General features: G+C 66.3%; 116 protein-coding genes, 4 tRNA genes and 2 pseudogenes (2 of these 122 only partly in view). 65 read left to right on the top strand and 57 right to left on the bottom strand.

The genetic code is table 11. From position 1 onward, the window contains the following. Both aceE and AC5P9F_RS08280 read right to left on the bottom strand, forming a co-directional pair. A protein-coding gene (aceE, locus tag AC5P9F_RS08285) for a pyruvate dehydrogenase (acetyl-transferring), homodimeric type (protein WP_180882606.1) crosses the window boundary here: on the bottom strand, positions 1-131 show its 5' end (the start). Its footprint begins 2,542 nt before the window's first position; only the first 131 of its 2,673 coding nucleotides appear in the window; its start codon is at positions 129-131; its stop codon lies beyond the left edge, outside the window. A 246-nt stretch (positions 132-377) separates the two neighbouring features. Continuing rightward, complete coding sequence (locus AC5P9F_RS08280) at positions 378-776, bottom strand: hypothetical protein (RefSeq protein WP_099498273.1); 399 nt, start codon at positions 774-776, stop codon at positions 378-380. Positions 777-814: 38 nt separating this feature from the next. On the opposite strand from AC5P9F_RS08280, the gene AC5P9F_RS08275 reads away from it, so the two are divergent. The 4 genes from AC5P9F_RS08275 (at position 815) to AC5P9F_RS08260 (ending at position 7,030) form a co-directional block, all read left to right on the top strand. Further along, positions 815-1,330 carry an RNA polymerase sigma factor gene (locus AC5P9F_RS08275; protein ID WP_005412945.1) on the top strand — a complete coding sequence of 172 codons (516 nt, stop codon included), beginning with the start codon at positions 815-817 and terminating at the stop codon, positions 1,328-1,330. Beyond that, positions 1,327-2,349 (top strand): FecR family protein, encoded by a 1,023-nt coding sequence (locus AC5P9F_RS08270; protein WP_099498274.1) that lies wholly within the window; start codon positions 1,327-1,329, stop codon positions 2,347-2,349. Before AC5P9F_RS08275 ends, AC5P9F_RS08270 begins: the two co-directional genes overlap by 4 nt. Positions 2,350-2,490: 141 nt before the next feature. Next, positions 2,491-5,424, top strand: coding sequence for a TonB-dependent receptor (locus AC5P9F_RS08265; RefSeq protein WP_099498275.1), 2,934 nt, complete (start codon positions 2,491-2,493; stop codon positions 5,422-5,424). Positions 5,425-5,434: 10 nt separating this feature from the next. Beyond that, positions 5,435-7,030 carry an alkaline phosphatase D family protein gene (locus AC5P9F_RS08260; RefSeq protein ID WP_005412948.1) on the top strand — a complete coding sequence of 532 codons (1,596 nt, stop codon included), beginning with the start codon at positions 5,435-5,437 and terminating at the stop codon, positions 7,028-7,030. A 23-nt stretch (positions 7,031-7,053) separates the two neighbouring features. Here AC5P9F_RS08260 and AC5P9F_RS08255 read toward each other — a convergent pair whose 3' ends face one another. From AC5P9F_RS08255 to AC5P9F_RS08240, 4 genes are all read right to left on the bottom strand, one after another. Continuing rightward, complete coding sequence (locus AC5P9F_RS08255; protein WP_099498276.1) at positions 7,054-9,162, bottom strand: phosphocholine-specific phospholipase C; 2,109 nt, start codon at positions 9,160-9,162, stop codon at positions 7,054-7,056. A gap of 8 nt (positions 9,163-9,170) precedes the next feature. Next, complete coding sequence (locus AC5P9F_RS08250) at positions 9,171-11,549, bottom strand: TonB-dependent receptor (RefSeq protein ID WP_005412950.1); 2,379 nt, start codon at positions 11,547-11,549, stop codon at positions 9,171-9,173. A gap of 120 nt (positions 11,550-11,669) precedes the next feature. Then, positions 11,670-12,596 (bottom strand): c-type cytochrome, encoded by a 927-nt coding sequence (locus AC5P9F_RS08245; protein WP_099498277.1) that lies wholly within the window; start codon positions 12,594-12,596, stop codon positions 11,670-11,672. Beyond that, a complete protein-coding gene (locus AC5P9F_RS08240) occupies positions 12,593-13,939 on the bottom strand; it encodes a c-type cytochrome (RefSeq protein ID WP_088610881.1) in 1,347 nt (448 codons plus the stop codon). The genes AC5P9F_RS08245 and AC5P9F_RS08240 overlap by 4 nt, the downstream gene beginning before the upstream one ends. A 183-nt stretch (positions 13,940-14,122) precedes the next feature. Here AC5P9F_RS08240 and AC5P9F_RS08235 point away from each other — a divergent pair, with 183 nt between their 5' ends. Then, the gene (locus tag AC5P9F_RS08235; RefSeq protein WP_005409039.1) at positions 14,123-15,241 is read left to right on the top strand and encodes an alpha/beta fold hydrolase; all 1,119 of its coding nucleotides are present in this window, start codon (positions 14,123-14,125) and stop codon (positions 15,239-15,241) included. Between the two features lie 81 nt (positions 15,242-15,322). Here the strand turns inward: AC5P9F_RS08235 and AC5P9F_RS08230 are convergent, their stop codons facing one another. Then, a complete protein-coding gene (locus AC5P9F_RS08230; RefSeq protein WP_049459637.1) occupies positions 15,323-16,462 on the bottom strand; it encodes an MFS transporter in 1,140 nt (379 codons plus the stop codon). Positions 16,463-16,646: 184 nt separating this feature from the next. Between AC5P9F_RS08230 and AC5P9F_RS08225 the strand changes: the two genes are divergently transcribed. Both AC5P9F_RS08225 and AC5P9F_RS08220 read left to right on the top strand, forming a co-directional pair. After that, positions 16,647-17,342 carry an alpha/beta hydrolase gene (locus AC5P9F_RS08225; protein ID WP_049459636.1) on the top strand — a complete coding sequence of 232 codons (696 nt, stop codon included), beginning with the start codon at positions 16,647-16,649 and terminating at the stop codon, positions 17,340-17,342. Positions 17,343-17,473: 131 nt separating this feature from the next. After that, entirely contained in the window at positions 17,474-19,678 is a 2,205-nt protein-coding gene (locus tag AC5P9F_RS08220) for a TonB-dependent siderophore receptor (RefSeq protein ID WP_099498278.1), read from the top strand. A 44-nt stretch (positions 19,679-19,722) separates the two neighbouring features. On the opposite strand, the gene AC5P9F_RS08215 is transcribed toward AC5P9F_RS08220, so the two are convergent. Continuing rightward, the gene (locus tag AC5P9F_RS08215; RefSeq protein WP_005409043.1) at positions 19,723-20,424 is read right to left on the bottom strand and encodes a pirin family protein; all 702 of its coding nucleotides are present in this window, start codon (positions 20,422-20,424) and stop codon (positions 19,723-19,725) included. Between the two features lie 140 nt (positions 20,425-20,564). Between AC5P9F_RS08215 and AC5P9F_RS08210 the strand changes: the two genes are divergently transcribed. Beyond that, positions 20,565-21,485 (top strand): LysR family transcriptional regulator, encoded by a 921-nt coding sequence (locus tag AC5P9F_RS08210; protein WP_005409044.1) that lies wholly within the window; start codon positions 20,565-20,567, stop codon positions 21,483-21,485. A gap of 615 nt (positions 21,486-22,100) precedes the next feature. Here the strand turns inward: AC5P9F_RS08210 and AC5P9F_RS08205 are convergent. The 10 genes from AC5P9F_RS08205 to AC5P9F_RS08160 all read right to left on the bottom strand — a co-directional run bounded on the left by AC5P9F_RS08205 (position 22,101) and on the right by AC5P9F_RS08160 (position 28,010). Next, positions 22,101-22,177: transfer RNA gene (locus AC5P9F_RS08205), tRNA-Arg, on the bottom strand. A 32-nt stretch (positions 22,178-22,209) separates the two neighbouring features. Continuing rightward, a tRNA-Arg gene (locus AC5P9F_RS08200) sits at positions 22,210-22,286 on the bottom strand. A gap of 58 nt (positions 22,287-22,344) precedes the next feature. After that, positions 22,345-22,421: transfer RNA gene (locus AC5P9F_RS08195), tRNA-Arg, on the bottom strand. After that, on the bottom strand, positions 22,412-23,338 hold the full coding sequence (locus AC5P9F_RS08190; protein WP_308680415.1) for an alpha/beta hydrolase family protein: 927 nt from the start codon (positions 23,336-23,338) through the stop codon (positions 22,412-22,414). Before AC5P9F_RS08190 ends, AC5P9F_RS08195 begins: the two co-directional genes overlap by 10 nt. Next, on the bottom strand, positions 23,335-24,144 hold the full coding sequence (gene thiD, locus AC5P9F_RS08185) for a bifunctional hydroxymethylpyrimidine kinase/phosphomethylpyrimidine kinase (RefSeq protein ID WP_005409046.1): 810 nt from the start codon (positions 24,142-24,144) through the stop codon (positions 23,335-23,337). Before thiD ends, AC5P9F_RS08190 begins: the two co-directional genes overlap by 4 nt. 64 nt (positions 24,145-24,208) lie before the next feature. Further along, on the bottom strand, positions 24,209-24,877 hold the full coding sequence (locus AC5P9F_RS08180; protein ID WP_049460207.1) for a YoaK family protein: 669 nt from the start codon (positions 24,875-24,877) through the stop codon (positions 24,209-24,211). A gap of 12 nt (positions 24,878-24,889) precedes the next feature. Then, complete coding sequence (locus tag AC5P9F_RS08175) at positions 24,890-25,396, bottom strand: hypothetical protein (protein ID WP_005409048.1); 507 nt, start codon at positions 25,394-25,396, stop codon at positions 24,890-24,892. After that, entirely contained in the window at positions 25,393-26,793 is a 1,401-nt protein-coding gene (locus tag AC5P9F_RS08170; RefSeq protein ID WP_005409049.1) for a PhoH family protein, read from the bottom strand. Before AC5P9F_RS08170 ends, AC5P9F_RS08175 begins: the two co-directional genes overlap by 4 nt. An 84-nt stretch (positions 26,794-26,877) precedes the next feature. Beyond that, positions 26,878-27,357 (bottom strand): peroxiredoxin, encoded by a 480-nt coding sequence (locus AC5P9F_RS08165; protein WP_099498281.1) that lies wholly within the window; start codon positions 27,355-27,357, stop codon positions 26,878-26,880. A gap of 92 nt (positions 27,358-27,449) precedes the next feature. Continuing rightward, positions 27,450-28,010 (bottom strand): glycine cleavage system transcriptional repressor, encoded by a 561-nt coding sequence (locus AC5P9F_RS08160; RefSeq protein ID WP_005409051.1) that lies wholly within the window; start codon positions 28,008-28,010, stop codon positions 27,450-27,452. Between the two features lie 164 nt (positions 28,011-28,174). Here AC5P9F_RS08160 and dapA point away from each other — a divergent pair, with 164 nt between their 5' ends. Together dapA and AC5P9F_RS08150 are read left to right on the top strand one after the other, a co-directional pair. After that, positions 28,175-29,068: a 4-hydroxy-tetrahydrodipicolinate synthase gene (dapA, locus tag AC5P9F_RS08155; RefSeq protein ID WP_005409052.1), complete on the top strand. Its 894-nt coding sequence runs from the start codon at positions 28,175-28,177 to the stop codon at positions 29,066-29,068. A 32-nt stretch (positions 29,069-29,100) separates the two neighbouring features. Further along, positions 29,101-29,616: a hypothetical protein gene (locus AC5P9F_RS08150; protein WP_005409053.1), complete on the top strand. Its 516-nt coding sequence runs from the start codon at positions 29,101-29,103 to the stop codon at positions 29,614-29,616. Between the two features lie 186 nt (positions 29,617-29,802). Here the strand turns inward: AC5P9F_RS08150 and fdxA are convergent, their stop codons facing one another. Further along, positions 29,803-30,126 (bottom strand): ferredoxin FdxA, encoded by a 324-nt coding sequence (gene fdxA, locus AC5P9F_RS08145; protein WP_005409054.1) that lies wholly within the window; start codon positions 30,124-30,126, stop codon positions 29,803-29,805. Positions 30,127-30,318: 192 nt separating this feature from the next. Here fdxA and AC5P9F_RS08140 point away from each other — a divergent pair, with 192 nt between their 5' ends. Further along, positions 30,319-31,743 carry a sugar porter family MFS transporter gene (locus AC5P9F_RS08140; RefSeq protein WP_099498282.1) on the top strand — a complete coding sequence of 475 codons (1,425 nt, stop codon included), beginning with the start codon at positions 30,319-30,321 and terminating at the stop codon, positions 31,741-31,743. Positions 31,744-32,066: 323 nt separating this feature from the next. On the opposite strand, the gene AC5P9F_RS08135 is transcribed toward AC5P9F_RS08140, so the two are convergent. Then, a tRNA-Glu gene (locus AC5P9F_RS08135) sits at positions 32,067-32,141 on the bottom strand. Positions 32,142-32,193: 52 nt separating this feature from the next. Between AC5P9F_RS08135 and pcnB the strand changes: the two genes are divergently transcribed. From pcnB to pgi, 7 genes and pseudogenes are all read left to right on the top strand, one after another. After that, on the top strand, positions 32,194-33,573 hold the full coding sequence (gene pcnB / locus AC5P9F_RS08130) for a polynucleotide adenylyltransferase PcnB (RefSeq protein ID WP_032965757.1): 1,380 nt from the start codon (positions 32,194-32,196) through the stop codon (positions 33,571-33,573). Between the two features lie 3 nt (positions 33,574-33,576). Beyond that, positions 33,577-34,062 carry a 2-amino-4-hydroxy-6-hydroxymethyldihydropteridine diphosphokinase gene (gene folK, locus AC5P9F_RS08125; RefSeq protein WP_099498283.1) on the top strand — a complete coding sequence of 162 codons (486 nt, stop codon included), beginning with the start codon at positions 33,577-33,579 and terminating at the stop codon, positions 34,060-34,062. 34 nt (positions 34,063-34,096) lie between these two features. Further along, complete coding sequence (gene panB / locus AC5P9F_RS08120; protein WP_059033996.1) at positions 34,097-34,912, top strand: 3-methyl-2-oxobutanoate hydroxymethyltransferase; 816 nt, start codon at positions 34,097-34,099, stop codon at positions 34,910-34,912. Further along, positions 34,909-35,748 carry a pantoate--beta-alanine ligase gene (panC, locus tag AC5P9F_RS08115; protein ID WP_059033998.1) on the top strand — a complete coding sequence of 280 codons (840 nt, stop codon included), beginning with the start codon at positions 34,909-34,911 and terminating at the stop codon, positions 35,746-35,748. The genes panB and panC overlap by 4 nt, the downstream gene beginning before the upstream one ends. A gap of 66 nt (positions 35,749-35,814) precedes the next feature. Then, positions 35,815-36,311, top strand: a pseudogene (locus AC5P9F_RS08110) (hypothetical protein). Positions 36,312-36,398: 87 nt separating this feature from the next. Continuing rightward, a complete protein-coding gene (gene panD / locus AC5P9F_RS08105; protein ID WP_005409061.1) occupies positions 36,399-36,779 on the top strand; it encodes an aspartate 1-decarboxylase in 381 nt (126 codons plus the stop codon). Further along, positions 36,776-38,290, top strand: a complete 1,515-nt coding sequence (pgi, locus tag AC5P9F_RS08100) for a glucose-6-phosphate isomerase (protein ID WP_099498284.1) — start codon at positions 36,776-36,778, stop codon at positions 38,288-38,290. Before panD ends, pgi begins: the two co-directional genes overlap by 4 nt. 138 nt (positions 38,291-38,428) lie before the next feature. Here pgi and AC5P9F_RS08095 read toward each other — a convergent pair whose 3' ends face one another. Further along, on the bottom strand, positions 38,429-38,992 hold the full coding sequence (locus AC5P9F_RS08095) for a response regulator transcription factor (RefSeq protein WP_005409063.1): 564 nt from the start codon (positions 38,990-38,992) through the stop codon (positions 38,429-38,431). After that, a complete protein-coding gene (locus AC5P9F_RS08090) occupies positions 38,989-40,215 on the bottom strand; it encodes an ATP-binding protein (protein ID WP_005412965.1) in 1,227 nt (408 codons plus the stop codon). The genes AC5P9F_RS08095 and AC5P9F_RS08090 overlap by 4 nt, the downstream gene beginning before the upstream one ends. A gap of 114 nt (positions 40,216-40,329) precedes the next feature. Here AC5P9F_RS08090 and ispG point away from each other — a divergent pair, with 114 nt between their 5' ends. From ispG to AC5P9F_RS08075, 3 genes are all read left to right on the top strand, one after another. After that, the gene (gene ispG, locus AC5P9F_RS08085) at positions 40,330-41,595 is read left to right on the top strand and encodes a flavodoxin-dependent (E)-4-hydroxy-3-methylbut-2-enyl-diphosphate synthase (RefSeq protein ID WP_049402624.1); all 1,266 of its coding nucleotides are present in this window, start codon (positions 40,330-40,332) and stop codon (positions 41,593-41,595) included. After that, positions 41,576-42,325 carry a phosphatase PAP2 family protein gene (locus AC5P9F_RS08080; protein ID WP_099498285.1) on the top strand — a complete coding sequence of 250 codons (750 nt, stop codon included), beginning with the start codon at positions 41,576-41,578 and terminating at the stop codon, positions 42,323-42,325. The genes ispG and AC5P9F_RS08080 overlap by 20 nt, the downstream gene beginning before the upstream one ends. A 200-nt stretch (positions 42,326-42,525) precedes the next feature. Next, on the top strand, positions 42,526-43,173 hold the full coding sequence (locus tag AC5P9F_RS08075) for a response regulator (protein ID WP_005409067.1): 648 nt from the start codon (positions 42,526-42,528) through the stop codon (positions 43,171-43,173). Between the two features lie 295 nt (positions 43,174-43,468). On the opposite strand, the gene eda is transcribed toward AC5P9F_RS08075, so the two are convergent. From eda to zwf, 5 genes are all read right to left on the bottom strand, one after another. Further along, positions 43,469-44,128 (bottom strand): bifunctional 4-hydroxy-2-oxoglutarate aldolase/2-dehydro-3-deoxy-phosphogluconate aldolase, encoded by a 660-nt coding sequence (eda, locus tag AC5P9F_RS08070; RefSeq protein ID WP_005409068.1) that lies wholly within the window; start codon positions 44,126-44,128, stop codon positions 43,469-43,471. A gap of 206 nt (positions 44,129-44,334) precedes the next feature. Continuing rightward, positions 44,335-46,251 carry a phosphogluconate dehydratase gene (edd, locus tag AC5P9F_RS08065; protein WP_099498286.1) on the bottom strand — a complete coding sequence of 639 codons (1,917 nt, stop codon included), beginning with the start codon at positions 46,249-46,251 and terminating at the stop codon, positions 44,335-44,337. Between the two features lie 58 nt (positions 46,252-46,309). Beyond that, the gene (gene pgl, locus AC5P9F_RS08060; protein WP_099498287.1) at positions 46,310-47,032 is read right to left on the bottom strand and encodes a 6-phosphogluconolactonase; all 723 of its coding nucleotides are present in this window, start codon (positions 47,030-47,032) and stop codon (positions 46,310-46,312) included. Further along, positions 47,029-48,036 (bottom strand): glucokinase, encoded by a 1,008-nt coding sequence (glk, locus tag AC5P9F_RS08055; RefSeq protein WP_005412971.1) that lies wholly within the window; start codon positions 48,034-48,036, stop codon positions 47,029-47,031. Before glk ends, pgl begins: the two co-directional genes overlap by 4 nt. After that, positions 48,033-49,469, bottom strand: a complete 1,437-nt coding sequence (gene zwf, locus AC5P9F_RS08050) for a glucose-6-phosphate dehydrogenase (protein WP_005409072.1) — start codon at positions 49,467-49,469, stop codon at positions 48,033-48,035. Before zwf ends, glk begins: the two co-directional genes overlap by 4 nt. Positions 49,470-49,821: 352 nt before the next feature. Between zwf and AC5P9F_RS08045 the strand changes: the two genes are divergently transcribed. Beyond that, positions 49,822-50,904, top strand: coding sequence for an ABC transporter ATP-binding protein (locus AC5P9F_RS08045; RefSeq protein WP_099498288.1), 1,083 nt, complete (start codon positions 49,822-49,824; stop codon positions 50,902-50,904). A 124-nt stretch (positions 50,905-51,028) separates the two neighbouring features. Here the strand turns inward: AC5P9F_RS08045 and ygfZ are convergent, their stop codons facing one another. Continuing rightward, the gene (ygfZ, locus tag AC5P9F_RS08040) at positions 51,029-51,904 is read right to left on the bottom strand and encodes a CAF17-like 4Fe-4S cluster assembly/insertion protein YgfZ (RefSeq protein WP_099484521.1); all 876 of its coding nucleotides are present in this window, start codon (positions 51,902-51,904) and stop codon (positions 51,029-51,031) included. Positions 51,905-51,943: 39 nt separating this feature from the next. On the opposite strand from ygfZ, the gene AC5P9F_RS08035 reads away from it, so the two are divergent. From AC5P9F_RS08035 to AC5P9F_RS07990, 10 genes are all read left to right on the top strand, one after another. Then, entirely contained in the window at positions 51,944-52,114 is a 171-nt protein-coding gene (locus AC5P9F_RS08035) for a DUF1674 domain-containing protein (protein WP_005409075.1), read from the top strand. A gap of 56 nt (positions 52,115-52,170) precedes the next feature. Then, a complete protein-coding gene (sdhC, locus tag AC5P9F_RS08030; protein ID WP_005409076.1) occupies positions 52,171-52,563 on the top strand; it encodes a succinate dehydrogenase, cytochrome b556 subunit in 393 nt (130 codons plus the stop codon). Continuing rightward, a complete protein-coding gene (gene sdhD, locus AC5P9F_RS08025; protein ID WP_005409077.1) occupies positions 52,560-52,946 on the top strand; it encodes a succinate dehydrogenase, hydrophobic membrane anchor protein in 387 nt (128 codons plus the stop codon). The genes sdhC and sdhD overlap by 4 nt, the downstream gene beginning before the upstream one ends. Before the next feature lie 31 nt (positions 52,947-52,977). Further along, entirely contained in the window at positions 52,978-54,768 is a 1,791-nt protein-coding gene (gene sdhA / locus AC5P9F_RS08020; RefSeq protein WP_005409078.1) for a succinate dehydrogenase flavoprotein subunit, read from the top strand. 66 nt (positions 54,769-54,834) lie between these two features. After that, positions 54,835-55,620: a succinate dehydrogenase iron-sulfur subunit gene (locus tag AC5P9F_RS08015; RefSeq protein ID WP_005409079.1), complete on the top strand. Its 786-nt coding sequence runs from the start codon at positions 54,835-54,837 to the stop codon at positions 55,618-55,620. 98 nt (positions 55,621-55,718) lie between these two features. Then, positions 55,719-55,967 carry an FAD assembly factor SdhE gene (locus tag AC5P9F_RS08010; RefSeq protein ID WP_005409080.1) on the top strand — a complete coding sequence of 83 codons (249 nt, stop codon included), beginning with the start codon at positions 55,719-55,721 and terminating at the stop codon, positions 55,965-55,967. After that, positions 55,918-56,367, top strand: coding sequence for a hypothetical protein (locus tag AC5P9F_RS08005; protein WP_044569841.1), 450 nt, complete (start codon positions 55,918-55,920; stop codon positions 56,365-56,367). The genes AC5P9F_RS08010 and AC5P9F_RS08005 overlap by 50 nt, the downstream gene beginning before the upstream one ends. Before the next feature lie 23 nt (positions 56,368-56,390). Then, a complete protein-coding gene (locus AC5P9F_RS08000) occupies positions 56,391-57,632 on the top strand; it encodes a lipoprotein-releasing ABC transporter permease subunit (protein WP_005409082.1) in 1,242 nt (413 codons plus the stop codon). Then, a complete protein-coding gene (gene lolD / locus AC5P9F_RS07995) occupies positions 57,625-58,338 on the top strand; it encodes a lipoprotein-releasing ABC transporter ATP-binding protein LolD (protein WP_005409083.1) in 714 nt (237 codons plus the stop codon). The genes AC5P9F_RS08000 and lolD overlap by 8 nt, the downstream gene beginning before the upstream one ends. 221 nt (positions 58,339-58,559) lie before the next feature. Then, complete coding sequence (locus tag AC5P9F_RS07990; protein WP_033833075.1) at positions 58,560-59,009, top strand: DUF6491 family protein; 450 nt, start codon at positions 58,560-58,562, stop codon at positions 59,007-59,009. Positions 59,010-59,083: 74 nt separating this feature from the next. On the opposite strand, the gene AC5P9F_RS07985 is transcribed toward AC5P9F_RS07990, so the two are convergent. From AC5P9F_RS07985 to ftsY, 3 genes are all read right to left on the bottom strand, one after another. Next, positions 59,084-59,353, bottom strand: coding sequence for an oxidative damage protection protein (locus AC5P9F_RS07985; protein WP_005409085.1), 270 nt, complete (start codon positions 59,351-59,353; stop codon positions 59,084-59,086). A 5-nt stretch (positions 59,354-59,358) separates the two neighbouring features. After that, the gene (gene mutY, locus AC5P9F_RS07980) at positions 59,359-60,483 is read right to left on the bottom strand and encodes an A/G-specific adenine glycosylase (RefSeq protein WP_043035023.1); all 1,125 of its coding nucleotides are present in this window, start codon (positions 60,481-60,483) and stop codon (positions 59,359-59,361) included. An 84-nt stretch (positions 60,484-60,567) separates the two neighbouring features. Continuing rightward, positions 60,568-61,884 (bottom strand): signal recognition particle-docking protein FtsY, encoded by a 1,317-nt coding sequence (gene ftsY / locus AC5P9F_RS07975; RefSeq protein ID WP_099561638.1) that lies wholly within the window; start codon positions 61,882-61,884, stop codon positions 60,568-60,570. A gap of 129 nt (positions 61,885-62,013) precedes the next feature. Between ftsY and AC5P9F_RS07970 the strand changes: the two genes are divergently transcribed. Then, on the top strand, positions 62,014-62,301 hold the full coding sequence (locus tag AC5P9F_RS07970) for a hypothetical protein (RefSeq protein WP_308680441.1): 288 nt from the start codon (positions 62,014-62,016) through the stop codon (positions 62,299-62,301). A gap of 158 nt (positions 62,302-62,459) precedes the next feature. Here AC5P9F_RS07970 and htpG read toward each other — a convergent pair whose 3' ends face one another. Further along, positions 62,460-64,352, bottom strand: coding sequence for a molecular chaperone HtpG (gene htpG / locus AC5P9F_RS07965; protein ID WP_043035024.1), 1,893 nt, complete (start codon positions 64,350-64,352; stop codon positions 62,460-62,462). Positions 64,353-65,004: 652 nt separating this feature from the next. On the opposite strand from htpG, the gene rsmD reads away from it, so the two are divergent. The 6 genes from rsmD (at position 65,005) to AC5P9F_RS07935 (ending at position 69,820) form a co-directional block, all read left to right on the top strand. Then, positions 65,005-65,583, top strand: coding sequence for a 16S rRNA (guanine(966)-N(2))-methyltransferase RsmD (rsmD, locus tag AC5P9F_RS07960; protein ID WP_049461091.1), 579 nt, complete (start codon positions 65,005-65,007; stop codon positions 65,581-65,583). Positions 65,584-65,609: 26 nt separating this feature from the next. Continuing rightward, the gene (gene coaD, locus AC5P9F_RS07955; RefSeq protein WP_005409091.1) at positions 65,610-66,119 is read left to right on the top strand and encodes a pantetheine-phosphate adenylyltransferase; all 510 of its coding nucleotides are present in this window, start codon (positions 65,610-65,612) and stop codon (positions 66,117-66,119) included. A 60-nt stretch (positions 66,120-66,179) separates the two neighbouring features. Further along, positions 66,180-66,671, top strand: coding sequence for a hypothetical protein (locus AC5P9F_RS07950; RefSeq protein ID WP_005409092.1), 492 nt, complete (start codon positions 66,180-66,182; stop codon positions 66,669-66,671). Between the two features lie 132 nt (positions 66,672-66,803). After that, positions 66,804-67,085: a YfhL family 4Fe-4S dicluster ferredoxin gene (locus tag AC5P9F_RS07945; RefSeq protein ID WP_004153175.1), complete on the top strand. Its 282-nt coding sequence runs from the start codon at positions 66,804-66,806 to the stop codon at positions 67,083-67,085. Continuing rightward, complete coding sequence (ggt, locus tag AC5P9F_RS07940) at positions 67,082-68,812, top strand: gamma-glutamyltransferase (protein WP_099497827.1); 1,731 nt, start codon at positions 67,082-67,084, stop codon at positions 68,810-68,812. The genes AC5P9F_RS07945 and ggt overlap by 4 nt, the downstream gene beginning before the upstream one ends. A gap of 120 nt (positions 68,813-68,932) precedes the next feature. Then, positions 68,933-69,820 carry an MBL fold metallo-hydrolase gene (locus AC5P9F_RS07935; RefSeq protein ID WP_005412984.1) on the top strand — a complete coding sequence of 296 codons (888 nt, stop codon included), beginning with the start codon at positions 68,933-68,935 and terminating at the stop codon, positions 69,818-69,820. A gap of 308 nt (positions 69,821-70,128) precedes the next feature. On the opposite strand, the gene AC5P9F_RS07930 is transcribed toward AC5P9F_RS07935, so the two are convergent. Next, entirely contained in the window at positions 70,129-70,422 is a 294-nt protein-coding gene (locus tag AC5P9F_RS07930; RefSeq protein WP_005412985.1) for a PsiF family protein, read from the bottom strand. Between the two features lie 60 nt (positions 70,423-70,482). On the opposite strand from AC5P9F_RS07930, the gene AC5P9F_RS07925 reads away from it, so the two are divergent. Then, complete coding sequence (locus AC5P9F_RS07925; RefSeq protein ID WP_223846393.1) at positions 70,483-70,908, top strand: ArsR/SmtB family transcription factor; 426 nt, start codon at positions 70,483-70,485, stop codon at positions 70,906-70,908. Next, on the top strand, positions 70,889-71,368 hold the full coding sequence (locus AC5P9F_RS07920; protein ID WP_024956419.1) for an SRPBCC family protein: 480 nt from the start codon (positions 70,889-70,891) through the stop codon (positions 71,366-71,368). The genes AC5P9F_RS07925 and AC5P9F_RS07920 overlap by 20 nt, the downstream gene beginning before the upstream one ends. Before the next feature lie 63 nt (positions 71,369-71,431). Here AC5P9F_RS07920 and upp read toward each other — a convergent pair whose 3' ends face one another. Further along, positions 71,432-72,064: a uracil phosphoribosyltransferase gene (upp, locus tag AC5P9F_RS07915; protein WP_005409099.1), complete on the bottom strand. Its 633-nt coding sequence runs from the start codon at positions 72,062-72,064 to the stop codon at positions 71,432-71,434. Positions 72,065-72,280: 216 nt separating this feature from the next. Between upp and AC5P9F_RS07910 the strand changes: the two genes are divergently transcribed. From AC5P9F_RS07910 to AC5P9F_RS07895, 4 genes are read left to right on the top strand one after another with little or no spacing between them, the layout of a single operon-like run. After that, on the top strand, positions 72,281-74,815 hold the full coding sequence (locus AC5P9F_RS07910) for a TonB-dependent receptor (protein ID WP_219625174.1): 2,535 nt from the start codon (positions 72,281-72,283) through the stop codon (positions 74,813-74,815). A 29-nt stretch (positions 74,816-74,844) separates the two neighbouring features. Next, on the top strand, positions 74,845-75,930 hold the full coding sequence (locus AC5P9F_RS07905; RefSeq protein ID WP_032966030.1) for a phytase: 1,086 nt from the start codon (positions 74,845-74,847) through the stop codon (positions 75,928-75,930). Positions 75,931-75,944: 14 nt separating this feature from the next. Continuing rightward, on the top strand, positions 75,945-77,294 hold the full coding sequence (locus tag AC5P9F_RS07900) for a purple acid phosphatase family protein (RefSeq protein WP_194434588.1): 1,350 nt from the start codon (positions 75,945-75,947) through the stop codon (positions 77,292-77,294). A gap of 13 nt (positions 77,295-77,307) precedes the next feature. Further along, positions 77,308-77,922, top strand: a complete 615-nt coding sequence (locus AC5P9F_RS07895; RefSeq protein ID WP_012479786.1) for an inorganic diphosphatase — start codon at positions 77,308-77,310, stop codon at positions 77,920-77,922. 19 nt (positions 77,923-77,941) lie between these two features. Here AC5P9F_RS07895 and AC5P9F_RS07890 read toward each other — a convergent pair whose 3' ends face one another. After that, positions 77,942-78,526 (bottom strand): hypothetical protein, encoded by a 585-nt coding sequence (locus AC5P9F_RS07890; protein WP_065183327.1) that lies wholly within the window; start codon positions 78,524-78,526, stop codon positions 77,942-77,944. Positions 78,527-78,635: 109 nt separating this feature from the next. On the opposite strand from AC5P9F_RS07890, the gene AC5P9F_RS07885 reads away from it, so the two are divergent. Together AC5P9F_RS07885 and AC5P9F_RS07880 are read left to right on the top strand one after the other, a co-directional pair. Next, complete coding sequence (locus AC5P9F_RS07885) at positions 78,636-80,051, top strand: cryptochrome/photolyase family protein (protein ID WP_099497828.1); 1,416 nt, start codon at positions 78,636-78,638, stop codon at positions 80,049-80,051. Positions 80,052-80,190: 139 nt separating this feature from the next. Further along, a complete protein-coding gene (locus AC5P9F_RS07880; protein WP_005409106.1) occupies positions 80,191-80,886 on the top strand; it encodes a YiaD family glycine zipper/OmpA-like lipoprotein in 696 nt (231 codons plus the stop codon). Positions 80,887-81,065: 179 nt separating this feature from the next. On the opposite strand, the gene AC5P9F_RS07875 is transcribed toward AC5P9F_RS07880, so the two are convergent. Beyond that, positions 81,066-82,097 (bottom strand): LysR family transcriptional regulator, encoded by a 1,032-nt coding sequence (locus AC5P9F_RS07875; RefSeq protein WP_005409107.1) that lies wholly within the window; start codon positions 82,095-82,097, stop codon positions 81,066-81,068. A gap of 147 nt (positions 82,098-82,244) precedes the next feature. Here AC5P9F_RS07875 and AC5P9F_RS07870 point away from each other — a divergent pair, with 147 nt between their 5' ends. From AC5P9F_RS07870 to AC5P9F_RS07845, 6 genes are all read left to right on the top strand, one after another. Then, complete coding sequence (locus AC5P9F_RS07870) at positions 82,245-82,472, top strand: hypothetical protein (RefSeq protein WP_005409108.1); 228 nt, start codon at positions 82,245-82,247, stop codon at positions 82,470-82,472. Next, positions 82,469-83,239 (top strand): SDR family NAD(P)-dependent oxidoreductase, encoded by a 771-nt coding sequence (locus tag AC5P9F_RS07865; RefSeq protein WP_005409109.1) that lies wholly within the window; start codon positions 82,469-82,471, stop codon positions 83,237-83,239. The genes AC5P9F_RS07870 and AC5P9F_RS07865 overlap by 4 nt, the downstream gene beginning before the upstream one ends. 91 nt (positions 83,240-83,330) lie before the next feature. Further along, the gene (locus AC5P9F_RS07860; RefSeq protein WP_005409110.1) at positions 83,331-84,554 is read left to right on the top strand and encodes an efflux RND transporter periplasmic adaptor subunit; all 1,224 of its coding nucleotides are present in this window, start codon (positions 83,331-83,333) and stop codon (positions 84,552-84,554) included. A 112-nt stretch (positions 84,555-84,666) separates the two neighbouring features. Continuing rightward, a complete protein-coding gene (locus AC5P9F_RS07855) occupies positions 84,667-87,840 on the top strand; it encodes an efflux RND transporter permease subunit (RefSeq protein WP_099497829.1) in 3,174 nt (1,057 codons plus the stop codon). A 64-nt stretch (positions 87,841-87,904) separates the two neighbouring features. Then, positions 87,905-88,642 carry an SDR family oxidoreductase gene (locus AC5P9F_RS07850; RefSeq protein ID WP_005409112.1) on the top strand — a complete coding sequence of 246 codons (738 nt, stop codon included), beginning with the start codon at positions 87,905-87,907 and terminating at the stop codon, positions 88,640-88,642. Beyond that, positions 88,636-90,057, top strand: a complete 1,422-nt coding sequence (locus AC5P9F_RS07845; protein WP_099497830.1) for an efflux transporter outer membrane subunit — start codon at positions 88,636-88,638, stop codon at positions 90,055-90,057. The genes AC5P9F_RS07850 and AC5P9F_RS07845 overlap by 7 nt, the downstream gene beginning before the upstream one ends. A gap of 41 nt (positions 90,058-90,098) precedes the next feature. On the opposite strand, the pseudogene AC5P9F_RS07840 reads toward AC5P9F_RS07845, so the two are convergent. After that, positions 90,099-90,474: pseudogene (locus AC5P9F_RS07840) on the bottom strand (VOC family protein). Positions 90,475-90,613: 139 nt separating this feature from the next. Here AC5P9F_RS07840 and AC5P9F_RS07835 point away from each other — a divergent pair. Beyond that, the gene (locus tag AC5P9F_RS07835) at positions 90,614-90,877 is read left to right on the top strand and encodes a hypothetical protein (protein WP_049395953.1); all 264 of its coding nucleotides are present in this window, start codon (positions 90,614-90,616) and stop codon (positions 90,875-90,877) included. Between the two features lie 50 nt (positions 90,878-90,927). Here the strand turns inward: AC5P9F_RS07835 and AC5P9F_RS07830 are convergent, their stop codons facing one another. From AC5P9F_RS07830 to AC5P9F_RS07800, 7 genes are all read right to left on the bottom strand, one after another. Continuing rightward, positions 90,928-91,884, bottom strand: a complete 957-nt coding sequence (locus AC5P9F_RS07830; protein WP_080334826.1) for a toll/interleukin-1 receptor domain-containing protein — start codon at positions 91,882-91,884, stop codon at positions 90,928-90,930. Between the two features lie 35 nt (positions 91,885-91,919). Continuing rightward, a complete protein-coding gene (locus AC5P9F_RS07825) occupies positions 91,920-92,771 on the bottom strand; it encodes an endonuclease/exonuclease/phosphatase family protein (protein ID WP_043035472.1) in 852 nt (283 codons plus the stop codon). Between the two features lie 138 nt (positions 92,772-92,909). Continuing rightward, a complete protein-coding gene (locus AC5P9F_RS07820; protein ID WP_223846394.1) occupies positions 92,910-93,137 on the bottom strand; it encodes a hypothetical protein in 228 nt (75 codons plus the stop codon). Positions 93,138-93,196: 59 nt separating this feature from the next. After that, on the bottom strand, positions 93,197-93,433 hold the full coding sequence (locus AC5P9F_RS07815; protein WP_024956430.1) for a hypothetical protein: 237 nt from the start codon (positions 93,431-93,433) through the stop codon (positions 93,197-93,199). Between the two features lie 86 nt (positions 93,434-93,519). Further along, a complete protein-coding gene (locus tag AC5P9F_RS07810) occupies positions 93,520-94,224 on the bottom strand; it encodes a PA1136 family autoinducer-binding transcriptional regulator (RefSeq protein WP_049397841.1) in 705 nt (234 codons plus the stop codon). A gap of 5 nt (positions 94,225-94,229) precedes the next feature. Continuing rightward, a complete protein-coding gene (hchA, locus tag AC5P9F_RS07805; protein ID WP_059034103.1) occupies positions 94,230-95,102 on the bottom strand; it encodes a glyoxalase III HchA in 873 nt (290 codons plus the stop codon). Positions 95,103-95,186: 84 nt separating this feature from the next. After that, on the bottom strand, positions 95,187-97,208 hold the full coding sequence (locus AC5P9F_RS07800) for an esterase/lipase family protein (protein WP_099497831.1): 2,022 nt from the start codon (positions 97,206-97,208) through the stop codon (positions 95,187-95,189). Positions 97,209-97,361: 153 nt separating this feature from the next. On the opposite strand from AC5P9F_RS07800, the gene AC5P9F_RS07795 reads away from it, so the two are divergent. Continuing rightward, complete coding sequence (locus tag AC5P9F_RS07795; RefSeq protein WP_043035469.1) at positions 97,362-97,823, top strand: methyltransferase family protein; 462 nt, start codon at positions 97,362-97,364, stop codon at positions 97,821-97,823. Between the two features lie 13 nt (positions 97,824-97,836). Here AC5P9F_RS07795 and AC5P9F_RS07790 read toward each other — a convergent pair whose 3' ends face one another. From AC5P9F_RS07790 to AC5P9F_RS07735, 12 genes are all read right to left on the bottom strand, one after another. Next, the gene (locus AC5P9F_RS07790; RefSeq protein ID WP_033833022.1) at positions 97,837-98,319 is read right to left on the bottom strand and encodes a hypothetical protein; all 483 of its coding nucleotides are present in this window, start codon (positions 98,317-98,319) and stop codon (positions 97,837-97,839) included. 81 nt (positions 98,320-98,400) lie between these two features. Continuing rightward, a complete protein-coding gene (locus tag AC5P9F_RS07785) occupies positions 98,401-99,891 on the bottom strand; it encodes a hypothetical protein (RefSeq protein ID WP_133050682.1) in 1,491 nt (496 codons plus the stop codon). 161 nt (positions 99,892-100,052) lie between these two features. Further along, positions 100,053-100,271 (bottom strand): helix-turn-helix transcriptional regulator, encoded by a 219-nt coding sequence (locus AC5P9F_RS07780; RefSeq protein WP_065183319.1) that lies wholly within the window; start codon positions 100,269-100,271, stop codon positions 100,053-100,055. Between the two features lie 11 nt (positions 100,272-100,282). Continuing rightward, entirely contained in the window at positions 100,283-100,591 is a 309-nt protein-coding gene (locus AC5P9F_RS07775) for a hypothetical protein (protein ID WP_495231933.1), read from the bottom strand. Then, positions 100,588-101,175 carry a hypothetical protein gene (locus AC5P9F_RS07770; RefSeq protein ID WP_212560772.1) on the bottom strand — a complete coding sequence of 196 codons (588 nt, stop codon included), beginning with the start codon at positions 101,173-101,175 and terminating at the stop codon, positions 100,588-100,590. Before AC5P9F_RS07770 ends, AC5P9F_RS07775 begins: the two co-directional genes overlap by 4 nt. Next, on the bottom strand, positions 101,172-101,378 hold the full coding sequence (locus tag AC5P9F_RS07765; protein WP_182680969.1) for a hypothetical protein: 207 nt from the start codon (positions 101,376-101,378) through the stop codon (positions 101,172-101,174). The genes AC5P9F_RS07770 and AC5P9F_RS07765 overlap by 4 nt, the downstream gene beginning before the upstream one ends. 336 nt (positions 101,379-101,714) lie before the next feature. Beyond that, positions 101,715-101,927: a hypothetical protein gene (locus tag AC5P9F_RS07760; protein ID WP_495231932.1), complete on the bottom strand. Its 213-nt coding sequence runs from the start codon at positions 101,925-101,927 to the stop codon at positions 101,715-101,717. 3 nt (positions 101,928-101,930) lie between these two features. Then, positions 101,931-102,314 carry a hypothetical protein gene (locus AC5P9F_RS07755; protein WP_495231931.1) on the bottom strand — a complete coding sequence of 128 codons (384 nt, stop codon included), beginning with the start codon at positions 102,312-102,314 and terminating at the stop codon, positions 101,931-101,933. A gap of 63 nt (positions 102,315-102,377) precedes the next feature. After that, positions 102,378-102,758 (bottom strand): hypothetical protein, encoded by a 381-nt coding sequence (locus AC5P9F_RS07750; RefSeq protein WP_495231930.1) that lies wholly within the window; start codon positions 102,756-102,758, stop codon positions 102,378-102,380. Next, on the bottom strand, positions 102,755-103,054 hold the full coding sequence (locus tag AC5P9F_RS07745; protein ID WP_495231929.1) for a hypothetical protein: 300 nt from the start codon (positions 103,052-103,054) through the stop codon (positions 102,755-102,757). Before AC5P9F_RS07745 ends, AC5P9F_RS07750 begins: the two co-directional genes overlap by 4 nt. Continuing rightward, the gene (locus tag AC5P9F_RS07740; protein WP_495231928.1) at positions 103,051-103,266 is read right to left on the bottom strand and encodes a hypothetical protein; all 216 of its coding nucleotides are present in this window, start codon (positions 103,264-103,266) and stop codon (positions 103,051-103,053) included. Before AC5P9F_RS07740 ends, AC5P9F_RS07745 begins: the two co-directional genes overlap by 4 nt. Further along, positions 103,263-103,457, bottom strand: a complete 195-nt coding sequence (locus AC5P9F_RS07735; protein ID WP_495231927.1) for a hypothetical protein — start codon at positions 103,455-103,457, stop codon at positions 103,263-103,265. The genes AC5P9F_RS07740 and AC5P9F_RS07735 overlap by 4 nt, the downstream gene beginning before the upstream one ends. Positions 103,458-103,932: 475 nt before the next feature. Between AC5P9F_RS07735 and AC5P9F_RS07730 the strand changes: the two genes are divergently transcribed. Continuing rightward, positions 103,933-104,673 (top strand): hypothetical protein, encoded by a 741-nt coding sequence (locus tag AC5P9F_RS07730; protein WP_099553138.1) that lies wholly within the window; start codon positions 103,933-103,935, stop codon positions 104,671-104,673. Positions 104,674-104,752: 79 nt separating this feature from the next. Here the strand turns inward: AC5P9F_RS07730 and AC5P9F_RS07725 are convergent, their stop codons facing one another. Next, positions 104,753-105,439, bottom strand: coding sequence for a LexA family transcriptional regulator (locus AC5P9F_RS07725; RefSeq protein WP_495231926.1), 687 nt, complete (start codon positions 105,437-105,439; stop codon positions 104,753-104,755). Positions 105,440-105,511: 72 nt separating this feature from the next. Between AC5P9F_RS07725 and AC5P9F_RS07720 the strand changes: the two genes are divergently transcribed. From AC5P9F_RS07720 to AC5P9F_RS07680, 9 genes are all read left to right on the top strand, one after another. Further along, entirely contained in the window at positions 105,512-105,943 is a 432-nt protein-coding gene (locus AC5P9F_RS07720) for a hypothetical protein (RefSeq protein ID WP_495231925.1), read from the top strand. A 109-nt stretch (positions 105,944-106,052) separates the two neighbouring features. Further along, a complete protein-coding gene (locus AC5P9F_RS07715) occupies positions 106,053-106,583 on the top strand; it encodes a phage regulatory CII family protein (protein WP_495231924.1) in 531 nt (176 codons plus the stop codon). Continuing rightward, complete coding sequence (locus tag AC5P9F_RS07710) at positions 106,580-106,891, top strand: winged helix-turn-helix domain-containing protein (RefSeq protein WP_495231923.1); 312 nt, start codon at positions 106,580-106,582, stop codon at positions 106,889-106,891. The genes AC5P9F_RS07715 and AC5P9F_RS07710 overlap by 4 nt, the downstream gene beginning before the upstream one ends. Position 106,892: 1 nt before the next feature. After that, the gene (locus tag AC5P9F_RS07705; protein WP_495231922.1) at positions 106,893-107,783 is read left to right on the top strand and encodes a helix-turn-helix domain-containing protein; all 891 of its coding nucleotides are present in this window, start codon (positions 106,893-106,895) and stop codon (positions 107,781-107,783) included. After that, positions 107,773-108,435: a hypothetical protein gene (locus tag AC5P9F_RS07700; RefSeq protein WP_495231921.1), complete on the top strand. Its 663-nt coding sequence runs from the start codon at positions 107,773-107,775 to the stop codon at positions 108,433-108,435. The genes AC5P9F_RS07705 and AC5P9F_RS07700 overlap by 11 nt, the downstream gene beginning before the upstream one ends. After that, on the top strand, positions 108,432-108,626 hold the full coding sequence (locus AC5P9F_RS07695; protein WP_138969650.1) for a hypothetical protein: 195 nt from the start codon (positions 108,432-108,434) through the stop codon (positions 108,624-108,626). Before AC5P9F_RS07700 ends, AC5P9F_RS07695 begins: the two co-directional genes overlap by 4 nt. Then, complete coding sequence (locus tag AC5P9F_RS07690; RefSeq protein WP_495231920.1) at positions 108,626-108,988, top strand: Ref family recombination enhancement nuclease; 363 nt, start codon at positions 108,626-108,628, stop codon at positions 108,986-108,988. Before AC5P9F_RS07695 ends, AC5P9F_RS07690 begins: the two co-directional genes overlap by 1 nt. After that, positions 108,985-109,503: a hypothetical protein gene (locus AC5P9F_RS07685; protein WP_495231919.1), complete on the top strand. Its 519-nt coding sequence runs from the start codon at positions 108,985-108,987 to the stop codon at positions 109,501-109,503. The genes AC5P9F_RS07690 and AC5P9F_RS07685 overlap by 4 nt, the downstream gene beginning before the upstream one ends. Next, on the top strand, positions 109,500-109,650 hold the 5' portion of the coding sequence (locus AC5P9F_RS07680) for a Lar family restriction alleviation protein (RefSeq protein ID WP_495231918.1). 206 nt of this gene lie beyond the right edge of the window; the window shows 151 of its 357 coding nt (coding positions 1-151); the start codon lies at positions 109,500-109,502; the stop codon falls past the right edge of the window. The genes AC5P9F_RS07685 and AC5P9F_RS07680 overlap by 4 nt, the downstream gene beginning before the upstream one ends.

Raw genomic sequence — 109,650 nt, 5'->3', positions numbered from 1 at the left:
AGATCGCTCAGCTGGTCGATCAGGTAGTGCGCGCGCGGCCGGCCGCCGGCCTGCATCACCGCCTCCAGCGATTCACGCCACTCCTGGGTTTCCAGTGGATCGGTATCGAAGGGAATGAGGGCTTGGTTCATGGCTGTCTCCAGAGGGCGCCGGTCGGACGTCTGCCTGGGCGACAACACCGGCAGGGCGCACGGCACTGGAGCGGGGTCGCAACGGCGGGCGCCGTGACGCGAAGGGCGACCGTGGCGGCCACCGAGAAGACAAGCGTAGGCCTGCCCCCCCACGCTTCGGTAGGCGGGCGGGGCTTGGGTCTCTGGCAAGCAAGGGTTGGTGCCGCGCGCCGTATCATGGGCCGATGCGCTGGGCGCGGCCGCTGATCAGGCCGGGGACAGCCCCGGCAGGAACACCGGGATGATCGCCACGCCGACGCCCAGCAGGCACCAGGCGGCGATGGGCAACCAGCGCGCCAGGCGTTGGGCGGGTTCCGGTGCACGACGACCGCCGATCCACAACAGCAGCGTGAGCACACCCAACGCATAGGCGAGGACGACGATCACCGGATGCACATGGATGACCCGGCTGGGCGGCCACATCTGCTGCTGGTAGGCGGTGGTGTGGGCGACCAGCAGCAGGAACAGCAGGCTGCTGAGGGTGTTGATGGCGGTGCGTGCGTTGATGGGAGCACTCCTTGTGCGGGCTGCCGGGACATTGCAGGGGCCGCATTCTAGCGGCTGCCTGCCGGTCGTTGAAACGCCACTGTCATCGATGGCGGTCACCCTGCGTGGCTTTCCAGCCTCGGGGTGGTTGGCCGGCCGTGAACAGCGTGAGGATCTGGGAGAAGAGCTACGCGCTGCGGCGCCGGCTGCTGCGTGGCTTCTTCCTGCGTCGCGGTTCGGCCAGCGAGGATGCCGAAGACCTGGCGCAGGAGGTCTACCTGCGCCTGCTGCGCAGCACCGGCGAGGATGCCGATGCGGTCGAGAACCCGGAAGCCTACCTGTTCACCGTGGCGGCCAACCTGGCGCGCGAGCATGCGCGCGCGCGGTCGTCGCTGCCGCCGCTGGAAGACGTCGACCTGCTGGCCGAAGTGCTGAAAAGCGAAGAAGACATCGAAGGTGAATTCGAGCGTGCGCAGCGCTGGAACGATATCCGCAGCACCATCGCACGACTGCCGGCGACCACGCGGCGGGTGATGGAACTGCACTACCGCGACGGGCTGGACTGCCCGCGAATCAGCCAGCAGCTGCAGGTGTCGGTGCACATGGTGCGCAAGCACATCGGCAAGGGGCTGGAGGCCTGCAGGAAGGCGCTGGGCGCCAGGGAGCTCACATGAACTGGACCTCATCGCCCGTGGCCGACGACACGATCGCCTGCGAGGCCATGGACTGGTTCCTGCGCAATCGCGAGGGGGCGCTGGATGAGGCCGGGCGCCTCGCGTTCCTGGACTGGATGAAGCGCTCGCCGGAGCACGTGCGCGCCTACATGCACGCCCTTGCGTTGCACCGGCAGGTGGGCGAGGCGCTGCAATCGCCGTTGCCTGACGACGCGGCGGTTCCACCGCGGCAGGTCGCCGCCAAGGTGGTGCCGCTGTTCGGTAGCGTGCACGCGCCGCCGCGCGCTGTGCCGCATCGCGGTCGTGCGCGCTGGTGGGTGGCGGCTGCCGCAGCCTGTATCACCCTGCTCGGCGTGGGCCTGGTTCCGCAGGTGATGCCCACCGAGCAGCTTTACAGTGCCGGACAGGGTGAACTTCGCGACCTGGTGCTGCCCGACCAGACCCAGGTGCGGCTCAACGCGGACAGCCGCCTGCGGGTACGCATGGGCTGGTTCAGCCGCAAGGTGGAGCTGCTGCAGGGTGAGGCCACATTCGACATCGCCCGCGACCGCCGTCCGTTCGAGGTGGCGGTGAACGGCCTGGAGATCCGCGACATCGGCACGGTGTTCGATGTGTCGCGACGGCTGCAGAGCACACGCATCGGCGTGGTCTCCGGCGAGGTGGAGGTATGGAGCCTGGGTGTGGACCCCCGGCGTCTTGCGCAACTGGGCGAAGGCCGGGTGGTGCAGGTCGACGCGCGCAGCCATGCGGTCGAGTCATTGGACCTGCCATTGTCGATGCTGCTGGACTGGCAGCAGCGCAAGGTGTCCTTCCTGGATGAGCGGCTGGACGAGGTGGCCGCTGCCTTCAACCGGCACAACCAGGTGCAGGTACGCGTGCTGGACGAAGGTGCGGCATCGGCACGGTTGTCCGGCAGCCTCGATGCGCATCGCATCGGTGCGCTGCAGGCCTTCCTCGAACGCGACCCGCGCTTCGTGGTGAGGCGCGAAGGCGACACCGTGCGGGTTGGCAGCCGCTGAGGCCCGTGCGGTCGTGGACTGTCAGAAAAAATTCATCGAATCCGCGTTCTCCACTTCGGTGGATGCCGGCTCTTACTTGGGAGAAGCCGCTGCCGATCCGCGCAGGGGCACCTGCTGCCTTCTCTCTTCCAAGGACCCGTGATGCGCAACACGCTCTACCTGTCGATCATCCTCGCCCTGTCCCCCTGCAGCGTGCCGCTGGCCTTCGCCGCCGGTGCCGATGGCCTGGAGGCGCGTGTATCCACGCCGATCGCGGCGCAGCCGTTGGCGCGTGCGCTGGAGCAGCTGTCGCGCGGTTCCGGGGTGCAGTTCCTGTACTCGGCCGGCGGTGATGCCCGCATGGCCGGTGCGGTGCCGCGCGGTGCCACCGTCAGGCAGGCGCTGGACGCGCTGCTGGCCGGTACCGGCCTGGGGTACACCGTGGTGGATGGCAATGTCATCGCCATCGGTCCGGCGCCAGCTCGCAACCAACCGAAGCCGGCCGCGCCGAAGCCGCGCGAGGCCGAGGCAATGGTGGCGCCGACCCTGGACACGGTGAAGGTGATTGCCGCACATGAGGTCATCGACCAGAAGAAGTCGTCGCCGGTGATCAAGGATTCGGTGGTGTATGACGAGATGGACAGCTACGGCGACGAGACCCTGGCCGAGAGCCTGATGGCGGCTCCAGGGCTGAGTGCGGTGGAGGATGCCGGCGAGCCACGTTACGTGACCGTGCGCGGCGTGCAGGCCAACCTCAACTACACCACCATCGATGGCATCGCGATTGCCAGCGTGGGGGGCAGTGGCTCCGGCGAGCGCATGAACAACCTGCAGCTGATTCCCAGCGACATCGGCACCCGTACCGACATCTACAAGAGCTTCAGTGCCGAGCAGGCACCGGATGCGATCGGCGGCGTGATCGACATCATCAGCCGCAGTGCCTTCGACCGGTCAGGCAAGTACGTGTTTGCCGATGTGGCAGGCATCTATTCCACCGCCGAGACCAACGTCGAGCGCAGCGCTGGCGGCAACCACGAGACCCTGGGTCACTTCGGCAAGAGCGCCAAGATGGTGTTCTCCAACCAGTTTGGTGTCGACCAGCAGTTCGGCATCGTTGCGGTGGCACGCTACGAGCAGCGTTCGCGCAACAGCGTCAAGCGCTGGGTGGAGTCGAACTACTACTACAACGACGCTGGCAAATACCTCACCGACGGTACCACGGGTCCGGACCAGGCCAAGGGCTGGAACGGGCTGCGTGCGCCTGGCAACTTCAGCACTGGCACCTATACCAACTTCATCACCAACTTCGGTGGCTCCGCCAAGCTTGAGTGGAAGCCCTCGGATGATCCGTTCTACGCATCGCTGCTGCTGTATTCGTACCGGTTCTACGAGAACTCGACGATGAACAAGACGGATCTGTACGGCAACGCCAAGTTTCCGGTCCGCAACCAGGCCGAAGACAGCGGCACCACCCAGATCAACAGCATCTACATCAAGAACCGCCACGACCGCTGGGACCGCAGCAACCGTGGCGCCATCGCCAGCTTCAACTGGGACATGGGTGACCGTTCGCGGCTGACCCTGCGCGGTGGCCATACCGAAGAGACCTTCCACAACAGCCAGGTCTACTGGGGCGTGCGCGCCTATCCAAGCAATCTGTTCGTCGACTACGAGAACGACAGCCACGGTTTCCCCAACTCGGTGGCCGTTTCCGATTCCAGCCTGCTGACCAGTTCCGCATTCAAGCTCAATCCGGCGCAGGCCTACGTCTCCCCGCGCGATGCCAAGGAGAGCATCGACAACCTGCGCGCCGACTTCAGCTACAACATCGACGCCGATGCGAGAGGTTTCGGCCTGGCCGCCGGCGCCGAGTACCGCCACCTGAAGATCTGGCAGGACATCGACTTCGACTATTTCAAGAGCAGTGCCACGCTCAACGACTACCTGTATCCGGGTTCGACGCTGCTGGGCAGCGTGCCGGGCTTCCCGCTGATCGACAACCGCAAGTGGAACGAGCAACTGCTGCCGAAACTGGGCAACAACAATGCGGCGTATCCGAATGCCAACTTCACCAGTGACTACAAGTACGTGGAGGACATCACCAATGCCTATGTGTCCGCGCACTACGCCTGGGACCGGCTGCTGCTGATCGGCGGCCTGCGCTACGACCACACCCGCTTCGATGCCTACAGTCCGTTCAGCGATGATGGCGGCACTACCTATACCTCCGCGTTCCGCAACACGAGCGGTGGCTACAACAATCTGCTGCCCTCGTTGAACGCAACCTTCAAGCTCACCGAGGACCAGCGCCTGCGCTTCTCCGCCAGCCGCACGCTGGGCCGGCCGACGCCGAGCAACATCGCCCAGGCCACCAGCACCAGCTGTGGCGATGACGAGGAGGGCAGGGGCTTCTGCAGCATCAAGCAGGGCAATGCCGACCTGCAGCCGCGCCGTTCCACCAACATCGACCTGGCGTGGGACCTGTATTTCAACGGCAACAACGGCCTGGTCTCGGTGGCGCTGTTCGACAAGGTGATCAAGGACGACATCTACACCCTGACCACCTTCGAGGACGTGGGTGATACCCGCTACCGGGTGACCCAGCCGATGAACACCGATGAGTCCAAGCTGCGCGGTGTCGAGTTCGCGGTGGCCAACCGCAACCTGCAGTGGGGCCGCCAGCGCTTCGACATGTACTTCAACGCCACGCGGCTGGAAGGCCAGACCAACTACCGCATCAGTGATGGCACCGAGCGCCGCCTGGACCGGCTGCTGTACCAGCCGGACTGGTCGCTCAACGGTTCGGTGATCTGGCGCATGCCGTGGAAGAGCGCGCAGCTGCGCCTGTCCGGCACCTACCGCAGCCGGATGCTGGTCGACTTCGGCGACACCCAGTGGCTGGATTCGTACTACGACCCGTACATGACCTTCAACATGGGCTTCAGCCACAAGGTCAGCAAGCACGTGACGCTGAAGTACGAGGCCAAGAACCTGTTCAACACCCAGCCGACCTACAGCACCGGCCCGAACGGGCGCTTCCGTACCGAGATCGACGACTACGGCCGCTTCTTCTACTTCCACATCATCTACAACTGAGGGCACACCCGTGGAGACGATCAATCGCAGGCGATTCCTGGCCCTGGCCGGCCTGTCCGCTGCCGGTGCCTGGATGGGCACGGCACACGCGCTGGCCGCGCAGGCCGATGCCACCGCGCTGAACCCGCGCAACCTGCTGGCCAAGCCGCGCTTTGCCAGCACACCCTTCACCCTGGGCGTGGCCTCGGGTGATCCCTCGGCCGATGGCATGGTGCTGTGGACGCGCCTGGCGACCGAACCGCTGGTGTTCGGCGGCGGCATGCCGACCCGGCCGATGCTGGTCGAGTGGCAACTGGCCGCAGACGAAGGCATGCGCAGGGTGGTACGCCAGGGGGCGGCGATGGCGCATCCCGAACTCGGCCACGCCGTGCACGTGGAGCTGGACGGGTTGGCGCCCGGACGGCCCTACTGGTACCGCTTCAGCGTCGGTGGCCACGCCAGTGCGGTCGGTTGCACCCGCACGCTGCCCGCAGCCACGGCCGCGGTGGATCGCGTGCGCTTTGCGGTGGCCGGTTGCCAGCACTACGAAGAAGGCCACTACACTGCGTGGCGGCGCATTGCCGAAGAACCGCTTGATTTCGTCTTCCACTATGGTGACTACATCTACGAAGGCGAAAGCCAGCCGGGCCTGCGGAAGATGAACGGCCAGCCGTTCACCAACCTGCGCAACCACGTCGGCCCGCAGATCTACACGCTGGATGATTACCGCCGCCGCTACGCCCAGTACAAGAGCGATGCCGACCTGCAGGCCGCGCATGCGGCGGCACCGTGGTTCGTCACCTTTGACGACCATGAAGTGGACAACAACTGGGCCGGCGCCGAAGACCAGGATGACACGCCCAGCGAAGTATTCCTGCTGCGCCGCGCACAGGCGTTCCAGGCCTACTACGAGAACATGCCGTTGCGCCGTTCGGCATTCCCGCGCGATGGCCACATGCAGATGTACCGACGTGCACGCTACGGCACGCTGATGGACCTGCACCTGCTCGACACCCGCCAGTACCGCAGCAAGCAGGTGAACATGGCGCTGCGTGACGAGGTGGAATCGCCGGAGCGCAGCATTGTGGGGGCGAAGCAGGAGCGCTGGCTGTTCGACGGCCTGGCCGATGCCGCACCGCGCTGGCACACCATCGCCCACCAGGTGGCGCTGGGCAACTACATGCGCGAGAAGGACGGGGTGGTGCAGTCGTCCGACGACCAGTGGTCGGGCTATCTGGACAGCCGCCGGCGCCTGCTCGACCACATCCAGAAGGTGGGCTTCGGCAACGTGGTGACCGCCTGCGGCGACGCGCATCGCCACTATGCCAGCGATCTGGTGCAGGACCACCGTGACTCGGGCGTGATCTCCAGCGAGTTCCTCGCCACGTCGATCACCTCCGGCGCCGATGGCCAGGGTGTGGACGCGTATGCCAGGAACCAGCTTGCGCACAGCCCCTATCTGAAGGCGACCACCGACAAGCGTGGCTACGTGCTGTGCGATGTCACCCGCGATGCGTGGATCGGCGACATGAAGACGCTGGATACCGTGATGCAGCCGAATGGCGCGGTGCAGAGCTGGAAGCGCTATGCGGTGGAGCACGGCCGGCCGGGGCTGCAGGAGGCCTGAATCTACCGCTCTACAGAGATCCTTCAATCCTGCTCGAACCGCAGTGGTTCGCTGCCCATCGCCGGGTCACTGGTGCCGGGGCGCCCATCCTCGGCGCGACCGGCCAGGCGCAGCATGCTCTCGCCCGCGCCGATCTGCAGGTCATACCAGCCCGCCGTGGGCGTTGCGTCCCACGCCAACGCGGTTTCTGCGTGTGCGGGTAGTACCAGCGCCTGATCGGGCATGTGCCCGGCATAGGCACCAGGCTGCACACGCACCTGCTGCGCGCCGTCACCCAGGTTGCGCAGCCGCAGCCGCAGTTGGCCATCCGTGCGATCAATTGAAGCCTGCAGCGCAGGATCCTTGGCCGCCCCCTGGAAGTGGCGGTGGAAGCCGTTCGGGCCCAGCAGCCACAGGTCATAGCGGCCCTGGGCATCAAGCGGCCAGCGCTCGCGCAGCGCCATGCCCGGGAGCAGCGTGTAGCGGCGCGGCACCGCATCCAGCCGCAGCCGGTCGTAGACATGCAGCACTGCCGCCGCGCCTTCGCAGGATAGCGCCAGATCCACGCCCGAGGCGTCCACCGCAGCCATCGATGCCTGCGGCCGATAGGGCAGGGCGCGCGCCGGGCGTATGCCGACGTCCTGCTTCGCTGGTTTCAGCCCCTCCGGCAGCGCCGGCACGGTTCGCCCTGGCAACGCAGCGGCGCGTGCGGCCACCGCGCTCACGTCGGGCAGGCCGCGTACGAACGGGCGGGTATCGCGCTGGGCGAAGTCGAAGGCACCCGTCAGGTCACCGCAGACCGCGCGGCGCCACGGCGAGATGTCCGGTGCGGCCACGCCAAAGCGGCGTTCGATCAGTCGAATGACCGAGGTGTGGTCGTAGACCTGCGAGTCGACCCAGCCACCCCGACTCCATGGCGAGATCACATACAGCGGCACGCGCGGGCCCAGTCCATACGGGCGGCCGCGCAGTTCGGCGGCATCGTACTTCTCGTCGCCCGGTGCGGGATGGCGGTGGTATTCGCCCTCGGTACTGACCGAGGACGCACCCGCCCAGCCGCCATCCACCGGCGAAGGCGGTGCCGGTGGCGGCATGTGGTCGAAGAAGCCGTCGTTCTCATCGAACATCAGCAGCAGGGCGGTGCGGCTCCAGACTTCCGGATCGGCAGTCAGCGCATCCAGCACGCGCGCGGTATAGGCCGCGCCCTGCGCCGGACTGGAGGGTCCGGGGTGCTCGCTGCCGGCCGCGTCGGCGATGATGAAGCTGACCTGCGGCAGGCGCCCGTCGAGTACGTCCTGGCGCAGCTGTGGCAGGCCACGGGTGCTGACCCCGCGTGCGCGCAGTTGCGGGTCATGCCCGGGTGCAGCACTGTACGCCCGACGGAACGCCTCGAAGCCGGCCAGCGGGTTGTCGGTGAAGTTGTCCGCCATGTCCTGGTAGATCTGCCAGGACACGCCGGCCTTCTGCAGGCGCTCGACATAGCTGGTCCAGCGGTAGGACGCCGGATGCCCGCCGTGTTCGGGGAAGTTGTCATGCGAGTTGGCGATCACCGGGCCGCCGGCGCGGGCCTGTGCATCGTTGTGGCCGGTCCACAGGAACACCCGGTTCGGATTGGTGCCGGCCTGCATCGCGCAGTGATAGGCGTCGCAGATCGTGAACGCATCGGCCAGCGCGAACTGGAACGGCATGTCGCTGCGCTGGAAGTAGCCCATGGAGTGGTTCTGCTTGGCCTTCGGCCAGTGCCCCATGCGGCCGTGGTCCCAGGCGCGCTGCGCATCGGGCCAGGTGTGCGGCGTGCCTTCCACCCGCATGTAGCCGAAGTGCGCGGCGGTATCCAGCGGGAACGGTGCGATCGCCCGCGTGCCACTCGCGTCGGGCTGCAGCCACAGGCTGCGCGCGCGGCCACCGGCCTGCAGCGCGGCGGCCGGGGCCACGAAGCGGTCACCGAAACCACGTACGCCCGGCAGCGTGCCGAAGTAGTGGTCGAACGAACGGTTCTCCTGCATGAACACCACGATGTGCTGCAGGTCTTCGAGGCTGCGCGTCTGCGCGGCGGGGGCGATCGCTGCGGCCCGTGCGATGCTGGGCAGCAGCGGGGCAAGGCCGGCGGCAACGCCGGCCTGCAACAACCGGCGTCGGCCGATATCGGTCACGGGCTCACTCACAGGTCCACGCGGAAGGAGATGCCGACGGTGCGCGGGGCGCCGATGAAGGCGTTGTCGCGGCCGTCCACCCCCGCAAGATACCGCTTATCGGTGAGGTTGCTCACCACCAGGTTGGCACCCATGCCCTTCAGGCGCGGCGACAGGCCCTGCAGGTCGAAGCCGATGTTGGCATTGAACACGGTGGCCGAGGGCAGCTTGTTGACGTTGGCGGCATCAAGGTAGCGCGTGCCCAGGTACCGTCCGGAGAGGCCGAAGTTCCAGTTGGCGCCCTGCCAGTCGGCCGACAGCACCAGGGTGTTCTCCGGCTGGCCGATCACCTTGGCGCCGTCGACGATGCCCAGCTGGGTATCGCGGGCGGCATTGCCACTGCCCAGGTATTTGGAGCGGTTGTAGGTGTAGGCCGCGTTGATCCGCCAGCCATTGTCCCACCCATAGCCGAACGCCGCTTCCAGGCCGTTGCTTTCCACGCCACCGAAGTTCTCATAGACGCCGTCGGTCTCGCCCAGGTAGTCGATGCCGCTGACGAAGCCCGCCGGCAGGTAGACGATGCGGTTGTCGAACTTGATGTTGTAAAGCGTGACCGAGGCGGTCAGCGGCCAGCGGCTGATGCGCATGCCCACTTCGATGTTGTCGGCGGTCTCCGGTTCGACATTGCGGAAGCGCTGCGGATCGGTCTCGCCAAGTACGCCTGATGGAATGGCGGCGAAATTCTGCGAGAAGCCGGCGAACAGCTCCATGCCTTCCACGCCCGGTGCCCAGGTGAAGCCGGTCGACAGCAGCGGATCGGACCTGGAATCGGATTTCACGTGCTCGCTGGCACCGATCACGCGGCGGCGCGACTGGTCGACGAAGAACTGCTTCACGCCCAGGCGGGCACTGAACGGCCCGAAGCGGGCCACGTCCTCGACGTAGTACATCTGCTCGTCAACCTTGTACTTGTCCTCGAACTGCACCCAGTACGGCTGATGGTCGAAGGCGATGTCCTGGCCGACGTTGAGCAGGCGGTGCCAGTCACGGCGTGCCGAACGGTCCAGCTTCTCTACCCACAGGCCGCCACGGATCGTGTTGTCGATCGCACCGAAGGTCTGCCGCCATTCGACGTCGGCGGTCACGCCCATGCGGTCGTTGTCGTAGTGGGTGTGGCGGTAGGACTGCGCGCCCAGCACGTTGCCCGCGTAGCAGTTCGGATCGTACTCGGCGGTGAAGCCCAGGCGCGGGGTGCAGCTGGCCAGGCGCTGCGCGGCGCTGCCATCGGGATTGACGAAGAAGATCTGGCCGCGGTTGCTGCCGCCGTACACGGTTTTGCCACCGAGATATTCCGATTCGGGGCGGCCCGCACCCTCATCGCTGACCTGTGCCAGGTAAGGTGGAAGCCAGTCGCCACGACCTTGCATGCGGTGCCCGTAGGCGGCCACCGAGGCCTTGAACCCGTTGCCGCCGTCGAAGGCCGCACGCAGGTAACCAAAGGTGTTCTCGCGCAGCGCACGCGAGCCGGAACGGTAGTTCTGGTCCAGATACGGAATGCCGGTGAGGGTGCCAACCAGGTTGTCGCGATCCGGATTGGTGGCAAAGCCCTTCGGTGAGACGCTGGTGTATTCCGGCTCGTCGGCATCGTTGTAGGACAGGTAGCCGGTCAGGGTCCAGCGATCCAGTTCGGTGATGAACTTGCCGGCGATGTGGTCGTTGCTGGCGTGGCCGGTGCCGTCGATCCAGTCGTGCACCTTCGACGAGGAGGCGCTGATCCACGCGCGGGTGTGGCCGCCGAGCAGGCCGGTGTCGTAGCGCACGTAGTACTTGCGCGCCTCGTTGTCACCGGCGCCGACCACGAAGCGCAGGCGGCTGTCCTGCATCGGGTCGCTGGTGAGGAAGTTGAGCGTGCCGCCGAGGGCTTCGTTCGAGCGCGAGGAGATGTCAGCGGTGCCCTGGCTGACTTCCACCGTTTCCAGGTCCAGGGTGTCGATGTAGCGGTTGGCCAGCGAGCCGCCGCCGTAGCCGGAGCCGCCGTTGGGCAGGCCGTCGATGGTGGTGCCGATCTGCTGGGTGTCGCGGTTGGTGACGAAGCCACGCATGCTGATCTGCGTACCCCACACCGACGAGCCGGTGGCATCGGCTTCGCTGACCACCACGCCAGGTACCTCGTTGAGCGCGTCGTTGACGCTGCTCATCACGGTCTGCCGGTTCAGCGTTTCCGCACGCACCGAAGTCTTCGCATAGCTGGTGGCCTGGCCGATCACCTGCACCTGGTCGAGGGTACGCGCATCGCTGCTGCGCGCTTCGCCCGTATCGCCCTGCGGTGCTTCTGCGAGGGCGTCCAGGGTGGGGGCGATCAGCAGGGCAAGCAGCGAAACACGGGGAAAGCGCGCAATCGTTCGCATTGATACCGGACCTTGGGGGGAGAGAAGCCCCCGAGTGTCGACAGCACCAATGACATCGACATGACGTAGAGATGCAGGAACCGTGTTGTGTGACGGCCGACGCCCCCGGCCGCCTGCCTGTCAGTACCGCGCGTCCTTGGGTTTCGGGTCGCGCGGCCAGTCCTTGGCCTTGTTGGCGAAGTCCGGGCGTGGCTGGTTGATGAAGTGGCTGGCGATGTCCACCGCATCCTGGTCGGGCATCACCTGCTGCCCAAGCGGGGGCTTGCGGGTCACCGCCGGTGGCATGTTGTGCTTGACGAAGCCGGCGGCCTTGTACAGGCGCGCCATGCCCGCGCCGATGTTGAAGCTGTGGTCGCCCCATAGCGGCGGGAAGGCGATGTCACCGCTGGCGTCGCGCCGTCCTTCGCCGTTGTCGCCATGGCAGGCGGCGCACTGCACGGCGTACAGCGCCTGGCCGCGGACCGGGTCCGGGGTCAGCGTGCTGTCGATCGGTCCCTCACTGGGGGCGGCTACCTTTGCACCTTCTGGCACACGACTGCTCAACCACGCCATGTAATCGAGCATCGCACGCATCTGCGGCGAGTCCTTCGGCAGCGGCTTGCCGTTCATCGAACGCTGCAGGCAGCCGTTGATGCGCTCGGTCAGCCCGATCACCTTGCCCGGACGCGGCATGTAGCGCGGATAGGCGCCGCCGCCGGTATTGAAGTAGTGATTGCCGAAAGGCCGCTTGCCCTCGGCCATGTGGCACGAGTTGCAGTTCAGATCGTTGCCGACATTGTCCGGCAGCAGCCGTGCGGTCTCGTTGAGGATGCGGCGGCCGAGCATCACCGATTCGGCATTGCCGAGCCCGGCGATTTCTTCGGCGCTGGGCGCATGGTAGTGCCCGACCACCTTGCCCTGCGCATCGAGGATATCGATCGTGCTGGCCACGGCGGCATCCAGGTCCGGGAACAGATGACGGTAAGCGAGGGTACCGGCGCCGGCCAGCAGCACGAGGGTGATCGCACTGCCGATCAGCAGGCGGGAGCGTTTGCGCGAACGTTTCATCGTGCGGCCTCCTGCGGAACGTAGTGCACCGGCTTGTCGCGCACCACCCGGCGCATGCGCGCCACGTCGACCTCGCTCACTGCACTGGCGTGGTTGCCCCAGCTGCTGCGGATGAAGGTCAGGATCTGTGCCAGCTGCGCATTCGGCAGCTGCTCGAAGCCGGGCATGGTGAAGGCCATGCGGTCATGCGGGGTATGCGGCGTGCGGCCGCCGATCAAGGTCACCTGCACCAGCGAGCTGGGGTCATCGGCGAACACGATCGAGTTGCCGGCCAAGGCTGGATAGACGCGCGGCATGCCGCGCCCGTCGGCGCGGTGGCAGGCCTGGCAGTGCTCGGCATAGGCCAGCGAACCGGCCACGCGGTAGTCGCCGCTACGCAGTGCGGCGGTGGTGGTGTCGGTACCGGGCGACCACTGTGCGCTGCGTCCTTCGCGGGCGGGCAGCTGCTTCAGGTAGCGTGCCATCGCCAGCAGGTCGGCGTCGGACAGGTACTGCGTGCTGTGCTCGACCACGTCGGCCATGCCGCCGAAGGCTGCCGAGCGATCGGTGCGACCGGTGCGCAGGAAGTCGACGATCTCGCCCTCGCTCCAGCTGGCCAGGCCGGTCGACTCGTTGCGCAGGTTCTTCGCATACCAGCCTTCCAGTACCGAGCCGGACAGGAACTGGCGGCTGCCATCATCGGCCATCGCCTTTTCCTGGAACGCCAAGCCGCGTGGCGTGTGGCAGGCACCGCAGTGGGCCAGGCCTTCCACCAGTTCGGCGCCGCGCTGCTGGCTGGCATCCAGCGACGGATCCGGGTTGAACGTGCGCGGGCGTGCGAACAGCAGCTGCCACCAGGCCAGTGGCCAGCGCATGTTGGCCGGCCACGGGATCGTGCTGTCGGCGTTGTCCTGCTTCACCGGTTGCACCGAGCCCATGAAGTAGGCGTACAGCGCCTTGATCTCGGCGTCGCTGGCGATCACGTACGAGGCGTACGGCATGGCCGGATACAACGGCTGCCCATCGTGGCGGATGCCGCGACGTACCGCGCGCTCGAAGTCGGCGTAGTCGTAGGCGCCAATGCCGGTGTCCGGATCGGGCGTGATGTTGGTCGAGTAGATCGTGCCCATCGGCGTCTGCATGCCGAGGCCACCGGCGAACGGCTTGCCGCCGGGCGCGGTGTGGCAGGCCGCGCAGTCGGCCGCGCGCGACAGGTATTGTCCCTGCGCGATCAATGCCGGATCGTGGATGTCGACCTGCGCGGCCTGTCGCGGTGCGAACCAGTAGGGCGTGGTGCGGGCGACGCCGTAGGCGGCGGCCAGCGTGGCGGCCAGGGCAATGGCGAGCTTGAACGAGGTGCGCATGGCGGCACTGTGGGCAATCCCGCGCGCGCGTTCATTGATCCGGATCAATGACTGAACAGATACAGCTTGTACACCAAGCTGAATCCTTCCTGCGTTGTCATCAAGCCGTCATCCATGCGCGATAGATGGCCCACGCGCGCGTCGCTAATCTGCCACGCTGTCGCACCTTTTCCCCGATTGCCCATGAAGCGCCTGCTGCTGTTGTTGCTGGCGTGCGCCGGCCTGTGGCTGGCTGCATGCTCGTCCTCGATCAATGCCTCGTCCACCTCGCTTGCCGATCGGCTGATCGCGCCGGGTGGCGTATCGACCCTGCTCGATCGTCCGCGCATTGCCGCGGCCATTGCCGAACTGCCCAATCGCCACGGCTTCGCGCCGGGCCGCGATGGCGTGCCGATCTTCTGGCGTGTGTTCGATCCTGGCGATTACGGCGCGCGTTACCACTACCTGCCGCAGCGCCACGAGAACGGCCTGCCGCTGGATACCGGCCTGAGCCTGGCAGTACCGCAGCCGTTCCGCGCGCAGGCACCGCGCGGTACCGTGGTGCTGCTGCACGGCTGGATGATGAACGGTGATTCGATGCTGCCGTGGTCGTTGCAGTTGGCCGAATCCGGCTACCGCGTGGTCACGCTTGACCTGCGCAACCATGGACAGTCCGGTACCGGGCCGTCGGGCTATGGCACCTATGAATCCGATGACGTGGTGGATGTGATCGGCGAGCTGCGCGCGCGTGGTGAAGTAACCGGCCCGCTGTACCTGTTCGGCGTGTCCTATGGCGCCGCCACAGCGGTATTCACCGCCGACAAGCTCGGCGACCAGGTGGAAGGGGTGGTGGCGATGGAATCGTTCGCCAATGCCGGTGTGGCGATCCGCACGATGATTCCACACCTGATGGGACTGCAGCCGGAAGGCCTGAAGGCGCAGGCGATGGCGTCGTACGCGCGCTGGCGCTACGGCGGCCAGGACATCAACCAGGTGATCGCCGCCGCCAGCCGCCGTATCGACGTCGATCTGGACCGCGTGGACGTAGCGCGCGCGCTGGCCGATACCCGCGCCTGCGTGCTGCTGCTGCACGGCCAGGGCGACCAGCACATTCCGGTCAGCCAGGGCCGCGAACTGGCCCAGGCCAACCCGCGCGCGCACTACATCGAGATGCGCGGCGAGGACCACATCACACTGCCGCTGCGGCTGGACCTGCTGGCCGGCGTGGTCGATGACTGGATGGCGCGCGATGAGCACCACCCGAAGAGCGCCTGTCCGGCCCCACAGCTGCCGGCCCAGGCCGAGTGGCTGGCCCACCGCTGAAAAAAGGGGACGGAGGGGATTAAGTCGTTTCCCGCACAGCTGGGCCATAAACGACTTAATCCCCTCCGTCCCCTTTTTCTGTCAGGCCACCCGTCGTGCCAGCGAGCGGGCAGACGCTGCGACGCCCAGCAGCAGCGCGGCCACGCACAGGAAGGCGAAGCCGAGGCTGGTGGCGTGTGCCAGTGCACCGATCGCTGCCGGGCCGGCGAGGATGCCGGCGTAACCCAGCGTGGTGACTGCGGTGATTGCGATGCTCTCCGGCATCACCCGCTGCTGGCCGGCCATCGAGAACAGTGCCGGCACGATGTTGGCGCAGCCCAGCCCGACCAGCACATAGCCCGCCAGCGCCACCGGGAACGAGGGTACCAGCGTGGCCAGGGTGAAACCTGCTGCGGCGGTGATGCCGCCGAAGACCAGGGTACGGGTGCGGCCGAGGCGCTCGACGATGCCGTCGCCGAACAGGCGCATCGCGGTCATCGCCAGGGTGAACAGCGCGAAGCCGGCGCCGGCCTGGTCACGCGGCACTTGCCGCACTTCGGCCAGGAACACCGCGCTCCAGTCCAGCATCGAGCCCTCGGCGAGGAACACCACGAAGGCCAGCACGCCGATGAACAGCACCACGCCGTGCGGCAGCGCCAGCAGTGGGCCGTCGTGCAGGATCCGTTGCGGGCGCCAGTGCGGCGCCGACAGCACCGCGACCAGCAGCAGTGCCGCCACCGAAACCAGCGCGGCCAGCCACAGCGGTGTACCCAGGATCAGCAGGCCGGTCATGCAGCCGGCGCCGACGAAGCCACCGATGCTGTAGAAGGCGTGGAAGCCGGACATCATCGCGCGCCCGGCGTCGCGCTCGACCGCGACCGCCTGCATGTTCATCGCACAATCCAGCGCACCGACGCCGGCGCCGAACACGAACAGCGCCGCACCCAGCGCCACCGGCGAGGGCGCCAGCACCAGCAAGGGCAGGGCGCACAGCATCATCGCGCAGGTGATCACCATCACCCGGCGGCAGCCCAGCCGCCCGGTCAGCGCGCCCGCCAACGGCATCGCCAGCAGCGAGCCGAGCCCAAGGCACAGCAGCACGGCGCCGAGGCTGGCGTCGGACAGCCCGGCCTTGGCCTTGGCGTAGGGCACCATCGGCGCCCATGCGGCGGTGGCGAATCCGGGAATGAAGAAGGCGGCGCGGGTGGCGTGCTGCTGGGCACGGGGGGATGAAGGCGTCATGCGCGATGCGAAGCTCCAGGGAACAGTCATGAAAACGATTTCAGACTGACTCGGCAAGTGCCATGCGCGACATCGGGCGACGCATACGATTGCAGTGACCCGATTGCGTCACCAGCGATTAACGCCACGCGCGGACAGTGGCTGCACGGTCTGCATTCCGCCGGCCGCTGCCGGAGACCTGTACATGAGCACGACACCGACCATCCTCCTCGTCCACGGCTTCTGGGGCGGGGCCGCACACTGGGCCAAGGTGATCCTGGAACTGCATCGCAACGGCCACGACCGTGTGCAGGCGGTGGAACTGCCGCTGACCTCGCTGGCCGACGACGCAGGGCGCACCCGGAAAATGATCCGGCAGATCGACGGGCCAGTGCTGCTGGTCGGCCACTCCTATGGCGGCGCGGTGATCAGCCAGGCCGGTAACGAGCCCAACGTGAAGGGCCTGGTCTACATCGCCGCGTTCGCGCCTGATGCCGGCGAGAGTCCCGGTGGCATCACCCAGCAGCACCTGCCGGAGGCGGCGCCGAACCTGGCACCTGACAGTGATGGCTACCTGTGGCTGCGTGCGGACAAGTTCCATGAGAGCTTCTGCCAGGATCTGAGCGAGGACGAAGGCCGGGTGATGGCCGTTACCCAGAAGGCACCGCTGGCCAGCACCTTCGGTGATGCGGTCAGCGACCCGGCGTGGAAGCACATGCCGAGCTGGTACCAGCTGTCCCGCCAGGACCGCATGATCGCGCCGGAAAACCAGAAGGCCATGGCCGCAAGGATGCAGCCCAGGCGCCTGCTGGAGCTGGATGCCAGCCATGCCTCGCTGGCTTCGCAGCCGAAGGAAGTGACCGCGCTGATCCTGGAGGCCTGCGTCGCCATCGGCGGCTGATCCCGCGCCAGCACACCGCACGACAGCCGCGGCGCAGGGGAGTACACTCCTGCGCCGCGGCTGTCCGGCCGCGTCCCTCTCCTCCCTCCAGCCGCCGCCAGAGGATCCCACCCTATCGTGGAGGTCCCGCCGTGCTGTCTGTGCCTGTTGTCCATACGCCGTCCCCCTTGCCGCGTCGCCGCGCGTTGCCGCAGGCGCTGGCCCGGGGTTTGCTGATCGCTGCTCTGGGCAGCAGCGGTATTGCTGTTGCGCAGTCCAGTACGGATCCAGCCAAGGATTCGCAGGCGCCTGCATCACAGACCCTGCAGACCGTGCAGGTCACGGCCAACCTGCTCGGTACCATCACCGAGGGCAGCGGCGCCTATACGCCCGGCACTATTGCCACCGCGACCCGCCTGGTGCTGACGCCACGGCAGACCCCGCAGACCATCAGCGTGATCACCCGCGCACAGATGGATGACTTCGGCCTGCACGGCATCGACGACGTGATGCGGGTGACCCCCGGCATCAGCATCGTCACCTACGACAGCGAACGCACCGAGTACTACGCGCGCGGCTTTGCGATCCAGAACTTCCAGTACGACGGCATTCCGATGTCGCGCAATTCGGCGTACTCCGCCGGCAACACGCTCAGCGATACCGCCATCTACGACCGCATCGAGGTGCTCAAGGGCGCGACCGGCCTGTTGACCGGCATGGGCGATCCGGGTGCGACCATCAACCTGGTGCGCAAGAAGCCGGGCAAGGACTTCGCCGGCAGCGCCTCACTGGGTGTCGGCCGCTGGGACGACTACCGCGCCGAGCTCGATGTGGGTGGCCCGCTGACTGCCGATGGCCGCGTGCGTGGCCGTGCCGTGGGTGCCTGGGAAGACAAGCACTCCAACCTGGACAACTACCAGCGCACCAGCAAGGTCGGCTATGCCGTGGTGGAAGCCGATCTGGGCGATCGCACGCTGCTGTCGGTCGGTGGCGACGTGATGGACAGCGACCCGAAGGGGTCGACGTGGGGCGGCATTCCGCTGCTGGACAGCGCCGGCAACTTCAACCGCATGCCGCGCTCGTTCAACAATGGTGCGCAATGGGCCGGCTGGCGCCAGTACGTGCGTACCGGTTTCACCACGTTGGAGCACACGTTCGCCAACGATTGGATTGCCAAGCTGCAGCTCAACCACCAGGTCAACGGCTATGACGCCGCACTGGCCGGTGCCGCTGCCGGCAATCCTGATCCGTTGACCGGCGAGGGCGTCAGCCTGTGGCTCGGCAAGTACGTTGGCAAGACCGTCAGCAATGCCGCCGACTTCTATGTGAGCGGGCGTTTCGGCCTGTTCGGGCGAGAGCATGAGCTGGTGGTCGGTGGCAGTGCCTCGCGCAAGCGCTGGACCAATACCGGCTACGGCCCGCAGGCGGGGTTCCCGGATACCGTGCCGGACTACAGGACCTGGAATGGCGACATTGCCGAACCGCAGTGGCAGCGCACCTATGACAACAATGAAGTGACCCGCGAGAATGGGCTGTACGTGGTTGGCCGCTTCGATCTGGCCGATCCGTTGAAGCTGATCGTCGGCAGCCGCCTGGCCAGTTACCGCTCGCCGGACACGCGAGAGACCGGTGTCCATGTGCCCTATGCCGGCGTGGTCTACGACCTCGGCGAGCATTATTCGGTGTATGCCAGCTACAGCACCATCTTCAAGCCGCAGGGCGAGCGTGACGAGCAGGGCAAGGCACTGGATCCACTGGAGGGCCGCAGCTACGAGGTTGGCCTGAAGGCCGAGTTCTTCGATGGACGCCTCAATGCCAGTGCGGCGCTGTTCCAGCTTGATCAGGACAACTTCGCCCAGCCCACCGGCGGCAAGACACCGGATGGCCTGGATGCCTACCGCGCCTTGATGGGCGTGCGCACCAAGGGTTACGAGCTTGAAATGTCGGGTCAGCTGGCCGAGGGCTGGCAGGTGCAGGGTGGGTTCTCCCACAAGATCGCCCGCCAGGCGGGCACCAAGGTGACCACGCTGGAACCGGAGAACCAGTTCAGCCTGCACACCCGCTACCGTCTGCGTGGCGCCTGGCAGGCGCTGACGCTGGGTGGTGGCGCACGCTGGCAGGATTCGACTTTCGGCGAGATCACCAACCCGGCCACGCGGGCCAAGGTGGTGCATCGCACGCAGCCGTACTGGTTGCTCGATGCGATGGTGCGCTACCAGTTCAACGATCGCCTGTCGGCCACGGTCAACGTCAACAACCTGCTCGACAAGCGTTACTACACGATCTTCAACTGGTACAGCACCTACACCTGGGGCGAGCCGCGCAACGTGCGGTTGAGCTTGAATTACAGGTTCTGACGCAGATGCGCCCGCGATGCTCTGCAGCATCGCGGGCGATGTGGTTACAGCGGCAGGTCGAACACCAGCACTTCGGCATCGTTGCCGTTTTCCAGCGTCAGCTGGGCTTCGTCGCTGACCTGCAGCGCATCACCGGCTTCCAGGGTGATGCCGTTGACCTGCAGCTGCCCACGGGCCACCTGCACATAGGCGCCACGACCGTTGCCAAGCGCATGGTGCAGCTTCTGGCCGCCGTCGAGGATGGTGGCGAAGATGCGGGCATCCTGGTGGATGCGCAGCGAACCGTCGGCACCGTCCGGCGAAGCGATCAGGCGCAGCTGGCCGCGCTTGGTCTCCGGCGCGAAGTGGGTCTCCTCGTACGACGGCGTGATGTTCTCGGTGTCCGGGAAGATCCAGATCTGCAGGAAGTGCACGGTCTCGTCGGCCGAGTGGTTGAACTCGCTGTGGGTGACGCCGCTGCCGGCGCTCATGCGCTGCACGTCGCCGTAGCGCAGCACTGAGCCGGTGCCCATCGAGTCCTTGTGTTCCAGCGCACCGCCCAGCACGTAGGAGATGATTTCCATGTTGCTGTGGCCGTGGGTGCCGAAGCCCTGGCCGCCGATCACCTTGTCTTCGTTGATCACCCGCAGCGGGCCGAAGCTGACGTAGCGCGGGTCGTAGTAGTTGGCGAAGGAGAAGGTATGGCGCGAGGACAGCCAGCCATGCTCGGCCAGGCCACGGGTAGCGCTCTTGCGGATCTGCAGCATGATGGAATCTCCTTGTTCGATGGTTTCGATGGGGCGGGGTGGGCTGGAAGCCGCTGTGTTTCCCCGTTGGAGAGAAGTATCCGCTTGCGCCTTGGGTTTGAAAAACGGATAGTTTTGACAGCCATCATCGAAAAATTCGAATGCTCAAGCTCAGCCTCGATGCCCTGCAGATCCTGGATGCCATCGACCGGCGCGGCTCCTTTGCCGGCGCCGGCAAGGCCCTGCACAAGGTGCCCTCGACCATCTCCTACACCGTGGCCAAGCTGGAGGAGGACCTGGGCGTTCAGCTGTTCGACCGGGTCGGTCCGCGCGCCGAGCCGACCGAGGCTGGCCGCGCGCTGCTGGACGAAGGCCGGCACCTGCTGCGCGCCGCCCGCGAGCTGGAACTGCGGGTGCGCCGGGTGGCGTCGGGCTGGGAGACCGAACTGACGCTGGCGGTGGATTCGGTGTTCCCGACCTGGCTGCTCGGCCCGGATATCGCCGCGTTTCGTGAGGCCGAGGCACCGACCCGGCTGCGATTGATCGGCGAGGCCCTGTCCGGCACCTGGGAGGCCCTGCTGGACCGCCGTGCCGACCTGCTGGTCGGCGCGCCGGGTGAGGGCCCCAGTGGCGGTGGTTACGTGGTCGAGCCGCTGGGCACGGTGGAGTTCGTGTTCGCGGTCGCGCCCGGTCATCCGTTGGCCGCAGTGCCGGGTGTGCTGGGTCGCGAGCAGCTGGTCGAGCACTGCGCGATCGCGGTCTCTGATTCCGCGCGCAGGCTGCTGCCGCGCACGGTCGGCTTGTTGATGGGGCAGGAGATGCTGACGGTGCCGGACATGGCCAGCAAACTGAAGCTGCAGTGCGAAGGCGTGGGATTCGGTTTCCTGCCCGAACCGTGTGCGCGCGCTGCGGTGGCGCGTGGCCAGCTGGTGATCCGTGAGGTGGAGGAACACAAGCCGGAGGAGACCTTCTGGCTGGCCTGGCGCACTGGAGAGGATGGCGCCGCACTGCGCTGGTGGCGCGAACGCCTGCGCAGGCCGGAGCTGCTGTCGCAGTGGTGGCAGGCAATGGCCAGGGGGTAGGGGTTTGGCAGGGCTGCGCCCTGCACCCGCTACGATCCAGAGCAACAGCAACAGCAACAGCAACAGCAGAAGCTGGTTTCCTTAGGGATGGCGGGGTGGGTCCGGTTGCGGGGGCCGCTGCAAGTACATCCATGTAAGCTCGGTCGCCGCATCCATGCGGCTCACGCCCCCGCAACCGGACCCACCCCGCCTTCGACAGTTTCCGCGATCTGTCGGAACGGCGTACTGCTCTGGTAGGTGTCGACCTTGGTCGACACGGTAGATCCACGCCATGCGTGGATGCTCTTCGATCAATTGTCGAAATGTTCGAACTCGATGGAGATTCATCCACGCATGGCGTGGATCCATCAGATCGCGGAAATCTGTCAGAGGTGGGGCGGTGTCGGAGTGCGGGGTGTCAGCCGCATGGATGCGGCTGCCAAGCCTACATGGACGTACTTGCGGCGTCCCCGCACTCCGACACCGCCCCGCCATCCCACGGAATGCCAGCTTTTGCCGCTGCCGTTGCCGTTGAGGTTGCCGGCCAGCGGCCGGCACTACCAGGGTGCAGGGCGCAGCCCTGCCGAAAAACACACATAAAAAAACAGCAGGCCGAGGCCTGCTGTTTCGGTGTAATGGTGCGCCCGGAGAGATTCGAACTCCCGACCGCCTGGTTCGTAGCCAGGTACTCTATCCAACTGAGCTACGGGCGCCAATTACATAAACTTGTTGTGCTGACTGTGTATGGTGCGCCCGGAGAGATTCGAACTCCCGACCGCCTGGTTCGTAGCCAGGTACTCTATCCAACTGAGCTACGGGCGCGCGGTACACAATCAAATTTTACTGCATTTCCAGCGGCGGATGCTGGAAACCTGTCGAGTGGTGCGCCCGGAGAGATTCGAACTCCCGACCGCCTGGTTCGTAGCCAGGTACTCTATCCAACTGAGCTACGGGCGCCCTGCGACAGGAGCGGAATTATGCGGATGTCGGCGCGTACCGTCAACAGTTTTGTGAAAATTTTCATCCAACTGAATGAAAAAGCTGTCAGCCACGGCATCAGGGGCCTTCAGCCACGCGAAATGATCGGCGCGCGTGCCCAGTTCCTGCGCGGACAGCACGCGCAGCTGCGCGTCCACATTCGGCAGCTTCGCCAGCAGCGTCTGCATCGATCCGGTGGGGGCCAACCAGTCGTGCTCCATCAGCACCGCCTGTGCGCTGCCATGCACACGCGCCATCTGCGCATCGAGGTCTTCGTCCATGCCGACGGCGGCGTAATGGTTGTTCAGGCCGACGCGTGCCCAGTCGGCAATCAGTCCGCGCGCTTCGGTGCCACCAAAGCCGAGGCGACGGCCATGCAGCACGCCCTGGCGCTGTGCGATCCACGGCAGGAAGCGGTAGACCAGCGGCAGCAGCCAGCCACGCGGTGGTGGGAATCCGCGCCAGAACGGTGAGCCGCTGGCGGCCAGCCACAGCCGGTTGAAGTGCTGCGGGTTGCGGCCGGCATGCACGCAGGCCAGCTGCCCGCCCAGGCTATGGCCGCCGATGATCCAGGGCAGGGCGTCGCCTTCGTCATCCGCTGCGGCCAGGACGGCCTGGCTGGCCGGCAGATCCTGTTCGAGTACCTCGCGATAGCCCCAGTCCTGCGTGCGCGATGGGCGCAGCGAACTGCTGCCGTTGCCGCGCCACTCGTGCAGGTAGACCGCCACGCCCTTCGCCGCCAGCGCCAAAGCCAGTGGCAGGTAGTGGCGCGCGGCCACGCCCAGTGCCGGCAGCCACAGCAGGCGTGCGATGGGCTGTGCGGGCACGCAGGCGATCACCTCGAAGCGATGGCCGTCGTCGCACTGCACGGCAAGGACGCTCGGCGTCGGGCTCATGCGTGGGGTGCCGCGCCGAAGTGGTCGAGCACCAGCACCTCGCTGCGGCCGGGGGCATAGCCCTGCTGCAGGCCGCGTGCAACGTAGTCGATGCCGGCTTCGCAGGCGTTGGCCAGGCTCAGGCCATTGCACAGCTGCGCGGCGATGGCCGAGGCCAGCGTGCAGCCGGTGCCATGTGCGTCCAGTGGCAGGCGCGCGTGGATGAATTCTTCGCTGCTGACGCCGTCGAAGTAGCGATCGATCACGCGATTGCCCTCATGCAGGTGGCCACCCTTGAGCAGCACTGCGCCGGCACCGAGGTCGAGCAGGGCCGAGGCGGCCTGTTCTGCGTCTTCGCCGTTGCTGATCTTCCGGCCGACCAGCAGTTCTGCTTCCGGCGTATTGGGGGTGATCAGCGTGGCCAGCGGGATCAGGCGCTCACGCATGGCCTGCAATGCGCTGTCTTCCAGCAGGCGTGCCCCACTGGTGGCGACCATCACCGGGTCCAGTACCACGTGTGGCGGGCGGTGCTTTTCGAGTGCATCAGCGACGGCATGGATCACTTCGGCGTTGGCCAGCATCCCCAGCTTCACCGCGTGGATGTCGAAGTCGTCGAAGCAGGCATCCAGCTGCGCGCGCAGGAACTCGATGGGTGGCACGTGCACGGCGATGACGCCGCGGGTGTTCTGCGCGGTCAGTGCCGCAATCGCGGAAAGGCCATGCACGCGGTGTGCGGCGAAGGCCTTGAGGTCAGCCTGGATGCCGGCGCCACCGCCGGAGTCGGAGCCGGCGATGGTGAGGGCGGAAACGGGAGTGGTCGGGCTCATCGGTTGATTGTGCCGTGGTCCCGCAGGGGAAGGTAGATCCACGCCATGCGTGGATGTCCTTGATTCAATGCCGCCAACGCGCCCACTGCTGGTACAGCACATAACCCAGCCCGGTCAGGCCAGTCAGCAGGGCGGGGGCGAGCAGGGCGTCGTACTGCCAGCGCATGAACAGCCAGGCGCCGAGGACGCCGCCGGCGAGGAAGCCGCTGATGATCAGGCCGCTGAGGGTCAGCCGCCGTACCTGCAGCGGCAGCCCACGCAGCAGGTGGCCCAGGCCGATGCCGAGGTCGGTGAACATGCCGCTGAGGTGGGTGGTGCGCACCACTGCGCCACTGAAGGTGGTGGCCATCGCGTTCTGCAGGCCGCAGGCCATGGCGGCGGCCAGCGCGCCCCAGATCTGGTGTTGTTCAAAGAGCGGAATGGCCACCAGCAGCAGCACCGATTCCAGCGCCAGTGCCACGCCATAGCGCCGGCCCAGCTGCAGGGCGCTGTCCTGGATCAGCAGGCCGCTGAGCATCGCGCCCAGCGAGAACGCGATCAACAGCCCCCACAGGTGCCCGACGGCGCGCCAGTCCCCCTGCGCCAGCGCCATGCCCAACTGGCTGGTACTGCCGGTCATGTGGCTGACCGCCTGGTGCTCGAAACCGAGGAAGCCGACCACGTTGACCATGCCGGCCACGCACGAGAGCGCGACCGCGCCGATCCAGACCCAGGTGGGCAGGCGTATTCCCATCGGCGGGGCCCCTCAGGGCCCGCCGAAGCCGCCGTTGAACTGCAGCTCGCTGAAGGTGTTGCTGGCCGGGTCGAACACCGCGCCCCAGAACTGCGTGCCGCCGTCACAGACGCGGATCGCTTCGCGCGCCGGATTGATGCCGCTGTCGTCGGGCAGGTGGAAGGCGTTGACGTAGATCAGCCGCTTGCCGGCGCTTTCGATGCCGACGTACTGGCGGTCGAAGTCCAGCACTTTTGGTACCTGTGCCTCCAGCGACGACAGCTGTGCCTCCAGCTGATCGATCTGCTGCCGGCTGGGAGCCCAGTAGCCGCTGACCCGCCCGGCCTCGCGGCCGGGGCTGGCGCGCGAGCAGGTGTCGAGCACCTGCGCGGCGATGATCGGGCGGGTGACCACCCAGGACTGCCCGGTGCGCTCGGCGGTCGGCACACTGGCCGGGCCGCGCGTGGTGGTGCAGGCGCCGAGCACGGCTGCGAGGGTGATCGCAGCCGTGGGCAGCAGCAGGCGGGTGCAGCGGTTCACAACACCTCCGAAGCGTAATCGGCCAGGCGCGAGCGTTCGCCTCGGCGCAGGGTGATGTGCGCACTATGCGGCCAGTTCTTGAAACGATCCACCGCGTAGGTCAGGCCCGAGGTGGTCTCGGTCAGATACGGGGTGTCGATCTGCTCGACGTTGCCCAGGCAGACGATCTTGGTGCCGGGGCCGGCACGGGTGATCAGCGTCTTCATCTGCTTCGGGGTGAGGTTCTGCGCCTCGTCCAGGATCAGGTAGCGCGACAGGAAGGTACGGCCGCGCATGAAGTTCATCGAGCGGATCTTGATGCGGCTGGCCAGCAGGTCGTTGGTGGCCTGGCGACCCCAGGTGCCGCCTTCCTGGTTGTGCGTGAGCACTTCCAGGTTGTCGGTCAGCGCGCCCATCCACGGCGTCATCTTCTCCTCCTCGGTACCCGGCAGGAAACCGATGTCCTCGCCGACGCTGACTGTGGCGCGGGTCATGATGATCTCGCGGTAGCGCTGCTGGTCCATCGTCTGCGCCAGGCCGGCAGCCAGCGCCAGCAGGGTCTTGCCGGTGCCGGCGGTGCCCAGCAGCGTGACGAAGTCGATCTCCGGGTCCATCAGTGCATTGAGCGCGAAGTTCTGCTCGCGGTTGCGCGCACTGATACCCCAGACGGCGTGGCTGCCGTGGCGGAAATCATCGACCAGCGACAGCACTACCTTGCCGTCGCCGACCACGCGGCTGACGCGCAGTTCGACTTCGTCTTCGCCGGGCAGGTAGACGTACTGGTTCGGGTACCACTCCTCGCCGTCCTGCGCCTGGATTTCGTAATGGCTGCGGCCCTTGTCGCTCCAGCTGCGCAGGTCGTCGCCGTGGCGCTTCCAGAAGTCTTCCGGCAGCTCGGTGGCGCCGGTGTAGAGGAGGCTGAAATCGTCCAGCGCGCGGTCGTTTTCGTAGTCCTCGGACACGATGCCGGCGATGGCGGCCTTGATCCGCAGGTTGATGTCCTTGGAAACGAACACCACCGGCAGGTCCGGCGTTTCTTCCTTCAGCGCCAGGATCGCGCCAAGGATGGCATTGTCGGGAATGACCTTGCCAAAGCTCTTGCCCGCGTCGAAGTGGCTGGTCTGGAAGCGCAGCTTGCCGGCGCTCTGCTTGCCGCGCAGCTGCAGGCCGTTGGGGCGCTGCAGCGGAATGCCGTCGGCCAGGTTGTCCAGGCCGGATTCCTGCACCAGCTCGTTGAGGAAGCGGCTCACCTGGCGGGCGTTGCGGCTCGCTTCGGAGGTGCCCTTCTTGCCGTTGTCCAGCTCCTCGATCACCTGCATGGGCAGGTAGATGTCGTGCTCCTCGAATTTGAACAGCGCGGTCGGATCGTGCATCAGCACGTTGGTATCCAGCACGTAGATGCGCTTGCCTCGGGTCATCGTCGATTCCTGGTTACGGACAGGGAAAAACCACCACGGCCTGCTGCGGGGCAGGGTGATGGCAGACACAGTAGGCAGTGGGACTCACTTGGACTGGGAGGCCTTCAGTTCGGCGAGAACGGCATCGGCATGGCCGGCAACCTTGACCTTGCGCCAGGACTGCACGATGCGGCTGTCGGGGGAAATCAGGAAGGTGCTGCGTTCGACGCCACGTACCTGCTTGCCGTACATGTTCTTCATCTTGATCACGTCGAAGGCGCTGCACAGCGCTTCGTCGCCATCGCTGACCAGCGGGAAGTTGAAGCCCTGCCTGGCACAGAAGTTGTCGTGCGACTTCACCGAGTCGCGAGAGACGCCGAGCACGACCGCGCCGGCCTTCTTGAACTTCGGCAGCAGGGCGTTGAAGTCGATGCCTTCGGTGGTGCAGCCGGGAGTGCTGTCCTTGGGGTAGAAGTACAGCACCAGCCACTGGCCGGCATAGTCGCCGAGAGTGGCCTGGTTGCCACCGGACAGCGCCAGCGGCAGGGAGAGGGTGGTGCTGTCCAGGGTATCGCCGTTGTTCATGAGGTCCTTCTGTCGAGCCTGGGTTGTTTCTACGACAATTGCATGAAACGCCACGCGCCCGTGAGAGGCGCGCGAAAAATCCGCACTCCCAATCAGAATTTCATCGGGTCCATGATCGCGTCCAGGTTCAGGTGGTCGCAGAACTCAAGGAAATCGTCGCGCAGCGCGGCGATGTGCATGTTGGCCGGCACGCCGATGGTGACCTGTGCACTGAACATTTCCGCACCGGTCTGCATGGCGCGGTAGCGCGTGCTCTGCAGGTTCTCGATGGTGATGCCCTGGCGGTCGAAGAAATCGGCCAGCTGGAACAGGATGCCCGGCTTGTCGGCGGCGATCACTTCGACAATGTACGGCAGCAGGTTGGACTGCGCCTGCTTGGCCGCGGTGCGGTACCAGACCAGCTTCAGGCCTTCCTCGCGCTCCAGCCGGGTCAGCATCGCCTCGAGCTTGGCCACCGAGTCCCAGGAGCCGGTGGCCAGGGCGGTGACCGAGACATCGCGGCCGACCGTGGCCAGGCGTGCGTCCACCAGATTGCAGCCGCTGTCGGCGATGCGGCGGGTGACGGACAGCAGGGGGGACTCCGGATGCGTCGTATAGGCGTTGATCAGGAGGTGGTTTTCGCTCGGCGCGGGGCGCGGGGTGGTGTCGGTCAAGGCGATTCCGGGTAATGCATGCGTTAGTCTGAATGCCCGCCAGAGGCGGGGATCCACCGGTGTCCAGCATACTTGCCCGTGCTTTCGCGCCGCAAGTAACATTCAGGTCGCCCCCGGCCTTTCGTGGCGGGCGTTTTCCCTTTCCAGCCAAGAGCAGCACGTCCTTGTCCCTTTCCGGCCTCATCACCGCGCTGGCGACCCCGTTCCGGGCCGACGGCGCCCTCGATCCCGACGGTTGGCAGCGCCTGCTGCACCTGCAACTGGAAGGTGGCGTCCATGGCGTTGTCGTTGCCGGCTCGACCGGCGAAGCGGCAACCCTCACCGATGCCGAGTACGACCTGCTGCTGGCCAGCGCGGTCGAACGCATTGGCGGCCGCATCCCGGTCATGGCCGGCACCGGCCTGTCCGGTACCGCCAAAACCATCGAACAGACCCGTCGTGCGGCCGCGCTTGGCGCCAGCCATGCACTGGTGGTCACCCCGCCTTACGTGAGGCCGACCCAGGCCGGTCTGATTGCCCATTATCGTGCGGTCGCCGACCAGGGCGGGTTGCCGGTCGTGCTGTACAACGTGCCCGGCCGTACCGGTTGCGACATGCAGCCGGAGACCGTGGCCGAACTGGCCAGCCACCCCAACATCGTCGGCATCAAGGAGGCGGTGGGCGACACCGGCCGGGTGCAGGCGCTGCTCGCACTGCGCAGCCCGCAGTTCGCCGTGCTCAGCGGCGACGACGGTACGGCCGCGCGTTCGATCCGGGCCGGTATCGACGGCCTGATCTCGGTCGGCTCCAATGTGCTGCCCGGCGCCTACCGCCGCATGTGCGAGCTGGCCGCCGCCCATGACCACGAAGCCACCGAGTCCTGGGACGCGCGCCTGCAGCCGTTCCATGATTTCTGCGGTGTTGAACCGAACCCGATTCCGGTCAAGGCGCTGCTGCGCCGTATCGGCATCGGCCATGACCTGCGCCTGCCGCTGCTGCCGCTGTCCGCGCCGCACCACGCGGCCGCCGACCATCTTGCCGGCGACATCGCCGCCCTTGAAGCCCTTTCCAGCCACTGACCTTTCGTCTTGGTCTGACCCAGGAGATTCACATGCGTCAATCCGTTTCCACTGTCCGCGTGCTGTCCTACGCCCTGCTTGCGGTGGCCGTTGCCGCCGGCACCACCGGCTGCTTCAAGCGTGGCGTCAAGGGCGACTATGCCCTGGCCCCGGAAATGCGTCCGCTGGAAGTGCCGCCGGACCTCAACCTGCCGGCCACCACCGGTGACAACAAGGTGCCGGCGCTGGTGTCGGCCACCAAGCCGGCAGCGCCGGCGGCTGCGGCTCCGGCCGTTGGCAATACCGGTTTCACCATCGCCGGTGGCAAGGATGAAGCCTTCGCCAAGGTCGGTACCGCGCTGGAAGGCGTGGAGGGCGTGACCATCGCCAGCCGCGCCCAGCTGCTCGGCTCGTATGACGTGGCCTACGAAGGCAGCAACTTCCTGGTCCGCGTGGTCGCCGTCGATGCCGGCGCCTACATCTCCGCGGTCGACCCGCGTGGCCTGCCGGCCACCGCCGAAGCGCCGGTGAAGCTGATCGCCGCGCTGAAGGCGAAGCTGGCCCAGTAAGGGCTGCCTCTGGTAGAGGCTGACCTTGGTCGGCGCTTCTGTGCCAACCAAGGTTGGCACCTACCGGATCGCAAGGTTGGCATGCCGGATCGCAAGGCTGGCATGCCGGATCTTGCGGTTGGCGTTCACCGGAAAACAGAAAAGGGCGCCCGTGGGCGCCCTTTTCGTTGCCGCCGTGGGCGCTTCTCAGCGCTCCAGCAGCTTCAGCTTGTCCGGCTTGCCATCCCATTCGCCGGCGTCGGCGGGCGGGTCCTTGCGCACGGTCAGCACCGGCCACTCCTTCGCCAGCTCGGCGTTGAGGGCGACGAAGCCTTCCTGGCCGGCGGGGACATCGTCCTCCGGGAAGATCGCATTGACCGGGCACTCCGGCTCGCAGAGGGTGCAGTCGATGCACTCATCCGGGTCGATCACCAGGAAGTTCGGGCCTTCGTGGAAGCAATCCACGGGGCACACTTCCACGCAATCGGTGTGTTTGCACTTGATGCAGTTTTCGGTGACGACAAAGGGCATGGGCTGGGGGTGGATCGATTCCTGAACCCGCCAATTCTAGAACAGGTTGGCCCCCGCTGTCGGCGCGGGGCGGAAATCGGGCGTCTGGCAGGCGCGGCCGTGGCAGTCATTGGCGGCAGGGCGGGGCCTGTGCGACGCTGCGGGTCAGCCGGCTGCGTCGGGTGGCCGGCCCCCTTCCCAGCAGGATCGTCAATGTCGCCAGCCAAGCCCAGCATCGCACCCCATGGCGGTGAGAACACTGCATTCATCGTCCTGATCAGCTGCGTGGCCACGCTCGGTGGATTCCTGTTCGGCTTCGACAGTGGTGTCATCAATGGCACGGTCGATGGCCTGCGCCAGGCCTTCAATTCCAGCGAGGCGGCGCTCGGTTTCGAAGTCGCCTCGATGCTGCTGGGCTGCGCGATCGGTGCGTTCCTGGCCGGCTGGCTGGGCGACCGCCTGGGACGCCGCGGCGTCCTGATCGTGTCGGCGCTGATGTTCCTGGTTTCGGCGCTGGGCGCCGGCGCAGCCCACGCCTCGTGGCTGTTCATCGCGGCCCGCGTGCTGGGCGGCTTTGCAGTAGGGGCGGCCAGCGTGATGTCGCCGGCCTACATCGCCGAGGTGGCGTCGGCGCGCTATCGCGGGCGCCTGGCCACAGTGCAGCAGATGGCGATCATCTGCGGCCTGTTCGCGGCGTTCCTCAGCAACTACCTGCTGGCCCGCGCCGCCGGGGCGTCGACCGAGCCGTTGTGGCTGGGTCATGAGGCCTGGCGCTGGATGTTCTGGATGCAGGCGCTGCCGTCGGGGCTGTTCCTGCTGTTGTTGCTGGTGATTCCGGAAAGCCCGCGCTTCCTGGTCCTGAAGGGGCGCCAGCAGCAGGCGAGGGCGGTGCTCGCGCGGCTGTACGGTGATACCGCGGCGGCGGCCAAGCAGGCCGAGATCGAAACCAGCCTGGCCCAGGACCAGCACAAGCCGCGCTTCGGCGACCTGCGCAACAAGGCCACCGGCAAGCTGCGCCCGATCCTCTGGGTGGGTATCGGCCTGGCCATGTTCCAGCAGCTGGTCGGCATCAATGTGGTGTTCTACTACGGCGCGGTGCTGTGGCAGGCGGTGGGCTTCTCGGAAAGCGACGCGCTGCTGATCAATGTGTTGTCCGGCGCACTGAGCATCGGCGCCTGCCTGCTGACGGTGCTGTTGATCGACCGCATCGGGCGCAAGCCGCTGCTGTGGATCGGCTCGGTCGGCATGTCGGTGGCGCTGGTGCTGATGGTGGTCGCGTTCGCCAGTGGAAGCCTGGCCGACGGTCGCCTGCAGCTGTCCGACGGCATGGGCCGGCTGGCGCTGGTCGCGGCCAATGTCTACGTGGTGTTCTTCAACATGTCCTGGGGCCCGGTGATGTGGGTGATGCTGGGCGAGATGTTCCCCAACCAGATCCGCGGCCCGGCGCTGGCGGTGGCGGGTGCGGCGCAATGGACCTCGAACTTCGCGATCACCGTGACCTTCCCGATGCTGCTGGCCGGCATCGGCCTGGCCGGCGCCTATGGCATCTACGCGGTCGCGGCGATCCTCTCGATTGTCTTCGTGGTCCGCTACGTACGCGAGACCAAGGGCAAGGAGCTGGAGCAGATGGAAGGCTGACGGCGACTGGCTTCGGTTGCGTTCCGTTGGCGCCTGCTTGTCCAGAGTGTGAGAGGGCGGCCTGCCCCTCCTGACAGTTCATGGTGCGTGCGGATGCGGCGAAGCGCTGGTCGGTTGTTGCCGCAGCTCGCGGGAAACCGTCCAGAGCCGGTGGGGTCACCCAGGGCAGGACCGTTGGCGCCATGGATGGCGCCATCGAGCCCCCATGGATGGGTTTACGGCGTGTCCTGCCCTGGGTGACCCCACCGGCTCAAGCCGATTGCAGGCCCGGAAAACAGAAAAGCCCGCACAAGGCGGGCTTTTTCGGTTCCTGCTGCAGCGACTGGCGCTCCCTAGGGGACTCGAACCCCTGTTTTAGCCTTGAGAGGGCCACGTCCTAACCACTAGACGAAGGGAGCGTAACTGTGTCGCTGCCGAGGCAGGAGCGCTAGTATATGCACCTCGATGCCATTGGGCAATCCCGAAACTTCAACCGGAAGCGCCAACATCATTTCCTCTGCTACATCACCGTTCAGCCTGCGCGTCATCCCGCGCGACCAGCACACGATCTCCCGCAAGGACATCAGCCCGAACGCCCTGCGCGTGCTTTATCGCCTGCGCGATGCCGGCTTCGGCGCCTACCTTGTCGGCGGCGCGGTGCGCGACCTGCTGGTCAATGGCCAACCCAAGGATTTCGACGTGGCCACCGACGCCACGCCCGAACAGGTCAAGCAGCTGTTCCGCAACTGCCGCCTGATCGGCCGCCGTTTCCGCCTCGCCCACGTTGTGTTCGGCCGCGAGATCATCGAAGTCGCCACCTTCCGCGCCAACAGCGATGACGGTAGTGGCGACCGCGAGATGGAAAACGGCATGCTTGTGCGCGACAACGTGTACGGCACCATCGAAGACGACGCCGTCCGCCGCGACTTCACCTGCAACGCCCTGTACTACGCCATCGAGGATTTCTCGGTGCGTGACTACACCGGCGGCTTCGAAGACGTGCAGGCGCGCCTGATGAAGCTCATCGGCGACCCGGTGCAGCGCTACCAGGAAGACCCGGTGCGCATGCTGCGCGCCGTGCGCCTGGCGGCCAAGCTCGGCTTCCAGATCGAAGAGGGCACCGCCGCGCCGATCCCGCAGCTGGCTGGCCTGCTCAACGAAGCCGCGCCGGCACGCCTGTTCGAGGAAGTGCTGAAGCTGTTCCTGTCCGGGCACGGCGTGGCCAGCTTCGAAGGCCTGGAGCGCTACGGTCTGCTCGACGTGCTGTTCCCGGAAAGCGCCAGGGCGTTGAAGTCCAACCGCACCGGCGCGCTGCGCCGCATGCTGGTCGAGGGCCTGGCCAATACCGATGCCCGCGTGGCCAACGACGAGCCGGTCTCGCCGGCGTTCCTGTTCGCGCTGTTGCTGTGGCCGGCGTTCTGCCGCGCCCAGGCGACCCTGCTCAAGCAGGGCGTGGCGCCGGAAGAGGCGCAGCGTCGTGCCGCCGACCGCGTCACCGTGCAGCAGCTGAGCACCATCGCGCTGCCGCGCCGCTTCTCGCTGCCGATGCAGGAAATCTGGCTGCTGCAGTCGCGTTTCAGCTCGCGCCAGCGCAAGCGCGTGTTCCGCACGCTCACCCATCCGCGCTTCCGCGCCGCGTTCGACTTCCTCAGCCTGCGCCAGGTGGCCTCGGCCGAGCACGCTGCCGATGTTGAATTCTGGCGCGAGGCACAGGCCCAGTCGGGCCGCGAGCTGGAATCTTCGCTGGACGCGATGCACAGCGAAGAGGGCGATGACGAGAACGGAGCACCGCGCAAGCGTCGCCGTCGTCGCCGCCGCCCGGGGGCCTCGGCCGGTGCAGCTGGCGAATAAGCAATGATGCCAGCGTGGATCGGCCTCGGCGCCAACCTCGGCGATGCGGCCACGACTGTCGGCGCGGCGATCACTGCGCTGGACGGCCTGCCCGGGACCCGCGTGCTGCAGGCCTCGCGCCTGTACGCAACGCCGGCCTGGGGCAATGAAGACCAGTCACCGTTCGTCAACGCGGTGGCCGCGGTCGAAACGTCACTGGCAGCCGATGAACTGCTGCAGGCGATGCTGGCGCTGGAGCAGCGCTTTGGTCGCGTGCGCGATCCGGCGGTGCACTGGGGGCCGCGCGCGCTGGACCTGGACCTGCTGCTGTATGGCGCGCAGGTGCTCGACCAGCCCGGCCTGCAGGTGCCGCACCCCTACATGCACGAGCGTGCCTTCGTGCTGGTGCCGCTGGCCGAAATCGCGCCAGATCTGGCCATCCCCGGCCATGGCCGCGTGCGGGATGCAGTGATGCGGGTGGATGCCTGCGGGATCGCGCCGATAGGGTGATAATGCCCGGGTTATCTCCCCCGGTTATCAGCACATGAGCACCCACGCAGACAGCAAGCCCTGGACCGTTCCCGCCCTGGCCGAGGCCAAGCGCAATGGCCAGAAGCTGGTCATGTTGACCGCCTACGACGCTGGCTTTGCCCGCACCTTCGATGCCAATGGTGTCGACCTGATCCTGATTGGCGATTCGCTGGGCATGGTCGTGCAGGGCCATGATTCGACCCTGCCGGTGACCGTGGCCGACATGGTCTACCACACCCGCGCCGTGGCCCGTGTGCTGCAGCGCGCGCTGCTGGTGGCCGATCTGCCGTTCGGCGCCGATGCCACTCCGGAGCGCGCGCTGGATGCTTCGCTGCAGCTGCTGCAGGCCGGTGCCGAGATGGTCAAGATCGAAGGTGCCGGCTTCAAGGTCGACATCATCCGCTACCTGGTTGAGCGTGAGATTCCGGTCTGTGCGCATCTGGGCCTGACCCCGCAATCGGTGCTGCGCCTGGGCGGCTTCAAGATCCAGGGCCGCGGCGATGCCGCCCGCCAGCTGGTCGACGATGCCAAGGCCGTGGCCGCGGCCGGTGCCAGCATCATGGTGCTCGAATGCGTGCCGACCCCGGTCGCCGCGGAAGTGACCGCCGCGGTGGATGTGCCGACCATCGGCATCGGTGCCGGCCCGCAGTGCGACGGCCAGGTGCTGGTGCTGCACGACTTCCTCGGCCTGGACAGCGGCCATCGCCGTCCCAAGTTCGTCAAGGACTTCCTTGCCGAAGGCGGTTCGGTGGCCGGTGCCACCCGCGCCTACGCCGACGCCGTGCGCGACGGCAGCTTCCCCGACGAACAGCACGCCTACGCCCAATGATCCAGACCTTCAACGAACTCGGCGCACTGCGCGCGCAGATCGCCCAGTGGAAGCAGGACGGCCTGCGCGTGGCGCTGGTGCCGACCATGGGCAACCTGCATGGCGGCCACCATTCGCTGGTGGCGCTGGCCCGCCAGTACGCCGACAAGGTGGTGGCGAGCATTTTCGTCAATCCGACCCAGTTCGGCCCCAACGAGGATTTCAATCGCTACCCGCGCACGCCCGAGGCCGACGTGGCCGGACTGGAGCAGGCCGGCTGCGACGCGGTGTGGCTGCCCAGCGTCGAGGTGATGTACCCGCTGGGCGTGGACAAGACCACGCAGATGCATGCGCCGGGTGTCAGTGAGGTGCTGGAAGGCGCCAGCCGGCCGGGCCACTTCGATGGCGTCTGCACCGTGGTGGCGCGCCTGTTCCTGCAGGTGCAGCCGGACGTGGCCGTGTTCGGCCGCAAGGACTACCAGCAGCTGGCGGTGATCCGGCAGATGGTGGCTGAGCTGTCGTTCCCGATCCAGATCGTCGGCGCGGACATCGTGCGCGACGAGGATGGCCTGGCCAAGAGTTCGCGCAACCAGTACCTGAGCGCCGAACAGCGCCCGGTCGCGACCACCATCCACCGCACCCTGCTGGGCATGCGCGAAGGCTACGTGGCCGGGCAGGCGCGTGATCGCATCGAGGCCGACGCCACGGCGGCATTGCAGGCGGCCGGTTTCCAGGTTGACTATGCGGTGCTGCGCACCCCGGAGCTGGCCGAGCCGACGTTCGATGGCGGTGGCCGCGTAGCGCTGATCGCCGCGCGCCTGGGCTCCACCCGCCTGATCGACAACCTGGAGTTCTGAGCCGCATGCGGCCCGGGGGCGCCCACAATGGGCGCCTCGCACCTTCCCATGGACGGGAGAACGGCAATGAAGACACCCTCCACTGACGCTGGTCGGCTTGCGCAGGCGTTGATCCTGGCCGTGCTGGCTGCCGGCATGCTGCCGGCGCAGCTGTTTGGCGGCCTGTTGTTCGCGCTTGAATTCAGGCGCACGCCGATGCCCGCGCTCACCGGCGGTGGACTGATGTTCGGGCTGGGCGTCTGCAGCGCCATCGCGGTGTTCCTGCCGATGGCGCTGCTCCCGCGATCTCGGCGGCCCCTGCGCCGGACCCGCTTCGTACTTGCAGGGGCTGCTCTGGGCGCGCTGGCCATGGCCATCCATGAGTGGCCGGGCGCGATCCATGTGCCGCTGCTGCAGCGCCTGCGCTATGTCGATACATTCGATGTGATCAGCTATGGGCTGACGGTGTTGGCTGCAGGGGGCCTGGGCCTGGCCTCCGGCTGGCCTTCCATACGGTGTTCAGGCTGTCACTGCAGGGCGGTGCCGTCCATGCCACGGCGCCGCCGCCGGGCGAGGGCGCCTGAACGGCCTTCAGCGTCCTGCCGCAGGCCCCTGACGACGGCCAAGCGGGTGCTAGAATCCGCTCTTTCCTTTGCCGTTGCAGCGCCCCCATGCACCTGTCCCTGCTCAAGACCAAGATCCACCGCGCCACCGTCACCCATTCCGAGCTGAACTACGAAGGCTCGATCGCCATCGATGACAACCTGCTGGCTGCCACCGGCATCCGCGAGTTCGAGCAGGTGCACATCTGGGACGTGACCAACGGTGCGCGCTTCTCGACCTATGCCATCCGCGCCGAAGCCGGCAGCGGCGTTGTCTCGCTCAACGGTGGCGCCGCGCGCCACGTGCAGGTCGGTGACATCATCATCATTGCCGCGTTCGCCAGCATGACCGAGCAGGAAGCCGACAGCTTCAAGCCGAAGCTGGTGTACGTTGATGGCAAGAACCAGATCACCCACACCAACGACACGATCCCGACCCAGGCCGCATGACAACGAACAACGGATTCGACTCGCTGCATTCCCACGCCCAGCGCCTGAAGGGCGCAAGCATCCCCGGCCTGCTCGCCGCCGAACCCGGCCGCGTCCAGGACCTGGCGCTGAGGGTCGGTCCGTTGTACGTCAACTTCGCCCGGCAGAAATACGATGCCGCGGCGTTGCAGGCATTGCTGGCGCTGGCTGCCGACCGTGATGTCGGTGGTGCCATCACCCGCCTGTTCCGTGGCGAGCAGGTCAACCTGACCGAAGGTCGCGCCGCGCTGCACACCGCACTGCGCGGCGACGTGGTCGATGCGCCGGTGGCGGCCGAGGCCTATGCCACCGCGCGCGAGATCCGCCAGCGCATGGGCGTGCTGGTGCGCGCGCTGGAAGACAGTGGCGTGACCGATGTAGTCAGTGTCGGCATCGGTGGTTCCGACCTTGGCCCGCGCCTGGTCGCCGACGCGCTGCGTCCGGTCAGCGGTGCGCGCCTGCGCGTGCATTTCGTATCGAACGTGGACGGCGCGGCCATGCAGCGTACGCTGGCCACGCTGGATCCGGCCAAGACCGCCGGCATCCTGATCTCCAAGACCTTCGGCACCCAGGAAACCCTGCTCAATGGCCAGATCCTGCACGACTGGCTGGGGGGCAGCGATCGCCTGTACGCGGTCAGTGCCAATCCGGAACGTGCCGCCAAGGCCTTTGCCATCGCCGCCGATCGTGTGCTGCCGATGTGGGATTGGGTCGGCGGCCGCTATTCGCTGTGGTCTGCGGTCGGTTTCCCGATCGCGCTGGCGATCGGCTTCGAGCGCTTTGAACAGCTGCTGGAAGGTGCTGCGCAGATGGATGCGCATGCGCTGGATGCACCGCTGGAGCGCAACCTGCCGGTGCTGCACGGCCTGACCGACCTCTGGAACCGCAACCTGCTGGGCCATGCCACGCATGCGGTGATGACCTACGACCAGCGCCTGGCGCTGTTGCCGGCCTACCTGCAGCAGCTGGTGATGGAAAGCCTGGGCAAGCGTGTGCAGCGTGATGGCCAGCCGGTCACCACCGATACCGTGCCGGTGTGGTGGGGAGGCGCGGGCACCGATGTGCAGCACAGCTTCTTCCAGGCACTGCACCAGGGCACCAGCATCGTTCCGGCCGACTTCATCGGCTGCGTGCACAACGACGATCCCTACACGATCAATCATCAGACCCTGCTGGCCAATCTGCTGGCGCAGACCGAAGCACTGGCCAATGGCCAGGGCAGCGACGACCCGCACCGTGATTACCCGGGCGGCCGCCCGAGCACGCTGATCCTGCTCGACGCGCTGACCCCGCAGGCGCTGGGTGCGCTGATCGCCATGTACGAACACGCCGTGTACGTACAGTCGGTGATCTGGAACATCAACGCCTTCGACCAGTTCGGTGTCGAACTGGGCAAGCAGCTGGCCAGCGGCCTGCTGCCGGCGCTGCAGGGCGAGGATGTGGCCGTTGCCGACCCGATGACCCGCGAGATCCTTGCGCAGCTGAAGGGCTGAGGCTCTGGTAGTGCCGGCCGCTGGCCGGCAACCTCATGAACGATTGAAGCATCACCTGGATGCCGGCCAGCGGCCGGCACTACCGGAGCGGACGGGTTGCCGGCCAGCGGCCGGCACTACCATGAAGGGCGTGGTGCCTCAGCGGCTCGGGTCGCGTTCCGGGCTGGGCCGCTTGGCCAGCTTGCGCTGCAGCGAGCGCCGGTGCATGCCGAGCAGGCGCGCGGCTGCCGACACGTTGCCGCCGGTCTCGTGCATCGCCTGCTGGATGTGTTCCCACTGCAGGCGGCTGATCGGTGTCATCGCGTCGGGCACTTCCATTTCGCCATCGTCGGCCGGGCCGTCATCCTCCTCGCCCAAAGCGCGAAGGATCATCGGTACCGTGGCTGGCTTGGGCAGGTAATCGTCCGCACCGAGCTTGATCGCTTCCACCGCAGTGGCGATGCTGGCGTAGCCGGTCACCAGCAGGATGCGCATGTCCGCGCGCAGCGCACGCAGCGGCTGGATCAGCGCCAGGCCGGAATCGCTGCCCAGCTTCAGGTCGATCAGGGCGAACGCGGGTGGGTGCTGGCGGGCCAGTGCCAGCGCGCTGGCGGCATCCTGCGCGGTCTGCGTTTCAAGCCCCTTGCGGGCCAGGCTGCGCTGCAGGGTGCGCAGGTACAGTTCGTCGTCGTCGACCAGCAGGCCGAGGGTTGAGGCGCTCATGGGGTTTCCTCGCGTGGGGCCAGCGGCAGGCGGAAGCCGACGCGGCTGCCGGCCCCCTGGGCCGGGCGCATCCACATCTCGCCGTCGAGGCGTTCGATCGTGGCATGGGACAGGGCCAGGCCGACCCCCATGCCTTCACTCTTGCTGCTGCCGAACAGCTTGCCCGGCAGCACCGCGGCGCGCGCGTTGAAGCCGTGGCCGTAGTCGCGTACTTCGCCGATCAGATCGTCGCCTTCGATGCGCAGGTCCAGGTCCACGCGCGGCCGGCCGGCCTGTTCGCCGGCATCGGCGGCATTGTTGAGCAGGACCATCAGCAGGTGGCCCACGCCCGGGTCGAGCGGCAGCCGCAGCGGCGCATCGTCGTTGCGGTGCAGGTCGATGGTCGGTCGCACCAGGCGCCATTGCTCCAGCACCTGCTGCGCGCTGGAATGGCTGCGTCCGGGCGCATCGGCCGAGGCCGGTGCGGCCAGCGCCAGCACGCGCTCACGGCACTGCACCAGCAGCTCGCGCAGGGTTTCCATGTCCTCGCGCACTTCCGGCTCTTCACTGCGTTCGGCCACGTCGTCGGCGAGCAGGGTCATGGTTGCCAGCGGCGTGTTCAGCTCATGCGCCACCGAGGCGGCATGGGTGGCCAGAGCGACGATGCCCTCGTTGCGGGCGAAGCGTTCGCGCAGGGCCGAGAGTTCCAGTTCGCGCTGGCGCAGCGCCAGCGCCAGGCGGGTGGAGAAGGCCAGTACGACCGCCGCGGAAATCAGGAAATTGGCGACCACGCCCCAGCGGTTGAGGTCCTGCGCGCGGAAATAGCCGTCCGGCAGGGGCTGGCCGAAGATGCCGCTGGCGGCGTAGCCGAGCAGGCAGGCCAGCGCGACCGCCAGCGCCCAGCGCAGGGGCAGGGCGAACGCGGCCAGTGCGATCAGGATCAGGAACAGCGAGCTGAACGGATTGGCCATGCCACCGCTCCAGCCGACCATCCAGGTCAGGATGATCACGTCCACCAGAATGTGGCCGAATGCAGTCAGCGGTGCGGTGTCGGCCGCTTCCGGGCGCAGCTGGGTATAGATGTTGAACAGGGCCAGCACCGCCACGCCGGCCCACAGCGGCAGCTGCGGCAACGGCAGCCCCAGCACCCAGGTGGCGACCAGGATGGTGGCGGCCTGGCCGCCTACTGCAAGCCAGCGCAGGCTGCACAGGGTTCGGAGAAACGGGGCGTCGGGACCGGTCATTCACGCTCATCGTATGCGTTCGCGCGTGACCGTGCCTGCGACAATCGGCCGCAGCCGTGCCGCCGGCTGAATGCGAGTCACCCCGAATGCAGGGCCGGGCGGTAGAATGCGCCCATGCACGACGCCGTCACCCGCCCGACTCCGCCCTCCGATGCCACTGCCTGGCCGCGCCGCCAGACCCATGCCGTCCAGATCGGCGGAGTCACCGTGGGCGGAGGCAAGCCGGTGGTGGTGCAGTCGATGACCAACACCGACACCTCCGACGTCGCCTCCAGCGTGAAGCAGGTGGCCGAGTTGTGGCGTGCCGGTTCGGAGATGGTGCGGCTGACCGTCAATACCGTGGAAGCCGCTGCGGCGATCCCGCGCATTGTCGACAAGCTGGCGATGATGGGTATCGACGTGCCGCTGATCGGCGATTTCCACTACAACGGCCACCAGCTGCTGACCGCCGAACCGGCATGTGCCGAAGCACTGGCCAAGTACCGCATCAACCCGGGCAACGTCGGCTTCGGCAAGAAGAAGGATCTGCAGTTCGCCCAGCTGATCGAATTCGCCATCCGTTACAACAAGCCGGTGCGCATCGGCGCCAACTGGGGATCGCTGGACCAGGCCCTGGCGGCGAAGCTGATGGACGAGAACAACCTGCGCGAACAGCCCTGGGACGCCGGCCGCGTGCTGCGCGAGGCGCTGATCCGCTCGGCGCTGGATTCGGCCGAGCAGGCGGTGGAGCTGGGCCTGCCGCGCGATCGCATCGTGCTGTCGGCCAAGGTCAGTGGCGTGCAGGAGCTGATCGCGGTGTACCGCGACCTGGCGCAGCGCTCCGACTTCGCCCTGCACCTGGGCCTGACCGAGGCCGGTATCGGCAGCAAGGGCATCGTGGCATCGTCCGCGGCGCTGGGCGTGCTGCTGCAGGAAGGCATCGGTGACACCATCCGCATCTCGCTGACCCCGGAGCCGGGCCAGTCGCGCACGCAGGAAGTGATCGTCGCCCAGGAACTGCTGCAGACCACCGGCCAGCGTGCCTTCACGCCGCTGGTCACGGCCTGCCCGGGCTGCGGCCGTACCACCTCCGAGTTCTTCCAGGAGCTGGCCAAGGTGGTGCAGAACCACGTGCGCGAGAAGATGCCGCTGTGGAAGGTCCACCACCCGGGGGCGGAGAACATGACCCTGGCGGTGATGGGCTGCATCGTCAACGGGCCGGGCGAATCGCGTCACGCCAACATCGGCATCTCGCTGCCGGGCACGGGTGAGACGCCTGCGGCGCCGGTGTTCGTCGATGGTGAGAAGAAGGTGACCCTGCGTGGCGACAACATCGCCCAGGAGTTCGTCGCTCTGATCGACGATTACGTCGAACACACGTATGTCCGAAGCGCCGGATAAGCCTGCGATCCTCGCCGCACCGGAGTCAGCCTCCGGCTTCCGCCACTGGATGGCGCGCAACGCCTGGCGCCTGGTCCTGTTGTTCGGTGGCGTGCTGCTGCCGTTGGCAGGCTTTGTTGCCCTGGCGGACGAAGTGCACGAGTTTGAATCGTTCCATTTCGACGCGCCCCTGCTGTGGCAGATGCATGGCCTGCATTCGCCGTGGCTGGACCGCTTCTTCGTGCTCATCTCGAAACTGGGCTACGAGTGGTTCCTGATCCCGGCCGACGTGCTGATCATCGGCGTGCTGCTGGGCTACCGGCGCTGGCGCGAGGCGACCTTCGTCGCGGTCAGCTTCGTAGGGTCGGCGCTGCTGAACATGGGCAGCAAGCAGTTCTTCCAGCGGCAGCGCCCCAGCCTGTGGGAATCGATCGCGCCGGAATCGACGTTCAGCTTCCCCAGCGGGCATGCGATGGGTTCGATGACCCTTGCCATGACCTTGGTACTGCTCGCCTGGAACACCCGTTGGCGCTGGCCGGTACTGATGCTGGCACCCGCGTTCAGCCTGCTGGTAAGCGTGTCGCGGGTCTATCTGGGGGTGCATTACCCCTCCGACATCCTGGCCGGATGGTGTGCCGCGCTGGTTTGGGTGGTAGGGTGCTATCTGGTCATGTTCAGTCGCCGGCACCCTTGGCGACGTCACGGCCCGCCGCCAGCGAAGGCCAGCGAAGCACCAACACAGGGGGTTTGACGTGGATGGCCCTTGAGGGACGTCTACGTGATAGATCAGTTGTTTCGTTGCAGCAGGTTCTGCAAGACAGGGGGCAAGCACAACGCGCGGTACTGTGATGCGCAAGGCAGATCGCCGATGCCGCATTCCGGACGCGCTTGCAGGGTATCGGCACCCTGCCTAGCTTGACCTGCAATGGCCGCATTCGAAGAGGTACATGAATGACGATTCGAGTCTACCTGGTGGATGACCACGCGCTGGTCCGCACCGGTATGAAGATGATTCTGTCGGGGGAAACCGACATCGAGGTGGTGGGCGAAGCCGAGACCGGCGAAGACGCGCTGCGTGAAGTCCGCCAGCTGCTGCCGGATGTGGTGCTGTGCGACCTGCACCTGCCGGGCGTGAGCGGCATGGAAGTGACCGAGCGCATCGTCCGCAGCCACCGCAATACCCGCGTGGTGATCGTGTCGGTACTGGAAGACGGCCCGCTGCCCAAGCGCCTGCTCGAAGCCGGTGCGGCCGGTTACATCGGCAAGGGCTGCGATGCGCAGGAACTGCTGCGTGCGGTGCGTGATGTGGCGGCCGGTCGTCGCTACCTGGGCACCAGCATCGCGCAGAATCTGGCGCTGTCGACAGTGGAAGGCAATGGTTCGCCGTTCGACAACCTGTCGCCGCGCGAGCTTGAGGTGGCGCTGTTGCTGACCCAGGGCCTGCGCCAGGAAGACATCGCGCGGCGCCTGAGCCTGAGTGCGAAGACGGTGAACACGCACAAGGCGCGGTTGTTCGAGAAAATGGGGATCCACGACAACATCGCGCTGGCGCGGATGGCCAGCCAGTACGGGTTGGTGGATCCGGCACGGCCGCTGTAAGGGGTTCGGCCAACGGCTGAGCCCCTCGCGGTGGTGGTTCGGTTGGATTCTGGGGGATGGTCGGGCGGATGGGTTGAGCAGGGGACGCTGCAAGTACGTCCCTGTAAGCTCGGTCGCCGCATCCATGCGGCTCACGCCCCTGCACAACCCATCCGCCCGGCCACGGACAGTTTCCGTGCGCGTCCACCGCGGAATGAAGAAGGAAGAGCGGGAGCGGGTCGCGCGCTTTGCGCGCTCGTAGCTTGGAGTCGAATCCCTTTCCCGACGGGAAAGGGCTCTGACCCCGATCCTCTTGTCAGTGGCCGCGAACGCGCTGGATGATCTTCGCGGCGTCAGCGGCGCTGGCGCGCACCTTGTCCCATTCGCCATTGGCGATCCAGTTGCCCGGCACCATCCACGAGCCACCAATGCAGACCACGTTCTTCTGTTCGAGGTACTCGGCGGCGGTGTTTTCGGTGATGCCGCCGGTAGGGCACAGCTTGAGATCGGCGACCGGGCCGGCCAGGCCCTTGATCATCGCCAGCCCGCCCACGGCCGTGGCCGGGAACAGCTTGCACACGCGGAAGCCGCGGGCGTAGAGCGACAGCAGCTCGGTCGGGGTGGCCGCACCCGGCACCACCGGCAGCGGTGCAGCGGCCAGTGCATCAGCCAGTGCCGGCGGCGTACCCGGGGTCACCAGGAAGTCCGCACCCGCATCGATCGACTGCTGCATCTGCTCCACGGTCAGCACCGTACCGGCACCCACCACCACGTCCGGCAGCTCGCGCTTGAGCATCGCCAATGCTTCCATCGCCACTGGCGTACGCAGGGTCAGCTCGATCGCCGGCAAACCACCTTCCAGCAGCGCCGCACTGACCGCCCGCGCCTGGTCCAGCGTATGAATCGTCACCACCGGCAGGATGCCCGCCGCACGCAACAGCTCCGCCGCCTTCACCTGATGTTGTTCGATACCCATGCTTTTGCCCTTGCCTTTTGCTCTTCTTGATTCAGTGGCCGCAGCGCAAATGACGCGCCGGGAATTGTCCAAGGGCAGTAGAGCGCCCTGGCCGGGACCGTGAGCGGCATGGATGCCGCGACCGAGCCCCCATGGATGGGTTTACGGCGTGTCCCGGCCAGGGCGCTCTACTGCCCAGGCCGGGAAGCCTGCCGCGGCTTTTCGCTTCAGGCGTCCTTCGCCTCATGCGGCGCCGCCGCCGCTGCGGCATCGTGCCCCAGCTCATATTCCGCGTCGTACTCCCACGGCCCGCCATCAGCCGCCGCCGGCCCGCACGAAATCGAAATCGCGCCCTGGTCGGCCGGACCCACCACGCGACGGTTGATCGCGAACAGGTTGCGGCCCAGGTCATGCGCGGCAGGCGCGGTGTTCGGCGCCAGCGGGCGCGCGGCCCATTCGGCCGCGTCCACCAGCACTTCCAGCGTGCCAGCCTCGCCATCAAGGCGGATCATGTCGCCCTCGCGGACCTTGGCCAGCGGACCGCCGCGTGCCGCTTCCGGCGTCACGTGGATCGCCGCCGGAATCTTGCCCGAGGCGCCGGACAGGCGACCGTCGGTGACCAGCGCCACGCGCCGGCCCTGGTTCTGCAACAGGCCCAGCAGCGGCGCCAGCGAATGCAGTTCGGGCATGCCGTTGGCACGCGGGCCCTGGTAACGCACCACCGCCACGAAATGCTGGGGCAGCAGGCCACCGGCGTGCAGCTTGTTCAGCACCTGCGGTGCATCGACCACCACGGCCGGCGCTTCGATCGTGCGGTACTGCGGCTTTACCGCCGACAGCTTGATCAGCGACTTGCCGAGGTTGCCGCGCAGCAGGCGCAGGCCGCCCTGGTGCTCGAACGGATTGTCGACGCCACGCACCACTTCGTCATCGGCGCTGCGTTCCAGGCCCGGCAGATAGACCAGCTGGCCATCGCGCAGCTGCGGTTCGCGTGCGTAGTCGGCCATGCCGCCGCGCGCCACGCTGACCAGATCGCCGTGCATCAGGCCCGCCTTGATCAGCTCGCCGAACACGAACGCCGGGCCGCCAGCGGCCGCGAAGCGGTTCACGTCGGCCTCGCCGTTCGGATAGACGCGGGCCAGCAGCGGAATCAGCTGCGACAGTTCGTCGAAGTCGTCCCAGGTCAGCACGATTCCGGCGGCACGCGCCACCGCGATCCAGTGGATGGTGTGGTTGGTCGAACCGCCGGTGGCCATCAGCGCGATGACCGCGTTGATGATCGCGCGCTCGTCGATGATCCGGCCCAGCGGACGGAAGTCGTCGCCCAGTGCGGTGATGTCCAGTGCACGTTCGGTCGCTTCGCGGGTCAGCGCGTCGCGCAGCGGCGTGCCCGGATTGACGAACGACGCGCCCGGCAGCTGCACGCCCATCGCTTCCAGCAGCACCTGGTTGGAATTGGCGGTGCCGTAGAAGGTGCAGGTGCCGGCGCCGTGGTATGAGGCGGACTCGGCTTCCAGCAGCTCTTCGCGGGTGGCTTCGCCGGCGGCGTAGCGCTCGCGCACTTCCGCCTTCTGCTTGTTGGGGATGCCCGGGGTCATCGGGCCGGCCGGCACGAACACCGCCGGCAGGTGGCCGAAGGCCAGCGCACCGATCAGCAGGCCGGGCACGATCTTGTCGCACACGCCGAGGTAGACGGTGCTGTCGAACATATCGTGGCTGAGCCCGATCGCGGTCGCCTGCGCGATCACATCGCGCGAGAACAGCGACAGTTCCATGCCGCCGCGGCCCTGGGTGACGCCGTCGCACATCGCCGGCACACCGCCGGCCACCTGTGCCGTAGCACCGAGCTCGCGGGCGATCTCGCGGATCTGCTCGGGATAGGTCTCGAACGGCTGGTGCGCCGAGAGCATGTCGTTGTAGGCGGTGATGATGCCCAGGTTCGGCGTCACGCCGCCGCGCAGGCGGCTCTTGTCGGTGCCGCCACAGGCGGCGAATCCGTGGGCGAGGTTGCCGCAGCTCAGGCGGCTGCGGAACGGGCCTTCGCGCAGGGAGGCGTCGATCGCGGCCAGGTAGGCGGCACGCGAGGCGGCGCTGCGGCGGATGACACGCTCAGTGATGGCTTGCAGTTGCGGATGGAGGCTCATTGGCTACCGGCGTTCAAGGTGGCGAGAGGCAAGCGGCGGCAGGGCGCCGCCGCCGACATCAATCAGCCCAGTGGACGCGCAGGCGCGCGCCTTCCAGGTTGATCGCGTTGAGGATCGGGTACTGCTGGGGGTCGTTGCTGTCCAACGCCTGGCGCAGCACCTGCAGCTTCTGCTTGCCGCGCAGCAGCAGCAGGCGCTGGCGGCATTGGCGCAGCCCATGCGGGGTCAGGGTGATGCGCAGCGGCCACTGGTTCGCGCCCGGGCAGCCGGTGGCATCCAGCGCCGCGTAGGGCAGGGTGCTTTCCAGTGCGCGGGCCAGGTCCTTCGAGCCGGGGAACAGCGAGGCGGTGTGGCCGTCGTTGCCCATGCCCAGTGCCACCAGGCTCGGCGGCTGGCTGTGCTGGGCCTGCAGGTTGGCGCTGTAGACGCATTCGGGCAGCGGCTTGCCGATGCGCACCAGCGGATCAAAATGGGCACCCTCGGCACGCTTGAGCAGGTGCTCGCGCACCAGCCATGCGTTGCTGTCGCGATCCTGCGGCGACAGCCAGCGCTCGTCGGCCAGGCTCACTTCAACCCGGTCCCAGTGCACGTCCAGTTCGGCCAGCGCCTGGTAGACCGGTGCCGGCGTGGTGCCGCCGGACAACAGGATGCGGGCGCGGCCCACTTCGTTGATGTCGTGGTTGAGGGTCTGCGCCATCTCGGCGGCTACCGCTTCGATCCAGCCGTCGGCATCGCCGTGGTGGATGAACTCGACGCGGTCGTCGTGGAAGGTGGGGCTCATGCGGCAACTCCAGGTGCGTCACGTTCGGCATCGGCGGCATAGGCGGCGGCGCCCAGCAGTCCGGCATGGGGATGCATCACGGCCAGCGACGGCACCCGCGCCATGATCGAAGAGAACCGCCCCTTGTGTTCGAAGCGCTGGCGGAACCCGGAGTGCTGCAGCGAATCGAGCATCTTCGGGGTCAGTCCACCGGTGAGGAACACGCCGTCCCAGGCGCCCTGGGTCAGTACCAGGTCGCCGGCAATGGCGCCGAACACGGCGCAGAACACATCGACGGTGCGCATTGCCTGCGGATCGCCATGCAGGGCGCGGGCGGTCACGTCCACCGGCTGCAGCTGGCCCGGGTCGATACCGGCCATCTCGCACACCGCGCGATGGATGTTGACCAGGCCGGGGCCACAGATCAGGCGCTCATTGGAGACGCGGCCGAATTGCTCGGACAGGATCTCCAGGATGCGGATCTCCTCCGGCGTTCCCGGCGGGAAGCTGACATGGCCGCCTTCGGTTTCCAGCGGGTAGCAGCGGCCGTGGCGCAGGATCAGGCCCCCGACGCCGAGCCCGGTACCGGGCCCGATCACCGCATAGTTGCGTGGCTGGCCCGGCTTGCCCGGGACCCAGGCGGCGCCACCGACCTGGACCACGTCCTCGGGTTGCAGCAGCGAGATCGCCATTGCCTGTGCGGCGAAGTCGTTGATCAGGTGCAGCTCGTCAAAACCAAGCATCGCCGCGGTGCGGCTGCGCGAGATCACCCACGGATGATTGGTGATGCGTGCCTCGTCACCGTCTACGCGGCCGGCCACCGCGAACACGCCGCGGCTGGCGGCTGCGCCGATCTGCTCAAGGTGATGGCGGGCGGCATCGCCAAGCGACGGGAACTCCGCCACTGCGTACTCGCGGATGCTCTCCTTCAGCAATGGCGCGTCCAGCGAGGTGTCGGCCAGGGCGAAGCGGGCGTTGGTGCCACCGATGTCGGCGACCAGCACCGGCTGCGAGTTGGCACTCATGCCGACGCCTCGCTGTCCGGTGCGTCCACGCCCTGCGGCAGGAACTCCGTTGCGTTGCTCGGGCCCCATTGGCCGGCGGGATAGGGTTCCAGCGGCAGCTTGGCCTCCTTCCAGGCGTCGGCCACGCTGTCGATCCACGCCCAGGCGGCGCGCACTTCGTCGTCACGCACGAACAAGGTGTGGTTGCCGTTGAACGCATCCAGGAACAGGCGTTCGTACGCGATGCGGCGATGCAGGCCGGTCGGCACCGACAGTTCCAGTTCCAGCGGATGCAGTTCCAGCGCGCCCCATTCCGGGCCGGCCAGGCTGCTCATCAGTCCCAGTTCGATGTTCTCCTGCGGCTGCAGCTGGAACACCAGGCGGTTCGGTGCGGCCTGGGCGCGCTGCGGGCGCTCGAACAGCCAGTGGGTGACCGGCTTCAGCGTGACCACCACGCGGGTGGTGCGCTCGGGCAGGCGCTTGCCGGTGACCAGGTGGAACGGCACGCCGCTCCAGCGCCAGTTGTCGATGTGCGCGGTGACGCCGGCGAAGGTTTCCACGTCGCTGCCTTCCGGCGGCTGGTAGGCCTGCGCCGGCTGGCCGTTGATGGTACCGGCGGTGTAGCGGCCGCGGATGCTGTCACGCGCGGCGTGCCTGGCATCAAGCGGACGCAGCGCGCGCAGCACCTTGACCTTCTCGTCGCGGATGCGATCGGCTTCCAGCGAGGCCGGCGGCTCCATCGCCACCATGCACAGCAGCTGCAGGATGTGGCTCTGCACCATGTCGCGCAGCGCGCCGGAGCGGGCGTAGTAGGCGTCGCGGCCATCCACGCCTTCGCTCTCGGCCACCAGGATGTGCACCGATTCGATGTAGTTGCGGTTCCATACCGCTTCCAGCAGCGTGTTACCGAAGCGCAGCGCGATCAGGTTCTGCACCGCCGCCTTGCCCAGGTAGTGGTCGAGACGGAACACACGGTCCTCGTCGATCCACTGGCCGATGGTGCTGATGATTTCCTCGGCGCTCTCGCTGTCGCTGCCGATCGGCTTCTCCAGCATCAGGCGTGCCGGCGCGGCGAGGGCGCCACCCTTGGCCAGGCCTTCGCAGGTGGAGATGTACAGGCCCGGCGGAATGGCTAGGTAGCTGACGCACTTGCGATGCACCAGATCGGAGACGGCGGCGGCGACCGAGTCGACGTCGCGCAGGTCGACCGAACGGTAGTCGATGCGGCGCAGCAGGCCGTTGATGTCGTCCTGCGAGGCCATCGGCATGGCCTGCTGCAGGCGCGGGCGCAGGATGTCATGGAAGGCTTCGGTGTCATGCCCGGACAATGCCAGTGCGCGGATGCGGAAGTCCTCCGGCAGCAGGCCGTCGCCAAGCAGGCGAAGCAGCGAAGGGAACAGGTAGCGCTGGGCCAGATCACCTGTGGCACCGAACAGGAAGAGGGTGTCGTGCATCGCTCGAGTTTCAGATCCGGGTGACATCGTTGTCAATCGCTTCATGGCTGGGTTCGGGGGACATCCGCGCAACTGCCTGTCCGAGGTTCGTTGGGGGCGTTCTCCGGGGCACCGGAAGACCGTTCCATTCGAAACCACTACCCCGGCGGAACCTTCGTTCAACCGCCGACGCAGATCGGTGCGCACCGATCATCGGATAGTGCCACGTGAAAACGTTTACATGGCAGAATGGGCAACTGTATTCGATTGCAGTGCTCGCCGTCATGCGGCAAGCGCGCAATCATCACTGCCATCGGGAGGGCCGAGGCAGTCCCAAAAGACAGCCCGGCTTCGGGCGGACCGGATAGGTGATATGGCAAAAGTGCAGTTGCAGGGTGTGCGCAAGGTCTATGACAACGGCCAGGTCGCGGTGAAGGACGCCACCTTCGAGGTCGCCGACGGCGAGCTGATGGTGCTGGTCGGTCCCTCCGGCTGTGGCAAGTCGACCCTGCTGCGGATGGTGGCTGGCCTGGAAGAGATCAGCGGTGGCACGCTGACCATCGGTGATCGCGTGGTCAACGATGTGGCGCCGAAGGATCGCGACATCGCGATGGTGTTCCAGAGCTACGCGCTGTACCCGCACATGACGGTGGCCGAGAACCTGGCCTTCGGCCTGAAGCTGCGCGGCCATGACAAGGCCACCATCGACAAGCGCATCGCCGAGGCGGCGCAGACGCTGGGCCTCACCGAGATGATGGACAAGCTGCCCAAGGCGATGTCCGGCGGCCAGCGCCAGCGTGTTGCGCTGGGCCGGGCGCTGGTGCGCGAGCCGGCGGTGTTCCTGCTTGACGAGCCGCTGTCCAATCTGGATGCCAAGCTGCGCCACAGCGTGCGTACCGAAATCGCGCAGCTGCACCGCAAGCTGGGCACCACCATGATCTACGTGACGCACGATCAGGTCGAGGCGATGACCCTGGGCCAGCGCATCGTGGTGCTGAAGGACGGCATCATCCAGCAGATCGATACGCCGATGGCGCTGTACGACCGTCCGGCCAATCTGTTCGTGGCCGGCTTCCTCGGCAGCCCGGCGATGAACGTGCTGCGCGGCACGCTGCAGGGCGATGCCAGCGGCGTGACCGTGGTCGACGGCGACTGGCGTGCACCGCTGGGCCAGGCCACGATCGATCCGGCGTGGCTGCAGAAGCCGATCGCGGTGGGCGTACGCCCGGAGCACCTGCAGCCGGCCAGCGCCGATGATGCGCTTGCGTTCACCGCGCGCATCGAAGGCATCGAGCCGGTCGGCAACGAGATCTTCGTCAACCTAAGCAGTGGCCAGCACGCGCTGACCATGCGCGTGGCGCCGCAGGCGCTGCCGGCGGTGGGCGAGCAGATCCGCGTGGCGATCCACCCGCAGGGCCTGCATTTCTTCAGCGCGGAAACCGGCGAGCGCCTGTAACGGGTAGTGCCGGCCGCTGGTCGGCAGCCTCAACCGTGCTTGGTTGCCGGCCAGCGGCCGGCACTACCATTTCAGGCGTGCGGACCAGCGGTCCGCACCCACCAGATGCGGTTTCCCAGCAGATTCAGCGCGCCAACCCATCCAGCAACGGCACGCGCTGCGCGATGGCATCACCCACCTGCAGGTCAGCATCACCCGCCTCCAGTGGCAGCACCGCCAGTGCCAGGTCGCCGGCCACGCAGGCGATCGTGCCCAGCGCCGCGCCGTCCTGCTGCACGCCATCGCCGGCCTGCGCCGGTGCCGCGGTATGCATCAGCTGCACCGCGCGCTTGGCCTTGCCGAGGAAGTGGGTGCGGGCGACGATTTCCTGGCCGGGATAGCAGCCCTTCTTCACGCTGTAGCCGTTCAGACGGTCCAGGCCCAGCTGCTGCGGGGTCCACACCTCGCGCTGGCCTTCTTCCAGCCGCGGCAGCCCGTAGCGCAGGTCGGCCTGGCGCCAGGCCAGGGCGAAAGCGGCCTCATCGGTTTCGCTGCCGGCCGCAAAGGCATCGGCGGCGCCGATGCGCAGGGTGCGCGGCAGGGCATCGCTGCCCAGGTCCAGTTCCCAGCCATCACCTGCGGCCTGCGCAATCGCGGCGCCGCTGGCGGCCTCGGGCGCAGTGAATGCCCCGGCCGCCGCCAGATCATCGCGCACCAGCACCTTCACCTTGCGGCGGAACACGAAGCGCTGCAGTTGCGACGCAATCGCATCGGCATCGCCATCCGCCAGCACCAGCATCAGGTGGTCGTCGGCCAACCGCAGCAGCTGGAACACCGCCAGGGTGCGGCCCTTGGCGCTCAACCAGGCACTCCACTGCCAGTGCAGCAGGGGCAGGGCGGTGACATCGCTGCTGAACTGGGCGTGGGCAAAGACAGCCGCATCCGGGCCCTGCAGGCTCAGCAGCTGGTGGCCGGGCAGGCGCGGATATCCGACGAAAGCAGGGGGCAGGTTGTCAGGCACGTGAACGAGGTCTAAAATTTGTGCGTTGCGAGACCGAACATGATAGGCCAAACAACCCCCACTCCCGACGACGAATCTGAAGCCCCGCTGGTCCCCGCGGCACCCGTGCCCGTGGAACAGGAAAAAGCAGAAGAATTCGGCGGCCGCGGCGGACTTGATCCGGTGCGGTATGGCGATTGGGAGAAAAACGGACGCTGCATCGATTTCTGATCAGCATTGAGCCAACGCGGCCGCGTGCCGCCCAGCCGAGACAACGAGCCCAGCGAATGGCGACCAGACAACGCCCACTTTCCCCGCACCTTCAGGTGTATCGCTGGCAGATTCAGATGGCCACCTCGATCCTGCATCGAGCCACTGGCGTCTTTCTGTCTGTTGGTGCCCTCATCATCGCTGCCGGCCTGCTGGCCCTGATGATGGGGCCCGAGTCCTGGAACTGCTTCACCGGCCATGCCGGGGCCTGGTATGGCCGCGTGTTCCTGTTCGCGTGGACATGGTCGTTCGCCTATCACCTGTGCAATGGCATCCGCCATGTGGTGCAGGACTTCGCCATCGGCTTCAGCATCCCCGCCTTCATCCGCAGCAGCTGGCTGTCGGTCACCGGCAGCCTGGTGATCACCCTGCTGGTGTGGGCCTATGTGATGTTCGGAGGTGCCGCGTGAGCAAGTTCCGTACCCCGTTGAAGAACGTGCGTGGCCTTGGCTCGGCGAAGACCGGCACCGAGCACTTCGTGCATCAGCGCCTGACTGCCGCCGCGCTGGTGGTGCTGGGTATCTGGTTCCTGGTCTTCGTGCTGGGCCTGCTGGGCTCGGACTACGCGACCGCCGCCGCCGCCGTGGCCAAGCCGTGGAACGCAGTGCCGCTGATCGGCCTGCTGATCGCCATGTTCTGGCACGCGCAGCTCGGCATGCAGGTCGTGCTGGAAGACTACATCCACGAATCGCTGCTGGCCCTGGTGCTGCAGACCGCGGTGAAGTTCGTCGCCGTGCTCGGCATGATCGTCAGTGTGTTTGCGGTGGGCCGCATCGCCCTCGGCGTTGCCTGAGCCCAGGCACCTACACAGGAATCCAGATTAGATGTCCGCTTACAAGATCACCGAACATAAGTACGACATGGTCGTGGTCGGCGCCGGCGGCGCCGGCCTGCGCGCCACGTTCGGCCTGGCCGCCAAGGGCCTGCAGACCGTGTGCCTGACCAAGGTCTTCCCGACCCGTTCGCACACCGTTGCCGCCCAGGGCGGTATCTCGGCCGCACTCGCCAACATGGGCGAAGACGATTGGCGCTACCACTTCTTCGACACCATCAAGGGGTCGGACTGGCTGGGCGACCAGGACGCCATCGAATACATGTGCCGTGAGGCCATCCCGGCCATCATCGAGCTCGAACACTACGGCGTGCCGTTCTCGCGCACCGCCGAAGGCAAGATCTACCAGCGTCCGTTCGGTGGCATGACCACCAAGTACGGCGAAGGCCCGGCGGCGCAGCGTACCTGCGCGGCGGCCGACCGTACCGGCCACGCGATGCTGCACACCCTGTACCAGCAGTCGCTGAAGCACGATGCGCGCTTCATGATCGAGTACTTCGCGCTCGACCTGATCTTCGACGACGAAGGCGCCTGCCGCGGCGTGCTGGCCCTGGACATGTCCGACGGCACCCTGCACCTGTTCCGCGCCCAGGGCGTGGTACTGGCCACCGGCGGCTACGGCCGTGCCTACTTCAGCGCCACCTCGGCGCACACCTGCACCGGCGACGGTGGCGGCCTGGCCATGCGTGCCGGCATTGCCATGCAGGACATGGAGTTCGTGCAGTTCCACCCGACCGGCATCTACGGCGCCGGCTGCCTGATCACCGAGGGTGTCCGCGGTGAAGGTGGCATCCTGCGCAACAGCAGCGGCGAGCGCTTCATGGAGCGCTACGCGCCGCACTACAAGGACCTGGCCTCGCGCGACGTGGTCAGCCGTTCGATGACCATCGAGATCCGCGAAGGCCGCGGCGTCGGCGAGCACAAGGACCACATCCTGCTCGACCTGACCCACCTCGGCCCGGGCGTGATCGACGACAAGCTGCCGGGCATCGCCGAAAGCGCCCGCATCTTCGCTGGCGTCGACGTGCACAAGCAGCCGATCCCGGTCATCCCGACCGTGCACTACAACATGGGCGGCATCCCGACCAACTACCACGGCGAAGTGGTGCAGAAGGTCGGCGACAACGACAATGCCGTGGTGCCGGGCCTGTACGCCATCGGTGAAGCGGCCTGCGTGTCCGTGCACGGCGCCAACCGACTGGGCTCGAACTCGCTGCTGGACCTGGTGGTGTTCGGTCGTGCGGTGGCCAACCGCTGCGCCGAGACCATCAAGCCGGGCGCATCGCACAAGCCGCTGCCGGCCGATGCCTGCGACAAGGCGCTGGGCCTGCTGGACAAACTGCGCCACGCCAACGGCGATACCCCGACCTCGGTCATCCGCGATCGCATGCAGCGCACCATGCAGGCCGACGCGGCCGTCTTCCGCACCAGCCAGACGCTGAAGGAAGGCTGCGAGAAGATGGACAAGATCTTCGACTCGTTCCAGGACGTGAAGGTCTCCGACCGTTCGCTGGTGTGGAACTCGGACCTGATCGAGACCTACGAGCTGAACAACCTGCTGCTCAACGCGGTGGCGACGATCAACTCGGCCGAACAGCGCAAGGAAAGCCGTGGTGCGCATGCGCACGAGGACTATCCGGACCGCGACGACGTCAACTGGCAGAAGCACACCCTGGTCAGCGTCGACGAGAAGGGCAAGTGCAGCTTCGACTACCGTCCGGTGCACATGTACACGTTGACCGACGACGTGTCCGTGGTGCCGCCGAAGCCGCGCGTGTACTGATCCGACCCCGCCTACCATGCAATCCGCGCCCAAGGGCGCGGGCCGCCTGAGCCAACGAGAGCAGCCATGGCCGAGTTTTCACTCCCCAAGAATTCCAAGATCACGAAGGGCAAGCACTTCCCCGTCAAGAACGGCGGCAAGAACGTGCGCACCTTCAAGATCTACCGCTGGAGTCCGGACGACGACAGCAACCCGCGCACCGATACCTATGAAGTCGATCTGGACGCCTGTGGCCCGATGGTCCTGGACGCCCTGATCAAGATCAAGAACGAGATCGACCCGACCCTGACCTTCCGCCGCTCGTGCCGCGAAGGCATCTGTGGTTCGTGCGCGATGAACATCGACGGCACCAACACCCTGGCCTGCACCCGAGCCATCTCGGACTGCGGCAAGAAGGAAGTGCCGATCTACCCGCTGCCGCACATGAACGTGGTGAAGGATCTGGTTCCGGACCTGACCCACTTCTATGCGCAGTACGCCTCGATCAAGCCGTGGATCCGCACCCAGACCCCGGCACCGCCGGACCGTGAGCGCCTGCAGTCGCCGGAAGACCGCAAGAAGCTGGACGGCCTGTACGAGTGCATCCTGTGCGCCTGCTGCTCGACCAGCTGCCCGAGCTACTGGTGGAACGGCGAGCGTTACCTGGGCCCGGCGATCCTGCTGCAGGCCTACCGCTGGATCATCGACTCGCGCGATGAGGACACCGGTGCGCGCCTGGACGATCTGGAAGATCCGTTCAAGCTGTACCGCTGCCACACCATCATGAACTGCGCCCGGACCTGCCCGAAGGGCCTGAACCCGGCGCTGGCGATCGCCGAGATCAAGAAGCTGATGATGGAACGCCGCGCCTGATCGGCTCTGGCCGTACCCGGTAGAGCCACGCCATGCGTGGCTGTGCCACCGCAGTAGAGCCACGCCTTGCGTGGCTTTGCTGTATCTGGAGAAACACGATGGAAGAAGACGTTCTGCTGAAGAAGCTGCGCTGGCGCTGCCGCCGCGGCATGCGTGAGCTGGACCAGCTGTTCGGCCGTTATCTCGACCACGAATGGAGCACTGCGCCGACCGAGGAGCGCGAGGTTTTCCTGTTCCTGCTCGACTGCGAGGACGATAAGTTGTGGCGCTGGTTCATGGGCTATGAGGCCTGCCCGCATGCGCACGCGATCCCCCTCATGCAGAAGATCCTCGCCCTCAAGCCTTGAGTGGCGCCCCTCGCGGCTGCAGGCCGCCGCCCAGCTGGCGGTGCTGCTGGCCGCACCCTGGCTGCTGCGCGCATCGGATCTGCCGCCCAGGCTGCTGACGCCGGCGGTGTTGCTGGCCTGGGGCATCGGGTTGGCCGAACTGGCCTGGCGCCAGCGCAGGCCGCGCGTGCAGGTGCTTCTGCCGGTACCGCCCGAGCTGCTGCAGGTGGCCGGGCAGGACGTCGATGCACCACAACTGGTCGTGCGTGGGCCATGGCTGTTGTTGCTCTGGCGTGAGGATCGGCGCCGCCGGCGCCTGCTGTTCTGGCCCGATGTGCTCGATTCCAGGCAGCGACGTGAACTGCGACTGGCCGTGGCCGCACGCGGCGTTTCCCGTAGGCCCCGGTCGATGGCACCATAAGCTGAATTGACCGGCGTGCCTGCATGTTCAAACCCATTCCCGTGGCCATTGGCCTGCGCTACCTGCGCGCCAAGCGCCGCAACGGCTTCATCTCCTTCATCTCGATGGCATCGATCCTGGGCATCGCGCTCGGCGTTACGGTGCTGATCACCACCCTGGCGGTGATGAGCGGTTTCCAGAAGGAAATCCGCAGCCGCCTGCTGCAGATGACCGCGCACACCACCATCAGCCGCGATGGCGAGCCGATGCCGGACTGGATGCGCGTGGTGGACGTCGCCCGCAAGGACCCGCGCGTGGCCGGTGCCGCGCCGTACATCGAGATCCAGTCGATGATCAGCGGCCCGCGCGTGCAGGGCGCAATCATCCAGGGCATCGATCCGGCGCTGGAGCCGAAGGTGTCGGTGATCGACAAGAAGGTCACCAAGGGCAGCTATGACAGCCTCAAGCCGGGCAGCTTCAACGTGCTGCTGGGCAAAGAACTGGCGGTCTGGCTGGGCGTGGACGTTGGCGACCAGGTGCTGGTGACCTTTGCAGAAGTGCAGGGCACGCCTGCTGGCGCAGTGCCGCGGATGAAACGCTTCACCGTCAGCGGCATCTTCGAGGCCGGCTACAACGAGGTCGACCGCGGCGTCGGCTTCGCCAACATGCAGGACCTGGAGCGCGTGCTGCGTTCCGATGGCGCTACCGGCGTGCGGCTGAAACTGCACGACATGGACCGCTCGCTGGAAGTGGGCGTGGACCTGGCGCAGAGCCTCGGCGGCGCGTACCGGGTAAGTGACTGGACCCAGCAGAATGCCAACCTCTACCACTCGCTGCGCATGGAGAAGGTAGTGATGGGCATCCTGCTGTCGCTGATCATCGCCATGGGCGCTTTCAACCTGGTGTCGTCGCAGGTGATGCTGGTCACCGACAAGCAGGCCGACATCGCCATCCTGCGCACCCTTGGCCTGACGCCGGGCGGGGTGATGCAGGTGTTCATGGTGCAGGGTTCGCTGATCGGCATCTTCGGCACGCTGGCCGGCCTGATCGGCGGCATCACCCTGACCCTCAACCTGGAACGCATCCTCGGCGCCATCGAGAGCGTGTTCAACGTCAAGCTGCTGCCGGAGGATGTGTACTACATCACCGGCCTGCCGACCGACATGCAGACCGGCGACGTGGTGGCGATCACCGTGGTCGCGCTGCTGATGAGCTTCCTGGCCACCCTGTATCCCGCCTGGCGGGCAGCACGCACCCAGCCGGCGGAGGCCCTGCGTTATGAATAAGGTCTTCAACCGCGGCGACGAAGTGATCCGCGCCGAAGCACTGGGCAAGACCTACGCCGAAGGGCGCATGCAGACCCCGGTGTTCGATGGCCTGGACCTGACCGTGACCGCCGGCGAGACGGTGGCGATCATCGGTGCCTCCGGCGCCGGCAAGAGCACGCTGCTGCACCTGCTGGGCGGCCTGGACATTCCAACCGCCGGCGAGGTCTACGTGACCGGGCAGCGCATGTCGGCGCTGTCGGATACCGCGCGCGGTCTGCTGCGCAACCAGGCGCTGGGCTTCGTCTACCAGTTCCATCACCTGCTGCCGGAGTTCACCGCGCTGGAAAACGTGATGATGCCGGTACTGCTGGCTGGCACTGCGGTAGCAGAAGCGAGCAGCCGGGCCACCACGCTGCTGGAAGCGGTCGGCCTCGGCCACCGCCTGGATCACAAGCCGGGCGAGCTGTCTGGTGGTGAGCGGCAGCGTGCTGCGGTGGCGCGGGCACTGGTCAATCACCCAGCCTGCGTGCTGGGTGACGAGCCGACCGGCAACCTGGATGACCGCACGGCCGCCACGGTGTTCGAGCTGATGCTGGAACTGAATCGTGCGCGTCACACCAGCCTGGTGCTGGTCACCCACGACCGCAGCCTGGCGCGCCGCCTCGACCGGGTGCTGGAGCTGCGCGAAGGGCGCTTGCACGCACTGGCCCACGCCGATGTCTGAGGCGCCGGGGCCGCTTTGGTGGAAGCCGACCCTGGTCGGCTGCTCCTGCAGGGCAGGCGCCAACCAAGGTTGGTGACTACCGGAATACGGGGCCTTGGGTCTGCTTTGGTAGAGGTCGGCCTTGGTCAACCGCCGACCAGCGCCTGAATGGGGCTTTCGGTCGTCGCGCCGGCGTTGCCGGCCCGGGCGCATGATGGCGACAGTTCCCCGAGGAGATCGCCATGAAGACCCCGTTCCTGGTGGCCGGACTCTGCCTGGCGCTGGCCGCGTGTGCGACCACTGGCCGGCTCAGCAGCGCCGATAAGCTTGACCTGTACCGTGCCCATGCCGGTGCGCCGCAGAACGACATGCAGTTCTTCGGCACCCTCAATGGCTGGACCGAGCTGGGTGACAGCGCGCTTGCTGTATGGACGCGTCCCAGCGAGGCCTACCTGCTGGAGTTGAGGGGGCCCTGCCAGGACCTGCCATATGCCACCGCCATCGGCCTGACCAGCCAGATGAATCGTGTTTCGGCGCGTTTCGACAAGGTGCTGGTGCGCGACCCTACCGGCGGCCCGCGCCTGCCGTGCTTCATCGACAGCATCCGCAAGCTCGATGTGAAGGCACTACGCGCATCCGAGCAGGAGCTGCGCCAGGCGCAGGTGCAGGAGCGCGAGGAAAACAGGAAATAGCGCGGTCGTGCCGGCCGCTGGCCGGCATCGCGCAGATGCCAGGTTGCCGGCCAGCGCCCGGCACTACCTGTGCGTCAGGCTTCCGGAGTGAAGCCGGCCGGCTTTTGCGCGTCCTTCTCGAACAGGAACTTGACCAGTTCGCCTTCAAGGAACGCGCGATGTTCCGGCGTACGCGGCGACAGGCGGTTCTCGTTGATCAGCATGGTCTGGTGCGCCAGCCACGCAGCCCAGGCCTGCTTGCCGATGTTGTTGAAGATGCGCTGGCCCAGCTCGCCGGGGTAGGGCACGAAGTCCAGGCCCTCGGCATCGCGTTGTTCGTACTGGCAGAAGACGGTTCGGGGCATGGCACTCACTCGTGGTTGCGGGGTTTCTTGGAAGTTCGTTTTGGCGTCTTGATCGTCGCGCCGTCGAGCAGTTTGCGGATCGGCGCGGGCAGGCCCAGCGCGGGCAGTTCATCGTAGGCGACCCAGCGCAACGTGGGTTCTTCCACGCGCAGGCCGTTCACCTGGCGCGACAGTACCTGCAGGTGCAGCCTGTAGTGACTGAAGGTGTGCTGCAGCACTGGCAGCTCCTCGGCGTCTTCCAGCGAACCTTCAACATGCGCATCGAACCAGTCCTGCAGGTCGCTGCCGGCCTCGGCCTGCGGCAGCGTCCACAGCTGCGCCCAGATGCCGGTGTCCGGCCGCTTCTGCAGCAGCACGCGCTGCTGGGGGTCGCGCAGCAGCAGGGCCACTGCTTCTCGTTCGGGCAGGGTCTTGCTGGGCTTGGGCGTCGGCAGTTCGGCAGTGCGGCCTTCGCGGCGCGCCACGCACGCGTCCTGCAGTGGGCAGATCACGCAGGCGGGTCTGGCGCGGCTGCACACGGTCGCGCCCAGGTCCATCTGCGCCTGGGTGTAATCGGCCATGCGCCCGGTCGGCACCTGCGCCACGTGCGCCTCGGCGATCGCCCACAACTGCTTCTCGATGGCCGGAAGGCCCGGGAAGCCGTCGATGCCGTGGTAGCGGCTGAGCACCCGCTTGACGTTGCCATCGAGGATCGCGAACGGGTCGTTCCAGGCCTGGCTGAGGATCGCACCGGCGGTGCTGCGGCCGATGCCGGGCAGGGCATGCAGCGCGTCGAAGTCACGTGGCAGATCGCCGTCGTGCAGTTCCACGCAGCGCTTGGCTGCCGCGTGCAGGTTGCGTGCGCGGGCGTAGTAGCCGAGCCCGGCCCACTGCGCCATCACCGCGTCATTGCTGGCGGCGGCGAGGTCGGGCAGGGTCGGGAAGTGCTGCAGGAACCGCTGGAAGTACGGGATGACCGTACTCACCTGGGTCTGCTGCAGCATGATTTCCGACAACCAGACCCGATAGGGGCTGCGCGGATGCTGCCAGGGCAGGTCGTGGCGACCGTGGTCGTCGAACCAATGCAGCAGGTGGGTGACGAAGTCGTCGGTCTGCGTGGTTCCGGCGCTGGCGTGCGGCTGGCGGGGCATCGGTATTCCGGAGGTGGGCAGCCACCCATGGGGTGGCTCTACCGGGCTGCAGTAGAGCCACGCCAAGCTTGGCTGCACGGTCTATCAGGCACCCAGCGCTTCGGGCAGCAGGGCGTCAACGAAGGCTTCCGGATCGAACACACGCAGGTCTTCCGGGCGCTCGCCGATGCCGGCGAAACGGATCGGAATGCCGAACTCGCGGGCCAGCGCGAACACCACGCCGCCCTTGGCAGTGCCGTCCAGCTTGGTCACCACCAGGCCGGTCACGTTCACCGCGGCATTGAACTGGCGCAGCTGCGACAGCGCGTTCTGGCCGGTGGTGCCGTCGATTACCATCAGTACTTCGTGCGGTGCAGTGGCGTCGATCTTGCCGAGCACGCGGCGGATCTTGCCCAGCTCGTTCATCAGGCCGGACTGGGTGTGCAGGCGGCCGGCGGTATCGGCGATCAACACCGAGGTGCCACGGGCCTTGCCGGCCTGCAGCGCATCGAATGCCACCGAAGCGGCATCGGCGTTCTGCCCTTGGGCGACCACGGCCACGCCGTTGCGCTCGCCCCAGGCCTGCAGCTGTGCGACGGCGGCGGCGCGGAAGGTGTCGCCGGCGGCCAGCATCAGGCTGTGGCCTTCATCCTTGAAACGCTTGGCCAGCTTGCCGATGGTGGTGGTCTTGCCAACGCCGTTGACGCCGACGGTCAGCACCACGAAGGGCTTGGCATTGCGGTCGATCACCAGCGGCTTGGCCACCGGCTGCAGGATCGCGATCAGCTCGGCGCGCAGCGCGGCCAGCAGCGCATTTGCATCTGCGAACTCGCGCGACTTCATGCGCTTACGCAGGCCCTCGACCAGGTCGGTGGTGGCACCCACGCCGACGTCGGCGGTGATCAGGGCGGTTTCCAGCTCGTCCAGCAGGTCGTCATCGAGTTTTGGGTTGCGCGAGAACAGGCCACCGAAGCTGCGCGCGATGACGCTGTTGCGCAGGCGTTCGCGCCAGCCGGGCTTGCCGGCAGGTGCCGGAGCAGCGTCGACCGAGGCGGCAGCAGGCAGGTCGTCGGTGACCGGTGCCGGGGTGGGCTCGGGCAGCGGTGCGGGTGCCGGTTCGATGGCCGGGGTCGCGATGGGGGCGACGTCAATCTGCGCCGTGGGCGCAGGAGCTGCCGGAACCGGTGCGGCTGGGGCCGGAATCACCGGGGTGGGCTCGGCAGCGACCGGAACGGCGGTTGCCGGGGGCGGCTCGACCGGTGCAGGCTCGGCCGGTACGGCTACCGGTGCCGGCTCCTTGTCCTCGACCGGCGCGGCCGACGGAAACGCCGCCGCCAGCTCTTCAGCCGAGTAGTGCTGGGTCTTGGGTGCCTCCGTTGCGGGGGCATCCTGGGGCTTCTTGCGGCGGAAAAAACTGAGCATTGGCAAAAGGCGCTGAAATCAGAGGGATATGCTACCACTCAGGCCTGTCGGGCCGATGTGGACTCAAGGTCGCGGCCGGCCGGCCGTTAACCGGTCCGGAGGGCTGCGCAGGGCGGTCCGGAGACCGCCATGAACAACGGAATGGGAATCGCCCTCGGCGGGATGCGTGCGGCCCAGCAGGGCGTGCAGGTGGCCGCGCACAACGTGGCCAACCTGGCGACTCCCGATGCCGAGCGCTTGCAGTTGCAGCGCAGTACGGTGGAGCAGGCCGCGGTGACTCCCACCGGCACCGATGTCAGTGCGCCACTGGGTGATCTGCTGGCAGCGAAAGCCGAGGTGGTGGCTTTCGCTTCCAACGCCGCGGTGATCCGACGCCAGGACCAGATGCTGGGCTCGCTGCTGGATCGCGAGGCCTGAGCCTCCCGGCCTTGGTGGGTGTCAACCTTGGTTGACACGCTCGACCCGCCTGGTAGGTGCCAACCTTGGTTGGCACGCTTTTTGGGCGCCAACCAAGGTTGGCTTCTACCAGAGCATCGCCGGGTAAGCCGGGCCATGCCCGGCGACCACCTTGTCGATCAGGCCGACAGCTCCAGCAGCAGCTTGTTCAGGCGCGCCACATAGGCGCCCGGATCCTTCAGGCTGTCGCCGGCGGCCAATGCAGCCTGGTCGAACAGCACCCGGCCCAGATCGTCGAAACGCGCGCCATCGGCTTCAGCATCCAGCTTGGCGATCAGCGGATGGCCCGGGTTGATCTCCAGCACCGGCTTGCTGTCCGGCACCTTCTGCCCGCTGGCTTCCAGAATCTGGCGCATCTGCAGGCCCAGGTCCTGTTCGCCGATGGCCAGCACCGCCGGCGAATCGGTCAGGCGGTGCGAGACGCGCACGTCGGCCACGTCATCGCCCAGCACCGTCTTCAGGCGCTCGACCAGGCCCAGCTTGTCCTTGGCCGCTGCTTCCTGTTCCTGCTTGTCCGCTTCGGTTTCCAGCGCGCCCAGGTCGAGGTCGCCGCGGGCGATGTCGACGAAGCCCTTGCCGTCGAAATCGGTCAGGTAGCCCATCAGCCACTCGTCGATGCGGTCGGTCAGCAGCAGCACTTCCACGCCCTTCTTGCGGAACACTTCCAGGTGCGGGCTGTTGCGCACCTGGCTGTAGCTCTCGCCGGTCAGGTAGTAGATCTTGTCCTGGCCTTCGGCCATGCGGCCGAGGTAGTCAGCCAGCGACACGTTCTGCGCATCGCCGTCGCCACGGGTAGAGGCGAAGCGCAGCAGGCCGGCCACCTTCTCGCGGTTGTTGTAGTCCTCGGCCGGGCCTTCCTTCAGCACCTGGCCGAATTCCTTCCAGAACGTGGCGTACTGCTCCGGCTTGTCTGTGGCCAGCTTTTCCAGCATGTCCAGCGAGCGCTTGGTCAGCGCGGCCTTCATCGAATCGATGACCGGGCCGGACTGCAGGATCTCGCGCGAGACGTTCAGCGACAGGTCGTTGGAATCGACCACGCCCTTGATGAAGCGCAGGTACAGCGGCAGGAACTGCTCGGCCTGGTCCATCACGAACACGCGCTGCACGTACAGCTTCAGGCCCTTGGGCGCATCGCGGTGGTACAGGTCGAACGGCGCGCGGCCAGGCACGTACAGCAGCGAGGTGTATTCCAGCTTGCCTTCGACCTTGTTGTGGCTCCATGCCAGCGGATCGCTGTGGTCGTGTGCCACGTGCTTGTAGAACTCGGTGTACTCGGCGTCGCTGATCTCGGTGCGCGGGCGGGTCCACAGCGCGCTGGCGCGATTGACGGTTTCCCATTCGACCGCGGCGCCTTCTTCGCCACCTTCCTTCGGCATCTGGATCGGCAGGCCGATATGGTCCGAATACTTCTTGAGGATGCCGCGCAGGCGCCAGCCATCGGCGAAGTCGTGCTCGCCGTCCTTCAGGTGCAGCACGATGCGGGTGCCGCGCTCGGCCTTGTCGATGGTGGCCACTTCGAAATCGCCTTCGCCGCGCGAGGTCCAGCGCACGCCTTCGCCTGCAGCCAGGCCGGCGCGGCGCGAGGTCACTTCCACTTGGTCTGCAACGATGAAGGCACTGTAGAAGCCGACGCCGAACTGGCCGATCAGCTGCGAATCCTTTTTCTGGTCGCCGGACAGCTGGCGGAGGAAATCGCCGGTGCCGGACTTGGCGATCGTGCCGAGATGGGCAATTGCCTCGGCGCGGCTCATGCCGATGCCGTTGTCTTCGATGGTGATGGTGTGGGCGGCGGGGTCGAAGCTGACGCGCACGCGCAGCTCGCTGTCACCTTCAAGCAGGGCCGGCTGGGTCAGGGCCTCGAAGCGCAGCTTGTCGGCAGCGTCAGCGGCGTTGGAGACCAGCTCGCGCAGGAAGATCTCCTTGTTGGAGTACAGCGAGTGGATCATCAGCTGCAGCAGCTGCTTGACTTCGGTCTGGAAGCCAAGGGTTTCGGTCTGGGTGGTCTCGGTCATCGATAGGGCTCCATGTGCAATGCCGCGCCAGCGCGTGCGGCCTCGCCAAGGGGTATGGCTGATTGTCCCGAAATCAAGGGGTTGGTCGGCAGGGCTTGCAGCCCTGCACCTGCAGAGGCCGATGCAACAGCAACATCAACAGCAGCAGCGGGCTATCCGTGGGATGGCGGGGCGGTGTGGGTTGGCAGGACACGCCGTAAACCCGTCCCTGGGGGCTCGATGGCGCCATCCATGGCGCCAACGGTCCTGCCAACCCACACCGCCCCGCCTCTGACAGGTTCACGCGGCTGTTGGCAGGTGTCGACCTTGGTCGACACATCTGTCAGATATCGATACATCAAATGGGGTCAGATCCGTTTTCCGCAGGAAAACGAATCTGACCCCAAGAGACCTTCCGGCAGATCGCAGGAAACTGTCGAAGGCGGGGTGGGGCAGGTTGTGGGGGTGTCCGCGGCATGGATGCCGCGGCCAAGCCCCCATGGACGGGTTTACGGCGTCCCCCACAACCTGGCCCACCCCGCCTACCCACAGGAAACCAGCTTTTGCCGTTGCTCTGGCTGTTGCTTCGGCCTCTGCGGGTTCCGGGCGCCGCCCGGACGACTACAATCCCGCTCATGCTGAAATTCTCGAATGAACCCCGCCGGGGGCGCCTGTGAGCGGCCGTGGGGGCAATGACGGCCAGGTCCGCATCATCGGCGGTCGCTGGCGCAATACCCGCCTGCCGGTGCCGACCCTGCCGGGGCTGCGGCCCAGCAGTGACCGCGTGCGCGAGACCCTTTTCAATTGGTTGATGCCCAGACTGGGCGGCGCGCGGGTGCTGGACCTGTTCGCCGGCAGTGGCGCGCTGGGCCTGGAGGCGGTCTCGCGCGGTGCCGCCCACGCCACCCTGGTCGAGCGCGACGCGCAGCTGGGACGCAATCTGACCGCGGCCGTGGCCAAGCTGCAGGCCGCCGATCAGATCACCGTGGTGCAGGCCGATGCCCTGCGCTGGCTGCAGGGCGCGCCCGCGCAGCAGGCCGATCTGGTCTTCATCGACCCGCCGTTCGCCGATGGCCTGTGGCAGGACGTGCTGGCGCAGCTGCCGCGGCACCTGGCCGCCGATGCCTGGCTGTACCTGGAATCGCCGGCCGGCCACGTGCCGGTGCTGCCGCCGGACTGGCTGCTGCACCGCGAGGGCGGTACCCGCGAGGTGCGCTTTGCCCTGTACCGCCGCGCCACTGCTACACTTTGACCTCATCTGAACATCTGCATCCGCCCATGACCGTGGCCAACCGCCGCATTGCCGTCTATCCCGGCACGTTCGACCCGATCACCAACGGTCATATCGACCTGGTCAGCCGGGCCGCGCCGCTGTTTGAAAAGGTCGTGGTGGGCGTGGCGCAGAGCCCGTCCAAGGGCCCGGCGCTACCGCTGGAGCAGCGCGTGCAGCTGGCGCGTGGCGCACTGGGCCACCATGGCAACGTCGAGGTCATCGGCTTCGACACCCTGCTGGCCCATTTCGTCCGTTCGGTCCAGGGTGGGGTGCTGCTGCGCGGCCTGCGCGCGGTGTCCGACTTCGAGTACGAGTTCCAGATGGCCAGCATGAACCGCCACCTGATCCCCGAGGTCGAGACCCTGTTCCTGACCCCGGCCGAGCAGCACAGCTTCATTTCGTCCTCGCTGGTCCGCGAGATCGCGCGCCTGGGCGGCGACGTGTCCGGCTTCGTGCCGGCCGCGGTGCTCGAAGCCCTGCGCAAGGTCCGCGAAGCGAAGGCGGCACAGTCGTAAGTCCTGCTGTACCCGCACCCCATTACGTACAACACCACGCACCATTCCGGGAGGAAACCCATGAACACCACCATGCGCGCGATGCTGATCGCTTCGTTGGCCCTGGCCTTCACCGCCTGCAAGAAGGAAGAGGCCGCTCCGGTCGACGAGGCCAAGCAGGCCCTGGTCGCCCCGGCCAAGGATGATGATGCAGGCTGGAAGAAGTACCTGCAGGAAGTGGCCATCCAGAACATGGGCAATATCACCAACAGCCCGTTCCTATACTACCTCTCGCCGGAATCGGACCCGGACTTCCAGGCCAAGTACGAGCGCCAGACCGAGAGCGCGACCCAGGCCGTGGCCCGTGGCGTGCAGCCGGGCAACATGCTGGCCTTCGGTTCGTCGGCCTCGGGCAAGATGGCTGACATGATCCAGGCCGTGTTCAAGGACGTGTCGCCGGATTCGATGAAGGGCGTGCGTGTCGTCTTCATCGGCCAGTCGGCCGACAACGCCCGCGTGCAGGCTGCCATCCAGCCGACCGGTGCCGAGTACATTTTCGTCGAAGCCAAGTAAGACCGAGCCATGGCGGCCATGCTCCGGCATGGCCCGGGCGGCGTCCTGCAAGGGCGCCGCTGATGACCTGACCGGCCCGCGCGCCCGCGCTGGCCGGTCCTTTGTCCCAGGGCGCGGGCGAGGAGTATCGCCGTGTCGCTGAAAATCAACGAGCTCTGCGTCAACTGCGACGTCTGCGAGCCGGCCTGCCCGAACCAGGCCATTGCGATGGGTGAAACCATCTACGTGATCGACCCTGCGCGCTGCACCGAATGCGTGGGTCATTTCGACGAGCCACAGTGCGTGGTCGTCTGCCCGGTCGAGTGCATCGATCCGGACCCGGAGATCGTGGAAACGGAAGACCAGCTGCTGGCCAAACTGCGCCAGCTGCAGCACGATCACCCCGAACTCTATGCGGAGCCCCCATCCGAATGAAGACGCTGATCGTCCGCCGCCTGTTGCTGCTCGGCCTGCTGCTGAGCCCGATTGCCTGGGCCGACAGCCCGGCCCGTGCCGAGCGCCCCGACGGCGCGGCCATTGCCAGCGGCCACGCGCTGGCCACCCAGGCCGGCATCGACATCCTGGCGCAGGGCGGCAACGCCTTCGACGCCGCGGTGGCGGTATCGTCCACGCTGGCGGTGGTCGAGCCGATCAGTTCCGGGCTGGGTGGCGGTGGCTTCTTCCTGCTGCACGACGCGGCCACCGGCAAGGATGTGATGCTGGACGCGCGCGAGACCGCGCCGGCCGCGGCAACGCCGCAGGCCTTCCTCGACAAGCAGGGCAACCTCGACCGTGACCGCTCGGTCAACGGTGCGTGGTCGGCCGGTATTCCGGGCCTGCCTGCGGCGCTGGTCGAGCTGTCGGCCAGGCACGGCAAGCTGCCGCTGTCTGCATCGCTGCAGCCGGCGATCCGCATCGCGCGCGAAGGCTTCCCGGTCTACGACCGCATGGCCAAGGGCTATGCCTCGCGCCGCGAAGTGATGGAGCGCTATCCCGGCACCCGTGAGGTCTACCTGCGCAACGGCAAGCCGATCGCCAGCGGTGACCTGTTCAAGCAGCCGGAGCTGGCACAGACGCTGGAGCGCTTGGCCGCAGGTGGCTTCGACGGCTTCTACAAGGGCCAGACCGGAAAGCTGTTGCTGGCCGGCGTGAAGCAGGCCGGCGGCCAGTGGACCGCTGAAGAGCTGGCCGGCTATCGCGTGAAGCAGCGCGAACCGATCGTGTTCAACTACAACGGCTGGAAGATCACCACCGCGCCGCCGCCGTCGTCCGGTGGCATCGCGCTGGCCAGCATGCTGCAGATCCTGGAAGGCTGGGACATCAACAAGATGGACCCGGCGCACCGCACCCACCTGGTGGTGGAGTCGATGCGCCGTGCCTACCGCGACCGCACCTTCTTCCTCGGCGATCCGGACTTCGTGCAGATCCCGCAGAAGGTGCTGACCAGCAAGGACTACGCACAGGGCCTGCGGGCGACCATCCATCCGGAGAAGGCCACGCCCAGCGACCTGCTGTCGGGCAACCCGACCCCGCTGGAAGATGACGAGACCACGCACTTCTCGATCATCGACCGTGACGGCAACCGGGTCGGCGCGACCCAGACCGTCAACCTGCTGTACGGCTCGGGGCTGATTCCGAAGGGTACCGGCGTGCTGCTGAACAACGAGATGGACGACTTCGCGCTGAAGCCGGGCACGCCCAACGCGTTCGGCGTGATGGGCTACGAGGCCAATGCGCCGAAGGCGGGCAAGCGCATGCTCAGCTCGATGACCCCGACCTTCATGGAGAACGCCGACAAGGTGGTGGTGCTGGGCACCCCGGGTGGCAGCCGCATCATCACCATGGTGCTGCTGGGCATCCTCGGCTACGACGCCGGCCTGGACGCGCAGCAGGTTGCCGCGCTGCCGCGCTACCACCACCAGTGGCTGCCGGACCTGATCGAAGCCGAGGACGATGCATTCGACGCGGCCACGGTGAAGCAGCTGCAGGCGATGGGTCACAAGATCGACCTGCCGGGCAATGTCGCCGCCGGGGGCCGCGGGTCCAGCCACGTGTGGGGCAACCTGCAGACCGTGGAATGGGACCGGAAGGCCAACAAGCTGTTTGGCGGCAGCGACCCGCGCAACCCGGTGGGCAGCGCCCTGGTCGTGCCGGCACGCTGATCCGGTCGTGCCGGCCGCTGGCCGCCAATCTGGCTGTTTACCGAAACCCCGCCTTTGACGGCGGGGTTTTCTGTTTCCTTTCTAGCGATTATTTAACGAGCCGGCGCCGATAATCGACACATGAAACTCTGGTCTATTCGTGGAAACTCGCAGCGCCTCGACGGCGGCGCGATGTTCGGCAACGCGCCGCGCGCGTTGTGGGAAAAATGGGCGGCACCGGACGAGCTCAATCGCATCGAGCTGGCCTGCCGTGCGCTGCTTGCCAGCCCGCTGGAAGGCAAGACCGTGCTGTTTGAAACCGGTATCGGGGCGTTCTTCGATCCGCGCATGCGTGAGCGCTATGGCGTGCAGGAAAGCCAGCACGTACTGATCGATTCGCTGCGCGAAGCAGGTTTCGAGCACGAGGACATTGATGTCGTCGTGCTCAGCCACCTGCATTTCGATCATGCCGGTGGCCTGCTGGCGGCATGGAGCGAAGGGCGTGAGCCGGAACTGCTGTTCCCCAATGCGACTTATGTGGTCGGTGCGCAGCATTGGCAGCGCGCCATGCAGCCGCATCCGCGCGACCGTGCCAGCTTCATTCCGGAGCTGCCTGGCCTGCTGCAGGCCAGCGGTCGCCTGGAAGTAGTGGACGGCGAGTATTCGAAGGTTCTGGGTCGCAGCGTTCGCTTCAGCTACAGCGATGGCCACACGCCGGGGTTGATGCTGGCCGAGATCGTCGGCCACGCGCACGCCGGCGAAGATGCGCACGGCGGGGTGGTGTTCTGTGCCGACCTGATCCCGGGGCGCTCATGGGTACACGTGCCGATCACCATGGGCTACGACCGCAATGCCGAGCTCCTGATCGACGAGAAGCGGCAGTTCCTTGAGGACAAGCTGGCGCGCAACGTGCATCTGTTTTTCACCCACGACCCGCAGGTGGCGCTGGCGCAGCTGGGTCGCGATGACAAGGGGCGTTTCGTGACCCTGCACGAGCAGGGTGAATTGAAGGCGCGCGCGCTGGGGTGACGGGTGTTCGGCAGGGCTGTTCCCTGCACCTGCAGAAGCCGAAGCAAGATCAAGAACGGCATTCCGTGGGATGGCGGGGCGGTGTGGGTGGTCAGGACACGCCGTAAACCCATCCATGGGGGCTCGATGGCGCCATCCATGGCGCCTGCCCACCCACACCGCCCCCACCTCTGACAGGTGGCCGGTGGCTATTGTTGGGTGCCGACCGTTGGTCGGCACATCTGTCAGATATCGATATTCAAATGGGGTCGAATGCCATTGCTGTGCAACGGGCTCTGCCCCCATTCGATTGAACTGGACGAGCGATGCTACGACGCCTTCAGGCAGCTGCTCATGAAGGTCTTGCGCGCGTCACCGGCCAGCTTCTTGGCACCCGCGTCAGCGTTGCACTTGCGCATGCGTTCCTGTTGCGCGTTGGCCGGCTTGGCTTCGGCAGCGTGGCCACTGAGGCAGGAACTCTGCGCGGTCTTGTAGGCGTCACCCTTCAAGCCCTTGTTCTTGGCCGAGCAGTCGGCCATGCGCTGCTGCTGCGGCGTGGTGGCATTGGCAGCCAGGGGCAGGCCGACCAGCAGGACAGCGGCCAGCAGGAAAGAAGCTTTCATCGAGAGCACTCCAGGCGGTGGCGGGTGCGCGGAGCATTGGCCTGCAGGCAGCAACGCCACGTGAAGAATCGTGCCTCGGCAGCGACCGCTTGCAGGGGCATTCAGATCGGCGTATTAATTAGCCATATGGGTAAGTATGATCCCGCCATTCAAGACGTGTTCCAGGCACTGGCCGACCCCACCCGATGCGCGATCGTGGCGGCGCTGGGGCAGGGGCCGCGCACGGTGTCGACCTTGGCCGAGCCTTTTGAGATGGCCTTGCCCTCGCTGATGAAGCATCTGGCCGTGCTGGAGCGCAGTGGCGTGGTGCGCAGCCGCAAGCAGGGGCGTGTGCGCACCTGCGAACTGGTGCCGGAACGGTTGGGCCAGGCCGAGCAATGGCTGGCCGAACAACGTGCCATATGGGAAACGCGCGCCGACCGCATGGTCGAGTTTGTCGAAACCCTTCACCGACAGGAGCAGGCCCATGGCCGTAGACGCAGGTAACAACCCCGAGACCGATCTGGTCATCAGTCGCGTACTGAACGCACCGCGCGCCGCCCTGTGGCGGGCGTGGACCGACCCGGAGCTGCTGCGCCAGTGGTGGTGCCCGAAGCCGTGGTCCACCGAAGTGCGTGCCTTCGACCTGCGCCCGGGCGGCGCCTTCCACACCTTCATGCAGGGCCCCGACGGCGGCAGCAGTGACAACCCGGGCAGCTTTCTGGAGATCGTGCCGCAGCAGCGTCTGGTGTTCACCTCGATGCTGGGCCCGGGTTGGCGGCCGCAGTCACCGTGGCTGGGCTTCACCGCCATCATCTCGATGGAGGATGAGGGCCAGGGCTGTCGTTACACCGCGCAGGTGATGCACCCGGACAAGGCCCTGCGCGACCAGCATGAGCAGATGGGCTTCTTCGACGGCTGGAACACCGTCATCGGCCAGCTGGAAGCGTTCGCGGCCGGCCTGTAGGCCGGCATCCGGGGTGGGGTCAGAGCCCTTTCTGCGAAAGGGATCCGACCCCGGTTCGGCGGCTCAGCCGACGCGGGTACCGAAGATGCGGTCACCGGCATCGCCCAGGCCGGGCAGGATGTAGCCCTTGTCGTTGAGCTGGGCATCGATGGCCGCGGTGTAGATTTCCACGTCCGGATGCACGGCCTTGACTGCTTCGATGCCTTCCGGCGCGGCCACCAGGAAGATGCCCTTGATGCGGCGGGCGCCGGCACGCTTGAGCATGTCGATCGTGGCGATCAGGGTGCCGCCGGTGGCCAGCATCGGGTCCAGGATCAGCGCGTCGCGCTCTTCCAGGCGGCCGGTCAGGCGCTCGAAGTAGGGCACCGGCTGCAGCGTTTCCTCATCGCGCTGCAGGCCGACCACGCTGACGCGTGCCGCCGGGATCAGCGACAGCACGCCGCTGAGCATGCCCAGGCCGGCGCGCAGGATCGGCACCACGGTGATCTTGGCGCCGGCGATGCGCTGCACGGTGACCGGACCGGCCCAGCCGGGCAGGGTGTGAGGCTCGGTGTCCAGGTCGGCGGTGGCCTCGTAGGCCAGCAGCGTGCCGAGCTCGTTGGCCAGTTCGCGGAAATCCTTGGTGCTGAGCGCAGCGTTGCGCATCAGGCCGATCTTGTGCTGCACCAGCGGGTGGCGCACTTCGACGATCTTCATGGTCGGGAAGGGGGATAAGGAGAGAGGACGCCATTTTGCCGGATTGGGCGCCCAACCCCAAACCGGGGCCGGAGACGGCCCGCATGAAATGTGCAGATGCATGTCATTGCCATGCAACCTTGCGGACATACCGTGCAGACCCATTCTTAACAGGAATGGGGATTCCCAGTGCATATCAAGACTCCGTTGGCCGTTGCCATCACCCTGACCCTGGCGATGGGGGCTGCTGCACCACTGCAGGCCGCCGGGCAGCAGGCGGTTGCCGCCACCGGTGCAGTGGCCGCCGATGCGGTCGACCTGGACCGCATTGAAGTGCGCGCCCAGCTTGAATCGCAGATCCGCGCGGTGGACCTCAAGCGCAGCAGCAACGCCATCGAGGATGCGGTGTCGTCCGACGCGCTGGGCCAGTACCCGGACAAGAACGTGGCCGAGTCGCTGCAACGCCTGCCGGGCATCAGCGTGACGCGCGACCAGGGCGAGGGCCGCTACGTGGTCGTGCGCGGACTGGATGCCAACCTCAACAGCGTCAGCGTCGACGGCATCGCCATCGGCACACCGGACAACTCCAGCCGCGCCGCACCGATGGACGTGATCCCGTCCGATTCGACCGAGCGCCTGCGCGTGGTCAAATCACCGACCCCGGACATGCCGGGCGACGCCATTGGCGGCGCGATCCTGGTCGAGACCGCCTCGGCGTTCGACCGCGAGGGCCGCAGCCTGCGTGGCAAGATCGAAGGCAGCCACCAGCAGCTTTCGGGCGAGACCAGCCCGAAGGCCGCGTTCAACTACAGCGAAGTGTTCAACGACACCTTCGGCATCGCCGCCGGCGTGAACTACCAGAAGCGGACGTTCGAATCGGACAACAGCGAAGTGGAGTACGGTGATGTCAGCGGGAACAAGGATCCGACCACCACCCGCCCGGGCGAAATCACCGCGCTGAACCTGCAGAACCGCAAGTACGAGATCGAGCGCAAGCGCATCGGCGCCAACCTCAATTTCGACTGGCGCCCGAACGAGGACAGCCGTTACTACCTGCGCACGCTGTACAGCCAGTTCGACGATGCCGAAACCCGCCAGCGCGTGATCTTCAACTTCAACAGCGCCGACATGATCGCCACCGGCACCGACCAGTATCGACTTGCCGGCATGCCGAAGGATTCGATCGACAAGCGCATGCGCTACCGGACCAAGGAAGAGAACACCTTCGCCGCCAGCCTGGGTGGCGAGAACAAGCTGACCGACGCGGTACTGGACTACAAGATCGGCTATACCCGCACCGAAGAACGCGTGGACGACGAGATCGAATCGCGCTTCAAGCTCAACGGCAAGGCCTTCAATGGCACGCTGGACCAGCGCAGTCGCCTGCCCACCTACACCTTCGACAACGACCAGTGGCTGGACAACGCCAACTACAAGTTCGACCGTGTGGTGGCCAAGCCGAAGAAGGTGGACGACGAGGAGCGCAGCGCGCAGGTCAACATCCGCTTCGACGGCGACAACAGCAGCTACAAGTTCGGCCTGCTCGGGCGCTGGCGCGACCGTGACGTGAATGTCGATGAGGCGTCGCTGCGCGTGGGTCCGGCGATCAAGCTCAGTGACTGGACGACCGGCTCGCCGGAACATCGCCACGGCCCGATGGGGCAGGGCATGGACTCATCGGCGATGCGCAGCTACTGGTCGCAGCACGGTGGCGAATACAGCGCGCGTCCGCAGGATGTCGGTGGCAACGCCGCGACGTCTCTGGAAGGCGACTACACCGCGCGCGAAGACGTGTTCGCCAGCTATGCGATGGGCACCTGGGACATCGGTGCGCTGCGCGTGATCGGCGGCGTGCGTGTGGAGAACACCCGCTTCAGCGCCACAGGCAATCGCGTGGACGTGGCCAAGGACGGGCGCTCCTACACCGCGACCCGGGTCACCGCCAGCAAGAGCTACAACAACGTACTGCCGGGCCTGCACCTGCGTTACGACGCCAGCGACGACTGGGTGTTCCGCTTCGCCGCCAACAAGACGGTGGCGCGCCCGGGCTTCGGCGATGCCTCGCCGCGCATCGGCCTGGCCCGCAACGACAATGAAGTGCGCCTGGGCAACCCGGAGCTGGATCCGTACGAGTCGACCAACATCGACCTGTCGGTGGAGAAGTACATCGGCGAAAGCGGCATCCTCTCGCTGGGCGTGTTCCACAAGTCGATCGACGGCTACATCGTGCAGGTCCGCCAGGCCGGCGCCGACGGCATCTACGACGGCCTGCCGGTGGTGACCTCGGTCAATGGCGACAAGGCCAAGGTGCGTGGCGCCGAGTTCAACTGGCAGCAGCAGCTGTCGTTCCTCCCGGCTGGCTGGGATGGCCTGCTGGTGGGTGCCAGCGGCACCTGGCTGGACACTGATTTCGACCCGGGCCTGGCCAAGCGCGCCGGTGAGGACTTCACCCTGCCGCGCGCCTCGAAGAACGTGTACAGCGCGCACATCGGTTACGAGAAGTACGGCCTGAGCACCCGCGTGGCAGCCGTACACCGCAGCGAGTACCTGGATACCCTTGGTGCTGGCCGTGCCTTCGACATCTACGTAGCGCCGAACACCCAGCTCGACTTCTCGCTTGACTACAGGTTCACTCCGCGCGTGAGCATGTATTTCGAGGCACAGAACCTGCTGGACAAGCCGCTGGAACTGTACCAGGGCACGCGCTCGCGCACCCTGCAGATGGAAGAATATGGCCGCACCTACGCACTGGGCCTGAAGGTGGCACTGTGAGCGGGCCTCGCATCACCCTGCTGGCCACCATGCTGGCCGTGACGTTGGTGGCCGGCTGCACGCCGGCCAACGGCAATGATCCGGCCGTGGCCAAGCCCGGGGCGAAGGCCACGAACGAGCGTGCGGTGACCACCATCGCCGAGGCATTCCTTTCACCGATGACGCCGGCTGACAACATCGATTCGCCTGCCGCCTGGCGTGCACCTGACGGAAAGCTCTGGCTGATCGCCACTGCCAAGGCCACCGACAAGCTGGTGGTCTACGACGGCAGCAGCGGCCAGCACCTGCGCGACGTAGGCAGCAGCGGCACCGCGCCAGGGCAGTTCGATCGCCCAAACGGCATCGCGGTGACCGACGATCTGCTGTGGATCGTGGAGCGCGACAATCACCGCGTGCAGGTGCTGAGCCTGCCGGACTTCACTCCACTGGCGACCTTCGCTGCGGACGATCTGCGCAAGCCGTACGGGCTGTGGGTCGACCGCCGTGCCGATGGCTACAGCGTCTACGTGACCGACTCCTGGGACAACGGCGAGGATGCACAGGGCCGTGACATCCTGCCGCCGCTGACCGAGCTGGACAAGCGCGTGCGCCAGTACCAGGTGACCCGCGATGGCGCGAAGGTCGAAGCGAAGCTTGTGGCCAGCATCGGTGATACCACTGAGGCGGGTGCCCTGCGCGTGGTCGAGTCGATCTGGGGCGACCCCGAGAACGATCGCCTGCTGATCGCCGAAGAGGACGAGGGCTACGCCAGCGAGTTCAAGGTCTACACGCTGGCCGGGCGTTTCACCGGCACCACCTTCGGCCGCGACGTGTTCAAGGCGCAGGCCGAAGGCGTAACCCTGCGCACCTGCGGCAAGGATGGTTGGTGGATCACCACCGAACAGGGCAAGCAGCGCAGCGTGTTCCACCTGTTCGACCGCCACACCCTGAAGCCGGTCGGCGCGTTCCAGGGCAATACCGTGGCCAACACCGATGGCATCTGGATGATGCAGCAGCCCAGCGCGCGCTTCCCGCACGGCGCGTTGTATGCGGTGCATGACGACCAGGGCGTGGTGGCGTTCGACTGGGAGAGCATCGCCAAGCAGTTGGCATTGCCGCTGGAGTGTGGTTCGTGAGCGGTCGTTGCCTGATGCGTACGTTGGCGCTGGGCCTGCTGCTGGCGGTGCCGTCGTTGTGCTTCGCGGCGGCTGAAGCGAACACCCAGGTGCCGCCGGGCAGCCGCCACTACGCAGCGACGACGGTGCCGGACCGCATTGTCGCTTCGCCGGCAGTCGATCCCGGCCATGGGTTCGCCGTGGCCTGGCGCACCGACGGCAGCGTGCAGGCGCCGCTGCTGGAAATTGCCCTTGCCGGTGATTCACCGGCCATCGAGGGCATCCGCCAGGTGCGCGCCACGACCCGCGCGCTGCAGACCGAGAACGGGCTGTCGCACCACCACCGCGCTGATGTCAGCGGCCTGCGGCCCGATACCCTGTACGTCTACCGCGTGCAGGGCAACGGCAGCTGGAGCGCCTGGAACCAGCTGCGCACGCTGGCTGCGCCCGACCAGCCGCTGACCCTGCTGTACTTTGGAGATACCCAGAACAAGAACGTGAGCCATGTCAGCCGCGTGGTGCGCGCCGCGCAGAAGGCCGCACCCGAGGCGCGCCTGAGCCTGTTCGCTGGCGATCTGGTCAGTGGGGGCGATGGTGCCGATGACAGCGAGTGGGGCGAATGGTTTGCCGCCGCCGGTTGGCTGGCGCAGGAAACCCTGGTCGCGCCGGCGATCGGCAACCACGAGTATGTCGAGGAGTTCGAGGACACTCCGCAGGAACGCCGCGTGCTGGGCAGGCACTGGCCGGTGACGTTCGCGCTGCCGGGCAATGGGGCATCCGCCGCACAGCAGACCAGCTACTGGTTCGATGCGCAGGGCGTGCGCGTCGCCGTGGTCGATGGCACGTCGGCACTCGACCTTGGCACGGCCAAGGCGCAGGCCCAGTGGCTGGACAAGGTACTGACCGGCAATCCGCAGCCGTGGACGCTCGTGCTGCTGCACCAGCCGTTCTATTCGCCGCGCGAAGGGCGCGAGAACGGCGCATTGCGTGACGTGCTGCTGCCGGTGGTTCGTCGCCACAACGTCGATCTGGTGCTGCAGGGCCACGATCACACCTATGGCCGCCGTGGTGAAGGACAGGCCGCGACGCCGCAGTATGTGGTGACCGTGGCGGGGCCGAAGCAGTACCGTCTCTCCGACGAGGCACGTAGGACGATGGATCCGGTGGCCGAGGACACCCAGCTGTTCCAGGTGTTGCACATCGATCCGCAGCACCTGCGCTATGAAGCCCGCACGGTGACCGGGCGACTCTACGATGCCTTCGAGCTGCGTCGCGACGCCAAGGGCGGCAAGCAGCGCACGGAGCTGACCGAAGGCCGCATCACGCCGCGTGACTGCCCGCGCGCGCAGACTGCCAAGGGCCGCGCCGATCGCTGCTGGGAATGAGGAGGAGATCCAGATGAAAACCGTACACCGTCTTGTCCCCATGGCTGCCATCGGCGGGGCCCTGCTCCTGCTCGCGACCGCGGTGGCCGCCGCCGATGGCGTGCTGCACCCGTTCCTGGTGGCGCAGCCGAAGCAGGCGCCGCAGGAAGTGAACCTGGCGGTGGAGATTCCGGCCGGCAGCTTCACCAAGTACGAGATCAAGGAGGACGGCCTGGTGCATGTGGATCGCTTCCAGTCGATGCCGGTCGCCTATCCGGCCAACTACGGTTCGATGCCGCGCACGTTGGCTGGCGACAACGATCCGCTGGACGCGCTGGTGCTGACCCGTGAACCCCTGCATCCGGGCGTGATCGTGCGCTTCCGGCCGATCGGCTACCTGAAGATGGTCGACGGCGGCGAGCACGACGAGAAGATCATCGGCGTGCCGACCGACAAGGTTGACCCGACCTACGCCAACATCCGCGACCTGGCCGATCTGCCGGAGATCGAACGACAGCGCATCGAAGCGTTCTTCCGGGTCTACAAGGACCTGCCGGCCGGGCGCAACCCGGTGCAGCTCAACGGTTGGGGCAACGCTGCCGAGGCGCGGACGCTGATCAGCGAAGCGATGAAGCGCTTCGAGAAATAGATCCACGCCATGGCTGGATTCAGTCCAGCAACGTCTCGATGAACAACTCGGCCTGCAGGCGGTCGCCCAGTACCCGGGCCACCGCCTGTACGGCTGCCTCCCGGTGTTCAGGACGGATGCCGCCATCGTCATCGTCGTTGTAGAGGTCATCGCCGGCATCGAGGTACACCGTGCCTGCAGCAGCCAGAGCCGCCATCAAGGTCGGCACATCGGCAGTGATCTCGCCGGCATCCAGCAGGCCGGCGCCGTGGTGGCTGAACAGCACACGGCCGTCGTCCAGGTCGAGGATGAACGGATCAGCGCCGCGATCGGCAATCACCAGCCAGTTCGATGGCCAGTCGTTGATCCGTTCGCCGCTGACGCCATGCCATCGATAGCCGGCCTGCTGGCTCCACAGGCGCTGCAGTGGCGGTATCCAGACATCAAGGCCGGGAACGGTGATGCCGGCGCGGCCAACCCTGGCATTGATCTCTTCGCCCAGCGGCCCGACCTGCGCGTAGAACGACGCCAGTGCCGTGGGCAGCGGGAACGGGCCCTGCCAGTCACGCTCGTGCTGCGCATGCAGCAGCCCGAAGCGGGCGAATGAGGCGTGCAGATCATCCATGTCAGAGTCCAACGGGTAGCGGCCGTGCAGCCTAGCAGACGGCGTCTGCGCGCATCCCCTTCACCACCGCTGGCTATCATGTGCGCCTTCCACAACGAAGGCAGTACCTGTGTCGGTAGCGTTGGTATGGTTCCGCCGTGATCTGCGGCTGCAGGACAATCCGGCCCTGCAGGCCGCGCTGGATGCCGGCCACGACGTGGTGCCGGTCTACATCCATGCGCCGCACGAAGAAGGTGAGTGGGCGCCGGGTGCCGCCTCCGATGCGTGGCGCCACCGTTCACTGGCCGCGCTGGATGCGGACCTGCGCACGCGCGGTTCCTCGCTGGTGCTGCGCAGTGGTGACAGCCTGCCGGCCCTGCAGTTGCTGATCGCGCAGACCGGCGCCGAGGCGGTGTACTGGAACCGCAAGTACGAACCGGCCACCCAGCCACGCGACGCCACCATCAAGCGCATGCTGCGCGAGCAGGGCATCGACGCGCAGAGCTGCAATGGCAGCCTGTTGTTCGAGCCTTGGGACATCGCCACCCAGCAGGGCCAGCCGTACAAGGTATTTACGCCGTACTGGCGCAATGTACTCAGTCATTGGCGCCTGCCGGCACTGCAGGCCGCACCGGAAGCACTGGCGCCGCACGCGGTCGACAGCCTGGCATTGGATGATCTCCAGCTGGCGCCGACGCTGGACTGGGATACCGGCTTCTGGGAGCACTGGCAGCCGGGCGAAGCCGGTGCGCTGGAAGCACTGTCCGTCTTTGAAGACGGTGCCCTGCGCGGGTATCGCGAGCAGCGTGACCTGCCGGACCGTGTCGGGACCTCGCGGCTGTCGCCGCACCTGCATTTCGGCGAAATCGCGCCCTGGCGGATTGCCCATGCGCTGGAAGGGCTGCGTAGCGCCGGCACCGACGCCGACATCGACGGCTACCTGCGCCAGCTGGGCTGGCGTGACTTCGCCTACCACCTGCTGCATCACTTCCCGAAGACGCCCACTGACAACCTCAACCCGCGTTTCGATCGCTTCCCATGGGCAACGCCCAGTGAGGCGCAGCTGCACGCCTGGCAGCGCGGCAACACCGGCGTGCCGATCGTCGATGCCGGCCTTCGCGAGCTGTGGCACACCGGCTACATGCACAACCGGGTGCGGATGATCGTGGCCAGTTACCTGTGCAAGCACCTGCGCGCGCACTGGCTGCATGGCGCACGCTGGTTCTGGGGCACCCTGGTCGATGCCGACCTGGCCAACAACACCATGGGCTGGCAGTGGGTGGCCGGGACCGGTGCCGATGCGGCACCGTACTTCCGTGTGTTCAACCCTGTGACCCAGGCCGAGAAGTTCGATCCGCAGGCACGGTACATCAGCCGCTGGGTGCCCGAACTGGCCGCGCTGCCGGTGAAGGCCCGGTTTGCGCCCTGGCAGCATCCGCTGCTGCTGGCGGCACATGCCCCGGGCTATCCGCGTACGCCGCTGGTGGACCTGGCCGCGGGCCGCGACGCCGCATTGGCGGCTTACCGCCAGTCGGGGGCGGGGTAAAGGGCGACCTGAGCGATCTGGTCAGTTAGCTGAACGCGGCCCTGTCGGTGTGCCCGATCATCATTCCGGCATCGCATCGGGCTGTTTATTCTCTTTGCGCCCGCAGGCCGCCGGCCGACCGGAAACCAAGGAGAACCTCATGATCCGCAACACCACCCGCAACGTCGCACTGGCCCTGATGAGCGCGGCCGTCCTGTCGGCCTGCGCCACCGGCGGCTCCTACGTACAGAGTGACCAGTACGGCAACCCCACCGAGCAGCAGAACCGCACCGGGCGCAACGCCCTGATCGGTACCGCCATCGGCGTGGCAGCCGGCCTGCTGACCGGCGACAGCGCCACCGAGCGCCGCCAGCATGCCCTGATCGGCGCCGGTATCGGTGCGCTCAGCGGCGCCGCCGTCGGCCAGTACCAGGATCGCCAGGAACGCGCACTGCGCGAGCGCACTGCCAACACCGGCATCGATGTGCAGCGCCAGGGCGACAACATCATGCTGAACCTGCCGGACGGCATCACTTTCGACTTCGGCAAGTCGACCCTGAAGCCGCAGTTCTACGGCGCGCTCAATGGCGTGGCAGGCACCCTGCGTGACTACAACCAGACCATGATCGAAGTGGTCGGCCACACCGACAGCATCGGCAGCGATGCGGTCAACAACCGCCTGTCGAAGGAACGTGCCGACTCGGTCGCGCAGTACCTGATCGGCCAGGGCGTGCAGAGCGTGCGCATCGAAACGCTGGGCGCCGGCAAGTCGTACCCGATTGCCGACAACAGCACCGACGCCGGCCGCGCCAAGAACCGCCGCGTCGAGATCCGGGTGATTCCGCTCAAGCAATAACGCGTAGCGTTACTGCTTGAGCCGGTCCGGCCATCGGCCGGAACGAAAATGCCGCCCTTGCAGGCGGCATTTTTGTGGGTGCCGAGCGTTGCTCGGCACGCCGATAGCGCATCCCTCTGTAAGCCATGCCGACCAAGGTCGGCAACTACCAGGAGATGGGTAGGCGCTCTTGTTGCAGGCTACGCCGCAGAAGCGGCCACCTTCTCCAGGATCCGCTTGCCGCTGCTTTCCAGAGCGGCGTCTTCCTTTTCCTTCTGCTGCTGCGCCAGCTTCGCACCCGGGCACTGCGCCAGCATGTAATTGGCGTCGAAGTTGAGCTTTTCGACCAGGAAGTCGACGAACGCACGCACCTTCGGCGAAACCAGGCGGCCGCCGGCGAACACGGCGTTGAAGTCCACTTCCGGGCCGGTCCAGCCGGCCAGCACGCGGCGCACCATGCCCGATTCAACGAACGGCTTGGCCATCACGTCGCCGGTCAGCAGCAGGCCTTCGCCACAGACCAATGCACCATTCAACGCAGACATGTCGTTGGCGGTCATCAGCGGGGTGACCGGGAAGTCACGCAGCTCGCCGCCGTTCTCGCCCAGCTGCCAGGTGAAGCGCGGCGAATTTCCGGTGTGGTACGGCTTGCGCATCGCCAGGATGCGATGGAACTGCAGCTCTTCCGGATGCAGCGGCTCGCCGTAGCGCTCGATGTAGGCCGGGCTGGCGAACACCTGCGTGCGCAGGCTGCCGAGCTTGCGTGCGACCAGGTTGGAATCGGGCAGGGCCCCCACGCGCAGCGCAAGGTCCGCTTCACCTGCAATCAGGTCCAGCTTCTCGTTGCCCATGTGCATGTCCAGGCGGATTTCCGGGTACTGCGCATGGAACTGGCCCAGCAGCGGGGCGATCCAGGTGATGCCGATCGAATAGGGCACGGTGAAGCGCAGCCAGCCGCGCGGGCCGGACTGCAGCTGGCTCACCGCGCTCTCGGCCTCTTCCAGTTCGCGCGCGATGCGCTGGCAATGTTCGTGGTAGATCGAACCGGCTTCGGTCAGGCCGAGGCGGCGCGTGGTCCGGTGCAGCAGGCGCGCGCCCAGGCGCGTTTCCAGCTCCTGCACTTTGCGGCTGACCGTGGTCTTGGGCAGGCCGAGCGATTTGGCAGCGGCAATGAAGCTGCCTTGCTCGACCACTTTGACGAAGATCAGCGTCTCGTTGAGATCGTGGGACATGGTCGGGGATCCTGGACGTCGGGGATGGGACAATCGTGACAGAACGATTGGACCGGGAGCGGGATGATTATTCCCCTTAATCAGGACTAATCAAGTAAAGGTTTGAGGTCTATCGTGGCGCCATTCGTTAATTGGAGCCCGTCCGCCATGAGCCTGCGCAACATTCTTGCCCGACTCCGGAACGCCGGCCAGAACACCCTGGACCTGGCGATGACCGTCGAAGCCCGTCCGAGTTCCTTGGTACACAAGGACTTTCGTGAGTTTACCGCGCCCATGCGTCAGCAGCGTGGCGGTGCCATCCGCCTGGCCCCTCACAAGGGTGACCGCCTGCGCCGAATCGGGACTATCCCGGATTTGGGAGGAAATGTCCCGTGAATGGGATGCTGACGCCTGAAGTCCTGGTCCTGGGCGGCACCGGTGCCGTCGGCCAGGGTGTGGTTGGCGCGCTGCTGGAGGCCGGCAGCCCGGTACTGGTTGTCGGCCGCGATCCGGGCCGGCTGGCGGCGCTGCACGAGCAGTTCGCTGACGAGCCGGGCCTGGAGACGCTGCTGGGGTCGCTCAGCGACGACGGATCGGCGCGCGCGCTGGCCGAACGCATCGCGCAGCGCCCGCGCCCGTTGGCGGCGGTGATCGCCGCAATGGGTGGACCGTACCGCCGCGGTCGCGTGGTCGACCGCAACGGTGACGAACTGATGGGCGCGATGCAGGCCGATCTGATGCCGCACGTGCACGCGGTGCGTCACCTGCTGCCGCTGCTGCAGGACAACGTGCATGCGCGCCGCTACGTGATGATCGGCAGCCCGGCCAACGCCAAACCATGGGCGGGCTACGGCGAGACCTCGATCACCACCGCCGCGCTGCGCATGTACGCGCAGGTCGTGCACCAGGAAGCGCAGGCGCTGGGCGTGCGCGCGCAGATGCTGGAAGTCTGCAGCCCGGTGTGCACCCCGGCCAATGCGGCCAATGCCTGCATCGAGTGGCCCAGCTCGCTGTTGGTGGGTCGTCGCGTTGTGTCGCTGCTGGATGGTTGCCGCGACAACCGTGCCATCGTCCGCTGTGACAGCAGCGATGCCGAACTGCCGCGCGGCCTGCTGCACCTGGAAGTTCCCCCTTTGTGGCGCGATACCGCAGGCGTCGCTTGACCTCGACCATGGTTGAGGTCGCAGGATACGCCGCCGATTTTTGCAACACGTTCTCGTATAGCTGTACCACCCCTCCGTACGGATGCATGCCATGACTTCCCCCAATACCACCCCACATCGTTTCGGCCATCGCATTGCGATGGTCGGCGTGTCGATCCTCGCCGCAGCCGTGCTTGCGGCCTGCAGCGGCGGCCACGCCGAAGAAGCCGGTGCACCGCCGCCGCCGCAGGTCAGCGCCGCGCCGGTACTGGTCAAGCAGGTCAGCCAGTGGGACGAGTTCAGCGGCCGCGTCGAAGCGGTGCAGAGCGTTGAACTGCGCCCGCGCGTGTCCGGCTACATCGACAAGGTCAACTACGTCGAAGGCCAGGAAGTGAAGAAGGGCGAAGTGCTCTTCACCATCGACGCGCGCAGCTACCAGGCCGAGTACGATCGAGCGGCTGCCGAGCTGGCCCGCGCCCGCACCCAGGCCACGCTGGCCCGCAGCGAGTCCGAGCGCGCCAAGCGACTGTCCGAGCAGCAGGCGATCTCCACCGAGACCGCCGAACAGCGTCGCGCGGCCGCCGACCAGTCCGGTGCCGCCGTGCAGGCCGCGCAGGCTGCGCTGGACGCGGCCCGGCTCAACCTGGAGTTCACCAAGGTGCGTGCACCGATCGACGGCCGTGCCGGTCGCGCGATGGTCACCGCCGGCAACCTGGTCACCGCCGGCGACAGTGCCAGCGTGCTGACCACGCTGGTCTCGCTGGATACCGTCTTTGTCTACTTCGATGCCGACGAAAGCACCTTCCTGCGCTACGCCCAGATGGCACGCAAGGGCGAGCGCCCGAGCGAGCGTGACAGCGAACTGCCGGTGAAGGTTGGCCTGTCCGGCGAAGAGGGCTACCCGCACTCGGGCAAGGTCGACTTCCTCGACAACCAGGTCGCCCGCAGCACCGGCACCATCCGCGTCCGCGCACTGCTGGACAACGCCGACCGCCAGTTCACGCCGGGCCTGTTCGCCCGCGTGCAGCTGCTCGGCAGCGGCCAGTTCCAGGCGCTGCTGATCGATGACAAGGCCGTGCTGACCGACCAGGACCGCAAGTATGTCTACGTGGTCGACAAGGATGGCAAGGCCCAGCGCCGCGACATCCAGCTAGGTCGCACCGCTGATGGCCTGCGCATTGTCGAACACGGCCTGGCTGCGGGCGACAAGGTGATCATCGACGGCGTGCAGAAGGTCTTCATGCCGGGCATGCCGGTGCAGGCCAAGGCGGTGGCGATGCAGCCACAGCCGGCGCCGGCACCGGGCCGCGATGCCACCGCCGCCCTGAAGCACTGATCCGCGTCCCCGCTTAGCTGCCGGCGCCAGCGGCAGCCTTCCCTGCCTTCGTCATTTCGGCGAGGGGCAGGGTGGCTGTTGCCCGCCGAATGCCTTTCCCAGGAATTCCTCCATGGACTTTTCCCGTTTCTTCATCGACAGGCCGATCTTCGCGGCGGTGCTGTCGATCGTGATCTTTGCCGCAGGCCTGATCACGATTCCAATCCTGCCGATCAGCGAGTACCCGGAAGTGGTGCCGCCGTCGGTGGTCGTGCGCACGGTCTATCCGGGCGCCAACCCCAAGGTCATCGCCGAGACCGTCGCCACGCCGCTTGAAGAAGCCATCAACGGCGTCGAAGGCATGATGTACCTGAAGTCGGTCGCCGGTTCCGACGGCGTGCTGCAGATGACCGTCACCTTCCGCCCGGGTACCGACCCGGACGCAGCGGCGGTGAAGGTGCAGAACCGCGTGGCGCAGGCGCAGGCGCGCCTGCCCGAGGACGTGCGCCGGCAGGGCGTGACCACGCAGAAGCAGTCGCCGACCTTCCTGATGGTGGTGCACCTGACCTCCCCGCAAGGCAAGTACGACACCCTGTACCTGCGCAACTACGCCCGCCTGCACGTCAAGGATGCGCTGGCGCGCATTCCGGGCGTTGGTGATGCGCAGATCTTCGGTGGTGGCGACTACGCCATGCGCGCCTGGCTGGATCCGGACAAGGTGGCTTCGCGCGGCCTGACCGCCAGCGACGTGGTGCGCGCCATGCGCGAGCAGAACGTGCAGGTGTCGGCCGGCCAGCTCGGCGCCGAACCGCTGCCGGACAGCAAGTTCCTGACCCTGATCAATGCCCAGGGCCGGCTGAAGACCGAAAAGGAATTCGGCGACATCGTGCTCAAGAGCGGCACCGATGGCGAGATCGTGCGCCTGTCCGACGTGGCCCGCCTGGAACTGGGTGCGGGTGACTACACCCTGCGCTCGCAGCTGGACGGCAAGAACGCGGTCGGTATCGGCATCTTCCAGTCGCCGGGTGCGAACGCGCTGGAAATCCGTGACCAGGTCATCTCGACGATGGACGAGATGCAGAAGACCATGCCGGCCGACGTGAAGTACGAAGCGGTGTATGACACCACCATCTTCGTGCGCGACTCGATCAAGGCCGTGGTCTCCACGCTGCTGGAAGCGATCGCGCTGGTGGTGCTGGTGGTGATCCTGTTCCTGCAGACCTGGCGTGCCTCGATCATCCCGTTGATCGCCGTGCCTGTGTCGGTGGTGGGTACCTTCGCCGCGCTGTACCTGCTGGGCTTCTCGATCAATACGCTGAGCCTGTTCGGCCTGGTGCTGGCGATCGGCATCGTGGTCGACGACGCGATCGTGGTGGTGGAGAACGTCGAGCGCAACATCGAGGAAGGCCTGTCGCCCACCGCCGCGGCCCACCAGGCCATGCGCGAAGTGTCCGGCCCGATCGTGGCGATCGCGCTGGTGCTGTGTGCCGTGTTCGTGCCGATGGCGTTCCTGTCCGGTGTCACCGGCCAGTTCTACAAGCAGTTCGCGGTCACCATCGCCATCTCCACGGTGATCTCGGCGATCAACTCGCTGACCCTGTCGCCGGCCCTGGCCGCGCGCCTGCTGAAGGCCCACGGCGCACCGAAGGATGGCCCGAGCCGCCTGATCGACCGCCTGTTCGGCTGGGTGTTCCGCCCGTTCAACCGCTTCTTCAAGTCCAGCTCGGAGAAGTACGAGCGTGGCGTGGCCCGCATCCTCGGCCGTCGTGGCGCGGTGTTCGTGGTCTACGCGATCCTGCTGGTCGGTACCGGCGTGATCTTCAAGCTGGTGCCGCCGGGCTTCATCCCGACCCAGGACAAGCTGTACCTGATCGCCGGCGTGAAGCTGCCGGAAGGTTCGTCGATCGCGCGTACCGATGAAATGCTGCGCAAGGTGGCCAAGATCGCCCAGGAAACCGATGGCGTGGCCCACACCATCTCGTTCCCGGGCCTGAACGCGCTGCAGTTCACCAATACGCCCAATACCGGTGTGGCGTTCATTCCGCTCAAGCCCTTCGCCGAGCGTCATGGCCGTACCGCTGCGCAGATCAATGCCGAGATCAACCAGAAGATCGCCGGCCTGCAGGAAGGCTTCGCCTTCGCGATGATGCCGCCGCCGATCCTCGGCCTGGGCAACGGCAACGGCTATCAGATGTTCATCGAGGACCGCGGCAACCTGGGCTACGGCGCGCTGCAGAATGCGGTGCAGGCGATGCAGGGCACCGTGGCGCAGACGCCGGGCATGGCCTTCCCGATTTCCAGCTACCAGGCCAACGTGCCGCAGCTGGATGCCGAGGTCGACCGCGTCAAGGCCAAGGCACAGGGCGTGCAGCTCACCGAACTGTTCGACACCCTGCAGACCTACCTGGGTTCGGCCTACGTCAACGACTTCAACCAGTTCGGCCGTACCTGGCAGGTGATCGCCCAGGCAGACGGTCCGTTCCGCGAGACGGTCGAGGACATCGGCAAGCTGCGTACCCGCAACGACCGCGGCGAGATGGTGCCGATCGGTTCGATGGTCACCATCAAGCAGACCTTCGGCCCGGACCCGGTGCTGCGCTTCAATGGTTACCCGGCAGCGGACCTGGCCGGTGAAGCCGACCCGCGCCTGCTGTCCTCGGCCGAGGCGATGACCAAGCTGACCGAGATCGCCGGCAAGGTGCTGCCGGTGGGCATGACCACCGAATGGACCGACCTGAGCTACCAGCAGGCGACCCAGGGCAAAGCCGCCTTCATCGTGTTCCCGGTGGCGATCATGCTGGCCTTCCTGGTGCTGGCCGCGCTGTACGAGAGCTGGTCGCTGCCGCTGGCGGTGATCCTGATCGTGCCGATGACCCTGCTGTCCGCGCTGTTCGGCGTCTGGCTGACCGGCGGTGACAACAACGTGTTCGTGCAGGTCGGCCTGGTGGTGCTGATGGGCCTGGCGTGCAAGAACGCGATCCTGATCGTCGAGTTCGCCAGAGAACTGGAGATGGGCGGCAAGGGAATCGTTGAAGCTGCGCTGGAAGCCTGCCGCCTGCGCCTGCGCCCGATCGTGATGACCTCCATCGCGTTCATCGCCGGCACCGTGCCGCTGGTGCTGTCGCACGGTGCAGGTGCCGAAGTGCGCTCGGTGACCGGTATCACCGTGTTCGCCGGCATGCTGGGCGTGACCCTGTTCGGCCTGTTCCTCACCCCGGTGTTCTACGTGGCCCTGCGCAAGTTCGTCACCCGCAACGGTGGTGGCCAGCTGGTGCAGCACGGCGAGCCGACCATCCACCACCACTGACATGGAACCCCGTCGCCGCCGGTCAATGGCCGGCGGCGGCTTCCCCCTCACAAGGCATGCATCCATGAATACCCATCAGAACAAGATCGCGCTGGTCACCGGCGCCACCCGTGGCATCGGCCTGGAAACCGTGCGCCAGCTGGCCCAGGCGGGCGTGCACACGCTGCTGGCCGGTCGCAAGCGTGAGACCGCCGTTGAGCTGGCGCTGAAGCTGCAGGCTGAAGGCCTGCCGGTTGAAGCCCTGCAACTGGACGTGACCGACGCGGCCAGCATCGCCGAAGCGGTCGAGCAGGTACGCCAGCGCCATGGCCGCCTCGACATCCTGGTCAACAATGCCGGCATCATGATCGAGAATCCCGCGCAGGCGCCGTCGGAGCAATCGCTCGAGACCTGGAAGCGCACCTTCGACACCAACGTGTATGCGCTGGTGGCGGTCACCCAGGCCTTCCTGCCGCTGGTCAAGCAGGCCAAGTCCGGCCGCATCGTCAATGTGTCCAGCATGCTCGGCTCGCAGACCCTGCACGCGGATCCCTCCTCGGGCATCTATGACTTCAAGATTCCGGCGTACAACGCCTCCAAGGCCGCGGTGAACAGCTGGACCCTGAGCCTGGCCTACGAACTGCGCAACACGCCGATCAAGGTCAATACCGTGCATCCGGGTTACGTCAAGACCGACATGAACGGCGGCAACGGCGAGATCGAAATCAGCGAAGGGGCGCGGTCCAGCGTGGAAATGGCACTCATCGGTGAATCCGGTGCCAGCGGCAGCTTCACCTACCTGGGTGAGGTGCTGCCATGGTGATCCGCACGTTGGCGATGGCCGTCTCCAGCCTGGTGCTGGCGGGCTGTGTCAGCGTCGGCCCGAACTACAAGGCGCCGGTGCAGGAACCGGTGGTGCTGCAGGCGGCGCAGCAGCCGGTGTTCAGCACTACCTCGCCGGTGGCCAGCTGGTGGGCGCAGTTCGATGATCCGGTGCTGGAAGAACTGGTGCACGGCGCACTGTCGGACAACCTGGACCTGCGCGTGGCCGTGGCCCGCGTCAGCCAGGCCCGTGCGGTGTTCGTCGAAAGCCGTTTCGACCAGGCCCCGCACATCACCGCGGGCGGCAGCTACGACCGCCGCAAGCAACCCGATCCGCAGCTGGGTGGGCAGCGGGTGTTCAGTGAAAGCTACCAGCTAGGCTTCGATGCCGGCTGGGAGCTGGATCTGTTCGGCCGCAAGCGCCGTGCAGCAGAAGCCGCGCGCGCCGACCTGGACGCCGAGCAGGCCAACCTGGCCGATGCGCAGGTACTGGTCGCCGCCGAAGTGGCACGCAACTACTTCGAGCTGCGCGGTACGCAGAAGCGCATCGCGGTGGCCCAGCACACCCTGGTCAACCTGCGCGATACGCAGAAGCTGACCGAGGCGCGCTGGGAGCTGGGCGCCGGCAGCGAGCTGGACGTGCAGAGCAGTCGCGCCCGGCTGAAGGCGATCGAGGCCGATATCCCGCTGCTGGAAGTGGCCGAAACGCAGTCGCGCAATCGCCTGGCGGTTCTGCTGGGCCAGCGTCCGGAAACGCTGACCGCCATGCTTGCGCCGCACGACGTGCCGGCATTTGCCAAGGCGCTGCCGCTGGGCGATACCCGCGAGCTGCTGCGCCAACGCGCCGACGTGCGCGTGGCCGAGCGTCGCCTGGCCGCTGCCACCGCGCGGGTGGGCGTGGCCACTGCGGACCTGTTCCCGCGGCTGTCACTGTCCGGTTTCGTCGGCTTCCTTGGCGGCGACGCCAGTGGCCTGGTCAATGGCAACAACAAGGCCTGGTCGCTGACGCCGTCGCTGAGCTGGGCCGCGTTCGACTTCGGCACCGTGCGTGCACGCCTGCGTGCCAGCAAGGCTGAAGCCGAGGGCGTGGCGGCGCAGTATGAGCAGGCCGTGCTGCTGGCGCTGGAAGACACCGAGAACGCGCTGACCCGCTATTCCAAGCAGCAGGCGCGGCTGGCGATCGTGGTCGAGCAGGCGCAGGCGGCACGCCGGGCTGAGTCGCTGGCGCAGATCCGCTACCGCGAGGGCTCGGAAGACTTCCTGACCTTGCTGGATGCGCAGCGCACGCAGCTGGCGGCCGACGATGCGTTGGCGGCGGCTGAGTCCGAGGTCAATGTCAGCGTGGTGGGCGTGTACAAGGCGCTGGGTGGCTGGGGGCAATCACCGCAGCCGCCGAGCGTGGCGCAGGTGCAGTAACCGCAGGGGACGGAAGCAGTGGCTTCCGTCCCTTTCTTCTGTCAGGGCCAGTGATTGGCCGGTGTGTCGCGCTCGCGCATGCGCACGATGCAGAAGCGATGGCCGGTGGGTGCTTCCATCACCCACCAGCGTTTGACGAAGCCGATCCGGCGCGCCGAGTTTTTCCAGTCGATCTGCCTCGGCATCGATGTCGTCGCTCTCGATGTCCAGGTGCACCCGTGAGGGGTGAGCGACACGTTGCACTTCCACGTTCAGGCCCGCGGGTGCGCCCTGCAGGTCGGCGTACTCGGCGCCATCTTCGCCATACGACGGCTGCGCCTGCAGACCGAGTGCGGCCGCCCAGAAGCGTGCGCCTTCGTCAGCGGGCGTGTCCTGGCAGTCGATGATGAATCCGGCCAGACGGCTCTGGTGCGCCATGACGTCCTCCGCAGATCGGGAATGGAGGAAGGGTAGCGCGTCGCGTGCTGTGGACGTTGTCACAGTCATGACGTTTCTGACTCTGCCAGAACCGGGGCCTGCGGTGTAACTAGTGGGGCAGATTCCGGGAGGGAAGGCGATGAGCGACGACAAACGTGATACCCAGCGCATGCTGTTTGGTGATCCGGGACCGCCTGGCGCAGGGCTGTCGGTAGCGGTCGTAGTGCTGATGGTGTTGGCTACCATGGCGGCTGCGATCGGCTTCATGCGCCTGCCGGACCAGATGCTGGGGCTGGGCCTGATCGGCATCTCCGTGTTTCTGGCGGTCGGTGCCCGCATCTGCCAGGCACGCAACCAGCATCAGGCGCTGTACCGGCTGATGTCGCGACAGCCGCGGCATTGAGATTGCACCGCATTGAGATCCTGAACGAAGCAATGGCCACACTTCCAGAATTACACTTGGCCTGCAGGTGGGAATAGACGCGACATCACGCGGTAGCCATCGGAACTATTCAGTAACGTTCTAATGATCTCTTCTCCATCAACATGAAATGATTCATGGGACTTGATGTAGCAGAAAAATTTTTCAGCAAGAACGGAGCCGGCTGAATTGAATGCTCCATGCAGCTCCGGCCTTGAACGGTCAAGGAACAGCACCGAAGCAACAGCAGTTCCCAGGGCCCGCATCGCGAGAGAAGGACCGCTATGGTCCCAGAGCCAGCGACCCTTTGCCGGACAGAAGTCCTCGTTGTCATCGTGAATCATGTAGTTCCAGTCGGGGCTCTCGTACATCCAGTCTGGTGGCGTAAGGAGCCTGCCGTTGTAGAGAACTTCATGGGTTCTCGCTGAGCCGGTAAATCTCACTCCGTGGTGCTGAAGCCAGCAAAGTGCACGTTTGCTCAGTGCGTGATACTCGAGACGCTGCCGTACCCCCTGTGTAATCTGGGCTTGCGTGGATCCATCGGTTGCCGCGAGCAGAAATTCACCCAATGGAATGCTCTCCGAATGCAGTTCGGTGAGATCCAGGTATGCTCGTCCTTGTAGAACAGGAGGGAGTGCTGTGCGGGCTTCAGCATCGAGGATGACTGGGACGATTCGCACGTCGGACTGATCCACGTGCTTCTCCAGCATAGCCAGTTCGCGATTCAATCCTGAGCCGGGTCTCGACATGGCCGAGAGAAAGTCGCTGTCACAAAGGCAGAAAACGATCAGTGGGCGTTCCGCAAACGCGCGTTCAATCAGCTTGTCGATGTTTTGACCAAAACCGACGCTGTCCCTGTCCCAAAAGACTCGATACTTCCAATCCAAGTTGCGGACAATGTCGCTACGGATCCATTCCTTTGCATGAAATTGCCCGCCCCAAGCGTAAGAAATGAAGACAGATGCATCTTCGCGCCAAGGTGTGTCCATTCAGTCAGTATGATTGTTTTGGATTCGACCGGATTCTACTCAGGCCAGTCCAGCTCGACCACCAGCGGGAAATGATCCGAAGGCAGCACGCCGTCGATGCGACGGTCATCGGTCAGGAAGCTGCGTGCATGGAAGCCACGCACCAGCACCCAGTCCAGCTGCACGGTGGCCTTGCCGGTGAAATCGTGGAAGGTCAGGCGTGGCCCCTGCGGAACCTTCACCTGGGTACGGGTGTCCTGCAGCAGGCGGGTGAATGCCTTGTAGGTGTCACCACCGGGCTCGCTGTTGAAGTCACCCGTCAGGACCACCGGCAGATCGGCCGGCAGGGCTTCCACGCGCTTGCCGATCAGCTCGGCACCCTTCACCCGGCGCGGTTCATCCTCGTCGCGGTAGGGCAGGTGGGTATTCATGAAATAGAAACGACGGCCATCGTCCAGGCGGCGGAACAGGGCCCAGGTGACCATGCGCGGGTACAGGTTGCCCCAGGTGATGCTGCCGGGTGCGTCGGGTGTATCGGACAACCAGAAGTTGCCGGACTCCTCGATGGCCAGCACCTTGCTGTCGTAGAACACGCCCATGTGTTCGTCACCGCTGCCACCACGGCGGCCTTCGCCGAACCAGCGGTAGCCGGGCAGGTGTTCGGACAGGTAGTCGGCCTGCTCCTTCACCAGTTCCTGGGTGCCGATCACAGCCGGGTGCGCATCGAGGATGACCTTGACCATGGCATCGCGGCGGTCGGGCCAGCGCTTGCCCGGTTCGGTATCGGCCGGGGTGCGTACGTTGAAGGACATTACTTTCAGTGGCGCCGGTGCAGCAGCCCAGGCGACGGCAGGCAGCGCAAGCACCAGCAGCGCACACAGCGCGGGGCGACGGAAACGCGACAACATCGTGGAATCCCTCCATTCCATGAAAACGGTTTCATGAAGCATGCCATGGAAGGCGAGGGCAGCGGTATGCCGGGATGGGCGACTGGGAGATGCCGGACGGGCGCTGGACGCTCCGCCCGGCAGATGCCCCTTGCCCGATCAGGGGTCGTAGATCATCCCGTTCTCGTCGCGGTTGTAGTGGTCGCTGACTACGCGGGTGCCGTCGTCATGGACCACGTACAACGTGCAACGCTGGTGGAACACGTTGCCGCTGATGCGGAAGGGCACGCACTCCTCCTGCAGGCCGACCTCTTCGGCTGCATTCGCCGGCGGCGAGGGCACCAGGGCGGCAAGTGCAACTACTGCAGCGAAAGAAAAAGCGGTCATTCGATTGTGCAGCGTCATTGATCACACTCCTTGGAGTCGTAGTCGGTGTCCGATGCAGATCAGTCTGCCGGGAGGTACCACTGACCGTTCTCGTCTATCCAGTACACCGACGTGAGAACGGTGCCGTCTGCCAGAGTGCGGGTGACGGTGCAGCGCTGATGCACGAGGTTGGGCCCAAGTCTTACGGGCACGCAATCGGTCGTCGATCCGGGGGACCCGGCCGCGTGGCCGGTTGCCGGTACCACACTACCCAATGCCAACATCAATGCGGCCATCGCGGCCAGTTGCAGTTTCATAAGCATCATCCTTGCTTCTGCAATCGCGCACATGCGCATGGCGTGTGTAACACGCGAACCAGGCCGCCGGAAGTGTCTCGCCGTGATCAGTCTTCGATCTCGCCGCGCCGACTGGCAGCGCGCACTGCCTGCGCGGTGGTCGCCACACCCAGCCGTTGCCGCGCGTGGCGCAGGTGGTTCTCCACGGTGCGCGTGGAAAGCCCAAGCGTGGCCGCGATCTCAGCTTGGCGACGGCCAGCGGCGACCCAGCGCAGCACTTCGCGCTCGCGGTTGCTCAGTGCGCTTCCCGAAAGCTCGGCAGGCGATTCGGCCAGATGGCGAGCGGCACGGAATGCTGCAGCTGCAGCAGCTTCCAGCTGCAGTCGCGCGCTGGCCGATGCATCGATCGCTGTCCCGGCAAAACTGATCGCGCCTTCCAGACCGGTGGTGCCGAACACCGGCACCTGCAGACCGTGCAGGCCTTCACCACGTGGCTGCTTCACCACCTGATAGCGTTCGCCGCGAACACCCTGGCGCTTGCTCCAGAAGAACGGCGCGTCACTGTCCAGTACGTGGCGATTGACCGGGCAGGCGTGCAGGTAGCGCGCGAGGTCGGTACTGCTGCCGTCGCCGAACCAGTCGCCCTCGATCCAGTACACGCGCTGTGTACCGCGCTCCAACCCCGTGCCGGTGGCGAACACCAGCACGCGGTCGTAGCCGAGCGGTGCAGAGATGCTGCGTAGTACGGAGCCCACCGCACTCAGTGAGCGGGCGCGTTCCAGTTCCAGCAACGCCTGCACCAGTTCGCTCATCCGGGTCAGCGCCCGGCCAGTGCGTCGAGCAGCGTGCGTGCGGCCAGCTTGCCCAGCGCGTTACCGGCCAGCGGGCTGTCGCCGGTCAGCAGCAGGCGATCCTGCAGCACGCTGCCATCGATGCCGTCATTGACGATCTGCACGCCCTGCTGCGCCAGGCGCTCGCCGAAGAACCACGGCAGCTGCCCGGGCATGTAGCCGATCTCCGGCGTCTGCCGGTCCATCGCATCGGGGAAGGCACAGATGCGGTAGCCGCGGAACAGCGAACCACCATCGGCCTCGTCAACGCCTGCGGCCAGCAATGCGGCCGGGCCGTGGCAAAGGGTGATGATGTGACGTTGCTCGGCCATCGCCCAGTGCAGGGCTGCCTTTACCGCGCGACTCTGCGGCAGTCCGATAAGGGCGCCATGGCCACCGGGAATGAACACGGCGGCATAATCCGATGCGGCATCGAGGCCTGCCACCACCTCATCCAACGGCAGCGGCTGGCGGAAGCGCGACTCGTAACGTTCGTACAGTCCACCGATCTCCGTGTCCTCACGCGGGAACGCCCACCACTCGAACTTGGCGGCGTTGCCGGACAGCGTGGCCACATCGATGTCGAAGCCGGCCTTGTCCAGGTGGTACATCGGCAGCAGGGTTTCCACCGGATGGTTGCCGGTGGAGAACAGGTGGCCATTGGCAGTGGGCAGATAGCGTTCGTCCGCAGCGATCATCAGCACCTTCCAGCGGCCATCGCGGCGCGCGTCGGGATAGTCGGCACCGGACAGGTTGCTCTTGGGCGATGTGAACTGTGACAGCGAGTACGGCGACGGGAAGAAGGCGTCGCGCTCGGCCGGGTCGGGGCTGGGCTGGCGGCTGGGCTCTTGCGTGTTCATGCGGACCTCCGGTGGGGTGGTGGGATCCAGCATAGAAGGGCTGATGCGTACGTGCGATGAGGGTTTTCCCTCAGCCGCGCGCAGCTACTTCACCGTGGCCGAATGCTGCTGCATGTCTTCATGCAGGATCCGCCGCAGTTCGACGATGGCCGGCGTGGCTTCCTGCACGCTGTGCCCGGATACGATCACCTTCTCCGAATCCGCGTGCGGCAGGTGCGAGCTCCAGTAGGGCACCAGCCCGTCGTCGGTCTTTTCCAGCGGACCATCGGCCTTGGCGCGCGCGATGATCGAGTGGTAGTGCACCTTCGGCGACATCGGCAGGTCGGCCACCGCGCGGACGAAGGGATCGTCCTTGTCCAGATTCTGGATGCTGTTCATCTGGTAACCGTGCTTGCCATCATTGCGGTAGATCTGGCCGTCGTTGGCGATGGTGGCGACGTCTTCCAGCACGGTCAGCGGCAATCGCACCAGGCGACCGATCCAGCGGCCCAGGCGGGTGCCCGCCACGTCGGTGCCGCGGTGTGGCGTGGCGATGAATACCACGCGCGATACTTCCGGTTCCGGCAGGAAAGTCAGCACCGGTGCGCCCTTGGTACGCAGCAGTTCACGCTGTGCCGGCGTCATCTGCGCAGTCTCCAGCAGGGTGTCGACCAGATGATCGCCGGAAGAGGAGATCATCAGCCGCGCGATCACGCCACCCATGCTGTGCCCGACCAGCACCATGTCATGCGAAGCCTGCGCCTTGCCGCTGGGGTCGAAATGCTTGAGCACTTCGGACAGTGTATGACGCATCGCATCGTGGCTCATCGCGATGGGCATGTTGGTCGGGTAGTAGAACTGCCAGACCTGGAAGTCCTGGCGGATCTCGTCGTCGCGCATCAGTTCGTTGGCGACGTTCACCCAGGCTTCCGGGCTGCTGGCCAGGCCATGGATCATCAGCAGCACGCGGCGGTTCGGATCGTAGGGCTGCATCATGTACAGGTGCGGCGTGTCGATGCCGCCCTTGCCACCGAACAGCGAGCGCAGCGACTGGTGGCTGAAGTTGGAACGGGCCAGCCACAACGCATAGCCGGCGGTGAAGTTCGCGGCCAGCGGAACCTGTTGGCCATGCAGGGTGACTTCCGTGACCTGGTAGGGATCGTGGATCTCCAGCTCAGGCTCGTCGTCGTGCAGCACTTCCCACAGGTTCTTTCCCGAGAAGCGCAGCAGCACCGTCATCGAAGGGGAGGGCATCTCGCTCCAGCTCTGCGCGGCCGAGGTGCTTGCCTGCGCGGCGGGCGTCGCTGCCGAAGGCGCGGTGGCCGTGCTGCCAGCCGGATCGTTCATCACCGCCACCAGCTCGGCACCGAAGCCATCGCGGCGATGCACGCTGCGCAGCGTGCCAGTGAACGACAGCGAGGCCGCCGGTACCAGTTCGGTAGGGGTACGCGTATCCAGCGGTGATGCTTCGCCTGAAGGGGCCAGCACGAAGGTCCAGCGGCCCAGCTGGAAGTGGCTGGCCTGGCCGTGCACGCGGCCCGTGGCATAGGCGTCGTACAGCTGTACCGAGGCTTCCTGCACGGCCAGGTTGTAATAGTCGCGCACCTGGGTCTGGCGATCTTCGAAGCCGCGCTGGTTGGCGGTGCGCTCGGTGAAGAAAAGATACGCATAGGCTTGGCGCGCGACCTGCATCCACGCATCCAGGCGCGGTTGGAAATCGGCATCCAGCTCGGTGATCGCGCTCTTGGCGCGGCCGGATGCCGAGTACTCACGCTTCGGCGCCGGCAGGGTCATCGCATACTGCAGCCACAACTCGGCCAGGCTGGAGCGTTTGTCTTCCTCGCGCACCACGATGCTGCTTTCCATCGCCTCGATGCAGGGCAGGCCCGGTTTGGCGCATACGCCTTCATCGAGGCCGGCCACCCGCAAGGTCTCCGTGGTCGCCGCGCTGAGCTTGCCGGAAGTGAGGATGTCACCGCGCTTGAGCGCGATGTACTGGCCGGGCGTGACCGAGGCCACCTGCACCGACGGCCCGAACTGGCGCAACGTGGCGCAGCCGCCCAGGGTGAGCAGCACAGTGATGATGAGGGTCGTGCGGCCGATGAAGCCCAAGCCCGTGGTTGCCATACGATCCTCCTGCGCGGTGGCGCCACTCTAGCGGTCGGCCTGTCAAAGCGGAAGATACCGGGCGGTCGGTTTGGGGCGCTCAGGCGCTGCTATCCAAGCGATTCAGCCGGTTCCGTGTGACACTGGGGTGAATGGAGTTATGCAGGGACTGCGATGACGTGGCTTGAGACCCGGATCCCGCCGCCGCTGGTGATGCTGCTGTGCGCGGGGATCGGCTGGCTTGGGAGCCGACTGTGGCCGGAGGCGGTCTTGCCACTGCCGATGCGGGCGCTGATGTCAGGCGGGGTGATGGCGATCGGTGTGGCGCTGAACCTGCTGCCGAAGCTTGCGTTCCAGCGGGCGCGCACCACGGTCAATCCGCTGCGCCCTTCGGCATCAAGCGCGCTGGTCACGCGCGGCATGTACCGTTACACGCGCAATCCGATGTATCTGGGCCAGGCAACGATCCTCACTGGCGCAATGTTGTACCTGCAGAACACGATCGCGTTGCTGGCTGTGCCGTTGTTCGTGCTCTACATCACCTGGTTGCAGATCATGCCGGAAGAGCGGGCGTTGCTGGCCCGCTTCCCCGACGTGTATCCGATGTTCCGCCAACGTGTGCGGCGTTGGCTGTAGCGGGCTTCACCCGTTATCGAGAAATCTGGCACTTGACGGCAGCGGAATAGCCTTCGTAGTCATCGCCTGCGATCACGTGCAGGGTGTGGCGCTTGTCGATGGTCTTCACGTATGAAGGTTCCTGCGTGTTGGCGTGTTCGTTGACCGTGTTCACTGACCACGCTTTGGCCAGATGCGTGGCGTCAACGCCGTTCAAGTAGACGAAGAGGCTCTTCTCGCCCTCGGCCACGTTCACATCGGCACTGGTGACGGTGCCGCCGAACAGGGCGACCGGCTTGTCCTCCGGCTCGAAGGTGCCACCCGGTTTCCTGGCCAGGCCAGCGGCCTGGAGTGCATCGATGGCGTCGGCCTCGCTGAAGTCCGAGCCGGCCTTGCAGGCCAGCAGGGCTTCCAGCGTGGCGGTGCCGGGGGGCGCGATGGCCGGTGCCGCGGCGTGCGTGGCTGGGGGTGCGGCGAGGGTGACGAGGAACAGGGTGAGAGCGACGGGAGCTTTCATGGCAGATCCTTTAATGTGTCGCGGGATAGCCGGTGGCGGGGCGAACAGATCCCGGCCACCGGCCACATTCGGCGTGATGGGTCAGTCGAACCAGACCAGCGGCATGTCGGCATTGAGCGACATGTGGCGGAAATCTCCTAGCACCTGGGCCACGGCCTGCACGGTGTGGCAGCCCGTTCCCAGCGCGGACGATCCCGCGCTCAGGTAGCTGGCGGAGATGGTACGGGTGCTGACCGAGTCCGGTCTGGAGCCCAACTGCTGGGTGCCGAGGCTGCCCACCTGCTGGCCATCGATCTTCAGGAACAGGAACACGCTTCCGCCACCGTCGTTCGGGTCACCCTGCACGCGGGACTTTGTCGAGAAAAGCACCACGCCGTTGTGCCCCTGCGGAATGCAGACCTGGCCCTCGCCAATGACCACCTGCGAGCCCGCTGACGGACAGCCCGGCGCGAAGCCATTGGTCCCGACGCAGACATAGGCGAAGCGGCGGTAGGGGCCTGCGGCGGCGTAGTTGAATCCAGGATTCAACCCCTTTCCGACCACGCCAAAGCCGTTGGACAGCGTCACCAGTCGGGAGTTGGCGCCGAACTTGTACTTTACGTTGTTGGTGTTGGCGTCCTGCGGCTGGTAGTACGGCGATTCGGACGCGACGAAGCTGACAGTGCTGTAAGCCGGCGGATTGACGAACAGGCCTTGCGAATAGAAGGGAGCCTGCGTTTCTGCGCCACTGAAGATGTCATTGATCGACCAGGTCATCGATTCGATGCCGGGCTCCTGCTCGTTCAGGAAAATTCCCATCATGCCATCGCCGTAGTTGCCCCATGCGAACGCGCGGCCGGAAGCCATGGCCACGATGGGGCCACCGGGATTGCCGGCCTGGGCAGTCATCAGCAGCTTGCGATCCTTGGCCTGCAACGCCATTCCTTCAGGGCTGCCGACGGTATTGAAGTCCAGCTGCGCGGTGTCACTCGGAAGGCTGCTGTTGGTTACCGAGCCTGCAGATGTGATGAGCACGGAAAGGTTGCTGGCGGAGCCGAAATTGACGGCCGAACCGATGGCCTGTCCGGCCAGGTTGACCGTATGGTGTCCGGCGGGCAGGTACTTGGCACCGATGACATTGAAGGAGTGCTGTTGGGCCGATGTCGACTGCCGCCAGTCGATGTAGCTGTCGTTGGAGACCACCTCACCGTTGATGGTGATGTAGGCGTTGGCGGCAGAGCGGCCGCCAGGGAAGTACCGTCCATCCGACTGCACATATACCCATCCAGGGGCGTTCAGATCGATGGTGCTCGAAAGCAGGGTTGCCGTGCCGGGTTGTACGCGCTGGTCAGCGGCCAGCTGCAGATAGCGGGAGCCTGGCGTGGCAGCGGAAGCCTGCCCCAGTGCCAACGCCACGGCCAAGCCCACAAACAGTGTGATGCGCTTCATCTGATGTCCTTTCAGGTTTCGGGTCACGTCGTGTGACGCAGGGACTCTACTGGATCCGGATCTCAGCTTCTGTGACTGGCTCCCGATGCGGGTGGCATCGGGGAATGTCGGGACAGCAGAGGAAGCGCCATCCTCGGAAAACAAAAAAGCCGGAACTCCATTGACGGGAGATCCGGCTTCTTGCGGCCTCGACAGGCCATACAGATGGTGGAGGTGGGCCCTACCGCAATGTGAACGTAAGTTGTTGATGGCGCGGGTGGTTGGTGCTGGTGTCCGAACTCGATACCCCCAGCAATACCCCCACTCTATGCAGCCTTGGCGGGTTCAATTCCATCTCGCTCGGCGACACGGGCGGCCTGCCAGGCGTCTACCTCAGCCTCGATCCAGCCTACTGCGTTACCGCCCAGTGGCACAGGCGCCGGGAAGGTGCCAGCGCTGATCCGGTCGTAGATCGTGGTCTTGCCCAGGCCCGTGCGGCGCTTGACCTCTGGCATCTTGATGAAAACGAGCGGCTCGGTAGCCACGGTGTCCTCCTTCAGACCGACACCAGCGCCGCGCGCTGGGTCTTGGGTTTGCGCTCGGCCAGGCCGAGTTGGAACTGCAGGACGTTGTCGGCCGCCGCAGCCGCCGCTGCCGGCCGCGCGCTGCGCGGCGGGCGGTTCAAGCGGCGCCATGCCGCAATGGCTGCGTCGGGGGCGGCATGCTTGCTGGTCGACCTGCAGGCGCACTCGACCAGGTGGCCACCGCCGGCGGAGGCGCAGCGCTTGTCGTGGATGTGGCGCGCGCGGTGGCCGGCGGCGCAGTTCGGCAACCCTTCCGGGTGGCTGATATGTTCCTGGGTCATGGCTTGTTGCACTCCTCGATGTGGGATTCGAGCTGTTCAATCAGGAAGGTGGCTTCGGTAGCCCTGCGGCGGCGTTCGTGCGCGCTGACCGGAGCCGGGCCGGCGTCCCGGATCCACTTCAGTGGTTCGAGGAACCAGCTCGGTTCGACGGGTAGGCGCTTGCGCGGGTCGACTTTCCGGACCAGGGGCTCACAATCCGGGCCGGCCCAATCCTCGCTGTCGCCGCAGCGGACGCACACGCGTCCACTGAACTGGTGCAGCTTCTCCGGCTGGATCACGCGTGGGGTTTCGAACAGGGCGCGGACAACGAGCCCACGCTGGTGGGCGCCGTAGACGTGCCCTGCGTCGGCCTGCATCCAGCAGCCTGGCGCGAAGTCGCCCTTGAGCCTGTACTCCCAGCGCACAGGCTGCGCGGTGTAGAGCGCGGTCATCAACGTATCGGCCCAGGCGCGCACCTGGTCGGCGGCAACGGGACCGCCGGCGGGGTCGATGCGACGCATGGCAGAGACAACCGCGGCGACAGGCGACGATGCCTTGGTGGCCTCGACAGCCGTGGCCGGGGAAATGGGCAGTGGTGCGGTCATGCGAACAGGTCCAGTTGGGCAGCCTGCGCCGGAGCGCGCAGCTGTGCAGGCGGCGATGCGGGGGTAGCGGCGCGGAGGCGCGCGCGCTGTGCAGCGTTGAAGGCGAACCAGAAGCCGAGGCCGTGTCGGCGTGCCCGGCATTCGGTCAGCAGTACGCGCGCTGTGTGCTTGGCCTGTGCAGCGGTGAGCAGCTGGTCAGTCATTGAACGACGCGCTCCACGCCGGCGAGGTCTTGTATGCTGAGGAATGGGTTGGTTGTGACAGGGCAATTAAGTGGTCGAGCGAGCGCGATGGCACGAGTACTGGAACTTCAAGATCAGGGGAAGAGACGTGACGGTCCGTGTAGCTACCGATGGCCCCGGCAGGGGCGAGGTGACTGCTATCCACGTGATCTATGGACCCAGTCAGACCGGCTTGGCCATTCCGGTGACTTCGCAGAAGGACGCCATGGAGAAAGCCGAAGCTCTGCTTAGCGATCTGATGGGCTCGAGCTGGTACTGACATAGCGCTCGCCGGCGCCGCAATCTTGTTGGCATCGCTCATGCCTGCATGTCCTTGCTGTTGGTGGAGCGCGCGCCGCGCGCCCTGGCTTCAAGTTGTTCGGCAACGCCGAGGTAGTAGGCGTGCCGTTCCAGACGGATAGATTCGGGGAACTGGAAGTGCCTCAGCGACTCTTCCGCCTGAACACGCCACGCGGCGGGCTCGCGCGCTGGGTCGTCATCGAAAATGTCCATCTGGACCGGCTTGGCCATGGGTCAGTGCTTGTCGACGGTGCGGTGGCGGCTGTATCCGACGCCTTCGATGGGGATGCCGCACCAGGTCATGCCGTCCAGAGCAACGGGCTCGGGCTTGGCGTCGCGCCAGCGCTCCTTCGCCCCGGCTTTGCGGCGCTCCTGCCACTCGGCTTTTGCCTGATCGCGATGGGGCTTCTGCATGCGAGCCCGTACCCTTCGCTGGCAGTGCATCAGGTCCTGGGCCTGCAGAACGATGCGTGCGGGCTTGTGCCCCTTGGCCACGGTGTATCCCTCGACGTAGCTGGCGACCTGTTCGCGGATCAGTTCGATCCTCGGGCGCTCGCCGTTGTCCAGCTTGGGGAACTCGGGTTCGGTGTGGAAATCGACAACGACAGAAGTGGTCATGGCAGATCTCGATGTGGAATGGGTTGCCGGCTGTTGGAACCCGGCCGGCGCGGGTTCCCTGCGCTACATGGGGAGAGCGCAGGGCAGGGGATCAGTGGGCGTGGCGTCGGCGCCGACCGTGGCCACGGCGTTGGTATCGGCCCCGGTGGCCAGGTCGCGGTTGATACGGGTTGGCGGGGTGATGGGCGGGATGCCGACGGCCATGGCGGCGAAGAAGTCCGGTTGGGTCGAGGCTTCCCTAGGGATGCCCCACTTGGCCTTGTATGCAGCGATGAAGTCGGCTGGGAACTCCGACCGCCAGCCACAGCGGCAGCGGAACTGCGCGCCGTCCCAGGTGGTTCGTGGAAGGCCTGCCGTACAAATCAGCGCTTCGCCGCAGTAGGGCGTGTAGCCCTCTCGTTCCAGAAGGTTCTTCCTCACCGTGGTGGTGGCCAGAGCGTTCATGCAGCACCGCCTTGGGCGCTTGCACCCTCGACGGAGGCAATGAACGCCTGCAGCTTCTTCTGGCTCGCAGCGGGCAGTGAAATGTAGGTGCGGCCTGCAACAACGCAGGGGTCCTCGTCGTCCTCGGTAAAGGTCGGTGCCGCATCTGTTGCCGCGAACATCACCATGGCCTTTCTGCCTTGAGTGCGTCGCCAGGCTGAAATTTGCCAGCCGCCTTCATCCTTCATGACGCGCAGGCGCATGCCGAAGGCTGGAACTTCGATGATGGCGAAGCTCGGCGCGGTGGGTGCGTTCATGCAGCACCTGCCTGCGCGCGCGCTGCGCGGCGAGCGGCGGCAACAGCACCTGCAGCGCTCTTGCCCTGCCGAAGGACGGCATTGGCGGCGAAGCTGGCGGCGACGACGACCTGGTAGGGGAGGAGGCCCCAGCGACGCCCGGCGCGGGCGACGATGCCTGCGGCTGCAGCGGCGCGCTGAGCGTTGGAGTGGTGGGCGAGGGCGGCGCTCATGCGGCTTCGCCCTGGAGCGCAGCGCGGAGCTGCTTGGCTGCAGCCTGCAGCTGGTGAGCGAGCTGTTCGGCTTCGCTGGCATCCATCTGGACGCTTACGTTTCCGAATTGGGCCTTCACCCGGCCCAGCGGGAGCAGTGCGAAGGCGGCTGGGGTGAGGTCCTTGAAGACGCCAAGAGCGAGCGTGGCCATGCGTGATCTCCTGCGCCCGGCCCCGGGATGGGGTGGTGTTGGGCGACTGGGTTAGATTAGGAGTGGCTAATCATCCAGTCAATAGGAGTGGCTAATATTTTTCTGAACGGAGTTCCTAATGCAAAGACTCTGTGGGCCGGATGAGCGACCACCCCTGCAAGTGATACGGCTGAGCCAGGCTGGGACACTGCGCTGGTTCGCAATGGAAGTGGAATGGCTACGTCGCAGCTTGCCCTGTGGGGGCTGGCGCAAATGGAGTTGGTGTGAAGGAATTTTAGCCAGTCTCATGATTTCTATGAGACTACCCACAGAACTGTCCACACTGGATTTCCGTCCATCGGAAAGTCTTGACAGTTGAAGTTGATGAAGGGTGATGGAGATTGTGAAACAGGGGGTTTCACACCTACTATTCGCGCATGTGAATAGGTGGGCCCGGTGTGGGCCTGCCTTTTTTTACCAGGGGATTCACGGAAGAATGACAACTAACGTTCTTGACAAGCGAAATTCGCGTGTTGCAAGCGACTCACGCTGGTCTATTCAGAAGGGCGATGAGCTCTTCTACGTCGATGACACCAGCTTCGAGAAGATTGTTGATCGCGGCCAGATCGTGATGATTTGTGCAGGGAACGCTCATCTAATCCGCGTTTGGCGTGATTGGTTCTCCAACGCACTCACTCTTCCGTATCCGCCAACCTTGGTCCAGCTCGGCAACGGAAAGTTCGACACGATTCATCTGACTATCGTGGTCAAGGAAGGGTTTCAGACGTTCTTCACCCGTGGTGAGTACGCTAACCATGGCGACGATGCACGCTTCGCAGGAAGTGGCCGCAATCACGCCAACAACTGCTACTCGCAGCACGGCTGCAGCGATCGATGCATTGCGACAGCCTCGATGTTCGACCCGTGTACCGGCGGTCGCGTCAACTACGTGAACTTCCGCGACGGTGCAACGAACCTCAACTACGTCGACATGTCTGTCGACGAGCTCTATCAGAAACTCAAGACGGATGGGAATGTGATGAACATCAGGACGAAAAGTCAGACCAAGCTCTCAGACTTGCCGGCCGATTACCTCGACAACGCCACTGCGTCCGGCGCATTTGCTCTGTCAGCTCCAACAGGTGTGCCTGCTCAGGAGTGGACTGAGCAAGAACACGACGAGCTCACCAAAGCGATTCAGCGGATCCATCAGCTAGAAGCAGCTGCGAACGACTAGGTCGAACGCTCTAGGCGCTTTAAGCCATAGGAAACAGAAAGGCCCTGCAGATGCAGGGCCTTTCTGTTTGTAGGGCCATCTAGAACTTCCGCAGACCCGCATGGATCAGTGCCTTGCCCAAGATGCTCACGTCGCCAGGATCTGGCCGGTACGGGGGGAAGTCGGTGTTGACGCTCACCACGTACAGGCCGTCGCCGCGCTTCTGCAGCATCTTGATCTGCGTCTCGCCACCGATGTTGATGAGGTAGTAGTCATCACCATCGAAGTAGTCGCAGCTGGTGTCGATCCAGACAATGTCGCCGTCTTCGAGCTTGGGTTTCATCGACGGCCCGCGGCCGGTGATGATCTGGATCCTGCCTGGCTTGGGTAGGTAACCGAGCTTCCTGCGGACTTCCCATTCTGCGACCTCGATGGTCTTCACCACCTCTGGGTAGTCCTGGTTGACCATCCCTGCGCCCATTCCCGCACCCCCTTCGAACAAGTCGAAGCGAACATAGCCGGGTGGCGTCTCAATCTCCGCGACATATGAGACGGGCTGCTCTTGCACCCCGCTATACATCGATCCTTTGCCAGTGGCCAGCCAGGCTTCGCTGACCCCCAACGCCTTGGCAGCGGCCAACAAGTTTTCACCTCGTAGGAACTTGGCCTTTCCACTGAACCAGCCATTGACGCTGGGAGCGGAAATGCCAACCCGGCGGGCGAGCTCGGCCTTGGTGATCTGCGCGTGCTCGATTGCGAGCGTCAGGCGTTCGGCAAGAGTAGTCATTAGGAAAGGCTAACTGCAATCGAATTAGGACTGGCTATTGACTGGATCATTAGCGAGTCCTAATCTTGACGAATGGACAACCTTACTGCTTCCGAGATCATCGACCGCTTGGGTGGCACCACCGAGGTGGCCCGCATCTGCAGGATCAAGCCGCCGTCTGTCAGTGAGTGGCGTGCCAACGGTATCCCGCCAGCGCGCCGGCAGTTCCTCGAATTGTTGCGACCTGAAGCCTTCGCGGGATCCCGCGTCGCGGCTGTACGCCATTTGGTCGACAGCCAAATGAGCAAGCGCGCGCTGCGCACCAAGCTCGGCATGGCCAGCGACAAGCACCTGGCCACCTTGCTGCAGCTTCCTGCGGAAGAGGTGGAGGCTTGGCCGGAGGAGGGCGTTCTGCCCGCACTGCCGCAGATCCAGCGCCTGCTCGGTACTGAGCCACAGGCCGCCGCCGAGCCCGCGAACGAGGATCCCGACGCCGACCGCATTGGGCCCGTCGACACCGCCTGAAAGACCGTCCCTGGCCGTCGTCCCTGACTTGTTGATCTCCATGGCGCCCATCGTGCGCCACCCGGGCCCAGCCCGAAACCTTGAAACACAGCCTTCTCCAAGGTGACCCATGACCTGCCGTACATCCGCACTCAACTGGCTCGACGTTCTCTACAACTCCGTGCGCAAGACGCCCGGTGGTGTCGTGGATGCAGCCGCCTTCTTGGCCGACCGCCGCGGCAAGTCCATGCACCCGGAGACGCTGCGCGCGAAGTTGCGCGGGCTGGAGGGCGAATCGGTGACGATGGAGATCGCCGAACTGCTGACCGAATGGATGCAGGAGAAGGCGGGCGGCAACGACTACGCCCTGGACTGGATGCAGGCGCTGGCGGGCCAGTTCGGCATGGCCGTCGCCACGGTTCCGCCGCCGCCGGAGGGTGGTTGGTCGGACGAGATCGGGGCCATCCAGACCAAGCTGCTGGAGATCACCACACGAGTAGGGCGCTTGTCTGGCACCGCCGTGGACGCGATGGCCGATCGCCATATCGACAGCGACGAAGCGAAGCTGATGGTGGAAGAGGCCAACTCGCTCATCACGATGGCACACCGGCTGATCCGTAACGTGTCGCGCGCTGCAGCGAAGGGGAGGGCACGCCAATGAACCACCCGGCCCGCTCCACTGATCCGCAGTCCAGTCACATTGCCGCCGCCGCGCTCGCTGAAAGCGGTTCCCTTCGTGTCCAGCATGCCAAGACCGAGGCTGCGGTGATCCGCCATCCTGGCCAGAGCAGCCTGCACCTGTCGACGCTGACTGGCCATGATCGCCACATGTTGGGTCGCCGACTGCCTGAGCTGGCCCGCGAGGGACGCATTTGGCGCGGCCCAACCGCGCCGTGCGCAACCACCGGCAAGCCCGCATGCACCTGGTGGCCGGTTGCGCCGGGCGAGAACCTGACGCTGGGGCTCTGACATGTCGACCATCATCATGTCGCAGTGCTGGCCGCTGCAGGGACTGAGCGTCACGCAGAAGGCTGTGCTGATCTCGCTGGCTGATCAGGCCAACGACGATGGCGTGTGCTGGCCAGCCGTCGGCACCATCGCCGCGCGCTGCTGCATGTCGGCGCGCGCTGTGCGGACGGCAATGGATCATCTGGAGGCTGTGGGCCTGCTGAGCCGCGACCGCCGGTTCAACAGCAGCACGGTCTACAAGGTGACCCCGGCCAACTTCGACAGGGCAGCTGCGCCGTCGAAGGCTGGCCGCAAGGCTGGAAAGGCAGGTGCTGCACCGGGCGCAGCGGCTGCGCCCCATGCAGGGGGTGCGCCCGCTGCAGGAGGGGATGCGCCCCATGCAGGGGGGGATGCACCGGGCGCAGGTCTGGGGGTGCGCCCCGTGCCGCCTAACCGTCATATAACCCTCAATGAACCGTCAGGAGAACCGTCATTTCCGGCGGGCCTGCCGGCCGCGCCGCCGGCGGTGGATTCGGAAACCGAGTTGCAGGCGGCGTGCCGAGCAACTTGGACGGCCTACGCCACCGCCTACCGCGAGCGCCACAGCGTCGCGCCGGTTCGCAACGCGAAGGTCAACGCAAACGTCCGGCAGATCGTGCAGCGGCTCGGCCACAGCGAAGCGCCGCTGGTCGCCGCGTGGTTCCTGACGGTCAACGAGCGCTACGTGGTGCAGAACATGCACGACCTGGGCGCGCTGCTGGCGAAGTGCGAGGCATACCGCACGCAGTGGGCCACTGGTCGGCAGGTCACTGAAGAGGCCGCGCGGCAGACCGACAAGACGCAGACCAACCTGGGCGCCGCCGACGCGGCCAAGGCTCTGCTGGCACAGCGGAGGGCGGCACATGCTGGGTAATCAGGAGCAGGATCGGCTGGTCGATCTGCTGGTGGCCACCGCCGAGGTGATTGGCGACCAGCTCAGCCCGAACGCCGCAGCCTACATGGTTTCGGATCTGGCGCAGTACCCGCTGCCGATGCTGGAGCGCGCGCTGGCGTCGTGCCGCCGGGAGCTGAAGGCGCGGCTTTCGTTGGCGGCGATCCTCGAACGCATCGAGGACGGCCACCCGGCACCGAATGAGGCATGGGCCAACGCGATCCGTGCCGCCGACGAAGGTGCGACCGTGGTGTGGACTGAGCAGACCCGCGATGCGTGGGCGGCGGCGCTGCCGCTAGTGCAGGCGGGCGACAAGATAGCGGCCCGGCCGGCATTCCTGGAGGTTTACACCCGGCTGGTGAAGGAAGCGCGCGCTGCACACCGCACCGCCGCCTACCAGCTGTCCCTGGGAGCCGATGTGTCGGGAAGGGATAGCGTGCTGCAGCAGGCCATCGCCGCTGGCCAGCTGACGCACGAGCGGGTGGCGGAACACCTTGCACTGCCTCCGGCAACGCCCGCCTTCAACCCGGTGGCGCTGTTGGCTGGCACCGTTGAGGCCTCGCCGACCGCCAATGCCCGAACCCGTCAGCGCCTGGCAGAAATCGCGGAGCTGCTGGGAGACAAGGCCGCATGAGCCCCGATCACTTCAATGTCGAGGTGCGCCCGGTGAGCGAGCCGGTGGCCGAGGCGGGTTGGTATCTGGCCTATGGCTACGGGATCAAGCCGCTGGTGGTCTACGCGACGCGCGGGATGACTGTCTGGCGCGACGGCATGCGGCGGATCCCGATCACCCGCTACGCCGGCCCGATCCCGGAGTTTCGCTGATGTGGTCGAAGGCACCGCCGCCAACGAAGGAAGAAGCGGCCCGGATCGAGCTGGCCAAGACGGGTCCGTGCATGGCCTGCCTGGCGCTGCAGATGCAGGACCTGCTGGATCCGGAACTGGTGGTCTACGGCTGCGACTACAACCACGCCAAGAGCGGGAACGTGCGGCGCGGCCACATGGAGGGCTACGGCCTCTGCAAGTGGCACCACATGCGGCATCCGATGGAGGGGAACACCTTCGCGACGATGCGCCAGATCTACGGCCCGAGCCTGATGGATGGCTCGCGGACCTTCCACGAGACGTATGGCTCCGATGACGAGCTGATTGCCAATCAGACCTACGTGAACGAATTGAGGGCATGACCATGATGGACAGGAGCAAGACCAATGCAGGCAGAGTGCGCGCGCTGTTCGAGCGCCGGCCATCCGCAGCGCTGATGGCCCGCGAGATCTACCGGGGCGTGGGGGCATCGACGCCCACCGACCGCGACCGAATCCGCAGCGCGCTGCGAGACCTTACCGAGGCCAGCTACCTGGTGAAGGATGGCGTTGGCCAACGGGCGGTGTTCCGGCTGTCGGGTATCGGCATGCCCCGTGCGTTCGTTGTGACGGACGAGCAGCGCGAGCGCTGCCGTCTCGACAAGGCACACAAGCAAGCGCTGCGCCGGGCCGCGAGGCGAGGTGGGGCGGCAGGCCCGCGCACGGCGGACAAGATGACCATCAACCGGGCGCGGGTGGAGCGACTGTCCGGCCTGGCGCCGGCGAAGGCGTGGGGCAAGGAAAAGGACGGACAGCGGCCGGCTGAGACGGTGGAGCAGTTCGAGGCACGCGGCGGGCAGGTGCAGCGCCTGACGGCCAGCTGGGAGCGCGCAGCATGACGGTCCTCGACCTGAAGCCATGCCCGTTCTGTGGTGGCTCGGCCAGCGTTGGAGCCTTCTCGCAGGAGCACTTTATCTACGGTGACGTTCCTTGGCGGAGGATCCATTGCCAGTGCATTTCCGCGTTGGAACAACTTGCTGAGGAAT

The sequence above is a fragment of the Stenotrophomonas sp. YJH_SMC_4 genome (genome assembly GCF_059371575.1).
Note: the sequence above shows the minus strand (reverse complement) of the source record. Positions and strands in the feature narration are given on the sequence as shown.

Excerpts from the sequence above, each read along its gene's own strand:
- AC5P9F_RS08270 (WP_099498274.1), top strand. The coding sequence starts at position 1,327 with ATGAACTGGACCTCATCGCCCGTGGCCGACGACACGATCGCCTGCGAG.
- AC5P9F_RS08265 (WP_099498275.1), top strand. The coding sequence starts at position 2,491 with ATGCGCAACACGCTCTACCTGTCGATCATCCTCGCCCTGTCCCCCTGC.
- AC5P9F_RS08250 (WP_005412950.1), bottom strand. The coding sequence starts at position 11,549 with ATGCGAACGATTGCGCGCTTTCCCCGTGTTTCGCTGCTTGCCCTGCTG.
- AC5P9F_RS08245 (WP_099498277.1), bottom strand. The coding sequence starts at position 12,596 with ATGAAACGTTCGCGCAAACGCTCCCGCCTGCTGATCGGCAGTGCGATC.
- AC5P9F_RS08240 (WP_088610881.1), bottom strand. The coding sequence starts at position 13,939 with ATGCGCACCTCGTTCAAGCTCGCCATTGCCCTGGCCGCCACGCTGGCC.
- AC5P9F_RS08235 (WP_005409039.1), top strand. The coding sequence starts at position 14,123 with ATGAAGCGCCTGCTGCTGTTGTTGCTGGCGTGCGCCGGCCTGTGGCTG.
- AC5P9F_RS08230 (WP_049459637.1), bottom strand. The coding sequence starts at position 16,462 with ATGACGCCTTCATCCCCCCGTGCCCAGCAGCACGCCACCCGCGCCGCC.
- AC5P9F_RS08225 (WP_049459636.1), top strand. The coding sequence starts at position 16,647 with ATGAGCACGACACCGACCATCCTCCTCGTCCACGGCTTCTGGGGCGGG.
- AC5P9F_RS08215 (WP_005409043.1), bottom strand. The coding sequence starts at position 20,424 with ATGCTGCAGATCCGCAAGAGCGCTACCCGTGGCCTGGCCGAGCATGGC.
- AC5P9F_RS08210 (WP_005409044.1), top strand. The coding sequence starts at position 20,565 with ATGCTCAAGCTCAGCCTCGATGCCCTGCAGATCCTGGATGCCATCGAC.
- AC5P9F_RS08190 (WP_308680415.1), bottom strand. The coding sequence starts at position 23,338 with ATGAGCCCGACGCCGAGCGTCCTTGCCGTGCAGTGCGACGACGGCCAT.
- thiD (WP_005409046.1), bottom strand. The coding sequence starts at position 24,144 with ATGAGCCCGACCACTCCCGTTTCCGCCCTCACCATCGCCGGCTCCGAC.
- AC5P9F_RS08180 (WP_049460207.1), bottom strand. The coding sequence starts at position 24,877 with ATGGGAATACGCCTGCCCACCTGGGTCTGGATCGGCGCGGTCGCGCTC.
- AC5P9F_RS08170 (WP_005409049.1), bottom strand. The coding sequence starts at position 26,793 with ATGACCCGAGGCAAGCGCATCTACGTGCTGGATACCAACGTGCTGATG.
- AC5P9F_RS08165 (WP_099498281.1), bottom strand. The coding sequence starts at position 27,357 with ATGAACAACGGCGATACCCTGGACAGCACCACCCTCTCCCTGCCGCTG.
- AC5P9F_RS08150 (WP_005409053.1), top strand. The coding sequence starts at position 29,101 with ATGCGTCAATCCGTTTCCACTGTCCGCGTGCTGTCCTACGCCCTGCTT.
- fdxA (WP_005409054.1), bottom strand. The coding sequence starts at position 30,126 with ATGCCCTTTGTCGTCACCGAAAACTGCATCAAGTGCAAACACACCGAT.
- AC5P9F_RS08140 (WP_099498282.1), top strand. The coding sequence starts at position 30,319 with ATGTCGCCAGCCAAGCCCAGCATCGCACCCCATGGCGGTGAGAACACT.
- folK (WP_099498283.1), top strand. The coding sequence starts at position 33,577 with ATGATGCCAGCGTGGATCGGCCTCGGCGCCAACCTCGGCGATGCGGCC.
- panB (WP_059033996.1), top strand. The coding sequence starts at position 34,097 with ATGAGCACCCACGCAGACAGCAAGCCCTGGACCGTTCCCGCCCTGGCC.
- panC (WP_059033998.1), top strand. The coding sequence starts at position 34,909 with ATGATCCAGACCTTCAACGAACTCGGCGCACTGCGCGCGCAGATCGCC.
- panD (WP_005409061.1), top strand. The coding sequence starts at position 36,399 with ATGCACCTGTCCCTGCTCAAGACCAAGATCCACCGCGCCACCGTCACC.
- pgi (WP_099498284.1), top strand. The coding sequence starts at position 36,776 with ATGACAACGAACAACGGATTCGACTCGCTGCATTCCCACGCCCAGCGC.
- AC5P9F_RS08095 (WP_005409063.1), bottom strand. The coding sequence starts at position 38,992 with ATGAGCGCCTCAACCCTCGGCCTGCTGGTCGACGACGACGAACTGTAC.
- AC5P9F_RS08090 (WP_005412965.1), bottom strand. The coding sequence starts at position 40,215 with ATGACCGGTCCCGACGCCCCGTTTCTCCGAACCCTGTGCAGCCTGCGC.
- ispG (WP_049402624.1), top strand. The coding sequence starts at position 40,330 with ATGCACGACGCCGTCACCCGCCCGACTCCGCCCTCCGATGCCACTGCC.
- AC5P9F_RS08080 (WP_099498285.1), top strand. The coding sequence starts at position 41,576 with ATGTCCGAAGCGCCGGATAAGCCTGCGATCCTCGCCGCACCGGAGTCA.
- AC5P9F_RS08075 (WP_005409067.1), top strand. The coding sequence starts at position 42,526 with ATGACGATTCGAGTCTACCTGGTGGATGACCACGCGCTGGTCCGCACC.
- eda (WP_005409068.1), bottom strand. The coding sequence starts at position 44,128 with ATGGGTATCGAACAACATCAGGTGAAGGCGGCGGAGCTGTTGCGTGCG.
- edd (WP_099498286.1), bottom strand. The coding sequence starts at position 46,251 with ATGAGCCTCCATCCGCAACTGCAAGCCATCACTGAGCGTGTCATCCGC.
- pgl (WP_099498287.1), bottom strand. The coding sequence starts at position 47,032 with ATGAGCCCCACCTTCCACGACGACCGCGTCGAGTTCATCCACCACGGC.
- glk (WP_005412971.1), bottom strand. The coding sequence starts at position 48,036 with ATGAGTGCCAACTCGCAGCCGGTGCTGGTCGCCGACATCGGTGGCACC.
- zwf (WP_005409072.1), bottom strand. The coding sequence starts at position 49,469 with ATGCACGACACCCTCTTCCTGTTCGGTGCCACAGGTGATCTGGCCCAG.
- AC5P9F_RS08045 (WP_099498288.1), top strand. The coding sequence starts at position 49,822 with ATGGCAAAAGTGCAGTTGCAGGGTGTGCGCAAGGTCTATGACAACGGC.
- AC5P9F_RS08035 (WP_005409075.1), top strand. The coding sequence starts at position 51,944 with ATGATAGGCCAAACAACCCCCACTCCCGACGACGAATCTGAAGCCCCG.
- sdhC (WP_005409076.1), top strand. The coding sequence starts at position 52,171 with ATGGCGACCAGACAACGCCCACTTTCCCCGCACCTTCAGGTGTATCGC.
- sdhA (WP_005409078.1), top strand. The coding sequence starts at position 52,978 with ATGTCCGCTTACAAGATCACCGAACATAAGTACGACATGGTCGTGGTC.
- AC5P9F_RS08015 (WP_005409079.1), top strand. The coding sequence starts at position 54,835 with ATGGCCGAGTTTTCACTCCCCAAGAATTCCAAGATCACGAAGGGCAAG.
- AC5P9F_RS08010 (WP_005409080.1), top strand. The coding sequence starts at position 55,719 with ATGGAAGAAGACGTTCTGCTGAAGAAGCTGCGCTGGCGCTGCCGCCGC.
- AC5P9F_RS08005 (WP_044569841.1), top strand. The coding sequence starts at position 55,918 with ATGCGCACGCGATCCCCCTCATGCAGAAGATCCTCGCCCTCAAGCCTT.
- AC5P9F_RS08000 (WP_005409082.1), top strand. The coding sequence starts at position 56,391 with ATGTTCAAACCCATTCCCGTGGCCATTGGCCTGCGCTACCTGCGCGCC.
- lolD (WP_005409083.1), top strand. The coding sequence starts at position 57,625 with ATGAATAAGGTCTTCAACCGCGGCGACGAAGTGATCCGCGCCGAAGCA.
- AC5P9F_RS07990 (WP_033833075.1), top strand. The coding sequence starts at position 58,560 with ATGAAGACCCCGTTCCTGGTGGCCGGACTCTGCCTGGCGCTGGCCGCG.
- AC5P9F_RS07985 (WP_005409085.1), bottom strand. The coding sequence starts at position 59,353 with ATGCCCCGAACCGTCTTCTGCCAGTACGAACAACGCGATGCCGAGGGC.
- mutY (WP_043035023.1), bottom strand. The coding sequence starts at position 60,483 with ATGCCCCGCCAGCCGCACGCCAGCGCCGGAACCACGCAGACCGACGAC.
- ftsY (WP_099561638.1), bottom strand. The coding sequence starts at position 61,884 with ATGCTCAGTTTTTTCCGCCGCAAGAAGCCCCAGGATGCCCCCGCAACG.
- AC5P9F_RS07970 (WP_308680441.1), top strand. The coding sequence starts at position 62,014 with ATGAACAACGGAATGGGAATCGCCCTCGGCGGGATGCGTGCGGCCCAG.
- htpG (WP_043035024.1), bottom strand. The coding sequence starts at position 64,352 with ATGACCGAGACCACCCAGACCGAAACCCTTGGCTTCCAGACCGAAGTC.
- coaD (WP_005409091.1), top strand. The coding sequence starts at position 65,610 with ATGACCGTGGCCAACCGCCGCATTGCCGTCTATCCCGGCACGTTCGAC.
- AC5P9F_RS07950 (WP_005409092.1), top strand. The coding sequence starts at position 66,180 with ATGAACACCACCATGCGCGCGATGCTGATCGCTTCGTTGGCCCTGGCC.
- ggt (WP_099497827.1), top strand. The coding sequence starts at position 67,082 with ATGAAGACGCTGATCGTCCGCCGCCTGTTGCTGCTCGGCCTGCTGCTG.
- AC5P9F_RS07935 (WP_005412984.1), top strand. The coding sequence starts at position 68,933 with ATGAAACTCTGGTCTATTCGTGGAAACTCGCAGCGCCTCGACGGCGGC.
- AC5P9F_RS07930 (WP_005412985.1), bottom strand. The coding sequence starts at position 70,422 with ATGAAAGCTTCTTTCCTGCTGGCCGCTGTCCTGCTGGTCGGCCTGCCC.
- AC5P9F_RS07920 (WP_024956419.1), top strand. The coding sequence starts at position 70,889 with ATGGCCGTAGACGCAGGTAACAACCCCGAGACCGATCTGGTCATCAGT.
- upp (WP_005409099.1), bottom strand. The coding sequence starts at position 72,064 with ATGAAGATCGTCGAAGTGCGCCACCCGCTGGTGCAGCACAAGATCGGC.
- AC5P9F_RS07910 (WP_219625174.1), top strand. The coding sequence starts at position 72,281 with ATGGGGGCTGCTGCACCACTGCAGGCCGCCGGGCAGCAGGCGGTTGCC.
- AC5P9F_RS07905 (WP_032966030.1), top strand. The coding sequence starts at position 74,845 with ATGCTGGCCGTGACGTTGGTGGCCGGCTGCACGCCGGCCAACGGCAAT.
- AC5P9F_RS07900 (WP_194434588.1), top strand. The coding sequence starts at position 75,945 with ATGCGTACGTTGGCGCTGGGCCTGCTGCTGGCGGTGCCGTCGTTGTGC.
- AC5P9F_RS07895 (WP_012479786.1), top strand. The coding sequence starts at position 77,308 with ATGAAAACCGTACACCGTCTTGTCCCCATGGCTGCCATCGGCGGGGCC.
- AC5P9F_RS07890 (WP_065183327.1), bottom strand. The coding sequence starts at position 78,526 with ATGGATGATCTGCACGCCTCATTCGCCCGCTTCGGGCTGCTGCATGCG.
- AC5P9F_RS07880 (WP_005409106.1), top strand. The coding sequence starts at position 80,191 with ATGATCCGCAACACCACCCGCAACGTCGCACTGGCCCTGATGAGCGCG.
- AC5P9F_RS07875 (WP_005409107.1), bottom strand. The coding sequence starts at position 82,097 with ATGTCCCACGATCTCAACGAGACGCTGATCTTCGTCAAAGTGGTCGAG.
- AC5P9F_RS07870 (WP_005409108.1), top strand. The coding sequence starts at position 82,245 with ATGAGCCTGCGCAACATTCTTGCCCGACTCCGGAACGCCGGCCAGAAC.
- AC5P9F_RS07860 (WP_005409110.1), top strand. The coding sequence starts at position 83,331 with ATGACTTCCCCCAATACCACCCCACATCGTTTCGGCCATCGCATTGCG.
- AC5P9F_RS07855 (WP_099497829.1), top strand. The coding sequence starts at position 84,667 with ATGGACTTTTCCCGTTTCTTCATCGACAGGCCGATCTTCGCGGCGGTG.
- AC5P9F_RS07850 (WP_005409112.1), top strand. The coding sequence starts at position 87,905 with ATGAATACCCATCAGAACAAGATCGCGCTGGTCACCGGCGCCACCCGT.
- AC5P9F_RS07845 (WP_099497830.1), top strand. The coding sequence starts at position 88,636 with ATGGTGATCCGCACGTTGGCGATGGCCGTCTCCAGCCTGGTGCTGGCG.
- AC5P9F_RS07835 (WP_049395953.1), top strand. The coding sequence starts at position 90,614 with ATGAGCGACGACAAACGTGATACCCAGCGCATGCTGTTTGGTGATCCG.
- AC5P9F_RS07830 (WP_080334826.1), bottom strand. The coding sequence starts at position 91,884 with ATGGACACACCTTGGCGCGAAGATGCATCTGTCTTCATTTCTTACGCT.
- AC5P9F_RS07825 (WP_043035472.1), bottom strand. The coding sequence starts at position 92,771 with ATGTTGTCGCGTTTCCGTCGCCCCGCGCTGTGTGCGCTGCTGGTGCTT.
- AC5P9F_RS07820 (WP_223846394.1), bottom strand. The coding sequence starts at position 93,137 with ATGACCGCTTTTTCTTTCGCTGCAGTAGTTGCACTTGCCGCCCTGGTG.
- AC5P9F_RS07815 (WP_024956430.1), bottom strand. The coding sequence starts at position 93,433 with ATGAAACTGCAACTGGCCGCGATGGCCGCATTGATGTTGGCATTGGGT.
- AC5P9F_RS07810 (WP_049397841.1), bottom strand. The coding sequence starts at position 94,224 with ATGAGCGAACTGGTGCAGGCGTTGCTGGAACTGGAACGCGCCCGCTCA.
- hchA (WP_059034103.1), bottom strand. The coding sequence starts at position 95,102 with ATGAACACGCAAGAGCCCAGCCGCCAGCCCAGCCCCGACCCGGCCGAG.
- AC5P9F_RS07800 (WP_099497831.1), bottom strand. The coding sequence starts at position 97,208 with ATGGCAACCACGGGCTTGGGCTTCATCGGCCGCACGACCCTCATCATC.
- AC5P9F_RS07795 (WP_043035469.1), top strand. The coding sequence starts at position 97,362 with ATGACGTGGCTTGAGACCCGGATCCCGCCGCCGCTGGTGATGCTGCTG.
- AC5P9F_RS07790 (WP_033833022.1), bottom strand. The coding sequence starts at position 98,319 with ATGAAAGCTCCCGTCGCTCTCACCCTGTTCCTCGTCACCCTCGCCGCA.
- AC5P9F_RS07775 (WP_495231933.1), bottom strand. The coding sequence starts at position 100,591 with ATGACCCAGGAACATATCAGCCACCCGGAAGGGTTGCCGAACTGCGCC.
- AC5P9F_RS07770 (WP_212560772.1), bottom strand. The coding sequence starts at position 101,175 with ATGACCGCACCACTGCCCATTTCCCCGGCCACGGCTGTCGAGGCCACC.
- AC5P9F_RS07765 (WP_182680969.1), bottom strand. The coding sequence starts at position 101,378 with ATGACTGACCAGCTGCTCACCGCTGCACAGGCCAAGCACACAGCGCGC.
- AC5P9F_RS07760 (WP_495231932.1), bottom strand. The coding sequence starts at position 101,927 with ATGGCCAAGCCGGTCCAGATGGACATTTTCGATGACGACCCAGCGCGC.
- AC5P9F_RS07755 (WP_495231931.1), bottom strand. The coding sequence starts at position 102,314 with ATGACCACTTCTGTCGTTGTCGATTTCCACACCGAACCCGAGTTCCCC.
- AC5P9F_RS07750 (WP_495231930.1), bottom strand. The coding sequence starts at position 102,758 with ATGAACGCTCTGGCCACCACCACGGTGAGGAAGAACCTTCTGGAACGA.
- AC5P9F_RS07745 (WP_495231929.1), bottom strand. The coding sequence starts at position 103,054 with ATGAACGCACCCACCGCGCCGAGCTTCGCCATCATCGAAGTTCCAGCC.
- AC5P9F_RS07740 (WP_495231928.1), bottom strand. The coding sequence starts at position 103,266 with ATGAGCGCCGCCCTCGCCCACCACTCCAACGCTCAGCGCGCCGCTGCA.
- AC5P9F_RS07735 (WP_495231927.1), bottom strand. The coding sequence starts at position 103,457 with ATGGCCACGCTCGCTCTTGGCGTCTTCAAGGACCTCACCCCAGCCGCC.
- AC5P9F_RS07730 (WP_099553138.1), top strand. The coding sequence starts at position 103,933 with ATGACAACTAACGTTCTTGACAAGCGAAATTCGCGTGTTGCAAGCGAC.
- AC5P9F_RS07725 (WP_495231926.1), bottom strand. The coding sequence starts at position 105,439 with ATGACTACTCTTGCCGAACGCCTGACGCTCGCAATCGAGCACGCGCAG.
- AC5P9F_RS07720 (WP_495231925.1), top strand. The coding sequence starts at position 105,512 with ATGGACAACCTTACTGCTTCCGAGATCATCGACCGCTTGGGTGGCACC.
- AC5P9F_RS07715 (WP_495231924.1), top strand. The coding sequence starts at position 106,053 with ATGACCTGCCGTACATCCGCACTCAACTGGCTCGACGTTCTCTACAAC.
- AC5P9F_RS07710 (WP_495231923.1), top strand. The coding sequence starts at position 106,580 with ATGAACCACCCGGCCCGCTCCACTGATCCGCAGTCCAGTCACATTGCC.
- AC5P9F_RS07705 (WP_495231922.1), top strand. The coding sequence starts at position 106,893 with ATGTCGACCATCATCATGTCGCAGTGCTGGCCGCTGCAGGGACTGAGC.
- AC5P9F_RS07700 (WP_495231921.1), top strand. The coding sequence starts at position 107,773 with ATGCTGGGTAATCAGGAGCAGGATCGGCTGGTCGATCTGCTGGTGGCC.
- AC5P9F_RS07695 (WP_138969650.1), top strand. The coding sequence starts at position 108,432 with ATGAGCCCCGATCACTTCAATGTCGAGGTGCGCCCGGTGAGCGAGCCG.
- AC5P9F_RS07690 (WP_495231920.1), top strand. The coding sequence starts at position 108,626 with ATGTGGTCGAAGGCACCGCCGCCAACGAAGGAAGAAGCGGCCCGGATC.
- AC5P9F_RS07685 (WP_495231919.1), top strand. The coding sequence starts at position 108,985 with ATGACCATGATGGACAGGAGCAAGACCAATGCAGGCAGAGTGCGCGCG.